The sequence below is a fragment of the Streptomyces sp. NPDC027672 genome, from assembly GCF_055566335.1.
On sequence record NZ_JBVHSO010000001.1, the window covers coordinates 225,864 to 336,762 of the forward strand.

102 protein-coding genes, 3 tRNA genes, 3 pseudogenes and 1 riboswitch (2 of these 109 only partly in view) are annotated in these 110,899 nt (G+C 72.2%); of the genes and pseudogenes, 54 read left to right on the forward strand and 54 right to left on the reverse strand.

Annotated elements, in window-relative coordinates; all coding sequences use genetic code 11:
- The 4 genes and pseudogenes from lysA to ACZ4SV_RS00985 form a co-directional block, all read right to left on the reverse strand.
- On the reverse strand, positions 1 to 1,130 hold the 5' portion of the coding sequence (gene lysA, locus ACZ4SV_RS00970) for a diaminopimelate decarboxylase (protein ID WP_468000462.1). Its footprint begins 262 nt before the window's first position; only the first 1,130 of its 1,392 coding nucleotides appear in the window; it begins with the start codon at positions 1,128 to 1,130; its stop codon lies off the left edge, out of view.
- A 53-nt stretch (positions 1,131 to 1,183) separates the two neighbouring features.
- Positions 1,184 to 1,684, reverse strand: a pseudogene (locus ACZ4SV_RS00975) (DALR anticodon-binding domain-containing protein); the annotation flags it as partial.
- A gap of 588 nt (positions 1,685 to 2,272) precedes the next feature.
- Positions 2,273 to 2,980, reverse strand: a pseudogene (locus tag ACZ4SV_RS00980) (hypothetical protein); the annotation flags it as partial.
- A gap of 288 nt (positions 2,981 to 3,268) precedes the next feature.
- Positions 3,269 to 3,793: pseudogene (locus ACZ4SV_RS00985) on the reverse strand (response regulator); the annotation flags it as partial.
- A 116-nt stretch (positions 3,794 to 3,909) separates the two neighbouring features.
- Between ACZ4SV_RS00985 and ACZ4SV_RS00990 the strand changes: the two are divergent.
- Positions 3,910 to 3,981: transfer RNA gene (locus ACZ4SV_RS00990), tRNA-Arg, on the forward strand.
- Positions 3,982 to 4,131: 150 nt separating this feature from the next.
- Here ACZ4SV_RS00990 and ACZ4SV_RS00995 read toward each other — a convergent pair.
- A complete protein-coding gene (locus tag ACZ4SV_RS00995) occupies positions 4,132 to 4,905 on the reverse strand; it encodes a transposase (RefSeq protein ID WP_468000464.1) in 774 nt (257 codons plus the stop codon).
- A gap of 364 nt (positions 4,906 to 5,269) precedes the next feature.
- On the opposite strand from ACZ4SV_RS00995, the gene ACZ4SV_RS01000 reads away from it, so the two are divergent.
- Positions 5,270 to 8,029, forward strand: a complete 2,760-nt coding sequence (locus ACZ4SV_RS01000; protein ID WP_468000466.1) for an NACHT domain-containing protein — start codon at positions 5,270 to 5,272, stop codon at positions 8,027 to 8,029.
- 415 nt (positions 8,030 to 8,444) lie between these two features.
- On the opposite strand, the gene ACZ4SV_RS01005 is transcribed toward ACZ4SV_RS01000, so the two are convergent.
- From ACZ4SV_RS01005 to ACZ4SV_RS01020, 4 genes are all read right to left on the reverse strand, one after another.
- On the reverse strand, positions 8,445 to 8,690 hold the full coding sequence (locus ACZ4SV_RS01005; protein ID WP_468000468.1) for a hypothetical protein: 246 nt from the start codon (positions 8,688 to 8,690) through the stop codon (positions 8,445 to 8,447).
- Between the two features lie 235 nt (positions 8,691 to 8,925).
- Positions 8,926 to 9,783, reverse strand: a complete 858-nt coding sequence (locus tag ACZ4SV_RS01010; protein ID WP_468000470.1) for an MBL fold metallo-hydrolase — start codon at positions 9,781 to 9,783, stop codon at positions 8,926 to 8,928.
- A gap of 256 nt (positions 9,784 to 10,039) precedes the next feature.
- Positions 10,040 to 11,362, reverse strand: coding sequence for a nitrate/nitrite transporter (locus ACZ4SV_RS01015; RefSeq protein ID WP_468000472.1), 1,323 nt, complete (start codon positions 11,360 to 11,362; stop codon positions 10,040 to 10,042).
- 229 nt (positions 11,363 to 11,591) lie between these two features.
- Positions 11,592 to 11,951, reverse strand: a complete 360-nt coding sequence (locus tag ACZ4SV_RS01020; protein ID WP_468001277.1) for an ArsR/SmtB family transcription factor — start codon at positions 11,949 to 11,951, stop codon at positions 11,592 to 11,594.
- Positions 11,952 to 12,138: 187 nt separating this feature from the next.
- Between ACZ4SV_RS01020 and ACZ4SV_RS01025 the strand changes: the two genes are divergently transcribed.
- Entirely contained in the window at positions 12,139 to 13,467 is a 1,329-nt protein-coding gene (locus ACZ4SV_RS01025) for an MFS transporter (protein WP_468000474.1), read from the forward strand.
- A 210-nt stretch (positions 13,468 to 13,677) separates the two neighbouring features.
- Here ACZ4SV_RS01025 and ku read toward each other — a convergent pair whose 3' ends face one another.
- Positions 13,678 to 14,724 (reverse strand): non-homologous end joining protein Ku, encoded by a 1,047-nt coding sequence (gene ku, locus ACZ4SV_RS01030; RefSeq protein ID WP_468000476.1) that lies wholly within the window; start codon positions 14,722 to 14,724, stop codon positions 13,678 to 13,680.
- 53 nt (positions 14,725 to 14,777) lie between these two features.
- Here ku and ligD point away from each other — a divergent pair, with 53 nt between their 5' ends.
- Positions 14,778 to 15,665, forward strand: a complete 888-nt coding sequence (ligD, locus tag ACZ4SV_RS01035; RefSeq protein ID WP_397981527.1) for a non-homologous end-joining DNA ligase — start codon at positions 14,778 to 14,780, stop codon at positions 15,663 to 15,665.
- Positions 15,666 to 15,770: 105 nt separating this feature from the next.
- On the opposite strand, the gene ACZ4SV_RS01040 is transcribed toward ligD, so the two are convergent.
- Positions 15,771 to 16,568 (reverse strand): nuclease-related domain-containing protein, encoded by a 798-nt coding sequence (locus ACZ4SV_RS01040; protein WP_468000479.1) that lies wholly within the window; start codon positions 16,566 to 16,568, stop codon positions 15,771 to 15,773.
- 97 nt (positions 16,569 to 16,665) lie between these two features.
- On the opposite strand from ACZ4SV_RS01040, the gene ACZ4SV_RS01045 reads away from it, so the two are divergent.
- From ACZ4SV_RS01045 to ACZ4SV_RS01065, 5 genes are all read left to right on the forward strand, one after another.
- Complete coding sequence (locus ACZ4SV_RS01045; protein ID WP_365879524.1) at positions 16,666 to 17,172, forward strand: protein-tyrosine phosphatase family protein; 507 nt, start codon at positions 16,666 to 16,668, stop codon at positions 17,170 to 17,172.
- Between the two features lie 126 nt (positions 17,173 to 17,298).
- Entirely contained in the window at positions 17,299 to 18,078 is a 780-nt protein-coding gene (locus ACZ4SV_RS01050; RefSeq protein ID WP_468000482.1) for a hypothetical protein, read from the forward strand.
- Entirely contained in the window at positions 18,075 to 19,334 is a 1,260-nt protein-coding gene (locus ACZ4SV_RS01055) for an ATP-binding protein (RefSeq protein ID WP_468000484.1), read from the forward strand. Before ACZ4SV_RS01050 ends, ACZ4SV_RS01055 begins: the two co-directional genes overlap by 4 nt.
- Positions 19,335 to 19,622: 288 nt before the next feature.
- Positions 19,623 to 20,984, forward strand: a complete 1,362-nt coding sequence (locus tag ACZ4SV_RS01060; RefSeq protein ID WP_468000486.1) for an FtsW/RodA/SpoVE family cell cycle protein — start codon at positions 19,623 to 19,625, stop codon at positions 20,982 to 20,984.
- A 20-nt stretch (positions 20,985 to 21,004) separates the two neighbouring features.
- A complete protein-coding gene (locus ACZ4SV_RS01065) occupies positions 21,005 to 22,462 on the forward strand; it encodes a penicillin-binding transpeptidase domain-containing protein (protein ID WP_468001279.1) in 1,458 nt (485 codons plus the stop codon).
- Between the two features lie 107 nt (positions 22,463 to 22,569).
- Here ACZ4SV_RS01065 and ACZ4SV_RS01070 read toward each other — a convergent pair whose 3' ends face one another.
- Entirely contained in the window at positions 22,570 to 23,445 is an 876-nt protein-coding gene (locus ACZ4SV_RS01070) for a hypothetical protein (RefSeq protein ID WP_468001281.1), read from the reverse strand.
- 171 nt (positions 23,446 to 23,616) lie between these two features.
- Here ACZ4SV_RS01070 and ACZ4SV_RS01075 point away from each other — a divergent pair, with 171 nt between their 5' ends.
- The 4 genes from ACZ4SV_RS01075 (at position 23,617) to ACZ4SV_RS01090 (ending at position 26,804) form a co-directional block, all read left to right on the forward strand.
- Complete coding sequence (locus ACZ4SV_RS01075; RefSeq protein ID WP_468000488.1) at positions 23,617 to 24,555, forward strand: AurF N-oxygenase family protein; 939 nt, start codon at positions 23,617 to 23,619, stop codon at positions 24,553 to 24,555.
- An 83-nt stretch (positions 24,556 to 24,638) separates the two neighbouring features.
- Positions 24,639 to 25,295: a TetR/AcrR family transcriptional regulator gene (locus tag ACZ4SV_RS01080; RefSeq protein ID WP_468000490.1), complete on the forward strand. Its 657-nt coding sequence runs from the start codon at positions 24,639 to 24,641 to the stop codon at positions 25,293 to 25,295.
- 4 nt (positions 25,296 to 25,299) lie between these two features.
- The gene (locus ACZ4SV_RS01085) at positions 25,300 to 25,602 is read left to right on the forward strand and encodes a hypothetical protein (protein WP_397940168.1); all 303 of its coding nucleotides are present in this window, start codon (positions 25,300 to 25,302) and stop codon (positions 25,600 to 25,602) included.
- A 131-nt stretch (positions 25,603 to 25,733) separates the two neighbouring features.
- Complete coding sequence (locus tag ACZ4SV_RS01090) at positions 25,734 to 26,804, forward strand: C40 family peptidase (protein ID WP_468000493.1); 1,071 nt, start codon at positions 25,734 to 25,736, stop codon at positions 26,802 to 26,804.
- Here ACZ4SV_RS01090 and ACZ4SV_RS01095 read toward each other — a convergent pair.
- The 5 genes from ACZ4SV_RS01095 to ACZ4SV_RS01115 are packed head-to-tail and all read right to left on the reverse strand — an operon-like array spanning position 26,777 to position 32,402.
- On the reverse strand, positions 26,777 to 28,030 hold the full coding sequence (locus ACZ4SV_RS01095; RefSeq protein ID WP_397940171.1) for a styrene monooxygenase/indole monooxygenase family protein: 1,254 nt from the start codon (positions 28,028 to 28,030) through the stop codon (positions 26,777 to 26,779). The genes ACZ4SV_RS01090 and ACZ4SV_RS01095 overlap by 28 nt on opposite strands.
- 23 nt (positions 28,031 to 28,053) lie before the next feature.
- The gene (locus tag ACZ4SV_RS01100) at positions 28,054 to 28,707 is read right to left on the reverse strand and encodes a GTP-binding protein (RefSeq protein ID WP_365878047.1); all 654 of its coding nucleotides are present in this window, start codon (positions 28,705 to 28,707) and stop codon (positions 28,054 to 28,056) included.
- Positions 28,688 to 29,113, reverse strand: coding sequence for a DUF742 domain-containing protein (locus ACZ4SV_RS01105; RefSeq protein WP_365878045.1), 426 nt, complete (start codon positions 29,111 to 29,113; stop codon positions 28,688 to 28,690). Before ACZ4SV_RS01105 ends, ACZ4SV_RS01100 begins: the two co-directional genes overlap by 20 nt.
- The gene (locus tag ACZ4SV_RS01110; protein WP_365878043.1) at positions 29,110 to 29,607 is read right to left on the reverse strand and encodes a roadblock/LC7 domain-containing protein; all 498 of its coding nucleotides are present in this window, start codon (positions 29,605 to 29,607) and stop codon (positions 29,110 to 29,112) included. The genes ACZ4SV_RS01105 and ACZ4SV_RS01110 overlap by 4 nt, the downstream gene beginning before the upstream one ends.
- Positions 29,604 to 32,402: a sensor histidine kinase gene (locus tag ACZ4SV_RS01115; RefSeq protein WP_468000496.1), complete on the reverse strand. Its 2,799-nt coding sequence runs from the start codon at positions 32,400 to 32,402 to the stop codon at positions 29,604 to 29,606. Before ACZ4SV_RS01115 ends, ACZ4SV_RS01110 begins: the two co-directional genes overlap by 4 nt.
- Before the next feature lie 384 nt (positions 32,403 to 32,786).
- On the opposite strand from ACZ4SV_RS01115, the gene ACZ4SV_RS01120 reads away from it, so the two are divergent.
- The gene (locus tag ACZ4SV_RS01120; protein WP_468000498.1) at positions 32,787 to 33,575 is read left to right on the forward strand and encodes a protein phosphatase 2C domain-containing protein; all 789 of its coding nucleotides are present in this window, start codon (positions 32,787 to 32,789) and stop codon (positions 33,573 to 33,575) included.
- A gap of 61 nt (positions 33,576 to 33,636) precedes the next feature.
- On the opposite strand, the gene ACZ4SV_RS01125 is transcribed toward ACZ4SV_RS01120, so the two are convergent.
- Positions 33,637 to 34,128: a MarR family winged helix-turn-helix transcriptional regulator gene (locus ACZ4SV_RS01125; RefSeq protein WP_365878037.1), complete on the reverse strand. Its 492-nt coding sequence runs from the start codon at positions 34,126 to 34,128 to the stop codon at positions 33,637 to 33,639.
- A 238-nt stretch (positions 34,129 to 34,366) separates the two neighbouring features.
- Between ACZ4SV_RS01125 and ACZ4SV_RS01130 the strand changes: the two genes are divergently transcribed.
- Positions 34,367 to 35,233: a lysozyme gene (locus ACZ4SV_RS01130; RefSeq protein WP_468000501.1), complete on the forward strand. Its 867-nt coding sequence runs from the start codon at positions 34,367 to 34,369 to the stop codon at positions 35,231 to 35,233.
- A 116-nt stretch (positions 35,234 to 35,349) separates the two neighbouring features.
- Here the strand turns inward: ACZ4SV_RS01130 and lon are convergent, their stop codons facing one another.
- Positions 35,350 to 37,779, reverse strand: a complete 2,430-nt coding sequence (gene lon / locus ACZ4SV_RS01135; protein ID WP_468000503.1) for an endopeptidase La — start codon at positions 37,777 to 37,779, stop codon at positions 35,350 to 35,352.
- Positions 37,780 to 37,950: 171 nt separating this feature from the next.
- Here lon and ACZ4SV_RS01140 point away from each other — a divergent pair, with 171 nt between their 5' ends.
- From ACZ4SV_RS01140 to ACZ4SV_RS01160, 5 genes are all read left to right on the forward strand, one after another.
- On the forward strand, positions 37,951 to 38,628 hold the full coding sequence (locus ACZ4SV_RS01140; RefSeq protein ID WP_468000505.1) for a spermine/spermidine synthase domain-containing protein: 678 nt from the start codon (positions 37,951 to 37,953) through the stop codon (positions 38,626 to 38,628).
- Positions 38,629 to 38,740: 112 nt separating this feature from the next.
- Positions 38,741 to 39,481, forward strand: coding sequence for a response regulator transcription factor (locus ACZ4SV_RS01145; protein WP_171152889.1), 741 nt, complete (start codon positions 38,741 to 38,743; stop codon positions 39,479 to 39,481).
- Entirely contained in the window at positions 39,478 to 40,602 is a 1,125-nt protein-coding gene (locus ACZ4SV_RS01150; protein WP_365878027.1) for a sensor histidine kinase, read from the forward strand. The genes ACZ4SV_RS01145 and ACZ4SV_RS01150 overlap by 4 nt, the downstream gene beginning before the upstream one ends.
- Positions 40,603 to 40,904: 302 nt before the next feature.
- Positions 40,905 to 44,744: a multifunctional oxoglutarate decarboxylase/oxoglutarate dehydrogenase thiamine pyrophosphate-binding subunit/dihydrolipoyllysine-residue succinyltransferase subunit gene (locus tag ACZ4SV_RS01155; RefSeq protein ID WP_365878025.1), complete on the forward strand. Its 3,840-nt coding sequence runs from the start codon at positions 40,905 to 40,907 to the stop codon at positions 44,742 to 44,744.
- A 462-nt stretch (positions 44,745 to 45,206) separates the two neighbouring features.
- Positions 45,207 to 45,422 (forward strand): hypothetical protein, encoded by a 216-nt coding sequence (locus ACZ4SV_RS01160; protein WP_468000508.1) that lies wholly within the window; start codon positions 45,207 to 45,209, stop codon positions 45,420 to 45,422.
- A 383-nt stretch (positions 45,423 to 45,805) separates the two neighbouring features.
- Here the strand turns inward: ACZ4SV_RS01160 and ACZ4SV_RS01165 are convergent, their stop codons facing one another.
- Positions 45,806 to 45,985, reverse strand: coding sequence for a DUF6104 family protein (locus tag ACZ4SV_RS01165; protein ID WP_010476542.1), 180 nt, complete (start codon positions 45,983 to 45,985; stop codon positions 45,806 to 45,808).
- Positions 45,986 to 46,259: 274 nt separating this feature from the next.
- Between ACZ4SV_RS01165 and ACZ4SV_RS01170 the strand changes: the two genes are divergently transcribed.
- Complete coding sequence (locus ACZ4SV_RS01170; RefSeq protein WP_397940186.1) at positions 46,260 to 47,162, forward strand: DUF4097 family beta strand repeat-containing protein; 903 nt, start codon at positions 46,260 to 46,262, stop codon at positions 47,160 to 47,162.
- A 1-nt stretch (position 47,163) separates the two neighbouring features.
- A complete protein-coding gene (locus ACZ4SV_RS01175; protein WP_468000511.1) occupies positions 47,164 to 48,237 on the forward strand; it encodes a PadR family transcriptional regulator in 1,074 nt (357 codons plus the stop codon).
- 123 nt (positions 48,238 to 48,360) lie between these two features.
- Here ACZ4SV_RS01175 and ACZ4SV_RS01180 read toward each other — a convergent pair whose 3' ends face one another.
- The 4 genes from ACZ4SV_RS01180 to ACZ4SV_RS01195 form a co-directional block, all read right to left on the reverse strand.
- The gene (locus ACZ4SV_RS01180) at positions 48,361 to 48,924 is read right to left on the reverse strand and encodes a Clp protease N-terminal domain-containing protein (RefSeq protein WP_468000513.1); all 564 of its coding nucleotides are present in this window, start codon (positions 48,922 to 48,924) and stop codon (positions 48,361 to 48,363) included.
- Positions 48,924 to 49,133: a sigma factor-like helix-turn-helix DNA-binding protein gene (locus ACZ4SV_RS01185; protein ID WP_365879302.1), complete on the reverse strand. Its 210-nt coding sequence runs from the start codon at positions 49,131 to 49,133 to the stop codon at positions 48,924 to 48,926. Before ACZ4SV_RS01185 ends, ACZ4SV_RS01180 begins: the two co-directional genes overlap by 1 nt.
- Positions 49,134 to 49,246: 113 nt before the next feature.
- The gene (locus tag ACZ4SV_RS01190; protein WP_468000515.1) at positions 49,247 to 50,212 is read right to left on the reverse strand and encodes a zinc-binding dehydrogenase; all 966 of its coding nucleotides are present in this window, start codon (positions 50,210 to 50,212) and stop codon (positions 49,247 to 49,249) included.
- A gap of 220 nt (positions 50,213 to 50,432) precedes the next feature.
- The gene (locus ACZ4SV_RS01195; RefSeq protein ID WP_468000517.1) at positions 50,433 to 51,656 is read right to left on the reverse strand and encodes an NAD(P)-dependent malic enzyme; all 1,224 of its coding nucleotides are present in this window, start codon (positions 51,654 to 51,656) and stop codon (positions 50,433 to 50,435) included.
- Between the two features lie 546 nt (positions 51,657 to 52,202).
- Between ACZ4SV_RS01195 and ACZ4SV_RS01200 the strand changes: the two genes are divergently transcribed.
- From ACZ4SV_RS01200 to ACZ4SV_RS01210, 3 genes are read left to right on the forward strand one after another with little or no spacing between them, the layout of a single operon-like run.
- Positions 52,203 to 53,162, forward strand: a complete 960-nt coding sequence (locus ACZ4SV_RS01200) for an ABC transporter substrate-binding protein (protein ID WP_397940194.1) — start codon at positions 52,203 to 52,205, stop codon at positions 53,160 to 53,162.
- Positions 53,163 to 53,201: 39 nt separating this feature from the next.
- Positions 53,202 to 54,140 carry an amino acid ABC transporter permease gene (locus tag ACZ4SV_RS01205; RefSeq protein WP_365879294.1) on the forward strand — a complete coding sequence of 313 codons (939 nt, stop codon included), beginning with the start codon at positions 53,202 to 53,204 and terminating at the stop codon, positions 54,138 to 54,140.
- Positions 54,137 to 54,943 carry an amino acid ABC transporter ATP-binding protein gene (locus ACZ4SV_RS01210; RefSeq protein ID WP_468000520.1) on the forward strand — a complete coding sequence of 269 codons (807 nt, stop codon included), beginning with the start codon at positions 54,137 to 54,139 and terminating at the stop codon, positions 54,941 to 54,943. The genes ACZ4SV_RS01205 and ACZ4SV_RS01210 overlap by 4 nt, the downstream gene beginning before the upstream one ends.
- A 190-nt stretch (positions 54,944 to 55,133) precedes the next feature.
- Here the strand turns inward: ACZ4SV_RS01210 and ACZ4SV_RS01215 are convergent, their stop codons facing one another.
- Positions 55,134 to 55,892, reverse strand: coding sequence for a class I SAM-dependent methyltransferase (locus ACZ4SV_RS01215; protein WP_468000522.1), 759 nt, complete (start codon positions 55,890 to 55,892; stop codon positions 55,134 to 55,136).
- Positions 55,893 to 55,993: 101 nt separating this feature from the next.
- On the opposite strand from ACZ4SV_RS01215, the gene ACZ4SV_RS01220 reads away from it, so the two are divergent.
- Positions 55,994 to 56,623, forward strand: a complete 630-nt coding sequence (locus ACZ4SV_RS01220; protein ID WP_397948537.1) for a CGNR zinc finger domain-containing protein — start codon at positions 55,994 to 55,996, stop codon at positions 56,621 to 56,623.
- Here ACZ4SV_RS01220 and sodX read toward each other — a convergent pair.
- Positions 56,527 to 56,961: a nickel-type superoxide dismutase maturation protease gene (gene sodX, locus ACZ4SV_RS01225; RefSeq protein ID WP_365879288.1), complete on the reverse strand. Its 435-nt coding sequence runs from the start codon at positions 56,959 to 56,961 to the stop codon at positions 56,527 to 56,529. The two genes, ACZ4SV_RS01220 and sodX, sit on opposite strands and share 97 nt — an antisense overlap.
- 145 nt (positions 56,962 to 57,106) lie before the next feature.
- On the opposite strand from sodX, the gene sodN reads away from it, so the two are divergent.
- The 3 genes from sodN (at position 57,107) to ACZ4SV_RS01240 (ending at position 58,515) form a co-directional block, all read left to right on the forward strand.
- Positions 57,107 to 57,502 carry a superoxide dismutase, Ni gene (gene sodN / locus ACZ4SV_RS01230; protein ID WP_365879286.1) on the forward strand — a complete coding sequence of 132 codons (396 nt, stop codon included), beginning with the start codon at positions 57,107 to 57,109 and terminating at the stop codon, positions 57,500 to 57,502.
- A 208-nt stretch (positions 57,503 to 57,710) separates the two neighbouring features.
- Positions 57,711 to 58,064: a helix-turn-helix transcriptional regulator gene (locus ACZ4SV_RS01235; protein WP_365879311.1), complete on the forward strand. Its 354-nt coding sequence runs from the start codon at positions 57,711 to 57,713 to the stop codon at positions 58,062 to 58,064.
- A gap of 34 nt (positions 58,065 to 58,098) precedes the next feature.
- Positions 58,099 to 58,515 carry a VOC family protein gene (locus ACZ4SV_RS01240; protein ID WP_468000525.1) on the forward strand — a complete coding sequence of 139 codons (417 nt, stop codon included), beginning with the start codon at positions 58,099 to 58,101 and terminating at the stop codon, positions 58,513 to 58,515.
- Between the two features lie 57 nt (positions 58,516 to 58,572).
- Here the strand turns inward: ACZ4SV_RS01240 and ACZ4SV_RS01245 are convergent, their stop codons facing one another.
- The 4 genes from ACZ4SV_RS01245 to ACZ4SV_RS01260 all read right to left on the reverse strand — a co-directional run bounded on the left by ACZ4SV_RS01245 (position 58,573) and on the right by ACZ4SV_RS01260 (position 62,071).
- Entirely contained in the window at positions 58,573 to 58,905 is a 333-nt protein-coding gene (locus ACZ4SV_RS01245; protein WP_397981538.1) for a DUF952 domain-containing protein, read from the reverse strand.
- 51 nt (positions 58,906 to 58,956) lie between these two features.
- Positions 58,957 to 59,223: a hypothetical protein gene (locus ACZ4SV_RS01250; RefSeq protein ID WP_468000527.1), complete on the reverse strand. Its 267-nt coding sequence runs from the start codon at positions 59,221 to 59,223 to the stop codon at positions 58,957 to 58,959.
- Positions 59,224 to 59,412: 189 nt separating this feature from the next.
- Positions 59,413 to 60,552 (reverse strand): family 2 encapsulin nanocompartment cargo protein polyprenyl transferase, encoded by a 1,140-nt coding sequence (locus ACZ4SV_RS01255; protein WP_468000529.1) that lies wholly within the window; start codon positions 60,550 to 60,552, stop codon positions 59,413 to 59,415.
- 112 nt (positions 60,553 to 60,664) lie between these two features.
- Complete coding sequence (locus ACZ4SV_RS01260) at positions 60,665 to 62,071, reverse strand: family 2B encapsulin nanocompartment shell protein (protein WP_468000531.1); 1,407 nt, start codon at positions 62,069 to 62,071, stop codon at positions 60,665 to 60,667.
- A gap of 297 nt (positions 62,072 to 62,368) precedes the next feature.
- Here ACZ4SV_RS01260 and ACZ4SV_RS01265 point away from each other — a divergent pair, with 297 nt between their 5' ends.
- Together ACZ4SV_RS01265 and ACZ4SV_RS01270 are read left to right on the forward strand one after the other, a co-directional pair.
- Positions 62,369 to 62,971 carry an N-acetylmuramoyl-L-alanine amidase gene (locus ACZ4SV_RS01265; protein WP_468000533.1) on the forward strand — a complete coding sequence of 201 codons (603 nt, stop codon included), beginning with the start codon at positions 62,369 to 62,371 and terminating at the stop codon, positions 62,969 to 62,971.
- 44 nt (positions 62,972 to 63,015) lie between these two features.
- Entirely contained in the window at positions 63,016 to 63,987 is a 972-nt protein-coding gene (locus ACZ4SV_RS01270) for a 1-aminocyclopropane-1-carboxylate deaminase/D-cysteine desulfhydrase (protein WP_468000535.1), read from the forward strand.
- Here ACZ4SV_RS01270 and ACZ4SV_RS01275 read toward each other — a convergent pair.
- The gene (locus tag ACZ4SV_RS01275) at positions 63,984 to 65,567 is read right to left on the reverse strand and encodes a Na+/H+ antiporter (protein WP_365881069.1); all 1,584 of its coding nucleotides are present in this window, start codon (positions 65,565 to 65,567) and stop codon (positions 63,984 to 63,986) included. The genes ACZ4SV_RS01270 and ACZ4SV_RS01275 overlap by 4 nt on opposite strands.
- A 62-nt stretch (positions 65,568 to 65,629) precedes the next feature.
- Between ACZ4SV_RS01275 and ACZ4SV_RS01280 the strand changes: the two genes are divergently transcribed.
- From ACZ4SV_RS01280 to ACZ4SV_RS01290, 3 genes are all read left to right on the forward strand, one after another.
- Complete coding sequence (locus ACZ4SV_RS01280) at positions 65,630 to 65,890, forward strand: UBP-type zinc finger domain-containing protein (RefSeq protein ID WP_365881071.1); 261 nt, start codon at positions 65,630 to 65,632, stop codon at positions 65,888 to 65,890.
- Positions 65,891 to 66,312: 422 nt separating this feature from the next.
- Positions 66,313 to 66,729: an ATP-binding protein gene (locus tag ACZ4SV_RS01285; protein WP_189820337.1), complete on the forward strand. Its 417-nt coding sequence runs from the start codon at positions 66,313 to 66,315 to the stop codon at positions 66,727 to 66,729.
- 17 nt (positions 66,730 to 66,746) lie between these two features.
- Positions 66,747 to 67,856, forward strand: coding sequence for an RNA polymerase sigma factor SigF (locus tag ACZ4SV_RS01290; protein ID WP_468000538.1), 1,110 nt, complete (start codon positions 66,747 to 66,749; stop codon positions 67,854 to 67,856).
- 44 nt (positions 67,857 to 67,900) lie between these two features.
- On the opposite strand, the gene ACZ4SV_RS01295 is transcribed toward ACZ4SV_RS01290, so the two are convergent.
- Positions 67,901 to 68,350, reverse strand: a complete 450-nt coding sequence (locus ACZ4SV_RS01295) for a hypothetical protein (protein ID WP_468000540.1) — start codon at positions 68,348 to 68,350, stop codon at positions 67,901 to 67,903.
- 134 nt (positions 68,351 to 68,484) lie between these two features.
- Here ACZ4SV_RS01295 and ACZ4SV_RS01300 point away from each other — a divergent pair, with 134 nt between their 5' ends.
- Both ACZ4SV_RS01300 and ACZ4SV_RS01305 read left to right on the forward strand, forming a co-directional pair.
- The gene (locus ACZ4SV_RS01300) at positions 68,485 to 69,453 is read left to right on the forward strand and encodes a diacylglycerol/lipid kinase family protein (protein ID WP_365881077.1); all 969 of its coding nucleotides are present in this window, start codon (positions 68,485 to 68,487) and stop codon (positions 69,451 to 69,453) included.
- 321 nt (positions 69,454 to 69,774) lie between these two features.
- Positions 69,775 to 70,032, forward strand: coding sequence for a WhiB family transcriptional regulator (locus ACZ4SV_RS01305; RefSeq protein WP_003992873.1), 258 nt, complete (start codon positions 69,775 to 69,777; stop codon positions 70,030 to 70,032).
- A 256-nt stretch (positions 70,033 to 70,288) separates the two neighbouring features.
- Here ACZ4SV_RS01305 and ACZ4SV_RS01310 read toward each other — a convergent pair whose 3' ends face one another.
- Together ACZ4SV_RS01310 and ACZ4SV_RS01315 are read right to left on the reverse strand one after the other, a co-directional pair.
- The gene (locus ACZ4SV_RS01310; RefSeq protein ID WP_468000542.1) at positions 70,289 to 71,764 is read right to left on the reverse strand and encodes a sensor histidine kinase; all 1,476 of its coding nucleotides are present in this window, start codon (positions 71,762 to 71,764) and stop codon (positions 70,289 to 70,291) included.
- A 337-nt stretch (positions 71,765 to 72,101) separates the two neighbouring features.
- On the reverse strand, positions 72,102 to 72,731 hold the full coding sequence (locus ACZ4SV_RS01315) for a TetR/AcrR family transcriptional regulator (RefSeq protein WP_468000544.1): 630 nt from the start codon (positions 72,729 to 72,731) through the stop codon (positions 72,102 to 72,104).
- Positions 72,732 to 72,824: 93 nt separating this feature from the next.
- Here ACZ4SV_RS01315 and ACZ4SV_RS01320 point away from each other — a divergent pair, with 93 nt between their 5' ends.
- The 8 genes from ACZ4SV_RS01320 (at position 72,825) to ACZ4SV_RS01355 (ending at position 82,708) form a co-directional block, all read left to right on the forward strand.
- Positions 72,825 to 73,577, forward strand: a complete 753-nt coding sequence (locus ACZ4SV_RS01320) for an SDR family oxidoreductase (RefSeq protein WP_468000546.1) — start codon at positions 72,825 to 72,827, stop codon at positions 73,575 to 73,577.
- Between the two features lie 109 nt (positions 73,578 to 73,686).
- Complete coding sequence (gene nagB / locus ACZ4SV_RS01325) at positions 73,687 to 74,472, forward strand: glucosamine-6-phosphate deaminase (RefSeq protein WP_397940223.1); 786 nt, start codon at positions 73,687 to 73,689, stop codon at positions 74,470 to 74,472.
- A 344-nt stretch (positions 74,473 to 74,816) separates the two neighbouring features.
- Complete coding sequence (locus ACZ4SV_RS01330) at positions 74,817 to 75,578, forward strand: GntR family transcriptional regulator (RefSeq protein ID WP_397940224.1); 762 nt, start codon at positions 74,817 to 74,819, stop codon at positions 75,576 to 75,578.
- A 133-nt stretch (positions 75,579 to 75,711) separates the two neighbouring features.
- The gene (locus ACZ4SV_RS01335) at positions 75,712 to 75,975 is read left to right on the forward strand and encodes a DUF3311 domain-containing protein (protein WP_365883512.1); all 264 of its coding nucleotides are present in this window, start codon (positions 75,712 to 75,714) and stop codon (positions 75,973 to 75,975) included.
- Complete coding sequence (gene mctP, locus ACZ4SV_RS01340; protein WP_365883511.1) at positions 75,972 to 77,600, forward strand: monocarboxylate uptake permease MctP; 1,629 nt, start codon at positions 75,972 to 75,974, stop codon at positions 77,598 to 77,600. Before ACZ4SV_RS01335 ends, mctP begins: the two co-directional genes overlap by 4 nt.
- Before the next feature lie 282 nt (positions 77,601 to 77,882).
- A riboswitch (adenosylcobalamin-variant (AdoCbl-variant) riboswitch) is annotated at positions 77,883 to 77,979 on the forward strand.
- 138 nt (positions 77,980 to 78,117) lie between these two features.
- A complete protein-coding gene (locus ACZ4SV_RS01345; RefSeq protein WP_365873076.1) occupies positions 78,118 to 80,487 on the forward strand; it encodes a ribonucleoside-diphosphate reductase subunit alpha in 2,370 nt (789 codons plus the stop codon).
- Entirely contained in the window at positions 80,487 to 81,497 is a 1,011-nt protein-coding gene (locus ACZ4SV_RS01350) for a ribonucleotide-diphosphate reductase subunit beta (protein WP_468000550.1), read from the forward strand. The genes ACZ4SV_RS01345 and ACZ4SV_RS01350 overlap by 1 nt, the downstream gene beginning before the upstream one ends.
- A 248-nt stretch (positions 81,498 to 81,745) precedes the next feature.
- Positions 81,746 to 82,708, forward strand: a complete 963-nt coding sequence (locus ACZ4SV_RS01355; RefSeq protein ID WP_468000552.1) for a helix-turn-helix domain-containing protein — start codon at positions 81,746 to 81,748, stop codon at positions 82,706 to 82,708.
- Positions 82,709 to 82,799: 91 nt separating this feature from the next.
- Here ACZ4SV_RS01355 and def read toward each other — a convergent pair whose 3' ends face one another.
- The 8 genes from def to ACZ4SV_RS01395 form a co-directional block, all read right to left on the reverse strand.
- Positions 82,800 to 83,450 carry a peptide deformylase gene (def, locus tag ACZ4SV_RS01360; protein WP_468000554.1) on the reverse strand — a complete coding sequence of 217 codons (651 nt, stop codon included), beginning with the start codon at positions 83,448 to 83,450 and terminating at the stop codon, positions 82,800 to 82,802.
- 62 nt (positions 83,451 to 83,512) lie between these two features.
- Positions 83,513 to 84,493: a hypothetical protein gene (locus ACZ4SV_RS01365; protein ID WP_184968526.1), complete on the reverse strand. Its 981-nt coding sequence runs from the start codon at positions 84,491 to 84,493 to the stop codon at positions 83,513 to 83,515.
- A gap of 99 nt (positions 84,494 to 84,592) precedes the next feature.
- Entirely contained in the window at positions 84,593 to 85,873 is a 1,281-nt protein-coding gene (locus tag ACZ4SV_RS01370) for an HD-GYP domain-containing protein (RefSeq protein ID WP_468000557.1), read from the reverse strand.
- Complete coding sequence (locus ACZ4SV_RS01375) at positions 85,870 to 87,183, reverse strand: HD-GYP domain-containing protein (protein ID WP_468000559.1); 1,314 nt, start codon at positions 87,181 to 87,183, stop codon at positions 85,870 to 85,872. The genes ACZ4SV_RS01370 and ACZ4SV_RS01375 overlap by 4 nt, the downstream gene beginning before the upstream one ends.
- A 111-nt stretch (positions 87,184 to 87,294) precedes the next feature.
- Positions 87,295 to 87,606: a mycothiol system anti-sigma-R factor gene (gene rsrA / locus ACZ4SV_RS01380; RefSeq protein ID WP_365942133.1), complete on the reverse strand. Its 312-nt coding sequence runs from the start codon at positions 87,604 to 87,606 to the stop codon at positions 87,295 to 87,297.
- A complete protein-coding gene (locus tag ACZ4SV_RS01385; RefSeq protein ID WP_365876401.1) occupies positions 87,603 to 88,298 on the reverse strand; it encodes a sigma-70 family RNA polymerase sigma factor in 696 nt (231 codons plus the stop codon). Before ACZ4SV_RS01385 ends, rsrA begins: the two co-directional genes overlap by 4 nt.
- 255 nt (positions 88,299 to 88,553) lie before the next feature.
- Positions 88,554 to 89,183 carry an alpha/beta hydrolase family protein gene (locus tag ACZ4SV_RS01390; RefSeq protein ID WP_468000562.1) on the reverse strand — a complete coding sequence of 210 codons (630 nt, stop codon included), beginning with the start codon at positions 89,181 to 89,183 and terminating at the stop codon, positions 88,554 to 88,556.
- Between the two features lies 1 nt (position 89,184).
- The gene (locus ACZ4SV_RS01395; protein WP_365876397.1) at positions 89,185 to 90,000 is read right to left on the reverse strand and encodes an SOS response-associated peptidase; all 816 of its coding nucleotides are present in this window, start codon (positions 89,998 to 90,000) and stop codon (positions 89,185 to 89,187) included.
- 49 nt (positions 90,001 to 90,049) lie between these two features.
- Here ACZ4SV_RS01395 and ACZ4SV_RS01400 point away from each other — a divergent pair, with 49 nt between their 5' ends.
- The 4 genes from ACZ4SV_RS01400 to ACZ4SV_RS01415 all read left to right on the forward strand — a co-directional run bounded on the left by ACZ4SV_RS01400 (position 90,050) and on the right by ACZ4SV_RS01415 (position 93,549).
- Entirely contained in the window at positions 90,050 to 90,772 is a 723-nt protein-coding gene (locus ACZ4SV_RS01400; protein WP_365876395.1) for a M50 family metallopeptidase, read from the forward strand.
- Positions 90,773 to 90,800: 28 nt separating this feature from the next.
- On the forward strand, positions 90,801 to 92,117 hold the full coding sequence (aroA, locus tag ACZ4SV_RS01405; RefSeq protein ID WP_365876393.1) for a 3-phosphoshikimate 1-carboxyvinyltransferase: 1,317 nt from the start codon (positions 90,801 to 90,803) through the stop codon (positions 92,115 to 92,117).
- A 12-nt stretch (positions 92,118 to 92,129) separates the two neighbouring features.
- On the forward strand, positions 92,130 to 93,140 hold the full coding sequence (rsgA, locus tag ACZ4SV_RS01410) for a ribosome small subunit-dependent GTPase A (protein WP_468000565.1): 1,011 nt from the start codon (positions 92,130 to 92,132) through the stop codon (positions 93,138 to 93,140).
- Positions 93,141 to 93,225: 85 nt separating this feature from the next.
- Entirely contained in the window at positions 93,226 to 93,549 is a 324-nt protein-coding gene (locus tag ACZ4SV_RS01415; RefSeq protein ID WP_365875337.1) for a DMT family transporter, read from the forward strand.
- Here the strand turns inward: ACZ4SV_RS01415 and ACZ4SV_RS01420 are convergent.
- Positions 93,546 to 94,175, reverse strand: a complete 630-nt coding sequence (locus tag ACZ4SV_RS01420) for a TetR/AcrR family transcriptional regulator (RefSeq protein ID WP_468000567.1) — start codon at positions 94,173 to 94,175, stop codon at positions 93,546 to 93,548. The genes ACZ4SV_RS01415 and ACZ4SV_RS01420 overlap by 4 nt on opposite strands.
- Positions 94,176 to 94,402: 227 nt before the next feature.
- Between ACZ4SV_RS01420 and hisN the strand changes: the two genes are divergently transcribed.
- Both hisN and ACZ4SV_RS01430 read left to right on the forward strand, forming a co-directional pair.
- Positions 94,403 to 95,203 (forward strand): histidinol-phosphatase, encoded by an 801-nt coding sequence (gene hisN / locus ACZ4SV_RS01425; RefSeq protein WP_468000569.1) that lies wholly within the window; start codon positions 94,403 to 94,405, stop codon positions 95,201 to 95,203.
- A gap of 143 nt (positions 95,204 to 95,346) precedes the next feature.
- Complete coding sequence (locus ACZ4SV_RS01430; RefSeq protein ID WP_397940247.1) at positions 95,347 to 95,742, forward strand: CBS domain-containing protein; 396 nt, start codon at positions 95,347 to 95,349, stop codon at positions 95,740 to 95,742.
- A gap of 65 nt (positions 95,743 to 95,807) precedes the next feature.
- Here ACZ4SV_RS01430 and ACZ4SV_RS01435 read toward each other — a convergent pair whose 3' ends face one another.
- Positions 95,808 to 97,262 (reverse strand): catalase, encoded by a 1,455-nt coding sequence (locus tag ACZ4SV_RS01435; protein WP_468000572.1) that lies wholly within the window; start codon positions 97,260 to 97,262, stop codon positions 95,808 to 95,810.
- A 143-nt stretch (positions 97,263 to 97,405) separates the two neighbouring features.
- Between ACZ4SV_RS01435 and ACZ4SV_RS01440 the strand changes: the two genes are divergently transcribed.
- Entirely contained in the window at positions 97,406 to 97,822 is a 417-nt protein-coding gene (locus tag ACZ4SV_RS01440; RefSeq protein ID WP_365875327.1) for a Fur family transcriptional regulator, read from the forward strand.
- A 124-nt stretch (positions 97,823 to 97,946) separates the two neighbouring features.
- On the opposite strand, the gene ACZ4SV_RS01445 is transcribed toward ACZ4SV_RS01440, so the two are convergent.
- The 4 genes from ACZ4SV_RS01445 to ACZ4SV_RS01460 all read right to left on the reverse strand — a co-directional run bounded on the left by ACZ4SV_RS01445 (position 97,947) and on the right by ACZ4SV_RS01460 (position 103,334).
- Positions 97,947 to 98,020: transfer RNA gene (locus ACZ4SV_RS01445), tRNA-Met, on the reverse strand.
- Positions 98,021 to 98,302: 282 nt separating this feature from the next.
- Complete coding sequence (locus ACZ4SV_RS01450) at positions 98,303 to 100,114, reverse strand: sel1 repeat family protein (protein ID WP_468000574.1); 1,812 nt, start codon at positions 100,112 to 100,114, stop codon at positions 98,303 to 98,305.
- A gap of 213 nt (positions 100,115 to 100,327) precedes the next feature.
- Positions 100,328 to 100,401, reverse strand: a tRNA-Met gene (locus ACZ4SV_RS01455).
- 41 nt (positions 100,402 to 100,442) lie between these two features.
- Positions 100,443 to 103,334, reverse strand: coding sequence for a UPF0182 family membrane protein (locus ACZ4SV_RS01460; protein WP_468001284.1), 2,892 nt, complete (start codon positions 103,332 to 103,334; stop codon positions 100,443 to 100,445).
- A gap of 164 nt (positions 103,335 to 103,498) precedes the next feature.
- Between ACZ4SV_RS01460 and ACZ4SV_RS01465 the strand changes: the two genes are divergently transcribed.
- Entirely contained in the window at positions 103,499 to 104,041 is a 543-nt protein-coding gene (locus ACZ4SV_RS01465; RefSeq protein WP_365875323.1) for a PPA1309 family protein, read from the forward strand.
- A 157-nt stretch (positions 104,042 to 104,198) separates the two neighbouring features.
- Here the strand turns inward: ACZ4SV_RS01465 and ACZ4SV_RS01470 are convergent, their stop codons facing one another.
- The 4 genes from ACZ4SV_RS01470 to ACZ4SV_RS01485 all read right to left on the reverse strand — a co-directional run bounded on the left by ACZ4SV_RS01470 (position 104,199) and on the right by ACZ4SV_RS01485 (position 107,359).
- A complete protein-coding gene (locus tag ACZ4SV_RS01470) occupies positions 104,199 to 105,296 on the reverse strand; it encodes a YlbL family protein (protein ID WP_468000576.1) in 1,098 nt (365 codons plus the stop codon).
- Between the two features lie 50 nt (positions 105,297 to 105,346).
- Positions 105,347 to 105,520 carry a hypothetical protein gene (locus ACZ4SV_RS01475; RefSeq protein WP_365875319.1) on the reverse strand — a complete coding sequence of 58 codons (174 nt, stop codon included), beginning with the start codon at positions 105,518 to 105,520 and terminating at the stop codon, positions 105,347 to 105,349.
- Between the two features lie 142 nt (positions 105,521 to 105,662).
- On the reverse strand, positions 105,663 to 106,124 hold the full coding sequence (locus ACZ4SV_RS01480) for a molybdenum cofactor biosynthesis protein MoaE (protein ID WP_468000578.1): 462 nt from the start codon (positions 106,122 to 106,124) through the stop codon (positions 105,663 to 105,665).
- 107 nt (positions 106,125 to 106,231) lie between these two features.
- On the reverse strand, positions 106,232 to 107,359 hold the full coding sequence (locus tag ACZ4SV_RS01485; RefSeq protein WP_468000580.1) for an SDR family oxidoreductase: 1,128 nt from the start codon (positions 107,357 to 107,359) through the stop codon (positions 106,232 to 106,234).
- A 192-nt stretch (positions 107,360 to 107,551) separates the two neighbouring features.
- Between ACZ4SV_RS01485 and ACZ4SV_RS01490 the strand changes: the two genes are divergently transcribed.
- The gene (locus ACZ4SV_RS01490) at positions 107,552 to 109,045 is read left to right on the forward strand and encodes a zinc-dependent metalloprotease (RefSeq protein ID WP_468000582.1); all 1,494 of its coding nucleotides are present in this window, start codon (positions 107,552 to 107,554) and stop codon (positions 109,043 to 109,045) included.
- The gene (locus ACZ4SV_RS01495) at positions 109,042 to 109,563 is read left to right on the forward strand and encodes an NUDIX hydrolase (protein WP_468000584.1); all 522 of its coding nucleotides are present in this window, start codon (positions 109,042 to 109,044) and stop codon (positions 109,561 to 109,563) included. The genes ACZ4SV_RS01490 and ACZ4SV_RS01495 overlap by 4 nt, the downstream gene beginning before the upstream one ends.
- Positions 109,564 to 109,638: 75 nt before the next feature.
- Here ACZ4SV_RS01495 and ACZ4SV_RS01500 read toward each other — a convergent pair whose 3' ends face one another.
- Positions 109,639 to 110,394 (reverse strand): AIM24 family protein, encoded by a 756-nt coding sequence (locus ACZ4SV_RS01500; protein WP_468000586.1) that lies wholly within the window; start codon positions 110,392 to 110,394, stop codon positions 109,639 to 109,641.
- A gap of 17 nt (positions 110,395 to 110,411) precedes the next feature.
- Positions 110,412 to 110,899, reverse strand: the 3' portion of a protein-coding gene (locus tag ACZ4SV_RS01505; protein WP_365875341.1) for an AIM24 family protein. 193 nt of this gene lie beyond the right edge of the window; the window shows 488 of its 681 coding nt (coding positions 194–681); the start codon falls outside the window, past its right edge; its stop codon occupies positions 110,412 to 110,414.

Genomic DNA, 110,899 nt, shown 5'->3' on the forward strand with positions numbered 1-110,899 from the left:
GAGACGCGGGAGACGAGCGCCACGGTGTACTCGGCGTCGTACAGCGCGGTGCGGATGTTGTCCGACATGCCGCCGTCGACGGAGACGTACGTCCGCAGCCCGTCCAGCGGCTTCACCGTGCCCACCTCGTACAGCGTGAACGCCGTCGGCCCCACGATGGCGCGGCCGGGCTCGACGGAGATCCGCGGCGTGCGCAGCCGGGCGGCCTCGCACTCGCGCGTGACGATCTCGGTGAGCGCCTTGGCGATCTCGTGCGGCTCACGCGGGTCGTCGGCGCTCGTGTAGGCGATGCCGAGCCCGCCGCCGAGGTCGATCTCCGGCAGCTCCACGCCGTGCTCGTCCCGGATGTCCCTCAGCAGCCCCACGACCCGGTGCGCGGCGACCTCGAACCCGGACATGTCGAAGATCTGCGAGCCGATGTGCGAGTGGATGCCGATCAGTTCCAGCCCGTCCAGCCGCAGGGCCCGCCGTACGGCCTCCGCGGCCTGCCCGCCGGCCAGCGGGATGCCGAACTTCTGGTCCTCGTGCGCGGTCGCGATGAACTCGTGCGTGTGCGCCTCGACGCCCACCGTGATCCGGATCTGCACCCGCTGCCGCTTGCCGAGTTCCTGGGCGGTGTGCGCGACCCGCGCGATCTCCTGGAAGGAGTCGAGCACGATCCGTCCGACGCCCGCCTCGACGGCCCGGCGGATCTCCGCGCCGGACTTGTTGTTGCCGTGGAAGGCGATGCGCTCGGGGGGCATCCCGGCGGACAGCGCGGTGGCCAGTTCCCCACCCGAGCAGACGTCGAGATTGAGCCCTTCTTCGTGCAGCCAGCGCACCACGGCCCGGGACAGGAACGCCTTCCCGGCGTAGAACACGTCGGCGTCCGGACCGAACGCGGCGCGCCAGGCGCGCGCCCGGGCCCGGAAGTCGGTCTCGTCCAGGACGTAGGCGGGCGTGCCGAACTCCTCGGCGAGCCGGGTGACGGGGATACCGCCGACGGCGGCCACCCCGTCGTCGCCGCGCGTGACGGTCTGGGCCCACACCTTCGGGTCGAGGACGTTCAGGTCGGCGGGCGGCGCGGAGTAGTGCCCCTCGGGCAGGACATCGGCGTGGCGGGGCCCGGCGGGATGGGCGGAACGGCTCATGACGTGACTCTCAGACTCTCTGTCTCTCTCCGGGCGCGCATCTGCCTGACGCCTCAGAGATGTTCGGGTGCGTCGATGCCGAGCAGGGACAGGCCGCCGGCCAGCACCTGCCCGGCTGCTTCGGCGAGGGCCAGCCGGGCACGGTGGGCGGCCGAGGGTTTCTCCTCACCGACAGGAAGCACGGAAGGCAGCAGGGGCAGCACGGCATCGGCGACGGTCACGAGATGCCGGGCAAGCCGGTCCGGGGCACGGTGGGTGGCGGCCGCGGCGAGGATACGGGGGTGGTCGGCGAGCGGGGTCAGCAGACCGGCACCGGCCTCGGTCCCCAGGGGACCGGGCTCGGCGGCGAAACCGAGACGGGAGGCGTTGCGGCTGAGCGACCGGACGCGGGCATGCGCGTACCGCACCCGGAACAGCGGATTGCCCTCCCGCTGCACGAGATGCTCCGCGGAGATCCGAGGCCGATCGTGCGGAGCGGGAAAGAGCAAGGCCCAGCGAGCGGCGTCCCTCCCCAGGGGGGTGGGGTCCTGGGGGGCGGGTCGGGGGCGGAGGGGGGTGGGGGTCTGCTTCTGGGGGGGCGTGCTGGGGCGGGGGGTCTGGCTGTCGGCACCGCTGTGCTTGGCGGTGGGGCGGGCGTCCCGGGTGGCGGCGGGGCCGCTCTTCGCGGCGGTGAGGCCGGCGTCCGGGGTTGGGGCGGGCTCGGGGGTGGGGTGGGGGGTCTGGCTGTCGGCGCCGCTGTGCTCGGGGGTGGGGCGGGCGTCCGGGGTGGCGGCGGGGCCATCGTGGCCGGCGGCGGGGCGGATGCGCGGGCCGGCGGCGGGGCCACTGTGCTCGGCGGTGAGGCCGGCGGTCGGGCTGACGGCGGGCTCGGCGGCGAGGCTGGCGGCGGGGCCGTCGTGGTCGGCAGCCGGGCGGGCGAGGGGTTCGTGGTCGGCGGTCGGGCGGATGCCCGGGCCGGCGGCGGGGCCACTGTGCTCGGCGGCGAGACCGGCGTCCGGGCTGACGGCGGGCCCGGGGGTGGGGTGGGCGCCGTGCGGAGTGGTAAGTCCATCGAGCTCGGCGGTCGGGCGGGCGACGGAGTCGTGGTCGGCCGCGCGGCGGGCACGCTGCGGACTGGCGGGTCCAGCGTGCCCGACGACGGCAGGGTCGTCGCCCTGGCTGCCGGCGGGCTCGCGCTCGACGACGGCACGCCCGCCCTGCGCACGGATGAGGCGTACGACGGAGTCGGCGACGACCTCGGCCCTCACCTCGTACGGCACGAGCAGCGTGACGACCTGACCGGCGAGGGCGTCGCCGTGTCCGTACCGGGCGCCCTTCTCGCGGATTTCCCGGACCAGCGCGGCGACGGGATCGACCCGCGCGTCCAGGCTGATGTTGAGGAACCCGGGCCCGGTGACGACGACGTCCCGGATGCCCTCGGTACCGACGAGCCGCGCCCGCAGCACCTCGGCGACTCTGCGCGCCGGCTGCCCGGCCGACGGGGCCAGCCGCAGGGCGACGGCGGTGGCGAAGTCCCCACACCCTCCGGGCCCCGGCTCCCCCACCACGACCCGCTCGGGCACGGTCACATTCAGCTCCCCGTCATCGACAGCACGACGCACCGCGCACAACACGGTACGGGAGAGCTGGGCGGGGGTCACGGGACAAGCGTAGGCGAGGAGGGGGGCGAGTCGGCGAGGTGGTAGGGGACGGGGGTGCGGGTGGAGGGGGCGGGTCGGGGACGGCCAGGGGCGGGAACGATCAGGGGCGAGGCAGGGGCAGGCCGGGGAGCGGGTCGGGGCCGGCAGCGACCAGGCCCCCGCCTCTGCCCCTGTCCCCGCACGGACCCCTGGCTCCGGCCGCTCAGGCACCGCCTACAGAACGACCGAATGTCACAGGGTCGAGGCACGCATTCCAGCCAGAGCGGACCAGGGAGAGGACACAGAAAGAGGGAAACCCGGAGCCAGGGATTCGGGAGCCGGGAGCGCACTCAGGCCACTGCCGGCGACTCAGGAGGAACCGGAGGAACCCTCGGCCCCGGGGGCGTTTCCGGGACTGGGTGAGACGCCATGACGGAAGGACCCTTCACCGCTTCCGGCGTCTCGGTCACCCGCGTCGCCACCGCCCCCGCCGTCACTGGGCCCCTCACTACCGCCCCCGGCGACGGCCTCCCCGGCACCACCGCCACCCGGACCTGCTCCCCCATCGTCTCCTTCAAGCCCCCCGGGCGCTTCTCCCCCACAGCCCTCGTCCCGCCCGGCCTTGCGCTCGAGGAGTTCCTTGACGAGCCGTACCAGCTCGGCGGGCTCGAAGGGCTTGGCGAGGAAGGCGTCGACGCCGACGTCGAGGCCGGTCTCGACCTCGTACTGCGTACACGCGCTGATGATGGCGAGGGGAAGGTCGTGCGTACGGGGATCGGCGCGGAGCCGGGCGGCGGTGCGCAGCCCGTCCAGCCGGGGCATGACGACGTCGAGCGTCACGACATCGGGCCGGACCTGGTGCACCACATCCAGACACTCGGCACCATCGGCCGCGGTCACGACCTCTAGCCCTTCCAGCTCTAGGTTGACCCTGATCAGCTGCCGGATGACCTTGTTGTCGTCCACAACAAGCACCCGGCCCGGAGCGCCTGGCACAACTCGAGAGTAGGTGCGGACCGGCCACCGCGTCCGGGTTTTCCCCACTTCCACCCCGTACAGGGGACCCACTCACCCTCCCCGGGGAACGGGGTTCCTGATCACCCCTCCGGACCTGCTAATGTTCTACCCGTCGCCGCAAGCGAGAGCGAAGCGCCCGACACGCCCCCGTAGCTCAGGGGATAGAGCAACGGCCTCCGGAGCCGTGTGCGCAGGTTCGAATCCTGCCGGGGGCACACTGTGTAAGTGTGTCCAAGACCCCGTCACCAGCGGAAACGCTGAGGCCGGGGTCTTCGCGTATGTGCAGCCGTATGCAGCCCGGAGCGGACCTAGACGGTGTCCCGTAATTGTTCTCGGGTATGCAGGTTGACCTGCCCGTTTGCTCGTCATCCGGTCAGGGTGAGGTTGTAGAGGCGGGCGATGCCGAGCATGGCGTCGTGGACGCCGTCGCCTCTGAGGCGGCAGTCGCGCAGGATCTTCCAGCTCTTCATGCGGGCGAAGGTGTGCTCGACGCGGGCGCGGACGCGGCGGTGGGAGGCGTTGTGCTCCTCCTTCCAGGCCGGCAGTTCCTCGTTCTTGTGACGGCGGTAGTGCGGGATGGCCAGGCCCGTGCCCCGGTAGCCGCCGTCGGCGATCACCGTGGGGGTTTTGCCGACTGCGGCCTTGGTGCCGGAGTCCTGCCAGGCCCGGCAGTCGTTGCGGTTGCCGGGCAGCGGCTTGCCGACGGTGACGACGAGGCGGGTGTCGGCGTCGATGACGACCTGGTGGTTGGTGGAGTAGCGGTAGTTCTTGGCTGAGGCGGCCACAGCTCGGTCGCGGGTGGGAACCAGCGTGCCGTCCACGATGAGCACGGTGTCCTTGCGGAACCGCCGCCGGGGCTGGAGCGCGAGAGCCGGCCCGAGATGGTCGACGACTCGGTCGGCCGCCGACTTCGAGACGCCGAACAGCGGGGCGATTTGGCGCAGGGTGAGGTTGGTACGCCAGTACGCGGCCACCAGCAGCACCCGGTCCTCCAACGGCAGCGACCACGGCCGGCCCTTGCGGACCGGATCGGCCCCCTCACGCCGCAGCGCGGCGATCAGCTTGTTGAACTGCCGCGGGCTCAGCCCGGTAAACGGACCTATCCACGAGGGCTCCGACGCCGTGATCACACCAGCCACGGCAAGATCATCTCAGCCCTCACCAGCAGTTACGGGACAACCTCTAGGGCTTCATCTACCTATCACACCAGAGCTAACCAATACAGGGCAAATACGGCTTCTTGTATCGATTTCTCCCTTCCGACGAAGTTCGGTCACGCTCGAAGTGGCGCGTGGCATCAGCGGCGAGTAGGACGTTCACTACCGGCCGCCCACCCCGATTCGACGGGTGCCGCAGGCGCAGCTCTGGCTTTAAGGCTGGCTGGGGGCACCGGAGTCGGCTGCCGTCTCGACCTTGGCGCGCGCACGCGGACATGATGATTTGATAGGGCGTCAGCCATCTGGTCGTTAGGTTCTTCGTCCCTCTGCACATGTTGGAGTGCGTGTGACCATCCCAGACCTCGTCGCAGCACCGGATCCGCAGCAGGAGTCGTTCAGTGCACTGGTCCACGTGGAGTATCAGCTCCGGGTGCTGGGACTGCTGTGCGCAGCTGCGGACGAGAGACCAGACAGGTTTAGTACGCCTGGCTCACTCGAGACATGGGCCGAGTATTGCCGAAAACAGAGCGAGAAACTGGGCTGCACCGAGTGTCGGACGGATGCGGCGGAGGTCGCTGACAGCATCGAGACAGTGATCGTCAAAGAGCCGCAAACGTCGATCAGGCGGGTACGCAACCAGGTGTGCCACGGCGGTCCGATTCCAGACAACATCGACCGTGCGGTCCTGCATGGAGCGGTAGCACTTAATGCTGAGCGCATCGAGCGGATCTACGAGCACGGCCACGTCACCGAGTTGAGGCCCTACTTTCGGATGGCCGACGGCGAGCTAGCGGCGCTGCACTCCTTCTCGGGGACAGCAGCGAGATATTGGCCACGTCGTGGCGAAGCCCGTGATGTGACAGATCCCGACGTAGTGGATGCGCTGAAGAAGCTGAACTTCCAGCGCGGCGATCGCCTGCTCGACGACTTCGCGCAGGACATCGCCCGGGATCTCAAGGGTTTTGCCGAACGTGACTCGGTCTACGTCCTGGCATCGCCGCCCGAACCTATCGCCGTGCGCTGGGATCGGCGCAGTTCAGACGGGCCAGTTCCGCGGGTCGATCGCTTCATCGTCGGCGCGGATCACGCCAGGATGTGGCTGACTGAGTCAGGGTCGAAGCCGTACAAGGCTTTCCTGGCGGACGTGTGTAACTGGCCGTTGCTCAAACGGCGACTGCTGGAGGAGCTCGAGGAACAGGTCACTGCGGAAAAGCGGATCAGCCGGGAGTTGTTCCCGAACCTGCAGCAGCGCATTCCTCATGTGCCGACGATGGTGCAGTTCGACGACGACTACCAGGGCCCTCGCACCGACCTCACCATCACCAAGGCTTGCGAGGAAGTTACCGACGGTATCCATGCGTACCGCGGCAGCACAAACCTCATCACGCTGACTGGCGAAGCCGGGGCCGGCAAAACCCACAGTCTGCTCCAGTTCGCCCGGGAGTCGCTGACCGCAGGCGGCGGCCTCGACCCGGTGGCGATTTATATCTCCTCCAGCAGGACTAGCGCGACCAGCCTGGACAAACTGATCACTGAGAGAGTCGCCGGCACGCGCATCCTAGACCGAGAGCCGGTATTGGCTCTGTGCCGGGCTGGGCTGGCGATACTGGTGATCGACGGGTTCGACGAGATGCTGGGCTTCCGGTCCTACGACGACCCGCTATCGGGCCTACAGCCGATCCTTGACCAACTCCGCAACCGGGGAGCTGTCATCCTCTCCGCGAGAGCGAGCTACTCTGAAGCGCGGCTCTGGAAGAGCTTGGCGGAGCACCCTGCTAAGGCGTCGAATCACCGGTTGACGACGATGAAGCTGCAGCCATGGCGGCGTGCGGAGCTACTCAAGCTCGCGGACCATCTATCGAGCGAAATGGTCACCGAGGAAGCACCAGAGATCCGGCAGCTGCTGACCACGCCGTTCTTCTGCCTCGCCTATATCGCGTGGAAGCAGACCGATCCGTCCGGTGACTTCCTACGGTTTGTGGTCGATACCTATCTTCAACGCGAGTTGAGCAAGCTAAGGGACGCGCAGGACGCCGAGCTCTTCAGCCAGGAAGACCTCTCCGAGATCTTCTGCGAGGTTGCAGAGATGACCGCGCGCAGCGTGGCCGCGGAGGTCGCCGAGTCTGACCTGGTGGTCGCGGCGGAAGTCGCGTTGGGCAGGGAACTCGACGAGAAGGAACAGCGCCGACTGGTCGCCCTGTGCGGCATGAGCGCCGAATGGTCGGAGCATGAGCTCTCGTTCAGCTTCACCCACCTCGCTATCGCCGAACACTTCCTCGCCCGACAAATCGTTCGGGTGCCGTTCCAGCAAGCTCTGGCGCTGCTGTCCGAAGTGGCGATCTCAGCGCTGTGCGCTCAGCTGATCGCTTCGATGTGGTCGGAGGTGGCCCGGGACGAGCGATTGGAGGCACTCGTCGCCGCGCTTCAAGTCAGAGTGAGTGCAGCCCAGTCGACTGAGGAGTGCCGTCCCGCCATGGCCAGTCTCGGTGAGCTGTGGGCGAGAGTACACGGGACCGCGGAGAACGCGAGGGCCGTTAGCCGGATCATGGTTGATAGGCTTGAGTTGAATGGCTCCGGAACGGTGACGCTCGACCAGGCACAGGTGAAGCACCTGGTGGTAGGGCCGGGAGTCACAGTGCGACTGACCGGCAGCCAGATCGATCAGCTGGACCTTTCTCGGACGTCCGGCAATCCGCTGCTGGACGACTCTCACAAGTATGTGGGCGAACTGTTCACTCAGGGCGGGCTGGCGACTACCCCGCGCCAGATAAGGGAACTGCTCGGCTTGCCTGAGGAGTCCGTCGATGAGAGTGACATCGAAGCGTTCTTCCGGGACAAGATCGCTAATTCCCGGGCAGCGATCATCGTGGACCGGCATTACAATCCGCCGGACGAGGACGTCCGGATGAAGTGGACACGCGAGCACGGTGACAGGTGGCAAGCCTTCGCTAAGCGGCTGCTAGCCGAGGGGAAGTTGATCGAGGAACGGGTGAACGCAGCCGGCCCCCAGAAGCGGCGTCTGCGGCCGACCGAATCGTTCTTTGAGGAGAGTGAAACCGTCTCTTCACAGGAGGCAGCTTATTCAATTGAGCACCGTCGCAGGTAGCGCACGAAACGAGAGAGGCCCCAGGCAGGGTTGGCGACAACCCGCGGATCTACCTGGTTCCAAACCTTGGGCTTCTGCCAGCGAACGGCTGTGATCGATTCTCACGAAGTTCCCCCAGGTAAACCGCACAGTTTGCAGCGTTGACGAGCGTCCGGCGCTTACGCCGCACCGTTTCCGCCGTTGCGGCCGTGCGTCCAGCTTGAGTTTCAGCGAGCCTAAGGCTGCACGGGCAGTGGCGGATTCAGCAAGATCGGCGAGCGGCCGAGACGCCTTGGCACCCAGTGGAGAAAGTACCGCACGTCGTCCGGAACCTCTCGGTCGGCAGGCCCCGGCAACACGAAAGCCCAATGGCGCAGCGCTTTGCGAATCGCCTCGTCGGCCGGCCGTCCCGCGCGCTCACCGAGGAGCTCCGCCGTCACGCTGGTAAGCGATTCGTTGATGCCATCCCGCGTATTGGGGGCAGCATGCGGCCATTCATCGCGAGGTACCTAAGGGCGAAGTCGTACCACGACACGACCGACTTCTGCTCTTCCATCGAAGTTGGTAGGCCGGATGCCGTGCCGAACTCCTTGCCGTCGCGCATCGCACGCATGAGCTTGGTGCGGTAGTGATCTGCAAGCGCCTTGGTGCGGAAGGACTCCGAGAAGACGCTGCCCGCCAAAGAGCGAACAGCGGACCCAACAGGGCGAGTGGTGCACTCACCCGGATGACACGGCCCTGATCTCCCCGGCACAGTGCGCGTACAGGCCCGGCTGGTGCCTTCACGTGGCCGAGGACGACGTATGGCCCCCCGCAGTGAGGTATGGATCCCGGAGCCTCAGCTTGGGCATGACAGGCCGTGCGGCGGTGCGCCCGGTGCGCGGCGAACCTCGCGATGGGCCGGCCGGTGCCGTTTGTCAGTGGACCATCGGTACCGCCCCCCGTTCCGGCGATAGTTGGGCTCGGCTGCCGTGGGGGCAGTGGACGATTTTTTCGGTCAGGTCCAGGCGGTGGGCCTCTGTGAGGAAGTCGGACAGGGGGGAGCGCATCACCGTGTAGTCCTCGTAGTGCACGGGGAGGATGGCGCGGGGGGCGAGGCGGCGGGCCAGTTCGGCGCCCTGGGTGCCGTCCATGGTGACCAGGAAGCCGCCCGGGAGGCGGGTGCCGCCCAGGTGGAGGACGGCCAGGTCGGCGGCCGGGAAACGGTGGGCGATCTCGTCCAGGCCGTCGTAGAGCAGGGTGTCGCCGGAGATGTAGAGCCGCAGCCGTACCGGGCCGCCCACGGGGCCGAACTCGATCATGCTGCCCATCACCGGCGGCAGCAGTCCGCGCAGCACCGGCTGTCCGGCGTGCCGGCCGGGCAGTGCGGTGACCGTCGCCTGGGCCGCGCCCCGCTGGAGCGTGAGCGCGCGCCAGGTCCGCAGTCCCGCCGTCCGCCGGAATCCGTGGAACACCCTCAGCCGGCGTGCCGCGTGCGGGGTGCTCAGGACCGGGATCGTGTGGTCCAGGGACCGGCGGGCCCTGCGGTCCCAGTGGTCGCCGTGCAGGTGGGACAGCACGATGCCGTCGATGCGGGGCAGGTCCCGGGGGTCTACGGCGGGTTCCGACAGGCGGCGGCTGACCAGGCCGTATCCGAGGTGGGCGTACTCGCCGCGGTGCAGGAAGTTCGGGTCGGTGAGGAGGGTCAGCGGGCCGTACCTCAGCAGCACGGTGGCGTTGCCGATGAAGTGCAGGTCGAGGGTGTCGTCCTCGGGGAGCGCGTCCGTGGAGGGCATGGCATCCGTCCTTCCGTCCGGTCCGGGGCCGGCGGCACCCATCCCTGCCGTGCGGTCCGCCGGCGCACCCCGTTCCACCCGGTGGGTCCGCTGGCACACCCCGCCCCAACCGGTGGGTCCGCCGACACACCCCGTTCCACCCGGTGCGTCGAAGTTCCCCGCCCCCGTTGTGCGGCGGGGTCGTCTGCCCCGCTGGGTACCCCTCGGTCGCCGGGCCACTCCGGGCGCTCGGGACGCTCCGGGCGCCCCGGGCCCGTCAGCGGCTGCCCTGGTCGGGGGCCGAGGTGGTCGAGGTGGGCGAGGTGGGCGAGCCGGCCGGGTTCCCCGGAGCCTGCGTGCCGCGGTGTGGGGCCGGACCCGGAGGACCCTGAGTGGTGTGCGGGGCCGGGCTCGGAGTCGTGTCCTTGCCCGCCGTGCGCATCCGGCCGTATGCGTAGACGCAGCCCGCCAGGGCCAGGTCGGACAGGAGCATGAAGCCGATGGAGTAGGAGGACTTGGCGCTGTAGACGGCGCCCATCACCAGGGGCGGGACGAAGCCGCCTAGGCCGCCCATCGCGCCGACGATGCCGGTGACGCTGCCGACCTGAGGCTGCGGGGTGACCCGGGAGACCAGGGCGAAGACCGAGCCGCTGGCCGTGCCGAGGCCCGCCGCCATCAGCAGGAGGCAGACCGTGGCCGTCGGGGCGAGGGCCGGGTCGAAGGACTGGACGACCGCCAGCAGGGCGACGAGGCCCAGCGCCCACGCCGTGACGACCGCCGGGTGGACGCGGTCGGCGAGCCAGCCGCCGAGCGGGCGGAAGACCACCGTGACCAGGGCGAAGCCGGCCGCCCGGGTGCCGGCGTCGGTGGGGCTCAGGCCGTACCAGGTCTTCAGGTACGTGGGGAGGTAGACGCCGAACGCGACGATGCCGCCGAAGCCGATCGCGTAGAGAGCCGAGAGTTCCCAGGTGACGCGGAGGCGGGCGGCCTGGGTCAGGCGGGTGGCCAGGCGGGTCGTCGGGACCGGGCGGCCGGGGCGGTCGTTGATCAGGAACGCGGCCAGGACGGCGTACACGGCGAGGGCGATCGCGATGACCAGGAAGGGCAGGTTCCCGCCCCGGTGGTACAGGCGCGGGGTGAAGAAGCCGGACAGGGCCACCCCGCCCATGCCCATCCCGAACACGCCGAGGGCGGCGCCCCGGTGGGCGGGCGGGAACCAGGAGTTGACCAGGGGCACGCCGATCGCGAACGTCGTCCCGCCGAGTCCGAGGAAGAAGCCCACCACGAGCAGGGCGGCGTACGACGACTTCGCCGGGATGAGGAGCAGTACCGGGATGATCGTCAGGGCGCTGGTCAGCGGGAACATCAGCCGGGCGCCATAGCGGTCGGTGAGCGCGCCGACCGGAACCCGGCCGAGCGAGCCGACCAGCACCGGGACCGCGACCAGGAGGGACTGGGCCGAGGCGCCCATGTGCAGGCGGTCGTCGAAGTCGGCGGCGAGCGGGGCGACGAGGTTCCAGGCCCAGAAGGTGAGGGTGAAGCCGGCGGTGGCCAGCGTCAGGTTGCGCCAGGTCGCCGCGGACGGTCTGTCACCGGTCATCGTCACACTCCCAGGAGTCGGCCCCGACTGCCCCTCCCCTCGCGACGACTTCCATGGTCGGGGACCGGTGCGCGCCTCGCATCCGGAGCGCGGGCCGGCCTCATGCGTCAGAGCGCGGGCCGACCTCATGCGTCAGTACGTGAGTACGTCAGCCGATACGCGGGTGCGTGCCTCAGCCGGTGTGCCGGTGCGTGCATCAGCCGGTACGCCGGTGTGTGCGTGTGCCGGTTCAGGTGCCGTCCGGCGGTGTCCACGCGGCCACCAGGTCCAGCAGGCCCGGGAAGCGGGCGTTCAGGTCGGCGACCCGGACGTGGCTGCGGCGCTCCAGGCCGTACTGGCGCTGGCGGGTGACGCCCGCCTCGCGCAGGGCCCGGAAGTGATGGGTCAGCGAGGACTTGGGGCGGTCCAGGCCGAACCAGCCGCAGGTGTGGTCGAAGTCCTCCGACTCCAGCAGCAGTTTGCGCACGATCCGCAGTCTGAGCGGGTCGCTGAGCGCGCCCAGCACGGTCTCCAGCCGCAGTTCGGAGACGGCCGGTTCGGGCAGCGGGTCGGGCAGGCCGGGCGGCTCCGGCGGCTCGGTGACGGCCACGGCGGGCCGGCCCTCCTCGGCCCCGCGCCCGGTCGGTTCTCCGGTCACTGCGACTCCTTCCCCCAAGCTGCCGCTTCTCCGGCTGCTCCCGCCTCTTGTACGACTCTGATCGTACTGCATGCTAAGTTCGACTCCGATCGTACAAGTACGACTCAAGTCGTACTGCTGCTCAGGGGAGGACTGTGTCATGACGGAGACCACGGCCGGCCTGCGGTCGCCGGCCTCGGCCCACGCCCGCGACGTGCCCGTGCGCTGGATCTGGCTCGCCGCCTGGCCCGTGACGGCGGTGTTCGTGCTGTCCAACGCGGCCACACCGCTGTATGTGCTGTGGCAGCGCGAGATGGGGTTCAGCAAGGGCACGCTGACCGTGGTATTCGCCTGCTACATCGCGGGGCTGCTCGGTTCGCTCCTGGTGTCCGGGGCCGCCTCCGACCGGCTCGGCCGTAAGCCCGTGCTGCTGCCCGCGCTGGGGCTCGCCCTCGTGGCCTGCCTGGTCTTCGCGACCGCCGGCGGTGTGGCCGCGCTGGTCGTCGCCCGGCTGTGCACCGGGGTCGCGGTCGGGGCGGTGGTCTCGGCGGGCATGGCCGCGGTGACGGACGTGGCCGGGCCCGCCCGGCGCCGGCTCGCGGCACTGGTCGCCTCCTGCGCGATGGTGTTCGGCGCGGGGCTGGGGCCGCTGCTCGCGGGCGTCCTGTCGGAGACGTTGCCCGGGCCCACGGTCACCGTGTTCGCGGTGGAGGCGTCCTTGCTGGGGACGGCGGTCGTGGCGGTGGTGCGGATGCCGGTACGGCGGGGGGACGGGGGCGGTGCGGGTGAGGGCGCCAGCAGCCGTGGCGGGGACAGTAAGGGCGGCGGTACGGATGCGGATCGCCATGCCGATGGCGGCGGTCCGGGTGCCAGCGGTCGTGCGCGCAGGTGGGTGCGGGTGCCCGGTGTGCCGCGTGGGGCCGGGTGGCCGCTCGCCCTGGGGATCGCCGTGTTCGCGCCGGGGATCACCGCGACGTCCTTCGTGCTGTCGCTGGGACCCTCGCTGCTGTCCGGGCTGCTCGGCACGGGCAGCCGGATCGTCGCCGGGGCGCTGGCGTTCGTGATGTTCCTCGGGGCGACGGCGGTGCAGTTCGCGGTACGGCGACTGCGCCGGCGTACGGTCCTGGCCGCCGGGGCCGGTGCCACCGCCCTCGGCATGCTCGCGCTCGTCGTCGCCGTGCGCACCGGGTCGGTGCCGGTGCTGGCCGGGGCCGCGCTGCTGGCCGGGGCGGGGCAGGGCATGGGGCAACTGGGCGGGCTGTCGCTGCTGAACTCCTCCGTGCCGGGCGGGCGGCTGGCCGAGGCCAACGCGGCGCTGAACGTGGGCGGCTATCTGCCCGCCGGGCTCCTTCCCGTCGGCGCCGGGTACGTGAGCGACGCGGTGGGGCTGACGGCGGGGGCGACGGTGTTCGGTACGGCGCTGGCCGTGCTGGCGGTGGGCGGGGGCGCGCTGGTGCTGGGGCGGCGCGGCCGGGCGGCCCTCGGGTGACGGCGGGCGGGATGAGGCGAAACCGACGGCCGGCGGGCGGGACCAGGCGGCACCCCACTGACGGCAGGCGGCACCAAGCGGCACCCCACTGACAGCAGGCGGCACCAGGCGGCACCCCCACTGACGGCAGGCGGGACCCGGCGGCACCCCCACTGGCGGCAGGCGGCACCAGGCGGCACCCGGTTCAGGGGAAGCCGGGGCCGGCCGGGATCAGGCCGACTTCTTGCGCGATGCCGTCTTCTTCGCGGCGGTCTTCTTCGTGGCCGTGCTCTTCGCCGTACTCTTCGCCGTGGTCTTCGCCGTGCTCTTCGCGGGGGGCTTCTCGCCCGCGGCCGCCGACCTCTCCGCCGTCTTGGACGTCGACTTCCGCGCCGGTGCCGTCTTCTTGGCCGCGGTCTTCGCCGACTTCTTGGCGCCCGTCTCCTTCGGTGCGCTCCGGCCCTGGCGCAGATGGGTGACCTCGGCCTCCTCGCCGGAGGTCCCGCGGGACTCCCGCGCCGCCCGCACGCTGTTCTCCAGCGCCGCCATCAGGTCCAGCACCTTGCCGCCGGCGGCGGGCTCCGGCGACTCCGGCGGAACCTCGCCGGAGGCCTTGGCGGCGACGACCTCCTCCAGCGCCTCCCGGTACTCGTCGTGCAGGTCCTCCAGGTCGACCTCGCCGAGCGTGTCCATCAGCGCGTCCGCGAGGTCCAGCTCCTTGTCGCGGATGGTGACGTCCGTGTCCGGTGCGACACCCTCCGGGGCGCGGACCTCGTCCGGCCACAGCAGGCCGTGCATGGCGATGGCGTCGCCGACCACGCGCAGCATGCCGAGGCGCTCCCGGCCACGCAGCGCGTACTTGGCGATGGCGACCCGGTTGCTGCGCTTGAGGGCCTCGCGCAGCAGGGTGTACGGCTTGGCGGCGGGGGCTCCGCCGGCCGCGAGGTAGTACGCCGCGCTCATCTGGAGGGGGTCGATGCGGTCGGCCGGCACGAAGGCCACGATGTCGATGGTGCGGGTGGTCGGGATGGGCAGGTGGGAGAGGTCCTCGTCGGTGATCGGGATGATCGTGCCGTCGGCGTCCTCGTACCCCTTGCCGATCTCGGCCTGGCTGACCTCGCGGTCCTCCAGTTCGCACACCTTGCGGTAGCGGATGCGGCCGTTGTCCTCGGTGTGGATCTGGCGGAAGGAGATCGCGTGGCTCTCCGTGGCGTTCACCAGCTTGATCGGGATGCTGACCAGGCCGAAGGAGATGGCGCCGTTCCAAATCGATCGCACGTGCCGCACCCTTCCGTCGCCGTTTTTTCCGGTTCGTCTGGAATTGTCATCTTATGACGCCTATCACAGAGGTGGAGGGGCGCCGGGTCGCGCTCAGCAACCTGGAGAAGGTGCTGTATCCGGAGACCGGCTTCACCAAAGCGGAGCTGCTGCACTACTACGCGACCGCCGCCACCGCCCTGCTGCCGCATCTGCGCGGCCGGGCGGTGTCCTTCCTGCGCTACCCGGACGGTCCGGACGGACAGCTCTTCTTCACCAAGAACGTGCCGCCGGGTACGCCCGAGTGGGTCACGACCGCCGAGGTGCCCCGGTCGTCGGCGGACAGCCCGGCCCGGATGGTGGTGGTGCAGGACCTGCCGAGCCTGGTGTGGGCGGCGAACCTGGTCACCGAGTTCCACACCCACCAGTGGCTGGTGCGGACGCCGCAGGAGGCGGACCGGCTGGTCTTCGACCTGGACCCGGGGCCGCCCGCGCACATCGTGCACTGCTGCGAGGTCGCGCTGTGGCTGCGTGAGCGGCTCGCGGCGGACGGGATCGAGGCGTACCCGAAGACCGCCGGGTCGAAGGGGCTGCACCTGCTGGCGGCGGTGCGGGGAGGTACGTCGGAACAGGCGTCCGAGTACGCGAAGGCGCTGGCGGTGGAGGCCGAGCGGGCGATGCCCCGGCTGGTGGTGCACCGGATGACGAAGAGCCTCAGGCCGGGGAAGGTCTTCGTCGACTGGAGCCAGAACGCGGCCCGCAAGACCACGGCCGCGCCGTACACCGTGCGCGCCCGCCGCACCCCGCTGGTCTCCGCGCCGGTGACCTGGGAGGAGGTCGCCGACTGCCGCAGCCCGGCGCAGCTCGAGTTCCAGGCCGGCGACATGGCGCCGCGCCTGACGGACCACGGCGATCTGCTGGCACCGCTGCTGGACCGGAGGTCGGCCACGCGGTTGCCGTGAGGGCGGGGCGGAGGCGGAGGCGGTCCGGGCGGGCCCCAGCCATCAGGCCCCGCCACCGGCCCCCGGGCCCAGGGCCCCGGGCCCCAGCCGCCGGACCCCGGCCCCCTACACCCTCCCCCAAGTCCTCCGGTCCCGGGCCATTCCGTGCAGGGCCTCCACGTCCGCCGGTTTGAGTACGCCGCCCAGTCGGGCCAGGTCCGCCAGTTCCGGGTCGCGCAGGATGCGCAGCGTGCGCGGCCGGGACGTCACGGTGATCTCGGCCGGGGCGACCAGGGCGAGCAGCGGGCGTACCTCGGCGGTCAGGGCGTAGGAGGCGCGGTCGGCGGCGGAGCGCAGCCGGCGCAGCAGCGGCTCGGCCGCGCGGCGGCCCAGGGTGACCATCGGGTCGGCCACCAGGACCCTGGTCCTGCGGGCGTACAGGGCGTGGACGGCGAACAGGCCGCCGGGGCCGATCACCAGGTGGTGGATGCGGTCGCCGCCGGGGAGCGGGACGGAGTGCAGGGTGTGCCAGCCGGCGCCGTCGAGGCCGTCCAGGGCCTGGCCGACGGTCTGCTCGGCGGTCAGGGCGTGCCGGCGCGGGTCGGGGCGCAGCCGGTGGGCGGGGGCGCGGTCGAGGGCGACGAGCAGGGCCTCGCCGGGGCGGTTGGGGGCGAGGTCGTCGTCCGGGTGCAGGGTCAGCCGGGCGAGTTCGGCCGGGGTCGGGACCGGGGGCGGCCCCACGGTCACGGGGCCGGTGAGGAAGGGCCGCAGGGCGTCCAGCACCTCGTCCCTGCGGTCCTCGCCGAGCAGGCTGACCCGGCCCGCCTCACGGTCGTACCAGGCGACGCTGCTTCCGTCCTCGCGGCAGACGTACAGCCGCTCACCGCCGTGCCGGAAGGCCGGCACCACGCGCAGTCCGCTCATGCCATCACCCCTCGACCATGGGAACAGGCGGGGTGCTCCCGGGGCAAGACCGGTTACCGTGGAGGCGGTCCCGAGCGGGGGAGTTGGGGAGGCGCCGTTGCGTACCCTCGGAATGCAGCCCGACGTACCGGTTCCGGAGAGCCCGTGGGACGAGGTCGTGCCCGGTCTGTGGATGGGCGGCCACGAGTTCCGGAGCCGTTCGGGACGGCTGGAGATCGCCGTCGTCGGTGACGAGTTCGACGTGGTGCAGAGCATGCTGCGGCTGCCCGGGTACGGGCCGGACCCGGGCGTGGAGCACCACGTGTGGCCGATCCCGGACGGACCGCTGGACGGGACCCAGCTGGCGGGTGTGATCCGGCTGGCGCGGGCGGTGAACGAGGCGCTGGACGCCGGGCGCCGGGTGCTCGTGCGCTGCTACCACGGGTACAACCGGTCGGGGCTGGTCATCGCGCACGCCCTGGTGCAGCGGGGTGACACGGCCGACCAGGCGATCCAGCTGATCCGGGCCCGCCGTTCGGCGTGGGCGCTGCACAACGAGCTGTTCGTGGACTATCTGCGGACGGGGCTGGCGACCGTGCGGCTGCTGGAGGAACTCGCCGAGTGAGCCCCGGCTCGCGACGCGACGAGCCGGCGACGCGACGAGCCGGCGACGCGAAGAACCATCGGAGCGAAGAACCACCGGAGCGGTACGCCGAAGCAGTACAAAGCAGACGTCCGTCAGAATGTAGGGATGCCAGACCGTCGTCCCGCGCGCACCGCTCCCGTCCTGGCCGTCGTCGCCCTGCTGTCGGCGACGGCGACGGCCTGCGGGGACACCGGCGCGCTGCACGGCGCCGGGCCCACCGCGACCGCCGTCGGCCCGGTCCGGCTGTGGCCGGACCTCAGGCCGGCGTCCAGCCCGGCCTATCCGTACGACGTGGCGACCCGGCGCACGGTCAAGGGCGTCACGGTGCCCGGTGACGACATCCGGAGGGCGGATCCGGTGGACGTGGTGGCGGCGGAGCTGACGGCGCGCCCCGACGAGTACGGGTCCAAGGGCGCGTACCACGCCACCGTGGACCGGATGAAGGAGTGCCGGCCGGGCGGCGACCGGGCCCGGTGTCCGCTGCTGAAGCCGTACTACCGGGACCTCACCGGGGACGGCCGGGCGGATCTGACGCTCGGCTTCCGGCTGTACCCGACCAACCAGACGGCGGTACGCGTCTACACCGTCGAGCGGCACCGGCTGGTGCAGGTGCTGGCCGACAACGACGCGATCACCGGGGTGGAGCTGGCCGGGCGGGCGCTGATCGAACGCTCCCCCGCCGACATCTCCGGTTACGAGTACCGCACCACCTGGGTGTGGGACCCGGGCCAGCGCGCGATGGTGTTCTCCCGCGACGAGTACCTGCACGTCGGCGACGGCCGGCACGGCAGGACACCGTCCCCGTCGGCCCGGCCCTCCGCCTCGCCCTCCGCCCCGCCCCCGTCCTCCGCCTCGCCGTCCGCCGGTCTCCCGGGTGCGCGATGAGGTTCGCGCTGCCTTCCTGGGCCGGGGCCCTCGCCGTCAAGGCCGCCGCGTTCATCACGGTGATGTGCTGTGCGCTGGCCGCGCTGCTCGGCGTCCTCGTCCATGTCTCGGTGACCAACCAGACCGTCGGCCAGGCCCGTGACCTGGCGCTGTCCCGGCTGGCGGACGCCACCGGGGCGTACGAGGCCGGGGACACGCTCCGGCAGGGCGCCGGGGTGGACCCCGCGGGGCTGCCCGCGCCGCTGCGCGCGCTGGCGGTGGCCGGGCAGCGCGGCACGATGGTCGCCACCTACCGGGGGCGGCCGACCATGTGGGCGGCGGGCCCGGTGACCGGGCGCCGGGCGCTGGCCGTGGAGGTCGACTACTCGCAGCAGGCCCGCACCATCGCCGGTCTCGACCAGTCGATCCTGTGGTCGTCGGTGCTGGCGATCGGGGCCACCGTGCTGGTCGGCGTGTTCGCGGTGACCCGGGTGACCCGGCGGCTGCACGGCACGGCGCGGGTGGCGCGCAGGATCAGCGCCGGCGATCTGGACGCCCGGGTGAACGACCCGCGGACGAGGGACCCGTCCCGCCCGCAGGACGAGGTCGCCGCGGTGGCCGGCGCGCTGGACACGATGGCCTCCTCCTTGCAGGGCAAGCTGCTGAGCGAGCAGCGGTTCACCGCGGACGTGGCGCACGAGCTGCGCACCCCGCTCACCGGGCTGCACGCGGCGGCCGAGCTGCTGCCGCCGGGGCGGCCGACGGAGCTGGTGCGGGACCGGGTGGCGGCGCTGCGCACGCTCACCGAGGATCTGCTGGAGATCTCCCGGCTGGACACCGGGCGGGAGCGGCTGGAGGTCGGCACCGAGGAGCTGGGAGCGCTGGCCGCGCGGGTGGTACGGGCCTCGGGCACCGACACCGAGGTGCGCCTCCTGCGGGACGCCCGGGTGGAGACGGACCGGCGGCGGCTGGAGCGGGTGCTGGGGAATCTGGTGGCCAACGCGCACCGGCACGGGGCGCCTCCGGTGGTGCTGGCCGTGGACGGGCCGGTGGTGACCGTACGGGACCACGGCGGCGGGTATCCGGAGTACCTGGTCGCGCACGGGCCGCAGCGGTTCCGCACGGAGGGCGGGGCGACGGGGCACGGGCTCGGGCTGACCATCGCGGCGGGACAGGCGGAGGTGCTGGGCGCCGTGCTGGAGTTCGCCAACGCGGCGGACGGGGGCGCGATCGCCACATTGCGGCTCCCGGCGACCCCGCCCGGCCCGGAACCCTAGACCCCACGCGCACCCACCGACCGACGGGACGGATCCGCGAACCCACGCGCACCCACCGACCGGCGGGACCGATCCACGAACCCACGCGCCACACGCACCCACCGACGGCCGGGGCCGATCCGGGAACCCAAGCGCCACACGCACCCACCGACCGGCGGGACCAATCCGCGAACCCACGCGCCACGTAGGCGCGTCGTCGTGGCTGGTCGTACCCCCGTGGCCGAAGCCGTAGGGCGATAAAGCCCCGCGCTCCCCGCACGAGGCGCCCCATTTCGGTAGGTTCCGGGCATGACGAAGGCCGGAACCACCGTGGCGGCGGCCCCCGCTCCGCCGCGTGCCGCACGCCTCCCCCGGCGCCGGGGCGTCGAACTCTCCTTGCTCGTGCTCGCCGTCCTGCTGTCCGTGTACGGCTACTGCGCGGTGGGGCTGGCCCGGGCCGGCACCGTCCCGCCCGGCGCCGTCGGCTACGGCGCCGGGCTCGGTGTGCTCGCCCTGTTCGCGCATGTCGCGGTGCGCATCCGGGCGCCGTACGCCGATCCGCTGCCGCTGCCGATCGGGGTGCTGCTCAACGGGCTCGGGCTGGTGCTGATCTACCGGCTGGACCTGGAGACGCCGGGCGACCAGGCGGCCCCGACCCAGCTGGTGTGGTCCACGCTCGGGGTGGGGCTGTTCATCGCCGTCGTGCTGGTGCTGCGCGACCACCGGGTGCTCCAGCGGTACGCGTACGTCTGCGTGGTGGCCGCCCTGGTCCTGCTGGTGGCGCCGATCCTGTTCCCGGCGGTCAACGGCGCCCGGATCTGGATCCGGCTCGCCGGGTTCTCCATCCAGCCCGGGGAGTTCGCGAAGGTGCTGCTCGCGGTGTTCTTCGCCGCCTATCTGGCCGCCAACCGCAGCGCGCTCGCCTACACCGGCCGCCGGCTGTGGCGGCTGCAGTTCCCGACCGGGCGGGTGCTGGGGCCGATCCTGACGATCTGGCTGGTGAGCGTGGGCGTCCTGGTGCTGGAGCGGGACCTCGGCACCTCGCTGCTGTTCTTCGGCCTGTTCGTGGTGCTGCTCTACGTCGCCACCGGGCGCACCGGCTGGATCGCGGTCGGGCTGCTGCTGGCCGTGCTCGGCGCCGTCGCCGTGGGACGTCTCGAACCGCATGTGGGCGGGCGGATCGAGGACTGGCTGCACCCGTTCGCCACCATCGAGGCCGGGCGGGGTCCCAACCAGCTCTCCCAGTCGCTGTTCGCCTTCGCCGCCGGCGGGATCCTCGGCACCGGGCTGGGGCTCGGCCACTCCATCCTGATCGGTTTCGCCGCGAAGTCGGACTTCATCCTGGCGACGGCCGGGGAGGAGCTGGGGCTCGCGGGCCTGGCGGCGATCGTGCTGCTGTACGCGCTGCTGGTGGAGCGCGGCTACCGGGCGGGCCTCGCCCTGCGCGAGCCGTTCGGCCGGCTCCTCGCGGTCGGGCTGGCCTCGATCGTGGCGTTGCAGGTGTTCGTGATCGCGGGCGGGGTCACCGGGCTGATCCCGCTGACCGGCATGGCGATGCCGTTCCTCGCCCAGGGCGGCTCCTCGGTGGTCACCAACTGGGCGATCGTGGCGCTGCTGGTCCGGGTGAGCGACTCCGCGCGCAGCCAGTACGACGGCCGGGAGGCCCCGTGACCGGGTACGGCGGGCGGCCGATGGGGCGGTACATCCGGCACGCCTGCGTGTTCTGCGCCCTGCTGCTGGCGGCCCTGCTCGCCAACGCGACCCGGGTGCAGGTCGTGCAGTCCGGCGAGTACACCGGCAACCCGGCCAACCGCCGTGCCGCCATCGCCCGTTACCAGCAGCCGCGCGGGAACATCCTGGTGGGCGGCCGGCCGGTCACCGGGTCGCTGGACACCGGCGAGCAGCTCCGCTACGAACGCTCCTACGCCGACGGCCCGCTGTACGCGCCGGTCACCGGTTTCTCCTCGCAGACCTACGGCACCACGCTGCTGGAGCACACCGAGGACGCGGTGCTGTCCGGGAGCGATCCGATGCTCGCGCCGCTGCCGCTGTGGAACGACGTGACACGCGCCCTGAACCCCGGCGGTGACGTCGTCACGACGCTGGACCGGCGGGCGCAGGAGGCGGCGTACCGGGGGCTGGCCGGGCGCAAGGGCGCGGTGGCCGCGGTGGAGCCGGCCACGGGCCGCGTCCTGGCGCTGGTGACCAGCCCGTCGTACGACCCGGCGGAGCTGTCCGGCAACAACGAGGCGGTGGCGTCGGCATGGGCCCGGCTCAACAGCGATCCGGAGAAGCCGATGCTCAACCGGGCGGTGCGGCAGACCTATCCGCCGGGCTCGACGTTCAAGGTGGTCACCGCGGCGGCGGCGCTGGACGCGGGCCTGGTCACGGACCTGGACGAGCGGACCGACTCCCCGGACCCCTACCGGCTGCCCGGCACCGCCACGCGGCTGACCAACGAGGGCGACGGCTGCGCGGACGCCTCGGTGCGGGACGCCTTCGAGTGGTCCTGCAACACGGTCTTCGCCAAGCTGGGCGTGGACGTGGGCGTGCGGGACATGGCGACCACGGCGCAGGCGTTCGGGTTCAACGACACGAGCCTGCGCATCCCCTTCTCCGTGGCGCCCAGCACCTTCGACACCCGGGTGGACCGGGCGCAGCTCGCGCTGTCCTCGATCGGGCAGTACAACACGCGGGCCACGCCGTTGCAGATGGCGATGGTCGCGGCGGCGGTCGCCAACGGCGGTCTGCTGCGGCCGCCGTACCTGGTGGAGCGGACCACGCGGCACGGCGGCGAGCCGTTCGCCGGGGGCGGGGCCCGGCCGGGCCGGCAGGTGATGCGGCCGGCCACCGCGGCCCGGCTGGCGGAGCTGATGGCCGGGGTGGTCCGGGAGGGCACCGGCACCAACGCGGCCATCCCGGGCGCGCTGGTCGGCGGCAAGACCGGCACGGCCCAGCACGGCGTCGGCAACACCGGGGTGCCGTACGCCTGGTTCGTGTCCTGGGCGCGGACCGAGGACGCGCCGGAACCGCGGGTGGCGGTCGCGGTGGTGGTGGAGGACGCGTCGGCGGACCGGGGCGAGATCAGCGGCGCCGGGAACGCGGCGCCGATCGCGCGGGAGGTGATGCGGGCCGTGCTCGGCCGGTGAGCGCCGGGGTCTGTCGTTCCGGGCCGTACCCGGCATGCTCCGGACGGGAGGCCCCGGGCCTGTCGTTCCGGGCCGAGCCCGGCATGCTCCGGACGGGAGGCCCCGGGTCAGCCGGCGGGCCGGAGCATCTCCGAGCGGATCCGCACGGTGGTGCGGGCGGCGTCCGCCAGGTCCACGTCGGCGGGGTCGCGCACGGAGCCGTCGACCTCGCCGACGACGGCCGCCGTGTTGCCGTCCGCCCAAGCGCAGACGCCGTAGGTCAGGGTGGCCGCGGCGGTCTTCTGGCTGAGCACCTGACAGCTCACGGGAGTGTCGGCGCCGGACGGGGTGACGTCGCGCGCGGGGCGCTCCACCGTCACGCCCTCGGCCTCGGCGGCGCCCTTGAGCATGTTGCGGCGGATCGAGCCGGTGTTCTTGAACCGGCCGTACATGCCGGACACGAGCAGCACGGCCCGGGAGCCGTCGCCGGGCGGGCTGTAGCGGCCGACGACGGCGTGGACGTCCTTGACGCCCCAGGCGCCGTCGGCCTCGTCCTCGACCTCCTTGCCCTTGGTACCGGAGAGGTCCTCGGCGAGGGTGTACTCGGTGCCGAGCAGGCTGTGCGGCAGGGCGAGTTCGTGCTCCGCCGCCGGGAAACCGCTGTCGAGCGCCGCGCCGAGCACCACGAAGCCGGCGACGAGGGCCGTGACGACCCCGCCCACGATGCCGAGCACCAGTCCGGTCCGGCGCTTCTTCGGCGGCGGCCCCATCGGCGGCCCGCCCCAGGCGGGATACGGCGTCTGCGGCGGATAGGGCTGCGGGGCCGGATACGGCTGCCCGCCCTGGTACGGCTGCTGCGCCGGGTAGGGCTGCGGGGCCGGGTACGGCTGCTGCTGCGGGTAGGCCGCCTGCCGGGGGTACGGCGGTCCGTACGGGCCGGGCGCGGCCTGCGCAGGCTGCTGGCCGTAGGGCCCCGGGTACGGCGGCTGCTGCGGAGGAGGCATGGACACGCCGAAACGCTACTGCACCCGGGCGGCCCGCCCGGCACTGCGCCCCCCGCGGAACCGGCGCACACGCCGGGCCAACAAGTCGTGCGCAAGGGATTGACGGTCTTGCTGACAGGCAGTCTCATAAGAGGCAGGACTACTACCCCCGGGTAACGAGGTGAGGGAGCCATGACGACCCTGACGGAAGCGGACGCGCTGGACGGCCTGCGCGACGCGCTCGGCCTGCTCAAGGACCGGGAAGAAGTGGCCGAACGGCTGCTCGTCTCTTCCGCCAAGCACTCCTTCGACCCGGACAAGGAGCTGGACTGGGACGCGCCCTTCGAGGAGGGCAAGTGGTTCTGGCCGCCGGAGCTGGTGTCGCTGTACGGCACCCCGATGTGGCAGCGGATGAGCGAGGAGCAGCGCATCCTGCTCTCCCGGCACGAGGCCGCGGCGCTGGCCTCGCTCGGCATCTGGTTCGAGCTCATCCTGATGCAGTTGCTCGTCCGGCACATCTACGACAAGGCGGCGACGAGCGCGCACGTGCGCTACGCCCTCACCGAGATCGAGGACGAGTGCCGGCACTCCAAGATGTTCGCGCGGCTGATCGCGCGCGGCGGCACGCCCTGGTACCCGGTGAGCCGCGCCCACCAGAACCTCGGCCGTCTGTTCAAGACCATCTCCACCACGCCCGGTTCCTTCACCGCCACGCTGCTCGGCGAGGAGGTGCTGGACTGGATGCAGCGGCTGACCTTCCCGGACGAGCGGATCCAGCCGCTGGTCCGGGGCGTCACCCGGATCCACGTGGTGGAGGAGGCGCGGCACGTCCGGTACGCCCGTGAGGAGCTGCGCCGCCAGATGGTGACCGCGCCGAAGTGGTCGCAGGAGTTCACCCGGGTCACGTCGGGCGAGTTCGCCCGGGTGTTCTCGGTCGCCTTCGTGAACCCCGAGGTCTACACGAACGTGGGCCTGGACAAGCGGGAGGCGATGGCGCAGGTCAAGGCGAGCGCGCACCGGCGGGAGATCATGCAGACCGGCGCCAAGCGGCTCACCGACTTCCTGGACGACATCGGCGTCCTGCGGGGCGCGGGCCGCCGCCTGTGGCGGTCTTCGGGCCTGCTGGCGTAGGTCCGGCGGGCCCGCCGCCAGGGCGCCTGGAACGGCGCGGGCGCCGGGGCCGCCGCGCGCCCGCGGCGATTAGGCTGGCCGTCATGACCCCGTCGGCCACTCCCGCGTACCGCCGGCTCAGCGTCGAGGAGCGGCGCAGCCAGCTCCTCGACGCCGCGCTCTCCCTCTTCGCCCACCGCGCGCCCGAGGACGTGTCGCTGGACGACGTGGCGGAGACGGCCGGGGTGTCGCGGCCGCTGGTGTACCGGTACTTCCCCGGCGGCAAGCAGCAGCTCTACGAGGCCGCGCTGGGGTCGGCCGCCGAGGAGCTGCGCCAGTGCTTCGACGAGCCGCACGAGGGCCCGCTGCTGCCCCGCCTGTCCCGCGCCCTGGACCGCTACCTGGCCTTCGTCGACGGGCACGGCACCGGCTTCAGCGCGCTGCTCCAGGGCGGCAGCGTGGTGGAGACCTCGCGCACCACCGCCCTCGTGGACGGGGTGCGCCGGTCCGCCGCCGAGCACATCTACCGGCACCTGGGCATCACCGGGCCCGGCCCCCGGCTGCGCATGACCGTCCGGATGTGGATCACCGCCGTGGAGGCGGCCTCCCTGATCTGGCTGGACGAGGAGAAGCAGCCGCCGGCCGGGGAGCTGCGCGACTGGCTGGTCGAGCAGTTCGTGGCCGTCCTCACGGTCACCGCGGGCCGCGATCCGCAGACCGCCGCGCTCGTCGGCGCGCTCGCCGGGGATGGCCGAGACTGAACCCGTGAAGAGCCAGGACACCCCCTTCGAGGGCGGCCCCATGGACGGGCGCGTGCTGCCCGTCCTGCTGGGCCCCACCGGCCACCCGCCGAAGACGTACCGCATCCCCGTCCCGGACCCGGACGGCGGCCCGCCCACGGTGCTCGTCTACCGGCGGGAGCCGCGCGGGCACAGCAGGAGGCTGGGGCTGGTCCAGGGCTGGAAGTACCGCTACGACCCGGACGACCGGTCCGGCGGCGGGCTCCGGTGGCCCTGGTCCCGGCCCCGCCCGGCGCCGTCCGGCAAGCCGGGTGACACGGACGGGTGACAGCGTTGGGCCGGACCGCCCAGGCTCGGCCCCTAGGGTGTGCCGGGACATCGGATGATCACCGTCACGTCTGATTATCACCGTGCGACGGAAGGCGGAGAGCCCGCCCCCGCCCGCCCGGAGGTGATGACGTGTCAGGAATGCTCCTGCGTCTGGCCGGCACGGCCGCGGTGGCGGCCCAGGCCGTCCTCGCGCCCGTGTCCGCCGCCGCCGCGCCGGACCCGCAGCCGTCCGTCGCCCGGCTGCTGACGGACCTCCAGCGGCTGTACCGGCAGACCGAGCAGGCCACCGAGACCTACAACGCCACGACGGAGGAGCTGGAGCGGCAGCGCGCCGAGGTGGCCCGGCTGGACGCCGAACTGGTCCGCGCCCGGCTCACCCTCGGCGCCCACCGGACCGACGCCGGCCGGCTGGCCCGCCAGCAGTACCAGAGCGGCGACGGCCTCGGCCCCTACGTCCGCCTGCTGTTCGCGCCCGACCCGCAGCACGCGCTGGACGAGGGCCACGTCATCGGCGAACTGGCCCGCGAACGGGCCCGTACGGTGGTCCTGCTGACCGAGGCGGAGAAGCGCAAGGACGCGCTGGCCCGCGCGGCCCGCAAGGCCCTCGACACCCAGCTCGGCCTGGCCGGCCGGCAGCGGCGGCAGCGCGACGAGGTGCGGGACCGGCTGGCCGGCGTGGAACGTCTGCTGGCCCACCTCACCCCGGAGCAGCTCGCGGCCGTGGCCCGGCTGGAGGAGCAGGGCGTCGCCGCGGCCCAGCGGCGCCTGGCCACCGCGGGCGCGCTGCCCGACGACCGGCCGGCCGGACCCCGGGCGCGGCGCGCGGTCGGCTACGCCATGGCGCAGCTCGGCAAGCCGTACCGGTGGGGCGCGCAGGGCCCCGACGCCTACGACTGCTCGGGCCTCACCTCACAGGCGTGGTCCCACGCGGGCACCCCCATCCCGCGCACCAGCCAGGAGCAGTGGCGCCGGCTGCCGAAGGTGCCGCTGAACCGGCTGCGCCCCGGCGACCTGGTCGTGTACTTCCCCGAGGCCACGCACGTGGCCCTGTACGTCGGGGACGGCAAGGTCGTCCAGGCGCCGAGGCCGGGCGAGAAGGTCACGGTCGCGCCGCTCGCCTCCTACCCGGTGCTCGGCGCCGTACGGCCCGGCCCCGGAGGCGGGGGCGGCGGTCAGGCCCCGGTGAGCGAGCCCAGGTAGGCGGCCGCCTTGTCCGGGTCGAAGAAGAAGTCCTCGAAGTCGGCCGGGTTGTTGAAGCCGTTGGCGAAGCGGTCCGCCACCGGCTGGAGCTGCCCCGCCGCGCCGATGAGGTTCAGCACGTGCTCCGGCGGCGGCGCCAGCATGGCGTTCGTCCACTTGGTGACGTGCTGCGCGGTGGCCCAGTAGCGGTCGAACGTCTGCCGCATCCACTCCTCGTCGAACGGCTGGTCGCCCCGCTCCAGGATCGACGCCAGATACGCCGCCGCGCACTTGGACGCCGAGTTGGAACCCTGGCCGGTGATCGGGTCGTTGGCGACGACCACGTCGGCCACGCCCAGCACCAGGCCGCCGCCGGGCAGCCGGCCCACGGGGTTGCGCACGGTCGGGGCGTAGCGGCCGGCCAGCGTGCCGCCGGCGTCGGTGAGTTCCACCTTCGTGGCCCGCGCGTACTCCCAGGGCGTGAACCGCTCCATGAGTTCCAGGGTCAGGGAGAGGTGCTCCGCCGGGTCCTTGACCCCGCGGAAGGCGTCCAGCGGGCCGCCGGGTATGCCCTCCCAGAACAGGATGTCGGCGCGGCCGGAGTTGGTCAGGGTCGGCATGACGAACAGCTCGCCGACACCGGGGACCAGATTGCAGCGGACCGCGTCGAAGTCCGGGTGCTCGGGGCGCGGGCCGAGACCGTGGACGTAGGCCACCGCCAGCGCCCGCTGCGGCTCGCTGTACGGGGAGCGCTCGGGGTCGCGGGCGAACATGGACACCAGCTCGCCCTTGCCGGCCGCGACCAGCACCAGGTCGTAGGCGCGGGAGAAGTAGTCCAGGTCGCCGACGGCCGCGCCGTGGATGACGAGCTGGCCGCCGCGCTGCGCGAAGGTCTCCATCCAGCCGGCCATCTTCACCCGCTGGTCGACCGACTGCGCGTACCCGTCCAGCCGGCCCACCCAGTCGATCGCCCGCTGGGTGGGACCCGGGTCGTGCGAGCCCGGTGCGGCGACCGAGACGCCGAGTCCCTCGATCTTCGGGGCCTGGGACTCCCAGAAGTTGAGCTGGAGATCACGCTCGTGCTGGAGCGCGGTGTGGAACATGCACTGCGTCGACATCACCCGGCCGGTACGGATCTCGTCCGCGGTCCGGTTCGACATCAGGGTGACCTCGTAGCCGTGCGACTGGAGGCCGAGGGCGAGCTGGAGGCCGGACTGGCCGGCTCCCACGACGAGTATCTTCCGCATGCGGGTGAGGGCTCCTAACAGGACTACTCGGGGGTTTCGGTCAGCGCGTGGCCGACCAGCGCCAGGAGGGTCTCGATGGCCGAGATCCGCCGCCGCGCGTCCATGATCATGACAGGGACGTGCACGGGTATCGTCAGCGCCTCCCGCACGTCCGCCGGATCGAACCGCTCACTGCCGTCGAAGTGGTTCACCGCCACGACGTACGGCAGCCCGCAGCTCTCGAAGTAGTCCAGCGCCGGGAAACAGTCCTTCAGACGGCGGGTGTCGGCCATGACGACGGCGCCGATCGCGCCGCGCACCAGGTCGTCCCACATGAACCAGAAACGCTGCTGGCCCGGTGTGCCGAACAGATAGAGCACCAGGTCGTCGTCGAGCGTGATGCGGCCGAAGTCCATGGCCACGGTGGTGGTGAGCTTGTCCGGGGTCGCGGACAGGTCGTCGGTGTCCTCGCTGGCCTCGGTCATCAGCGCCTCGGTCTGCAGGGGCGTGATCTCCGAGACGGAGGTGACCAGGGTGGTCTTGCCGACGCCGAAACCGCCCGCCACCACGATCTTGGTCGCGATGGGAGCGCGGGTCCGGTCCGTCTGCCAGGACTTCAGGTCCTCGTCCGGCTCGGCGAACCCGGCGACGAGGGGCGTGCCTCCGACGGAGGCGGCGTCAGAGACGGCGGAGTCCACTCAGCACCCTTTCCAGCAGCGCGCGGTCCGGGCGGCCGGTGCCGTGACCGGTCCCGGTGCCGTACACACGGATCTTTCCCTGGTCCGCGAGATCGCTCAGGAGTACGCGGACCACGCCGAGCGGCATCTTCAGCAGCGCGGCGATCTCGGCCACCGTGCGCATACGGCGGCACAGTTCGACGATGGCCCGCATCTCCGGCATCACCCGGGTGGCGAGGCCGCCGTTCGTCAGTTCCTTGCGCTCCTCGGGGGCCTCCAGCGCCGCCACGAACGTCTCCACCAGGAGGACGTGGCCGAAGCGGGTACGGCCGCCGGTGAGCGAGTAGGGGCGGACGCGGGCGGGTTTGCGGTCCCCGCCGCGCACCGGGAGGTGGCGCTTGCCGGCCATGTCCGGGGTGCCGCTCATCGGCTGCCCCCGGCCGGCTCGGTCTCCATGGACTTCCGCAGCTCGCTGCGGAGTTCCGGGGTCAGGACGTGCCCGGCACGGCCCACGAACAGGGCCATGTGGTACGCCACGACGCTCATGTCGCACTCGGCGGACCCGTGCACGCCGAGCAGCGAACCGTCGCTGATCGACATCACGAACAGGCTGCCCTCGTCCATCGCGACCATCGTGTGCCTCACCCCGCCGTAGTCCAGCACCTTGGCGGCGCCCACGGTGAGGCTGCCGATGCCGGAGACGATGGTGGCGAGGTCGGCGGAGGAGCCGCGCGGGCCCTTCGCCGGACCGGCCGCGCGGGACTGCTCCGCGTGGGCCGGATCGGACGACAGCAGCAGCAGTCCGTCCGAGGAGACCACGGCGACGGACTGGATGCCGGGTACTTCCTCGACCAGGTTGGTCAGCAGCCAGTGCAGGTTACGGGCTTCACTGCTCAGTCCGTAAGTAGTGGGCGCGGTCAACTGCTTGCCTCCTCGGCTGTGCCCCCCGTGGCTTCTTCGGCGTGTGCGTAGCTGGCCGGCCGCCGGTGGCCGGCCGTCTTCTCGGCGATCTCCACCTCCACGTCGCGGTAGCCGGCCTCGGCACCGCGGCGGAAGCCGCCGAGCCGGCGGCGCAGGGCCTCGGCGTCGACGCCGGTGCCGCGCTGGCGGGGCGGGGCGGTGGGGGCGGTGATCTTGGGTGTGCGCTTGGGAAGACCCTTGCTGGTGAGCCGCTCCTCCGGCTCGGCGGGTTCGGCGGCCGGCGGTGCATCGGCGGGTGTCCGCGCCCCGGCCGCGTCGTCGGCGGCCGGGTGTCCCGGCCCGCCCTCCGTGCGGTTGTCGTCGTCGGATGCGGCCGGCTCGCGGGGGGTGTCCTGGCCGGCGGCCGCCGGGTGCTCCGGCGGTGCCTCCGGGAGCAGCAGCTCCATCGTCGTCTCGGCGTAGGTCTCCGCCGGGGCCTTCGGACGGGTCTCGGTGTCCCGGGCGGGCCGGGCCGCCTGCTCGTGGGCGGGCTGCTCCGCCGGGGCCGCGTCCGCGGACTCCGCCTGGCGTACGGCCTGTTCGGCCAGGGTGACCAGGGGGTCCTTGGCGCGGGCGTGCAGGACGTTGGAGTTGGCCTCGGCGTCGACGCCGGGCAGGGTGAGGGTGCCCGTGGCGCCGGGGGCCGCGGCCTGCGGCGGGAGCGCGGCGGGCGGGGCCTCGGTGAGGAGCTGTGCCGGCAGGACCACCACCGCCGCGGTGCCGCCCTGCTTCTGCTCGCGCAACTGGACGCGGACGCCGTGGCGGTGGGCCAGGCGGGCCACGACGTACAGGCCGAGTCCGACGCCGTCGCCGTCCTCGTGGTCGTGGACGGAGCCGGGGTCGAACGCGGCGAGGCGGGCGTTGAGGCGGGTCAGGCGCTCCTTCGCCATACCGATGCCCTCGTCCTGGACCGACAGCATGACCTCGCCCGACTCCAGCAGCCAGCCGGAGACCTCCACCGGCAGCTCGGGCGGGGAGAACGCGGTGGCGTTCTCCATGAGTTCGGCCAGCAGGTGGGAGAGGTCGTCGGCGGCGAAACCGGCCACGTGGGCGTGCGGCGGCAGGGCGGCGATGCGGACGCGTTCGTAGCGCTCGATCTCGCTGACCGCGGCCCGGACCACGTCGACCAGCGGCACCGGGCCGGGGTGCTGCTGGACGTGCTCGGTGCCGGCGAGGACCAGCAGGTTCTCGCTGTGCCGGCGCATGACCGTGGCGAAGTGGTCCAGCTTGAAGAGGGTGGCGAGCCGCTCGGGGTCCTGCTCGCGCTCCTCCAGGCCCTCGATGACCGCGAGCTGGCGCTCGACCAGGGTCAGGGTGCGCAGGGCGAGGTTGACGAAGGTGGAGCCGATGCCGGTGCGCAGCCGCTCCAGCTGGGCGGCGGACTCGGCGAGTTCGGCGCGCAGCTCCTCGCGGGCGTCGGCCATCTTCTGCCGCTGGCCCACCAGGTGCTTGCGGTCGGTCTCCAGGGTGCCCACCCGCTCGTGCAGGGCGACGGCGTGCGCGTGCAGGGCGTTGACCGAGCGGACCACCTGGGCGAACTCGTCGTTGCGGCCCGTGAAGGCGATCGGCTCCTGGGCCGTGGGGTCCTCGGCCCCGGCCAGGCGGGCCGAGCCGCGGCGCAGGACGGACAGCGGGCGGGTCAGGGTGCGGGCCATGGCGGTGGCGACACCGACCGCGACCAGCAGCAGGACGCCGAGGACGGCGACCCGGACCTCCAGGGCGGTGACGTCGTCGTCCCGCAGCTTCTCGAGGTCCTTGGTGCGGTGGTCGTAGAGCGCGGACTCGGCGCCGCGCATCAGGTCGACGCGGGCGGACAGGGCCGCGTCCAGCTTCTTGGCACTGGTCGTCAGCTCGCTGTCGGCGAGGGTGGGCTCGTCGGTGAGCGCGGCCAGGTACTTCTCGGCCGAGTTGACCTCGGCGCCGGTGACGGTGGAGTCGTAGGAGTCGACGGCCGCCTTGGGCGCGGTGTCCCGGAAGCCGGCGAGGGCCGCGTCGGCGCGCAGCCGGGCCTGCTGGGCGGCGGCGGTGAGCGCGTCGCGCCGCTTGCGGTCCTCGTCGGTGCCGGTGGCGGTCGTGGTGGGCAGGCCGGTGACGGGGTCGGTCACCGTCTGGGTGCCGCCCGGGACGTTCAGCGCGGCCAGCAGCAGGCCGCGGGCGGCCGCGGACTGCTGGACGGCGGAGTCCAGCTCGGCCAGGGCGTGCGCGCCGGAACCGGCCCGCGGCGGCGTCCGCTCGGCCAGTTCCTCGGCCAGCCGGTGCAGCTCGGTGATGGCCGCCGTGTACGCCTGGTGGGTCTGGAGGGCGTCGTCCTTGCCGGTGAGCGCGGCGCGGCGGACGGCGCCGATGCGGTCCAGGGCGGTGCGCAGGTCCGCCGGGGTGTCGGTGTCGGCGCGCAGCTCCTGGACCTGCCGGTCCACGCGGGCGCTGCGGTCCTCGGAGGGCGCCTTGGACTTGGGGCGGCCGGCCGCGACGTAGGAGGTGACCTGATCGCGTTCGTCGGCGAGCGAGTGGGCGAGCGTCAGCGCGTCCTGGGTGCGGGCGGCGAGCGTCACCAGCTCCTGGGAGTCGCCGACGTCCCCGGAGGCGCCGAGCAGCGCGGGCGCGCCGGCCCCGGCCACGGCGGCGGCCACCACGGCGACGGCGACGATCAGCCGGGTGCGCACATGGCGGGGGCGACCGGTGCCCATGGGTGTCTCGGGGACGGTCCCCGCGGGGGCCGTCTGACTGCCTGTGCGCCGAGGCCGCTTTTTCTGCACCGGTGCTCGCATTCCTGAACTCGTCTACCCAGGGGTCCGGGTGGCACCCCGTCAGCTCGGTGCCAGGTGGTGCGTACACCCGGTTCGTATGGTTCCCGACCCTCCCAGCGCCGGTGGGCAGTGGTCGCGCATCACCTGACCCGCCACCCGAAGGAGTGAACATCGGAGGGGAGTTGGCGGGCAAGTTCCTCTGGCGTGTGCCCGGCTCCCCCGCGGCGGGCCGGTTGGACGCGCGCGGCAGGCTTTGGCAATATTCGCCACCACGCCTTCCCGGACTGCCCTATTCCCCCCCAAATCAGGCGCCTGACCTGCGAGGTCGCGGAATTCCACCGGTGCTTGCCGGCCGTTGGCGCGCCATGTGAAGGGCTCGTGCAGACTGGCCGGATGCGCACTGATCTTGTTTCGGAACCCGGCGACCCGGGCCGCCCCAACGAGGACTTCGCCGGTGTCGGACTACCCGCCTGCGGACAGGGAGGTTGCGCGATCGTCCTGGACGGAGTGACCCCGCCCCGGGGCGGGACGGGCTGTCTGCATTCCGTTCACTGGTTCACGGCGCGGCTGGGCGGTGCGCTGACCGAACTGACCGTTTCCTGCCGAGATCTGACGCTGGCGGAGATTCTCGCGCGGGCGATCCGGCGTACCGCCGACGCCCATGCGGACACCTGTGACCTTTCTCACCCGCGGACGCCTCAGGCAACCGTCGCCCTGGCCCGCTGGTCCGCCGCGGAGGTCGAGTACCTGGTGCTGTCCGACGCCGCGCTGCTGCTGTGCGGGCCCGACGGCGGGGTCACCCCGGTGCTGGACGACCGGCTCGCCCGGCTCCCGCCCGCCGCGCTGGCCACGGAGGCCCTGGTCGACACGCGGCTGCGCAACAAGGAGGGCGGCTTCTTCACGGCCGCCGCCGATCCGGCCGTCCACACGCGGGCGGTCACCGGGGTGCTGCCCCGGCACGCGGTCCGGGCGCTGGCCGCGCTGACGGACGGCGCGGCCCGCTGGACGGAGACGTTCGGCGCGGGCGACTGGACGGCCCTGTTCGAGGTGGTCGCCAAGGAGGGTGCCCGGTCGCTGGTCGAGCGGGTGCGGGAGCTGGAGACGGCGGACCGGGAGCGGCGGGCGTTCCTGGGGCGGGGCAAGACGCACGACGACGCGACGGTGGTCTACGCGGAGCTGTGAGGCGCCCCAAGGCGTGCGGCGGCCGGGCCCGCCCGGGCGCGGGGAGCCGGCGGCGGGGCGGTCATCTGGCCATGACGCCGTTCAGCTCGTGCAGCAGCCGGGCCAGTTCGGAGACCTCGCGGCGGTCCCAGTGGGCGAGCTGGCGGACGTAGCGGGCGCGGCGGGCCTCGCGGACGGTGCCGACGCGGCGGCTGCCCTCCTCGGTGAGGGTGACGAGCCAGGCGCGGCCGTCGGCCGGGTCGGGTTCGCGGGCGACGAGGCCCAGCTCCTCCAGGGCGCGCAACTGGCGGGACATGGTGGCCTTGCCGACCCCGATGTAGGCGGCGAGTTCCGTGGCCCGCTGGCCGCCCAGTTCGTCCAGCCGGATGAGCAGGCCGTACGCGGAGGACTCCAGGTCGGGGTGGACCTCCCGGGCCATCTCGGCCTGGCTGGCCCGGGCTCGCCGCAGCAGTACGGTCAACTCGCGCTCCAGCGACAGGAATTCCTGGTCTGCACCACTGGGCGTCGCCTGGCCGGCGGCGCGCAGCGCGCCGTCGTTTGCGTCCTCGTGCACGTCAGCACCCCTGATCGGTTTCGCAGTCCTGAAAGTTTCTGTCACACGTCGCCATCACCGCAGCTCCGCCAGTATTTCGCAGGCGTAGACCAACGGCGTCGTCCGGACCCCCTTCCACGCCGTCATCTACGTGCGTAGCTTCTTTATCACGCGACGAATGGCATGCCCACGCCAGTGGCACGCGGTCAGCCCCCCACGACCCCGCCCGCTTCCCCGCTCCCCTCCCCGGAGGCACGTCATGACCGTGCTCAGACCCGGTTCCGCCCGCCGCACCCGCCCCCGCCTCTCCCGCCGCCTCACCTTCGGCTCCCCGCGCCGCCTCGCCGTCGTGGTCACGGCACTGGCCGCGGGCCTGTCCCTCACGCTCCCGCTCGCCTCCGCGCAGGCCGCGAGCACGCCCGCCCGCGGCTCCGCCTACATGGGCATGGGCGTCCTCGCCCATGACGGCCGGGACGGCACGCCCAGCACGGGCGACGCCACCCAGACCGAGGGCGTGGACGTCTCCGGCTACCAGGGCAACGTCGCCTGGTCCACCCTGTGGGGCAGCGGGGTCCGCTGGGCGTACACGAAGGCGACGGAAGGCACGTACTACACGAACCCGTACTTCGCCCAGCAGTACAACGGCGCCTACAACGTGGGCATGATCCGCGGCTCCTACCACTTCGCCACCCCGGACACCACCAGCGGCGCCACCCAGGCCAACTACTTCGTGGACCACGGCGGCGGCTGGTCCCGCGACGGCAAGACCCTGCCCGGCGCCCTCGACATCGAGTGGAACCCCTACGGCGCCGCCTGTTACGGCAAGACCGCGAGCCAGATGGTCGCCTGGATCGCCGACTTCCTCGCCGCCTACAAGGCCCGCACCGGCCGGGACCCCGTGATCTACACGGCCACGAGCTGGTGGACCCAGTGCACCGGCAACTACGGCGGCTTCGCGGTGAACAACCCGCTGTGGATTGCCCGTTACGCCGCCGACCCGGGCACCCTGCCGGCCGGCTGGTCGTACTACACGATGTGGCAGTACACCTCCTCCGGGCCGACGGTCGGGGACCACGACAAGTTCAACGGCGCCCTGGACCGGGTGCAGGCCCTCGCCAACGGCTGAGGCACCGCCCGGGCGCGCCCGGTGCCCCCGGCCGGCCGCCCGGGGGCGTTCCGGGCACACGACGGGGGCCCGGGTCTTCCTCACGGAACCCGGGCCCCGCCGTCCCGTGACGTCCGTCACGCCGCCACGGGAACCTCCGGCTCCGCGGCGCTCGTGGCGGGCGCGAGAGCCAGCTCCAGGACCTGGCGGACATCGGCCACGGTATGCACCTCCAGCGTGTCCAGCACCTCGGCCGGGACGTCGTCCAGGTCGGGCTCGTTGCGCTTGGGGATGATCACGGTGGTCACCCCGGCGCGGTGGGCGGCGAGCAGCTTCTGCTTCACGCCGCCGATCGGCAGCACCCGCCCGGTCAGCGAGACCTCGCCGGTCATGGCCACATCGGTGCGGACCAGCCGCCCGGAGAGCAGCGAGGCGAGGGCCGTGGTCATCGTGACGCCCGCGCTCGGACCGTCCTTGGGCACCGCGCCCGCCGGGAAGTGGATGTGCACGCCCCGGTCCTTCAGGCCCGCCACCGGCAGCTCCAGCTCGGCGCCGTGGCTGCGCAGGAAGCTCAGCGCGATCTGCGCGGACTCCTTCATCACGTCCCCGAGCTGACCGGTGAGGGTCAGGCCCGCCGCGCCGGTCTCCGGGTCGGCCAGGGACGCCTCCACGAAGAGCACGTCACCGCCGGCGCCGGTGACCGCGAGCCCGGTGGCCACGCCGGGGACGGCCGTACGGCGCTCGGCCGGGTCCTGGGCGGACTCGGGCACGTGGTGCGGCCGGCCGATCAGCCCGCGCAGCTCGCCGTCGGTGACCGTGCACGGCAGCTCCCGCTCGCCCAGTTCGTGCTGGGCGGCGACCTTGCGCAGCAGCCGGGCGAGGGACCGCTCCAGGGTGCGCACGCCCGCCTCGCGGGTGTACTCGCCGGCCAGCTTGCGCAGCGCGCTGTCGTCGATCGTGACCTCGGCCCGGTCCAGGCCGGCCCGCTCCAACTGGCGCGGGAGCAGGTGGTCGCGGGCGATGACGATCTTCTCGTCCTCGGTGTAGCCGTCCAGGCGGACGATCTCCATCCGGTCGGCGAGGGCCTCCGGGATGGCCTCCAGGACGTTGGCGGTGGCGAGGAAGACCACGTCGGACAGGTCCAGCTCGACTTCCAGGTAGTGGTCCCGGAAGGTGTGGTTCTGCGCCGGGTCGAGGACTTCGAGCAGGGCGGCGGCCGGGTCGCCCCGGAAGTCGGAGCCCACCTTGTCGATCTCGTCCAGCAGGACCACCGGGTTCATCGAGCCGGCCTCCTTGACGGCCCGCACGATCCGGCCGGGCAGCGCGCCGACGTACGTACGGCGGTGGCCGCGGATCTCGGCCTCGTCGCGGACGCCGCCGAGGGCGACCCGGACGAACTTGCGGCCCATGGCGTGGGCGACGCTCTCGCCGAGGCTGGTCTTGCCGACGCCGGGCGGGCCGACCAGGGCGAGCACGGCACCGCCGCGCCGCCCGCCGATGACGCCCAGGCCGCGGTCCGCGCGCCGCTTGCGCACGGCCAGGTACTCGGTGATGCGCTCCTTGACGTCCTCCAGGCCCGCGTGCTCGGCGTCCAGCACCGCCTTGGCGCCCTGGATGTCGTACGCGTCCTCGGTCCGCTCGTTCCACGGCATCTCCAGGACGGTGTCCAGCCAGGTCCGGATCCAGGAGCCCTCGGGCGACTGGTCGGAGGCGCGCTCCAGCTTGTCGACCTCCTTCAGCGCGGCCTCGCGGACCTTCTCCGGCAGGTCGGCGGCCTCCACGCGGGCGCGGTAGTCGTCGCTCTCCTCGGCCGAATCCCTGGAGTTCTCGCCGTTCAGCTCGCGCAGCTCCTTGCGGACGGCCTCGAGCTGACGGCGCAGCAGGAACTCGCGCTGCTGCTTGTCGACGCCCTCCTGGACGTCCTTGGCGATGGTCTCGGCCACCTCCTGCTCGGCGAGGTGGTCGCGCAGTTGCTGGGTGGCCAGCCGGAGCCGGGCCACCGGGTCGGCGGTCTCCAGCAGTTCGACCTTCTGGTCGGTGGTCAGGAACGGCGAGTAGCCGGAGTTGTCGGCCAGCGCGGACACGTCGTCGATGGCCTGGACGCGGTCCACGACCTGCCAGGCGCCGCGCTTCTTCAGCCAGGTGGTGGCGAGCGCCTTGTACTCCTTGACCAGTTCGGCGACGTGGCCCGGCAGCGGCTCCGGCACGCTCTCCCCGACGCTTGCGCCCTCGACCCAGAGCGCGGCGCCCGGTCCGGTGGTGCCGGCGCCGATACGGACCCGGCTGCGGCCGCGGACCAGGGCCCCGGGGTCACCGTCGGCCAGCCGTCCGACCTGCTCCACCGTGCCGAGGACGCCGGTCTTCGCGTAGGTGCCGTCGATCCGCGGCACCAGCAGGACCCTGGGCTTGCCGGGTTCGGAACGGGCGGCGGCCTGCGCGGCCTCCACCGCGGCCCGCACCTCGGCGTCGCTCAGGTCCAGTGGCACCACCATGCCGGGCAGTACGACCTCGTCGTCGAGCGGCAGCACGGGCAGGGTCAGCGTGAACGCCGGTGACTCAGCAGCCATGATCTCCCCTTAGGCAGTCAACTTGAGCTATGCCGACTCAATGTTCTGGCGGCTCCCGATGTTCCCGAAGCGGTGTTCGCTCTGAGCGATCACCTGCCGGCCGCCACTCGTCCGTGGACGTCCCGCGCAATTCCCGTGAACGTCCGGCCCTGTTCGAGCAGGATGGGGGCCATGACTGCCGTGTACGACACTCCCGTGGTCCTGGACCGGCGCGACGGCCCGTACGGCGAGGTGGTGCTGCGCCGGCACGGCGCGCTGCTGCAGATCATCGCCAACGGCTGCTTCCTGATGGACACCTCCGACGGCCGCTCGGAACGCCTGCTGGTGGACGCCGCGCGCACCGCGCTGGACGGCCGCCCGGCGCCGGAGGTGCTGATCGGCGGGCTGGGCGTGGGCTTCTCGCTCGCACACGCCGCGGCCAATCCCCGCTGGGGCCGGATCACCGTGGTGGAGCGCGAGCCCGCCGTCATCGACTGGCACCGGGACGGCCCGCTGTCCGCGCTGTCCGCCGCCGCACTCGCCGACCCGCGCACCCGGATCGTACGAGCCGATCTCGTGGCGTACGTCAATGAGACATCCGACACGTTCGACGCGCTGTGCCTCGACATCGACAACGGCCCCGGCTGGACCGTCACGGAGGACAACGACGGCCTGTACTCACCGGACGGACTCGCCGCCTGCGCACGGGTGTTGAGACCCGGCGGGGTGCTCGCGGTGTGGTCGGCCGAGCCCTCTCCGGAATTTGAAGGAACCTTGCGGAATGCCGGGTTCCAGCAGGTGCGTACCGAAGAGGTGCCGGTTGCCCGGGGCGTTCCCGACGCCGTCCACCTCGCCGTCCGGCCTGGATAGCGACAGCGCGGTGAGTCCCCGTAATGTGCTGCCCTGACGCGGATCATTCAAGCGTCAAACGCAGACATGGGATCACCCCACGGATTCCGGAAAGCAACAACAGGGGCGGGCGATGGAGCAGACACACACCTCCCAGAGCGGCGCGGCGACGACCACCCCCGGCGCACAGCGCCGGGTGCTGGTCGTCGAGGACGATCCCACGATCGTCGACGCCATCGCGGCCCGGCTCCGTGCCGAGGGATTCCTGGTGCAAACGGCGGGGGACGGTCCGGCCGCCGTCGACACGGCCGAGGCCTGGCAGCCCGATCTGCTGATCCTCGACATCATGCTGCCCGGCTTCGACGGCCTCGAGGTGTGCCGGCGGGTGCAGGCCCAGCGGCCGGTGCCGGTGCTGATGCTCACCGCGCGGGACGACGAGACGGACATGCTGGTCGGGCTGGGCGTGGGCGCCGACGACTACATGACCAAGCCGTTCTCCATGCGGGAGCTGGCGGCCCGTGTGCACGTGCTGCTGCGCCGGGTGGAGCGGGCCGCGCTGGCCGCGACCACGCCCCGGTCCGGCATCCTGCGCCTGGGCGAACTGGAGATCGACCACGCCCAGCGCCGGGTGCGGGTGAAGTCCGAGGACGTCCACCTGACGCCCACCGAGTTCGACCTGCTGGTGTGCCTGGCGAACACCCCGCGCGCGGTGCTCTCCCGGGAGCAGCTGCTCGCCGAGGTGTGGGACTGGGCGGACGCCTCCGGCACCCGCACGGTCGACAGCCACATCAAGGCGCTGCGCCGGAAGATCGGCGCCGAGCGGATCCGCACCGTGCACGGTGTGGGCTACGCCCTGGAGACACCGACCCCGTGAGCGGCGGCGGGCGCCAGGCCGCACGGAGGAGCCCCGGGACCCTCGGCGAGGAATCCTGGGGCGGCGTTCGCCCGTTCTCGATCAAGACCAAGCTGGGCGTGCTGGTCGTCATCGCGGTGCTGATCACCACCGGGCTGTCCATCGTCGCGGTGCACACCAAGACGGAGCTGCGCTTCATCACGGTCTTCTCGATGATCGCCACGCTGCTCATCACGCAGTTCGTGGCGCACTCGCTCACCATGCCGCTGGACGAGATGAACGCGGTGGCCCGCTCCATCTCGCACGGCGACTACACGCGCCGGGTGAAGGAGCACCGCCGCGACGAACTCGGCGACCTGGCCCAGACGATCAACGTCATGGCCGACGAGCTGGAGGCCCAGGACAACCAGCGCAAGGAACTGGTGGCGAACGTCTCGCACGAGCTGCGTACCCCGATCGCCGGGCTGCGCGCGGTGCTGGAGAACATCGTCGACGGGGTCACCGAGGCCGATCCGGAGACCATGCGGACGGCCCTGAAGCAGACCGAGCGGCTCGGCCGGCTGGTGGAGACCCTGCTCGACCTGTCCCGGCTGGACAACGGCGTCGTCCCGCTGAAGACCCGGCGGTTCGAGGTGTGGCCGTATCTGTCGGGCGTGCTGAAGGAGGCCAACATGGTCGCCTCGGCGCGCGCGGGCATCGCCTCCGGCTCGGGCAGCCACACCCGCAAGGACGTCCATCTGCACCTCGACGTCTCGCCGCCGGAGCTGACCGCGCACGCGGACCCCGAGCGCATCCACCAGGTCGTCGCGAACCTGATAGACAACGCGGTCAAGCACAGTCCCGCGCACGGCCGGGTGACCGTGAAGGCGCGGCGCGGGCCGCAGCCGGAGTCACTGGTGCTGGAGGTCCTGGACGAGGGCCCGGGCATCCCCCGGTCCGAGTGGCACCGGGTGTTCGAGCGGTTCAACCGGGGTGCCGTCACCCGGCCGCACGGCCCGGGCAGCGACGGCGGCACGGGCCTGGGGCTGGCCATCGCCCGGTGGGCGGTCGATCTGCACGGCGGCCGGATCGGTGTGGCCGAATCCGAGCGGGGCTGCCGGATCATCGTCACTCTCCCAGGACTGACTTCCCTGCCGGGTTGACGTACAGTCCGCACCGGAAGCTCAAGATCCACGACGGGGCCGCCGCCGCTCGGCGCAGGCGGACACGTGTGATCAGGGCAGGCCCGGGCACACGTCGAACGACAGTGCGCCGGGCCCGTGCCGGCGCACCCTCTCACCTGCCGAACCACGCTTGTTTCCCGCCATATCAAGCCCCGAAACAAGATTTCCGATGTGACTTACACGACGATGACCTTGCTCGACCTGACCTTCCCCGCCAGGGAGGCGTAGCCTTTATTCCCGCTGTCCATCACCTTGTGAAGCGGAAGAGGGCGGTTGCCGCCGTGTCGCCACAGTCCCCCAGTAACTCATCGAGCGCCCCCGGCCTCCGGCCGGGCGGTACCCCCACCACCGACGACCGAGCCGGGAAGAACCCCGCCGCCGCGTTCGGTGCGAACGAATGGCTCGTCGACGAGATCTATCAGCAGTACCTCCAGGACCCGAACTCGGTGGACCGAGCCTGGTGGGACTTCTTCGCCGACTACAAGCCGGGGGCTCCTGCCACCCCGGCCCCGGCGGGCACCGCGGCCACGGGGGCCGCGGAGACCACCTCCCGCACGGCCGCGCAGGCCGCCCCGGCCCCGGCCGCCCAGGCCGCCGCCCCGGCCCCCGCGCAGGCACCGGCCCCCGCGGCCCCCGCTCCCGCGGCGCAGGCCGCCCCGGCCAAGCCGGCGCAACCCGCACAGGCGCCCGCTCAGCCGAAGGCCGCCGCACGGCCCGCTCCCGCTCCCGCCAAGGATGCGAAGGAAGCGCCCGAGGGCCCCGAGCTGGTCACGCTGCGCGGCCCGGCCGCCGCCGTGGCGAAGAACATGGACGCCTCGCTGGAGATGCCGACCGCCACCTCGGTCCGCGCCGTCCCGGTGAAGCTGCTGTTCGACAACCGCATCGTCATCAACAACCACCTCAAGCGCGCCCGCGGCGGGAAGATCTCCTTCACGCACCTCATCGGGTACGCGATGGTGCAGGCCGTCAAGGCCATGCCCGCGATGAACTGGGCGTTCGGCGTCAAGGACGGCAAGCCGACCCTGATCAAGCCGGCGCACGTCAACCTCGGCCTGGCCATCGACCTGGTCAAGCCCAACGGTGACCGCCAGCTCGTCGTGGCCGCCATCAAGAAGGCCGAGACGCTGAACTTCTTCGAGTTCTGGCAGGCCTACGAGGACATCGTCCGCCGCGCCCGCGAGGGCAAGCTGACGATGGACGACTTCTCCGGCGTCACGGTCTCCCTGACCAACCCCGGCGGCCTCGGCACCGTGCACTCCGTGCCGCGGCTGATGCCCGGCCAGTCCGTGATCATGGGCGTCGGCGCCATGGACTACCCGGCGGAGTTCCAGGGCACCAGCCAGGACACCCTGAACAAGCTCGGCATCTCCAAGGTCATGACGCTCACGTCGACCTACGACCACCGGGTGATCCAGGGCGCCGCCTCCGGCGAGTTCCTGCGCAACGTCGCGAACCTGCTGCTCGGCGAGAACGGCTTCTACGACGACATCTTCGAGGCGCTGCGCATCCCCTACGAGCCGGTCCGCTGGCTCAAGGACATCGACGCCAGCCACGACGACGACGTCACCAAGGCCGCCCGCGTCTTCGAGCTGATCCACTCCTACCGGGTCCGCGGCCACGTCATGGCCGACACCGACCCGCTGGAGTACAAGCAGCGCAAGCACCCCGACCTGGACATCGTCGAGCACGGCCTCACCCTGTGGGACCTGGAGCGCGAGTTCGCCGTCGGCGGCTTCGCCGGCAAGTCGATGATGAAGCTGCGCGACATCCTCGGCGTGCTCCGCGACTCGTACTGCCGCACCACCGGCATCGAGTTCATGCACATCCAGGACCCCAAGCAGCGCAAGTGGATCCAGGACCGCGTGGAGCGCCCGCACTCCAGGATGGAGCGCGAGGAGCAGCTGCGGATCCTGCGCCGGCTGAACGCGGCGGAGGCCTTCGAGACCTTCCTGCAGACCAAGTACGTCGGCCAGAAGCGCTTCTCCCTGGAGGGCGGCGAGTCCGTCATCCCGCTGCTCGACGCGGTGATCGACTCCGCCGCCGAGTCCCGGCTGGACGAGGTCGTCATCGGCATGGCCCACCGCGGCCGGCTGAACGTGCTGGCCAACATCGTCGGCAAGTCGTACGCGCAGATCTTCCGCGAGTTCGAGGGCAACCTCGACCCGAAGTCGATGCACGGCTCCGGCGACGTGAAGTACCACCTGGGCGCCGACGGCACCTTCACCGGCCTGGACGGCGAGCAGATCAAGGTCTCGCTGGTCGCCAACCCCTCCCACCTGGAGGCGGTCGACCCGGTCCTGGAGGGCGTCGCCCGCGCCAAGCAGGACATCATCAACAAGGGCGGCACGGACTTCACGGTCCTGCCGGTGGCGATCCACGGCGACGCGGCCTTCGCGGGCCAGGGCGTGGTGGCCGAGACCCTGAACATGTCGCAGCTTCGCGGCTACCGCACCGGCGGCACGGTCCACATCGTCATCAACAACCAGGTCGGCTTCACCGCGGCCCCCGAGTCCTCGCGTTCCTCCATGTACGCGACGGACGTGGCCCGCATGATCGAGGCCCCGATCTTCCACGTCAACGGCGACGACCCCGAGGCCGTCGTCCGCGTGGCGCGGCTCGCCTTCGAGTTCCGCCAGGCGTTCAACAAGGACGTGGTGATCGACCTCATCTGCTACCGCCGCCGCGGTCACAACGAGTCGGACAACCCGGCCTTCACCCAGCCGCTGATGTACGACCTGATCGACAAGAAGCGCTCGGTGCGCAAGCTGTACACCGAGTCCCTGATCGGTCGCGGCGACATCACCCTGGAAGAGGCCGAGCAGGCCCTCCAGGACTACCAGGGCCAGCTGGAGAAGGTCTTCACGGAGGTCCGCGAGGCCACCTCCCAGCCGGCCGCCGGGGACGTCCAGGCGCCGCAGGACGGCTTCCCGGTCACGGTCCCGACCGCGGTCTCCGCCGAGGTCGTCAAGCGGATCGCCGAGTCCCAGGTCAACGTCCCGGACAACATCACCGTCCACCCGCGCCTCCAGCCGCAGCTCCAGCGGCGCGCGGCGATGGTCGAGGACGGCACGATCGACTGGGGCATGGGCGAGACCCTCGCCATCGGCTCCCTGCTGCTGGAGGGCACCCCGGTCCGGCTGGCCGGCCAGGACTCCCAGCGCGGCACGTTCGGCCAGCGCCACGCGGTGCTGATCGACCGGGAGACCGGCGAGGAGTACACCCCGCTGCAGTACCTCGCCGAGGACCAGGCGCGGCTGAACGTCTACAACTCGCTGCTGTCGGAGTACGCGGCGATGGGCTTCGAGTACGGCTACTCGCTGGCCCGCCCGGACGCGCTGGTGATGTGGGAGGCGCAGTTCGGCGACTTCGTCAACGGCGCCCAGACGGTCGTCGACGAGTTCATCTCCTCGGCCGAGCAGAAGTGGGGCCAGACGAGCGGTGTCGTGCTGCTCCTGCCGCACGGCTACGAGGGCCAGGGCCCGGACCACTCCTCCGCGCGCCCCGAGCGGTTCCTCCAGCTCTGCGCGCAGAACAACATGACGGTGGCCATGCCGACCTCGCCGTCGAACTACTTCCACCTCCTGCGCTGGCAGGTGCACAACCCGCACCACAAGCCGCTGGTCGTCTTCACCCCGAAGTCGATGCTGCGTCTTAAGGCGGCGGCGTCGAAGGCGGAGGAGTTCACGACCGGCGGGTTCCGCCCGGTCATCGGCGACAGCACGGTGGACCCGGCCGCGGTCCGCAAGGTCGTCTTCTGCGCCGGCAAGGTCTACTACGACCTGGAGGCGGAGCGGGTCAAGCGCGGCGTCACGGACACGGCGATCATCCGCATCGAGCGGCTGTACCCGCTGCCGGGCGACGAGCTCCAGGCGGAGGTCAACAAGTACCCGAACGCCGAGAAGTACCTGTGGGCGCAGGAGGAGCCGGCGAACCAGGGTGCCTGGCCGTTCATCGCGCTCAACCTGATCGACCACCTGGACCTGGCGGTCGGCGCCGACATCCCGGCCGGCGAGCGGCTGCGGCGCATCTCGCGCCCGCACGGCTCGTCCCCGGCGGTCGGCTCCGCCAAGCGCCACCAGGCGGAGCAGGAGCAACTGGTGCGTGAGGTCTTCGACGCCTAGCCGTCCCGCCTGAGGGCCCGGTACCGAGTTCCCACTCGGCACCGGGCCCTTCTGTGTGTCCGGGCCCGGATCGGCGCCGCGGAGGGCCGGGGTCGGTGCCGCCGGCCCGGCCCGGCGCCGCGGACGGCCGTGCCGGGGTCGCCGGCCCGCACGGCGCCGCGGGGGGCGTGGCGCCGACCGGAGGTCCGGTCCGGCGCCGCGGGGAGGGTGGCCGGGGCCGGGCCCGTGCCGCCGGGCCGGGGCACGACCATGGCGGCCGTCCCGGTGCCGGTGCGCGGCTCCCAGGCGCCGGCGGCGGTGCGGGGGCCGCCGGCCCGGATCGGCGCCGCGGAGGGCCGGGGTCGGGGCCCGACGCCCGGCCTGGTGCCGGGGCCGGCGGTGCCGGGACCGCCAGCCCGGACCGGCGCCGCGGGGGACCGTGGCCGGGGCCGGAGGTCCGGCCCGGCGCCGCGGAAGGGGGGCGTGGCCGGGGCCGGGCCCGTGCCGCCGGGCCGGGGCACGACCACGGCGGCCGTCCCGGTGCCGGTGCGCGGCTCCCAGGCGCCGGCGGCGGTGCGCTCCTGCCAGGCCACGCTGAACGCGCTCTCCCCTCGGCACACCGCGGCTCCCCCCTTGCCCACGGCATGGGCGCAGGTCAACAGCCAGCCCGGGGCGATGAAGAACCCCGAACCCCAGTAAGCGTCACGTTCCGTTGCATGCCCGTCACCAGGTGCGCCGATGCGCGCGCGAGAGGGGCGCACCAGCTCCTCGAAGGCGCTCATACGGCGCCCGGGGCCGGGGACCGCGGCGGTACGACCGCCCCGCCCGGAGCCGCGGGATCCGAGCCGTCCGCCGTCGTGGCCGGTTCGGTCCAGGTCAGGGACACGGTGAAGGCAAGACGGGACCGGGGAACCATACGGCCGACGATCGCCCCTGAGACCGGAAGCGGCTGCTCGGCCGCACCGGGACGGTCCGCCGGCCCGGCTGGTTCGGCCGGCCCAGGGGGTCCGGTCCGGGGGCCCGGCCCGGTTGGTCCGGCCGGCCGGACGCGCTCCGCCCCGGGCTACGCGTCGCCCTCGCCGCTACTCGTCGTCCTCGTCGTCGAGCCGCGCGAGCCAGGTGGCCAGCCGCTCCACGGGCACCTCGAAGTCGGGGTTCAGGTCCACGAACGTGCGCAGCTGCTCGGCGAGCCACTCGAAGGTGACCTCTTCCTGGCCACGCCGCTTCTCCAACTCCTCGATACCGCGGTCGGTGAAGTACATAAGGGCACGTCTCCTGCGCAAACATCCAGCCGGCAACTCTCCCCACCACCCTAAGCGCCCCGGCCGCACGCACCTAGCCGCGGGCGGGCGCAGTCCTCCAGCGACCAGGCGCGGGCGGAGACGGAGGGGGCGCGGAGGGGCGCGGCCCGGTGCCGCCGGGGTCGCCCGCCTCCCTCGAACGGGTGTCTTGACTTCCGAATCCCGCGATATATCGTGTTGGATAGAGAACGCGATATGACGTGTCGCCGTACCCATGCCCGTCCAAGGGGGTCCCATGTCCGAGTGGTCCGTCAGCGAACCCCAGAAGCTGACCTTCGACGCCCCCGTGCGCGACGTGCGGGTCCGCATCGTGAACGGCACGGTGAACGTCGTCGGCACCGACGAGCCCGCCGCCCGCCTGGAGGTCTCGGAACTGGAAGGCCCGCCCCTGGTGGTCACCCGGAGCGGCGACACCCTCACCGTGGCCTATGAGGACCTTCCCTGGAGAGGCCTGCTCAAGTGGCTCGACCACAAGGGCTGGCGCCGCAGCGCCGTCGTCTCCCTGGCCGTCCCTGCGGACACCCGCGTGGAGGTCGGCGTGGTCGGCGCCGGGGCGGTCGTCTCGGGCATCCGCGGCCCCGCCGTGATCAAGGGCGTGACCGGGGACTCCACCCTGGTCGGCGTCTCGGGCCCGGTCCGCGCGGACACCGTCTCGGGGAGCGTGGAGGCGCAGGCGGTCACCGGGGACCTGAAGTTCCACTCGGTCTCGGGAGACCTCACCGTGGTGGAGGGCTCCGGCCCCTCCGTGCGGGCCGACACCGTCAGCGGTTCCATGATCGTCGACCTGGACCCGGACGGCCCCACGGACGTCGGCCTCACCAGCGTCTCCGGTGAGATCGCGATCCGTCTGCCGCACCCGGCGGACGCCGAGGTGGAGGCGAACACCGCGAGCGGCACGATCTCGAACGCCTTCGAGGGACTGCGGGTGCGCGGCCAGTGGGGCATGCACAAGGTCACCGGCCGCCTGGGCGCGGGCACGGGCAGACTGCGGGCCACCACGGTCTCCGGTTCGATCGCCCTGCTGCGCCGCCCGCACCGGGACGACGAGGACCCCGCCGCCCGGGACCCCGGCCCGGCGCAGACCCCCGACACCGCTTCCGCCCCGGCCGGTGACACGACCGACAAGAAGGTGCTCTGACATGCCTCCCGTCTTCGCCCACGGCCGTCTCCGCCTGTACCTGCTGAAACTGCTGGACGAGGCCCCTCGCCACGGCTATGAGGTGATCAGGCTCCTGGAAGAACGCTTCCAGGGTCTCTACGCCCCCTCGGCGGGCACGGTCTACCCGCGCCTGGCCAAGCTGGAGGCGGAGGGCCTGGTCCGGCACACCACGGAGGGCGGCCGCAAGGTGTACGCCATCACGGACGCGGGCCGCGCCGAGCTGGCCGGCCGCAGCGGTGAACTGGCCGACCTGGAGCTGGAGATCCGCGAGTCGGTCGCGGAGCTGGCCGCCGAGATACGGGCCGATGTGCGCGGCGCGGCCGGCGACCTGCGCCGCGAGATGCGCGCCGCGGCGTCCGAGGCCCGCCGGGACACCCGGGCCTCCGGCAGCGGTTCCCCATACGGGGAGTACGGCGAGCCGGCCGATACGGAGGCGTGGCAGGCCGCGAAGGAGGAGATGCGCCGGGTCAAGCAGGAGTGGAAGGAGCAGGCGCGGCGCGCGAAGGACGAGAGCCGCCGGGCCCGCGAGGAGGCCGAGCGGGCCCGCCGCCAGGCGCAGGAGGCCCAGGCACGGGCGCGGGCCCAGGCGCAGGAGGAGGTGCAGCGCATCGCCCGCCGCGTCCAGGACCGGGTCCAGGACCACTTCACGCGGGGCGACTGGCCGACCGGAGTCCGCGAGGGCCTGTCCGAACTGGCGAAGGAGTTCGGCGAGTTCGGCAGGGACTTCGGGAAGGGGCTCGGGAAGGACTTCGGCAAGGACCGGGGCGCCACCCGCACCGCCGGGGACGAGGCCGGACCGTCACCGTCCCCGGAGCCGCACATCACCGTCACCACGGAGGACTTCCCCGCCGCGTACGAACCGGCCTGGGCCCACGAGGACCCCACCGGTGATCCGGCCCGCGACCTGGACCGCCTCCTGGACCGCTTCCGTGACGACATCCGCGACACGGCCCGCGACCACGGCGTCACCCCGGCGCAGCTCCGCGAGGCCCGCCACCACCTCTCCGCGACGGCGGCCCGCATCGCGGCCCTCCTGCACACCCCGACCACCTGACCCGCCCCGGGACCCCGCGCCGCCCGCCCACCTGCCCGCCCGCCTGCCCGCTCACCTGCCCGCTCACCGAGGCCGGCGAGCGGGGTGGGCGGCACGGGGCCCGGAGCGAGCGCCCCGCTTCGGTCACCCGCCGGCCGGCCGGGACGGGCGGTCGGGCGGGCACACCCTCGACACCGCCTCGAACGTCACCCCGTGATCGGCCAGCACCTCACCCGCCACCCCCGGCAGCACCGTCAGCGCCAGCACCAGGTGCTGGTCCCCGATGAACCGCTCACGCCGGCCGTGGGCCACCCGCAGCGCCCGCTCCAGCACCTTCTTGGCCTCCCGGCCGAAGGCAGGCCGGCGGCCGGTCAGTACCGCCCGGTCCCCGGACAGCGCTCCGGCCCCGTGCACCTCCTCCACCCGCGCCACGATCTCCCCCACATCGATCCCGAGCCCGGCGAGCGCGTCCGCGTCGGCCCGGGTCAGTCCGGCCCGCCGCCGCGCCTCGGCCAGGGCCCGCCGCACCGGCTCCCGTGACTCCGCGAGCCCGAGGGCGGACAGCGCGGAAGAGGCCGGGCCGCCCGCACGGTCGAGCAGCGCCAGCAGCAGATGCCCGGCATCCACCGTCCGCGCCCCTCCCTCGCGCGCCTGCTCGACCGCCCCCGCGACCACCGCCCGCGCGTCCTTGGTGAACCGCTCGAACATCAACGCCTCCCGTACTTCTTGTGCACGGCCTGCCTGCTGACACCCAGCTCCGCGGCGATCTCCTGCCACGACCAGCCCTGAAGGCGGGCGCTGCGCACCTGGACCGCCTCCAACTGCTCCAGCAGCCTGCGCAGCGCGGCCACGGCCCGCAGCCCGATCCGTGGATCACGGTCGCCGGCACGCTCGGCGAGATCGGTTGCCTCACTCATAGCGTCAATCTAGGTTGACAATCTCCATCCGTCAACCACAGTTGACATCCGTCCCGCGCAAAAGGCGGGCCCGGCATCCGGACCCGCCTTCCGACCCAACGGCCTACAAAACGTCAGGAGTTGGTGAGCACGATCTTCCCGAACTGCTCCCCGGACGCCAGCCGTTCGAAGCCCTCGCGGGCCCGGTCCAACGACAGTTCCTCGTCGATGACGGGCCGTACACCGGTCGCGGCGCAGAAGGAGAGCAGATCCTCCAGCTCGTCCTTGGTGCCCATCGTGGAGCCGACCACCTTCAGTTCGAGGAAGAAGATCCGGGTCAGCTCGGCGTGCGAGGGCCGGTCCCCGCTGGTGGCCCCGGAGATGACGAGCGTGCCGCCGGGCCGCAGGGACTTCACCGAGTGGGACCAGGTGGCCGCGCCCACGGTCTCGATGACGGCGTCCACCCGCTGCGGCAGCCGGGCGCCCGGCTCCACCGCCTCCACGGCACCCAGCTCCAGGGCCCGCTTCCGCTTCGCCTCCTCCCGGCTGGTGGCGAAGACCCGCAGCCCGGCCGCCTTGCCGAGGACGATCGCGGCCGTGGCGACACCACCGCCCGCGCCCTGCACGAGGACGGAGTCACCGGGCCGTACCCCGGCGTTGGTGAACAGCATCCGGTAGGCCGTCAGCCAGGCGGTCGGCAGACAGGCGGCCTCCGCGAAGGAGAGCTGCTTCGGCTTGGGCAGGATGTTCCAGGCCGGCACGGCGACCTGTTCGGCGAAGGTGCCCTGGTAGCGCTCGGTGAGGATGGAGCGCGGTTCGTCGGGGCCGACCCCGTGGCCGGTCTGGCCGATGACGGAGTGCAGGACGACCTCGTTGCCGTCGGCGTCGATCCCGGCGGCGTCGCAGCCGAGGATCATCGGCAGCCGGTCTTCCGGGAGGCCGACACCCCGCAGGGACCAGAGGTCGTGGTGGTTGAGGGAGGCGGCCCGCACGGTGACGGTGCTCCAGCCGGGACGGGCCTCGGGAGCCGGACGCTCTCCCGACTCGAGGCCGGAGAGCGGCTGGTCGCGGTCGATTCTGGCGGCGTAGACAGCGAACATGGAGCCGACGATAGGGGCGCGGTGCCCCTGGCGGAACCACGGCGCTCTGTGACACATGCCCTCTTGCGCACCGCCGTCCATGCGGCGCAGCCCCGGCCGCGGCCGTGCGGCGCGGCCCGGCGGCGACCGCCCGAGGAAACCTCGCGCTCGCCCGGCCGACCGGGTGAGCGGGGCGAGAAAAACGGCCCCGCCCAGGCGGGCGGGGCCGTGGAGTGTCGCGTCAGCGGCGGGCGACGCCCTCCGCGCGCGCGGCGGCCGCGACCGCCGCGGTGACGGCCGGGGCGACCCGCTCGTCGAACGGCGACGGGATCACGTAGTCGGCGGCGAGGTCGTCACCGACCACCGAGGCCAGCGCCTCGGCGGCGGCGATCTTCATGCCCTCCGTGATCCGCGTGGCCCGCACCTGGAGCGCGCCGGCGAAGATCCCGGGGAAGGCCAGCACGTTGTTGATCTGGTTCGGGAAGTCCGAGCGCCCGGTGGCGACGACCGCCGCGTACTTGTGCGCGACGTCCGGGTGCACCTCGGGGTTCGGGTTGGCCATCGCGAACACGAAGGCGCCCTCGGCCATGGAGGCCACGGCGGCCTCCGGGACCGTACCGCCGGAGACGCCGATGAAGACGTCCGCGCCCGCGAGGGCGTCCTCCAGCGAGCCGGCGAGGCCGGCCTTGTTGGTGAAGCCGGCCAGCTCGCGCTTGACCGGGGTCAGGTCGTCCCGGTCGGCCGACACGACGCCCTTGCGGTCCGCCACCGCCACGTCCCCGATGCCGGCCTCGACCAGCATCCTGGCGATGGCGACACCGGCCGCGCCGGCGCCCGAGATGACGGCCCGCAACTGCCCGATCTCGCGCCCGCTCAGCCGCGCCGCGTTGCGCAGCGCCGCGAGCGTCACGACGGCCGTACCGTGCTGGTCGTCGTGGAAGACCGGGATGTCCAGGCGCTCCTGGAGCCGGCGCTCGATCTCGAAGCACCGGGGCGCCGAGATGTCCTCCAGGTTGACTCCGCCGAACGAGGGAGCCAGCCGGACGACGGTCTCGATGATGTCGTCCACGTCGGTGCAGTCGAGGGCGATCGGGACCGCGTCCACGCCGCCGAACTGCTTGAACAGGATCGCCTTGCCCTCCATCACGGGGAGGGAGGCCCGGGGACCGATGTCCCCGAGTCCGAGCACGGCCGTACCGTCGGTCACGACGGCGACCACGCCGGCCTTCCATGTGTAGTCGTTGACCAGCTCGGGCTGTTCCGCGATCGCGGTGCACACGCGCGCGACTCCGGGCGTGTACGCGAGGGAAAGGTCGTCCTTGTCGCGGACCGGCACGGTGGCCCGCACGGCCATCTTGCCGCCGCGGTGCAGCGCGAACGCCGGATCGAAGGAATCGAGGGGCTCGGCCCCGCCGTCCTGGTCCGTACCGGCGTCGCTGCGAGGATTGACGATCTCCGCTGCCACTTTGTCTTACCCCTTAGGTATGCATGGTTTGAGGGTCGACCACTCCTGGTGAGGGGTGGGCGGGCACCGCGTACGGCCCGATTGCTGATACGTGCGAGGCCGTACGCGACGGGCGCGCCGCACACGCGCCCTGAGCCCCGGATGAGGGGTGTAAAGAACCTTCTTACCGGACGGGCGGCACCCGCGACGAGTCCAATAGGTCCAAGGTCACATCCGGGAACCGGAAGGCGACTCGAAAGTGACACGCGGCCGACGGGCCGGAATGGCGGGAAATCACCCGGGCCCGGCTGCCCACATGATGAGACACGCCGAAGATTCTCCGGTCGGAGGGCCGGATTCCCGTAGAAGGTTCGGCGGCTATGGACCAAGGATGTACCGACCTGAGGCGATTCGGGGGTCACCCGTTATCCGATTTTGACATAGCGGGTCCTCTGAATGGCCTAGTCCGAATGGCAAGATGCCGTAAACCCACGAGGTCGCGACACCCGAAGGTGTGTGTTTCCGTCGACCCATCGGCAACTCTTCCCATCCGCCGGAGGAACCACGATGACCGCAAGCTCCACCCGTCGTACCACCGCCGCGCGCTCACGTCTGGCCGCGGTCGGTGCGATCGCGGTCGCAGGCACCCTGCTGCTCACCGGCTGCGGTGACCAGACGAAGGACAAGAACAAGGACTCCGGCAGCGCGTCCACCAGCAGCGCCCCGCTCGCCGACAAGCTCCCGCAGGAGATCCGGAGCAAGGGCAAGCTCAGGGTCGGGACGGACGCGGCGTACGCGCCGATGGAGTTCAAGGACTCGTCCGGCAAGATCGTCGGCATGGACCCCGACCTGGCGGTGGCCCTGGGCAAGCAGCTCGGGGTGACGTTCGAATTCCAGAACGGCACCTTCGACACCCTGGTCACCGGTCTGCGCTCGGACCGCTACGACATCGCGATGTCGGCGATGACGGACACCAGGAACCGTCAGGAGGGCGTCGACCCGGAGACGGGCAAGAAGGTCGGCGAGGGCGTCGACTTCGTCGACTACCTGACCGCCGGCGTCTCTATCTACACCCGCAAGGGCGACACCCAGGGGATCAACGACTGGGCGGACCTGTGCGGCAAGAAGCTGGCCGTGCAGCGCGGCACCACCTCCGAGGACCTGGCCAAGGCGAAGTCCAAGGAGTGTCGTGGCGGCAAGAAGATCACCATCGAGCCCTTCGACGACAACGAGCAGGCCCAGACCCGGCTGCGCTCGGGCGGCGCGGACGCCCTGTCGGCCGACTTCACGGTCGCCGCGTACGGCGTGAAGACCTCCGGCGGCGGCAAGGACTTCCAGATCGTCGGCGACCAGGTGGACGCCGCTCCGTACGGCATCGCCGTCGCCAAGAAGGACACCCAACTGCGCGATGCCCTCCAGGCCGCGATGAACGCGCTGATCAAGAACGGCGAGTACCAGAAGATCCTCGACAAGTGGGGCGCGCAGGACGGCGCCGTCAAGGAGTCCGTGATCAACGGCGGCAAGTGACCCGCGATCGACGACAGCGGCCACTGAGAGGCACTACCCGTGACTGACATACAAAAGACGGCGCGCCCGGGCGGCACGCCGGCGGCCGGCGCCGAGGCCGTCAAGGCCGTCCCGGTCCGGCACTACGGACGGTACGTTTCCGCCGTGATCGCGATCGCGCTGCTCGTCGCGATCGTCTACGCGTTCGGCCAGGGCAAGATCAACTGGCACGCGGTTCCCGAGTACTTCTTCGACGACCGGATCATGACCGGTGTCGGCAAGACCCTCCTGCTGACGGTCCTGTCGATGCTGATCGGCATCGTCGGCGGCATCGTCCTGGCGGTGATGCGGCTGTCGAAGAACCCGGTGACCTCCTCCATCGCCTGGTTCTACATCTGGTTCTTCCGCGGCACCCCGGTCCTGGTCCAGCTCTTCCTCTGGTTCAACCTGGGCCTGGTCTTCGAGTACATCAACCTGATGCCGATCTACAAGGACTACTGGTCGAACTTCATGACGCCGCTGCTGACGGCGTTGCTCGGCCTGGGTCTGAACGAGGCGGCGTACATGGCCGAGATCTGCCGGGCCGGCCTGCTCGCGGTGGACGAGGGGCAGACCGAGGCGGCCCACGCGCTCGGCATGAGCCACAGCAAGACCCTGCGCCGGGTGGTCATCCCGCAGGCGATGCGCGTGATCGTGCCGCCGACGGGCAACGAAGTGATCAACATGCTGAAGACGACCTCGCTCGTCGCGGCCGTCCAGTATCCCGAACTGTTCCGCTACGCCCAGGACATCGGCCAGAACTCCGGTGCCCCGGTGGAGATGTACTTCCTCGCCGCCGCCTGGTACCTGCTGATGACCTCGGTGCTGAGCGTGGGCCAGTACTACGTCGAGCGGTACTACGCCCGCGGCTCCAGCCGCCAACTGCCGCCCACTCCGTGGCAGAAAGTGAAGGCCAACATGCTGTCGCTGGGCCGCCCGAAGGGAGCGGTGGGCGCATGACCGAGAAGCTGAGCAAGACGCAGGACACCCCGGTCCAGGACACCGTCCCGATGGTCAGGGCACAGGGTGTGCACAAGTCCTTCGGCCATGTCGAGGTGCTGAAGGGCATCGACCTGGAGGTGAAGCCGGGCGAGGTGTTCTGCCTCATCGGGCCCTCCGGTTCCGGCAAGTCGACCTTCCTGCGCTGCATCAACCACCTGGAGAAGATCAACGCCGGGCGGCTGTACGTCGACGGCGAGCTGGTCGGCTACCGCCAGCAGGGCGACAAGCTGTACGAGCTGCGCGACCGCGAGGTCGCCATGAAGCGCCGTGACATCGGCATGGTCTTCCAGCGCTTCAACCTGTTCCCGCACATGACGGCCGTGGAGAACGTCATGGAGGCGCCGGTGCAGGTGAAGGGCGCCAACCGGAACGACGCCAGGGAACGCGCCATGCAACTGCTGGAGCGGGTCGGCCTGGCCGAGCGCGCCGGGCACTACCCGTCGCAGCTCTCCGGCGGCCAGCAGCAGCGCGTGGCGATCGCCCGGGCCCTGGCGATGGACCCGAAGCTGATGCTGTTCGACGAGCCGACCTCGGCCCTGGACCCGGAGCTGGTCGGTGACGTCCTGGACGTCATGCGGGACCTCGCCGAGTCCGGCATGACCATGGTCGTCGTCACCCACGAGATGGGTTTCGCCCGGGAGGTGGGCGACAGCCTGGTGTTCATGGACGACGGTGTGGTGGTCGAGTCCGGCCTGCCGCGGGACGTCCTGACGAACCCGCAGCACGAGCGGACGCAGTCGTTCCTGTCGAAGGTGCTGTGAGGCCCTGTCCGCAGTGCGGTAAGGGCCTGCCCGAGGCGCAGTAAGGCGCAGTTCGCGGCGCGGTGAGGCCCTGTCCTCGGCGCGGTAAGACCCTGTCCGCGGCGCGAGGCGCTACGGCGGGCCGGTCGCCCGGCGACACGGGGAGGGGCGGTGACGGGATTCCCGTACCGCCCCTCCCGCCCGTCCGGGCCTACTTGAGCGCGAGCAGCAGGGTGTCGGAGGGCGAGCACCACACCGGCCGGGCCTCGCCGAAGCCGTGCGCCCGCAGTGCCTGGGCGTGCCAGGCCGCGGACGGCGTCTCGCCGTCGGCGTGGGCGCCGTAGATCTCGAAGCGGCGTGCCGTGGGCGCGGCGAGGACCGGGTCCTGGGCCGCCAGCGCCCACCACTGCTCCCAGTCCAGCGCGCCGTCGCGCCTGGCCTGCTCCCTGCGGGCGCGCCGCTGGGCCTGCTCGGCCGCGTTGATCCGGGGCGTGGTGTCGTCGATCATGTGGTCGGCGTTCAGGAAGACGCCTCCGTCGCGCACGAGCCCGGCGAGCCGGCCGTACAGCGTGCCGAGCGCGTCCTTGCGCAGCCAGTGGAGGGCCGTGGCCGTGAGAATCGCGTCGTAGGTGTCGTACGGCAGCCGGTCCGGCCAGCCGGGGTCCGTCAGGTCGGCCTCGACGAAGGTGACGCGGTCGTCGTCCGCGAAGGTGCCGCGGGCGATGGCGAGCAGGGCGGGGTCGAGGTCGACGCCGGTGCTGGTGGCGTCCGGGAAGCGGGCGAGCAGCCGGGCGGTGATGGTGCCGGTGCCGCAGGCGAGGTCGAGGACGCGCGGCCGGGGTCCGGTGAACGCCTCGACCATGTCGAGCATGATCCGGAACCGCTCCTCGCGGTCGGGCATGTACCACTCCTGCTGCCGGTCCCAGCTCTCCTGCCAGGCGAGCCAGTCGGTTCCGGTACTGACGGTCATGAGAGCCCTCGTCTCCGCACACATACGTAATACCCTGGACGCACGACCGGCTGTTACCCGACCGCAGACACGACCCTAAGACGCCCGCGTAAGGACTACAAGTGGAACTGGCCTATTACTCGGATTACGCCGTACGTCTCGTCAACAGCGAGGAACCGGCCCGGGGCAAGGACACCCTGACCACGGTGGAGGCCGTCCGCGACCTCTTCGGCGTCAACGCGTCGGCCGCCCGTCGCGCCACCGACGCCGACGTCACCCGCTTCCGCTCGGTCCGGGCGCGGCTGCGCGCGGTCTTCGAGTCCGCCGACCAGGGCGACGAGACCCTGGCCGTGGACCTGCTCAACTCGCTGCTGCTGGAGTTCCCGGTCAGCCCGCAGATCTCCGGGCACGACTTCCGCGACGACGACGGCCGGCCGCTGTGGCACATGCACCTGGCCGACCACCCCTCCAACGCCACCGCCGGCTACGCGGCGATCGCGGCGATGGGCCTCGCCTTCCACCTCACCGAGTACGGCGTCGACCGGCTCGGCCTGTGCCAGGCGCCGCCGTGCCGCAACGCCTACCTGGACACCTCCACCAACCGCTCCCGGCGCTACTGCTCGGACCGCTGCGCCACCCGCGCCAACGTGGCCGCCTACCGGGCCCGCAAGCGTCTGGAGGCCGACCGGCCGGGCAGCAGCGGCCGGGCCGCCGAGAACGCCCAGCGCAGCAGCGCCAGCGGCGAGCGCTGATCCGCCCGGGCCGGCCGGAAGCGGAACCACGCCTTGCCCAGGATCAGTTCCTCGGGCACGACCCCGTAGTCCGTGCTGTCGCCGCCCGCGTAGGGGTTGTCCCCGAGCACCCACCAGCCGCCGTCGCGCCGCTCCACGGCCCGCTTGACCACCAGCAGGTCCTGCTGGAAGGGGTGGCGCAGGACCACCACGTCACCGGCCCTGACCTCGCCCCCGTACCGCACCAGCAGTTGGTCGCCGTGACGCAGCGTGGGCACCATGGACGGGCCGGTCACCTCGGCCAGTCCGAAGGGCGCCACGGCCCTGCCCCGTTCGCTGTCCTGCGACAGTTCCGGCATCCCCGGCACCTCCCCGGTCCGTTCCTCCACCAGTCTCAGTCTCACCCTGGACTTTTGTCCTAAGCCCTAGGGGGCAGCCGAGAAATCGCGTTCCTCAGGGAGTAATGTCGCACCTGAGAAGACGATCACGAGGAAGGAATGCTCCATGCTTTCCCGCCTGTTTGCCCCCAAGGTCAAGGTCAGCGCCCACTGCGACCTGCCCTGCGGCGTGTACGACCCGGCCCAGGCCCGCATCGAGGCGGAGTCGGTGAAGGCCGTCCAGGAGAAGATGGCCGGCAACGCCGACCCGCACTTCCAGGCTCGCGCCACCGTCATCAAGGAGCAGCGCGCGGAGCTGGCGAAGCACCACGTCTCCGTCCTGTGGAGCGACTACTTCAAGGCCCCGCACTTCGAGAAGTACCCGGAGCTGCACCAGCTGGTCAACGACGCCCTGAAGGCCCTCTCGGCCGCCAAGGCGTCGACCGACCCGGCGACGGGCCAGAAGGCCCTGGACTACATCGAGCAGATCTCCAAGATCTTCTGGGAGACCAAGCAGGCCTGACCCCCGGGTCCTCCCTGGCCCCCCGGCCGCGCCCGGCCCGCGTCCCGCCGTCTTCGGCGGGTGTGCGGGCCGGGCGCGGTTCTTTTTCGCCCGCGCCGCGAACTTCCCGAACTCGGCGGTGGGCCGCGGGCCTTGGCCGGGGTTGTGCCAAGCTGGGTGGGTGACCGCTCTGGAGGATCTGAGACGGCTGCGGCGTGTGCGGGACCGGATGGACCGGGAGTACGCCGAGCCGCTCGACATGACCGAGCTGGCCCGGGACGCCCTGATGTCCCCGGGCCACTTCCAGCGCAGCTTCCGCAAGGCGTTCGGCGAGACGCCGTACAGCTATCTCATGACCCGCCGGATCGAGCGGGCCAAGACGCTGCTGCGCCGGGGCGACCTCACCGTGACCGAGGTGTGCCTCGCCGTCGGCTGTACCTCCCTCGGCTCCTTCAGCTCCCGCTTCACCGAGCTGGTCGGCGAGACGCCGAGCGCCTATCGCGCCCGCGACCACCAGGAGAGCGCGGTGATCCCGTCCTGTGTGGCCCGCAGGCTGACCCGGCCGCGCCGCCGTCCGTACTGAGGCACGGTGTGCCGGCCCGCTCTAGGGTGTGGCCATGGATGTGAAACTCGCTCAGTGCTTCCTCGCGGTGGACGACCATGCCAAGGCCATCGCCTTCTACCGCGATGTGCTCGGCATGGAGATCCGCAACGACGTGGGGTTCGAGGGGATGCGCTGGGTGACCGTGGGCTCCCCGCTCCAGCCGGACGTGGAGATCGTCCTGGAGCCGCCGGACGCGAGCCCGGACGCCTCCCCCGCCGACAAGCAGGCGCTCAACGAACTCCTCGCCAAGGGCCTGCTGCGCGGGGTCATCTTCACCACCCCCGACTGCGACGCGCTGTACGAGCGGGTACGGGAGTCCGGCGCCGACGTCCTCCAGGAGCCGACGGACCAGCCGTACGGCGTGCGGGACTGCGCCTTCCGGGACCCGGCGGGCAACCAGCTCCGCTTCCTCGAACGCCCCACGGGCTGACAGCCGCCGGGCGGACAGCCGTCTGGCCGGGAACCGCCCGCTCCCGGCCCCGCCGGCTCAGCCCCAGGGTTCCACGTCCACCACGGCCTCGGCCGGCACGGGACCGTACACGTGCGGGAACTCCTCCCCGCCCGGCTCCGCCGCCTCGTACCGCACCGGCGCCCCGACCCGGGCCGGGTCCACCACCAGGACGACCAGCTCGTCCGGGCCGTCGTAGCCGCCGTAGAGGAACTCGGCGATCCGCGGGAGCTGTTCCCGGGTGGAGAAGTGGATGAAGCCCTCCTCCTGGAGGGTGCGGCCCCGGGTGGACCGCTCATAGGCGCCCCGCTCCCGTGCCGCCTCCCACAGGGCACGCTCGGTGATGTGCAGGATGTACGGCAGTTTCGGCATGCGCCCACGCTACGGCGTGCCGGGCGGCTCCGGCGCCCGGACCGTGCCGTTCTACGCGTCGGCGGACGGGCCGGGACCCGAAGGGCCGGGGCCGGAGGGACTTGGACCGGAGGAGCCTGCACCCGAGGGCCCGGGTCCGGTGTGCCGCTCGCCCGCGGCGGGCCGGGCCGGGTCCGTGTCGGCGCGGGCCGCGCAGCCGGGGTTGTGGCAGGGGCCGGGGCCCCAGACCGGTACCCAGGCGCCCAGCGTCTTGTGCCGCTTGACGACCGTCCCGACGGGCTGTCCGCAGACGGGACAGACGGATTCCTCGCTGCCCATGCCCTCAGGGTAGAGCGGCCGGGGCCGCGGCGCTTCCCGTCCGCCGCCGGCACCGGTCCCGGCGACGGACGGCGGCCCCGCACACCGTGGCGAAGTGCGGGGCCCGCCTGGCCGGAACCCCGGTGGAGCGTGCGAGGCCGGCACGCGCCCGAGGGCTCCGGGTTCTCCCCGGCCGCCGGTCCGGCGGCCTCAGCTGGTGCGCCGGGTGACGAACTCGGCGAGCGCCAGCAGACCGCCCGCCGCCTCCGGGTCGGGGATCGCGCGGGTCAGTTCCTGCACGGCCCGGGCCATCCGGTCGGCGGCCTCGGCCTGCGCCCAGTCCCGGCCGCCGGCCCGCTCCACCGCCAGTGCCGTACGCGCGATCTCCCCGTCCTCGCCCCCCTCCCTGGGATACGGCCTCGCGTACATCTCGGCGAGGTCGGCCGCGCCCGGCGCACCGGAGGTGAGCGCCGCCACCACCGGCAGGGACTTCTTGCGGGCGGCGAGATCCGCGCCGACCGGTTTGCCGGTGCGCCGTGGGTCTCCCCATATGCCGATGACGTCGTCGATCAGTTGGAAGGCGAGCCCCGCCTGGCGGCCGAAACCGTCCAGCGCGGCGACATCCGCCTCGTCGGCTCCCGCGTACAGCGCGCCGAGTGCGCAGGCACAGCCCAGCAGCGCGCCCGTCTTGGCCTCGGCCATGGCCAGCACCTCGTCCAGCGTCACCGCGTCCGGTGCGCGCTGCTCCAGTTCGCTGTCGGCGTGCTGGCCCTCGCATAGCTCCATGACGCAGGTGGTGAGCCGGGCCGCGGCGCGAGCGGAGGCCGGGTGCGGGTCCTCGGCGAGCAGTCGCAGGGCCAGCGCCTGGAGGGCGTCCCCGGCCAGGATCGCGTCGGTGTCCCCGAACACCGTCCAGGCCGTCGGCCGGTGCCGGCGGGTGGTGTCCCGGTCCATCACGTCGTCGTGCAACAGCGTGAAGTTGTGGACCAGTTCGACCGCCGCCGCCGCGCGGACGGCCGCCGCCCGGGCCGCCGGGCCGCCCAGGGCCGCGGCGGCCGCCAGCACGAGTGCCGGTCTGATCGCCTTGCCCGCGTTGCCCGCCGCCGGTGTGCCGTCGGCGTGCTGCCAGCCGAAGTGGTAGAGCCCGATCCGGCGCATGGAGGCGGGCAGCGACTCCACGGCGGCGCGCAGCTCCGGGTCGACCAGGGCCCGGGTGCGTTCCAGTTGCGCCGCCGCCTCCTGCCCGTCGGGCGGGCCGGCGGTGCTCCCGGTCATCCCCCGGTGCTCCCCCGCCGGGTCGGGCGGCACGCCGGGGGAACGCTCGTCGGTTGTCGTCATGGACTCGGTCATGTCTCCCCCTCGGCTGGTCCGCACGGGCCGGCGTCGCCGCCCCGGCGGGACCCGCGCCCCGGGGACCTGCGCCTTTCGGCGGCCGGGGGCACGGGCGCGGTGTGCGGGGACGTCACCTCCACCGGCCGATCTCGACGTTCTCCAGTACGCCGAGCGCGTCGGGCACGAGAACGGCCGCCGAGTAGTACGCCGTCACCAGGTACTTGATGATCGCCTGTTCGTTGATGCCCATGAACCGGACCGACAGGCTCGGTTCGATCTCGTCCGGGAGGCCGGACTGCCGCAGGCCGATGACGCCCTGCTCGGACTCGCCGGTACGCATGGCGATGATCGAGGTCGTCCGGGCCTCGGTGATCGGGATCTTGTTGCACGGGTAGATCGGCACCCCGCGCCAGGTGGGGATGCGGTTCCCGGCGATGTCGATGGTCTCCGGGACCAGCCCCCGCTTGTTCAGCTCGCGGCCGATCGCGGAGATGGCGCGCGGGTGGGCGAGGAGCAGCTTGGTGCCCCGGCGGCGGCTGAGGAGTTCGTCCAGGTCGTCCGGGGTCGGCGCGCCCTCGTGCGGCTGGATCCGCTGGTCGTACTCGCAGTTGCTGAGCAGGCCGAACTCCGGGTTGTTGACCAGCTCGTGCTCCTGGCGCTCCTTCAGCGCCTCGACGGTGAGCCGCAGCTGCTGCTCGGTCTGGTTCATCGGCTGGTTGTAGAGGTCGGCCACGCGCGAGTGGATGCGCAGCACGGTCTGGGCGATGCTCAGTTCGTACTCGCGGGGCCGTGATTCGTAGTCCACGAAGGTGTGCGGGATGTCCGGCTCGCCGGAGTGGCCGGCCGCCAGCTCGACCTCCTTCTCGCCGTACCTGTTGGTCCGCTGCTGGGGGATCGCGCGGAGCCCTTCGAGATGCGCCCGCAGCGTCTCGGAGCGCTCCGCCACCTGCTCGAAGTCCTGCCGGCTGAGCACCAGCACCGTGCTCGCCGTGTCCGCGCGGACGGTGTGCTCCCAGATCGCCTCCGGGTCGAGCAGCGCCTGGTCGCCGAAGTAGGCGCCGTCCGCGAGGACACCGAGGACGGCGTCGTCGCCGTAGGGACCCGTGCCGATCTTCTCGACCCGGCCGTGGGCGAGGAGATAGACCTCCTGCGTCGGGTTGCCGAAGTCGGCGATCACCTCGCCGGGGGCGAACTGGCGCTGACGGCAGCGCCGGGCCAGCTCCGTCAGCACCTCCTCGTCCCCGTACGACCGCAGGGCCGGCAGTTCACCCAGTTCGTTCGGGATGACCTCCACCTGGTTGCCGGTCTTCACGAAGGTGATGCGTCCGTCCCCGACGGCGTACGTCAGCCGCCTGTTCACCCGGTAGGTGCCGCCTTGGACGTCCACCCAGGGAAGCGTGCGCAGCAGCCAGCGGGAGCTGATCTCCTGCATCTGCGGCACGGACTTCGTGGTGGTGGCCAGATTCCGCGCGGCGGCCGTCCCGAGGGACTGCTGCGGCCTGTCCTGATCCGTGCGGACCTCATCGCCTACCGACATAGAGAAACGCCCTCCCATGTAATGCCCGGTGCCCACGCGCACGGCGCACCGGTCTCACGTCCGAGCGTCCCAGCGCGGAACGTGGTGGCGCCATTACCCGAAAGAGCGGGAATGGATCATCGGATTACTGGGCACAACGAGGGATCTCGTCCAGTGCCGCACAGCGCTCGCCCGCTGTCCGGATCGGCTCGCACACCATACGAACGAGGTGTTCCGCGACGTCCGGTTTCGGTAGAAGCAGGCAGGACGCCCGACCGCGACCGAAGGCCGGGCGGGCACGGCACGAAGGAGTCGGACATGGCCCCACCCATGTCGGCGGACGACTTCCTGGACGCGCTCCGGGCGGAGGGCGTCACGGTCGTCGAGGTCGGTGACTGGCAGGACCACAACCGCGATCACCAGGGTCCCTGGGGGCCCGTGCACGGCGTGATGATCCACCACACGGTGACCCGGGGCAGCGCCCGCACGGTGGAGCTGTGCCGCGCCGGCCACCCCGATCTGCCGGGCCCGCTGTGCCATGGCGTGATCACCAAGGACGGCTCGGTCCACCTGGTCGGCTACGGCCGCGCGAACCACGCCGGACTCGGCGACGACGAGGTGCTGCGCGCGGTGATCGCCGAGAAGGGGCTGCCGCCGGACAACGAGGCGAACACCGACGGCAACCGGCACTTCTACGGCTTCGAGTGCGAGAACCTCGGCGACGGCGCGGATCCGTGGCCGGACGAGCAGGTGGAGGCGGTCGTACGGGCCGCGGCGGCGCTGTGCCGCCGCCACGGCTGGACGGAACGGTCGGTCATCGGCCACCTGGAGTGGCAGCCGGGGAAGGTGGACCCGCGGGGGGTGACGATGCGGTCGCTGCGGGAGCGGGTGCGGGACCGGCTGAAGGACCGGCCGCGGTGAGCCGCGGGTGACAGCGGTGGCGAAGCACAGGCGACAATGAAGCCGTGACCAGCCCGGACCCGCTCGGCCCCGCCCTTCCCTCGCCCCTTCAGGAGACGCGGGACGCCCGGTTCGAGCGCCGCGGGCTCCGGCTGCTGCTCAAGCGGGACGACCTCGTCCACCCGGAGCTGATCGGCAACAAGTGGCGCAAGCTGGTGCCGAACCTCGCGGCGGCCGGCGGCCGGCCCCTGGTCACCTTCGGCGGCGCCTACTCCAACCACCTGCGGGCCACCGCCGCCGCGGGCCGGCTGCTGGGCCTGCCGACCACGGGCGTGGTCCGCGGCCAGGAGCTGGCCGGCCGCCCGCTCAACCCGTCCCTGGCCCGGTGCGCGGCCGACGGCATGCGGCTGCACTTCGTCGACAGATCGACGTACCGCCGCAAGGCCGAGCCGGAGGTCCTGGCCGCGATCCTGCGCGCGGCCGGCGCCGAGGACGCGTACGCCGTCCCCGAGGGCGGCAGCAACGCGGAGGCGGTGCGCGGCTGCCGTGCCCTGGGCGCGGAACTGCGCGGGCACGCCGAGGTCGCCGCGGTCGCCTGCGGCACCGGCGGCACGCTCGCCGGACTCGCCGCGGGGCTGGCGCCCGGCGGGCGCGCGCTGGGCATACCGGTCCTGAAGGGCGGCTTCCTGGAAGCCGAGGTACAGGCGTTGCAGGAACGTGCCTTCGGCGCCCGCACCGGCATCTGGTCCCTGGACGACCGCTTCCACTTCGGCGGTTACGCCCGGACGACACCCGCCCTCGACACGTTCGCACAGGACTTCGAGCAGCGGCACGGCCTGCCCGTGGAGCGTCTCTATGTCGCCAAGTTGCTGTACGGACTGCTCGCCCTCGCCGAAGAGGGCGCCTTCGCGCGCGGGACCACGATCGCCGCCGTCGTCACCGGGCGGCCGTTCCCGGAGCCCGGCGCGCCGGTCCCGGGGTCCTCGGCGGCCGGCCCGGGGTCGCCGGCATCGGCCCCGGCACCCCCGGAACGCTAGGCGGTCTCCCTGAAGGCCGCCGCCTCCTCCAGGTCCAGGCGCCTGAGCAGGGCGCGCAGCATCTCGTCGTCGATGTGGCGGTGGTCGCGGAGCCTGACGAAGACCTCGCGTTCGGCGCTGATCATCTCGCGGGACAGCCTGCGGTAGGTGTCGTCGACGGACTCGCCGGTGACCGGGTTGACCTGGCCGAGCCGCTCCCAGACGGCGTTGCGGCGGCGCTCCAGGACCGTGCGCAGCCGGTCGACGAGCGGCGGCGGCAGGTCGTTGCGCTCGTCCGACAGCAGCGCGTCGAGCCGGGCGTCGGCGGCCCGCGACGCCTGGGCCTGGGCGTTCGCCTCGGCCAGCGTCTCGGCCTGCCGGTCGCGGCCGGGGAACTTCAGCAGCCGGATCAGCGGCGGCAGCGTCACGCCCTGGAGGACGAGGGTGCCGATGACGGTGGTGAAGGTCAGGAAGAGGATCAGGTTGCGCGGACCGTCCGCCATGGTCGACGGGATGGCGAACGCGATGGCCAGGGACACGACACCGCGCATGCCGGCCCACGAGGTGACCATCGCGCCGCGCCAGGTCGGGTTCTCCTCGCGCCGGCGGATGCGCGCCGACAGCAGCCGGGGCAGGAAGGTGGCCGGATAGACCCAGACGAACCGGGCCACCACGACGACCAGGAAGACGGCGACCGCGTACCAGGCGGCGGAGACGCCCTCGTACTCGCCGAGCCGCCGCAGGACGATCGGCAACTGGAGGCCGATCAGCGCGAACACCGCGGACTCCAGCACGAACGCGACCATCTTCCACACCGCCTCCTCCTGGAGCCGGGTGGCGAAATCGACCTCCCACGCGCGATGGCCCAGATAGAGGGCGACGACCACGACGGCGAGGACCCCGGAGGCGTGGGCCTGTTCGGCGACTCCGTAGGCGACGAACGGGATCAGCAGCGAGAGCGTGTTCTGCAGCAGGGGCTCGCTCAGGTGGGTGCGCAGCCAGTGCAGGGGCGCCATGAGCACGAGACCGATCCCGACACCGCCGACCGCGGCGAGCGCGAACTCCCCGATGCCGCCGCCCCAGGTGGCGCCCGCGCCGACGGCGGCGCCGAGCGCCACCTTGTAGGCGGTGATCGCCGTGGCGTCGTTCAGCAGGGACTCGCCCTGGAGGATGGTCGTGATCCGGGAGGGCAGGCCGACCCGGCGCGCGACCGCCGTGGCGGCCACCGCGTCCGGCGGTGCCACCACCGCGCCCAGCACCAGCGCGGCGGGCAGCGGCAGCCCGGGGACGATCAGATAGGCGGCCAAGCCGACCACGAGGGTCGCGAAGAGCACGTACCCCACCGACAGCAGCGCCACCGGCCGGAACTGCGCCCGCAGGTCGAGGTAGGAACTGTCGCTCGCCGAGGTGTACAGCAGCGGAGGCAGCAGCAGCGGCAGGACGACGTGCGGATCGAGGGTGTACGACGGCACCCCGGGGATGTACGAGACCGCGAGTCCCACGGCGACCAGCAGCAGGGGCGCCGGCGCCGGTGTGCGCCGGGCCGCCCCGGCCACCGCCGCACTGCCCGCCACCAGCAACAGCAGGGGCATCACGTCCATGCTCCTCGCCCACCCTCGTTTGTCCGCGCGGTCACCCGCACACCCGTCGTAATCTGGCAATCATGAAACAGTGCACGCACGCCGACGCGCTGCCGCACCCGGACCCGGAGCCGCTCGACGACACCTGTCCGGAGTGCCTGCGGGACGGCACCCACCCGGTGCAGTTGCGGCTCTGCCTCACCTGCGGCCATGTCGGCTGCTGCGACTCCTCGCCGGGGCGGCACGCGACCGAGCACCACACACGGACCGGTCACCCGGTGATGCGGACCTTCGAGCCCGGCGAGGACTGGCGGTGGTGCTTCGTCGACCACGTACTCGTCTGACGTGCGCCCCCGCCCGGCGCGCGCCGGCCCGTCCGCCGCGGGCCCGCCCGTCCGGCACGCACCGCGCCCGTCGGGTGCGCACGCGCCGTCCGCCATCCTCCCGCTCGTCTGACGTGCCCGTTCACGCGGGGGCGTCCCCTTTGACCGCGTTCTCGTGTGACACTGCATGCGGCGGCTGCCGCACGGCGGTTCGAGCGTCTGACGTCTGGGTACGTCAATCCGGCGCGCGCTCTTCCCATTTGGGCCCGCAGACCCTCTAGACACGGAGCGTATCCACAGCTTTACTGTGAGTGACGCCAAGGGGTTGGGGCCCGGGGACGAGAACGTTCGGAGCGCGATAGCGTCACCGCTTGAACCACGTACGCGTTACCCCGGGGGGCGACCCTCGGCCCTGTATAGCTTGTACCACCATGGAGGTGAGGGTGTCCCAGATCGCAGGCGAGCCCGTGGCGAACCAGGACTTCGTGGAAGTCCGGCTGCCGGCTGCGGGTGCCTACCTGTCGGTGCTGCGGACGGCCACGGCCGGTCTGGCGGCCCGCTTGGACTTCACCCTGGACGAGATCGAGGACCTGCGCATCGCGGTCGACGAGGCCTGCGCGATCCTCCTCCAGCAGGCCGTGCCCGGATCGGTCCTCAGCTGTGTCTTCCGGCTCGTCGACGACTCGCTGGAAGTCACGGTGTCGGCGCCGACCACGGACGGCCACGCCCCCTCGCGGGACACCTTCGCCTGGACCGTGCTGTCGGCCCTCGCGGGCAAGGTCTCGTCCGCCGTGGACGAGGACAAGACGGTGTCGATCAGTCTCTACAAACAGCGTGGCGCCGGCCCCGGGCCGGCGTGAGGAACGGGGACGGGCCGGTGCGGGACGAAGAGCGCGGCACGCGGGAGCTGCCGGCCGGGGACGGGGGTGCCTCCTGGCCGGCCGATGCCGAGACCTCCGGGGCGGGGCCCCGGGACGGTTCCCGGCGCATGGCGGACGGCATCGACGGCATCCCCGAGCAGGCCAGGCCGCACCCGGAGGACGGCTCCGCGCGGACCGGTGGTGAGGGCGCCGGAGAGGGCGCCCCGCCCGGGACACGCGACGGCGCCGGCTCCGCCCGCGCGGGGGCCAGGGCTCGGGGAAGGGCTACGGGCGGGACGATGAGCGAGCACGAGCGAGACGCCGGGGACGACACGCCGGACAAGGAGATTGTCCGGGCCGTACACCACGACGCCCACGACCGCAGCGGCGCGCGGGCGATGTTCGTCCGGCTGCGCGCGCTGCCGGACGGCAGCCCGGAGTACGCGGAACTGCGCAACCAGCTCGTCCGCATGCACCTGCCGCTCGTCGAGCACCTGGCGCGCCGGTTCCGCAACCGCGGCGAGCCGCTGGACGACCTCACCCAGGTCGCCACGATCGGTCTGATCAAGTCCGTCGACCGGTTCGACCCCGAGCGCGGGGTGGAGTTCTCCACGTACGCCACCCCGACCGTCGTCGGCGAGATCAAGCGGCACTTCCGCGACAAGGGCTGGGCGGTCCGCGTGCCGCGCCGGCTCCAGGAGCTGCGGCTGGCGCTGACCACCGCGACGGCCGAGCTGTCCCAGCTGCACGGCCGCTCCCCGACGGTGCACGAGCTGGCCGAGAAGCTGGCCATCTCCGAGGAGGAGGTCCTGGAGGGCCTGGAGTCCGCGAACGCGTACTCCACCCTGTCCCTGGACGTCCCCGACACGGACGACGAGTCGCCGGCGGTCGCCGACACCCTGGGCGCCGAGGACGAGGCGCTGGAGGGCGTGGAGTACCGGGAGTCCCTCAAGCCCCTGCTGGAGGATCTGCCGCCGCGCGAGAAGCGGATCCTGCTGCTGCGCTTCTTCGGGAACATGACCCAGTCGCAGATCGCGCAGGAGGTCGGCATCTCGCAGATGCACGTCTCCCGGCTGCTGGCCCGCACCCTGGCCCAGCTGCGGGAGAAGCTCCTCGTGGAGGAGTGAGGCGCGAGCCGCCCACCGGCCCGGTGCACCCGGGCCCGTCGCCTCTAGTCGGTCCGGCCCGGGCTCTTGATGCCGAGGGCCCTGGTCGTCTCGCCGTTGACGAGGAACACCAGCGCCGCCACGGCGACCACCGCGAGGACGATGCCGACCGGGATGGCCACGCCGTCGGCGTGCAGCAGGCTGTAGGCCACCGGAAGGGCCATCAGCTGGGTGATCACCGCGGGCCCCCGGCTCCAGCCGCGCCGCAGCAGCAGTCCGCGCGCGGCGAGCAGCGGCAGCAGCGCGAGGACGACCAGCGTGATCCCGAGAGTCACGGCCTGCTGCCGGTCGTCCGGGTCGCCGGTGAATCCGAGGACGAGCACCCACAGGCCGCCGGCCGCCAGGGCGACGCCCTCCAGCCCGGCCAGGATCGCCGCGTACGTCAGCCGGCGGGGCCGCGGTCCGGCGGTGTCGGCGGCGGTGGTGTCCGGGGCGGGGTTCTGCTCGCTGCTCACCCCAGCAGGGTAGCCCCGCCCCCGGAGCGCGCCGCCGCGTCCCGCGCCCGAGTGTCCAGACTCACGCCCCCGCCTCTTACCGGATCCCTACCTCGGTCTGGGCCCGATACCCCCCAGTAGGTACGCTGCCATGCATGCGTGCACTTCTCGTGGTCAATCCGGCGGCTACCACCACAAGCGCACGCAGACGTGACGTGCTGATCCACGCCCTGGCGAGCGAGATGAAGCTGGACGCGGTCACCACCGAGTACCGCGGCCACGCGCGCGACCTCGGCCGGCAGGCGGCGGAGAGCGACGACATCGACCTGGTGGTGGCGCTCGGCGGCGACGGCACGGTCAACGAGGTCGTCAACGGCCTGCTGCACGCCGGCCCGGCCCCCGAGCACCTTCCCGGCCTGGCCGTCGTACCCGGCGGGTCCACCAACGTCTTCGCCCGCGCCCTGGGCCTGCCCAACGATCCCGTGGAGGCCACCGGCGCCCTGCTGGACGCGCTGCGCGACGGCACCGAGCGGGTCGTCGGCCTCGGGCTGACCTCGGGGCCGCCGGGCACCGAGGACGAGGCGGTGCCGGCCCGCTGGTTCACCTTCAACGCGGGGCTCGGCTTCGACGCGGGGGTGGTGGGCCGGGTCGAGCAGCAACGCGAGCGCGGGAAGAAGTCGACGCACGCGCTCTACGTCCGTCAGGTCGTCCGGCAGTTCCTGGGCGAGCCGAACCGCCGGCACGGCACGATCACACTCGAACGGCCCGGCGCGGACCCGGTCGAGGATCTCGTCGTCGCCATAGTCTCGAACACGTCCCCGTGGACGTATCTCGGCAATCGCCCTATGTACACGTCACCTAAGGCCTCGTTCGACACGGGCATCGACGTGCTGGGGCTCAGCCGCCTGTCGACGGCCGCGGTTGCCCGGTATGGCACCCAGTTGCTCACTTCGTCCCCCGAGCGCGGACCGCACGGCAAGCACGCCGTATCACTGCACGACATGGATGAGTTCACCTTGCATTCGAAGGCGCCTCTGCCCCTTCAGATGGACGGTGACCACCTGGGGCTGCGTACCAGCGTGACGTTCACAGGCGTACGCCGTGCACTGCGTGTGATTGTGTGAGCGGAACGGGCGAAAGTCCTTTCACTCGAACGTTTAGGCCAGGGTCCACCCCATGGAAGTACGGCTGTGACCTAGTCGACACCGAGGAATCAAAAAAAACTTTCCTGAAGGGGTTGTATCCGCCGCTGAGGTTTGCGAGTCTCTACGTGGCGATCGGGACGGCCCGCAACATCGGCCTCCACTGATCACCGGAACCCCTCTTCAAACACAGGACCACGCCGGGTGAAGACTCGGCGGTCGGCCCTTCACTTGTTGGGGGATTCGTGAAAGCGTTCACATTCACAAGCAACTTGCACGTAATACCAAGGAGAGGTAGCAGCCATGGACTGGCGTCACAACGCCGTTTGCCGCGAGGAAGACCCCGAGCTCTTCTTCCCCATCGGCAACACCGGTCCTGCGCTGCTGCAGATCGAGGAAGCCAAGGCCGTCTGCCGTCGCTGCCCGGTGATCGAGCAGTGTCTGCAGTGGGCGCTTGAGTCCGGCCAGGACTCCGGCGTCTGGGGTGGTCTCAGCGAGGACGAGCGCCGCGCCATGAAGCGCCGCGCCGCCCGCAACCGGGCTCGTCAGGCCTCTGCCTGACCTACCCACCCCTGCTGACAGCCTGAGCTTGGCGGCGCGCACAGCACGTACGCATCTCCCGCCCCCGAGCCGCAGCGCGCAGTTCCCCCGATGCTCCCCCAACTCTCGGCTTCGCTCGAGCCGGGGGGACCCCCATCGCGATACAAGCAAAGCAGCAACGAGCGACAGCCCCGGACCTCACGGTCCGGGGCTTTTTGCTGGAAGGCGGGGACGCCGGAAAGCGGGACTGCCGAAAGGCACCCGCCGGAAAAGGCGTCTACTTCTGCGCCCGCACCGGGATGTCGAGGATCACCCGGGTGCCCCGTCCGGACGCCGGCACCATGTCGAACGAACCGCCCAACTCGCCTTCCACCAGCGTGCGTACGATCTGCAGACCGAGGTTGCCCGAGCGGTGCGGGTCGAAGCCCTCGGGCAGTCCGACGCCGTCGTCCTGGACGGTGACCAGCAGCCGGGCCTCCTTGGTGGTGCCCCCGCGCACCGCGGAGACCTCGACCGTGCCGGTGTCGCCCTGCCGGTAGCCGTGCTCCAGCGCGTTCTGCAAGACCTCGGTGAGGACCATGGAGAGCGGGGTGGCGACCTCGGCGTCGAGTATGCCGAACCGTCCGGTGCGCCGGCCGGTCACCCTGCCCGGCGAGATCTCGGCCACCATGGCGAGCACCCGGTCGGCGATGTCGTCGAACTCCACCCGCTCGTCCAGGTTCTGAGACAGCGTCTCGTGCACGATGGCGATCGAGCCGACCCGGCGGACCGCCTCCTCCAGGGCCTCCCGGCCGCGTTCGGAGTCGATGCGCCGGGCCTGGAGCCGCAGCAGGGCGGCCACCGTCTGGAGGTTGTTCTTCACCCGGTGGTGGATCTCCCGGATGGTGGCGTCCTTCGTGATCAACTCGCGCTCACGCCGCCGCAGTTCGGTGACGTCCCGGAGCAGCACCAGCGAACCGATGCGGGTCCCCTTGGGCTTGAGCGGGATGGCCCGGAACTGGATGGCGCCGTCATGGGCCTCGATCTCGAACTCGCGCGGCGCCCAGCCGCTCGCGACCTTGGCCAGCGCCTCGTCCACCGGGCCGCGCGTCGGGGCGAGTTCGGCGGTGGTCTGTCCGAGGTGGTGGCCGACCAGGTCGGCGGCGAGGCCGAGCCGGTGGTAGGCGGACAGGGCGTTCGGGGAGGCGTACTGGACGAGGCCGTCCGCGTCCAGCCGGATCAGGCCGTCGCCCACGCGCGGCGAGGCGTCCATGTCGACCTGCTGGCCGGGGAACGGGAAGGAGCCGGCCGCGATCATCTGCGCGAGGTCGGAGGCGCTCTGGAGGTAGGTCAGTTCCAGGCGGCTCGGGGTGCGCACGGTGAGCAGGTTGGTGTTCCGGGCGATCACGCCGAGGACGCGGCCCTCACGCCGTACGGGGATGGACTCGACCCGTACGGGGACCTCCTCGCGCCACTCCGGGTCGCCCTCGCGCACGATCCGGCCCTCGTCCAGCGCCGCGTCCAGCATGGGCCGCCGGCCGCGCGGGACCAGATGGCCGACCATGTCGTCCTGGTACGAGGTCGGGCCCGTGTTGGGGCGCATCTGGGCGACCGAGACGTACCGGGTGCCGTCCCGGGTGGGGACCCACAGCACCAGGTCGGCGAAGGAGAGGTCGGAGAGCAGCTGCCACTCCGAGACCAGCAGGTGAAGCCACTCGAGATCGGAGTCGTCGAGGGCGGTGTGCTGGCGTACGAGTTCGTTCATGGAGGGCACGTCTGCGAGCGTACCCGGGGCCTCGCGGTGGCCGGAAAACACCCGCGGGCCGCGGCGCCTGGAAGGGACCCTCAACCCTCCCGGCACCGCAGCCCGGAGCATCAACGGCCGTGGGGTGTGCGGTCCCGGTCGGCCGAAGGTCGAGGAGCCGGGGCAGTCAGGGCAGAGAGCACCGGATCCTCGGTCCGCCTTCCTGTGCGGGGAAGACGGAGGCTTGTCGCTGGTCGATTGTGGACTAGACCAGATCGCGTGTCCATGGCGCGTCCAGGGCGTGGAAGGCGCCCCCCTGCCCAGGGGGCGACGGCACGCGATGCCACAGAAGCCTAGCCCGCCCGGGTCAGTCGTGGGGCCAGACGGCCAGGGCAATTTCCGCGAGCGCTTCCAGTTCCTCCCGGCGTGCGCCGTCCCGGGCCTGCTGGGACATGCCCTGGATCATGGCGCCGGTGTGCCGGGCGAGGGCGCTCGCGTCGGTGTCCGCCGGCAGCAGCCCGGCCGCGAGGTCCGCCCGGATCCGGGACTCGATGCGGGCGATGTTGGCGTTGCGCAGCTCCCGCAGCAGCGCCTCGACCTCGGGGTTGGTGCAGTTGGTGGCCGCGTGGACGATCATGCAGCCGTGCGGGTGGGCCGGGTCGGTGTACACGGCGGCGGCCTCGCGGAGCATGCGCGAGACGCCCGCGCGGGCGGTGGGCTCCTCGTCGAGGGCGCGCTCGGTGAGCGCGCCGTGCGTGCTGCCGTAGAGCCGGACGACCTCGTCGAAGAGGGACCGCTTGTCGCCGAAGGCCGCGTACAGGCTGGGTGCGCCGATGCCCATGACGCGGGTGAGGTCGGAGACCGAGGTGGCCTCGTATCCGTTCTGCCAGAACGCCAGCAGTGCCTTCTCCAGCGCCGTGGCGCGGTCGAAGGAGCGCGGCCGGCCCCGCGTGCGGCCGGTGCCGGCCTTGGTCTGAGTGTCCTGCCCCGTCGCCATGGGGACCATTTTATAGCGGGCCCTAGAAAAATGACGGCGGGGTGGTGTACGGTTTTTCTGTAACGACCGCTAGATAATTCTGGAGGGGCGGCCATGGGTGCGCTTACGGGGAAGACCGCGCTGGTCACAGGGGCGAGCCGGGGCATCGGACGAGGTATCGCCGAGCGCCTGGGACGCGACGGGGCACGGGTGGCGGTGCACTACGGCACCCGGGAGCAGGCGGCCAAGGAGACGGTGGCGGCGATCGAGGAGGCGGGGGGTTCCGCGTTCGCGATCGGGGTGGAGCTGGGGACGCCCGGGGACGCCGAGCGGCTGTGGGCGGAGTTCGACCGGCACGCGGACGGGCTGGACATCCTGGTGAACAACGCGGGCATCGGCACCGCGGCGCCCGTCGAGGAGATCGGCGAGGAGGAGTACGACCGGGTCTTCGCGGTGAACGTGAAGGCGCCGTTCTTCCTCGTCCGGCACGGGCTGGGGCGCCTGCGCGACGGCGGCCGGATCATCAACATCTCCTCGGGGCTCGCCCGCACCGCGGTGATGCCGGACAAGGTGGCCTACGCGATGACGAAAGCCGCCCTGGACGTCTTCTCCCGGGACCTGTCCAAGGTGCTGGGCCCCCGCGGGATCACGGTGAACTCGGTGGCGCCCGGGATCATCGACACCGACAACACCGCCGAGTTCCTGCACGGCACGCAGGACGGCCAGGCCCAGGCCGCCGCGATATCGGCGCTCGGGCGGGTGGGGACGCCGGCCGACGTGGCCGACGCGGTGGCCTTCCTGGCCTCGACGGACGGCCGCTGGGTGACCGGCCACTGGCTGGACGCGACGGGAGGTTCCCTCACCTGAGAGTTTCCCCCGCCTTCCCCTGTTCTTCCCGGGCTCTCGATCGCCGATTCTGTTAGATTGGTCTAAACCACATAGACGCACGAGCCCACTGAAGAACGGCAGGCCCAGCGTGGAAGTTGTCATCGTTCCGGACGCCGCGGCGGGTGGCGAGCTGATCGCCGAGGCCATGGCCCAGCTGCTGCGACGCAAGCCCGGCGCCCTGCTCGGCGTGGCCACCGGCTCCACCCCGCTGCCCGTCTACGAGGCGCTGGCCGCGAAGGTGCGCGCCGGCGCCGCGGACCCCTCGCACGCGCGGATCGCCCAGCTCGACGAGTACGTGGGGCTCCCCGCGGACCACCCCGAGTCCTACCGTTCGGTGCTGCGCCGTGAGGTGCTGGAACCGCTCGGCATCGGGATGGACGCGTTCATGGGTCCGGACGGCACGGCCGAGGACGTCCAGGCGGCGTGCGAGGCGTACGACCGCGCGCTCGCCGAGGCCGGCGGGGTCGACCTGCAACTGCTCGGCATCGGGACGGACGGGCACATCGGGTTCAACGAGCCCTGCTCCTCGCTCGCCTCGCGCACCCGGATCAAGACGCTGACCGAGCAGACCCGCGTCGACAACGCCCGCTTCTTCGAGGGCGACATCGAGCAGGTCCCGCACCACGTCATCACCCAGGGCATCGGCACGATCCTGGAGGCCCGGCATCTGGTGCTGCTGGCGACCGGCGAGGGCAAGGCGGACGCGGTCGCCGCGACCGTCGAGGGCCCGGTCGCCGCGGTCTGCCCGGCCTCCGCGCTCCAGCTCCACCCCCACGCCACGGTGGTCGTCGACGAGGCCGCGGCGTCCAAGCTGAAGCTGGCCGACTACTTCCGGCACACCTACGCCAACAAGCCGGAGTGGCAGGGGATCTAGGACCCCTCGTTTGGATCATGCCGGATCAGTCCGGAGCCGCCGCGGGGCCGAGGCCGGCGGGGGCGGAACCGGGGAGCGCGGCCCACGCTCCCCTCCCGGCCCTCGCTGCCCTCCCGGGCCCCCAGCCCTCCTTCCCCCTCCACTCCTCCTCCCCTCCCCCGCACCCACCGTCCGCGTCTGCCCCGTCCGCCCCGATGGACTAGACCAAGAGCTGGTGCGACGGTATATAGAGGGGATCACCGAGCGTGCGGGTGGAGTGCTGACGCGGCAACCCGTGCCACGATGTGAGCCGTGGCCGATGGGATGTCGGCCGCTGTCGGCATTGGGAGCCGGGAAGGCGGAGCATGAGCACCGACGTCAGCAGTGCGGAGAACGAGACCGGCACCACCCGTACCGCGCGCGTGCCCAAGTACTACCGCTTGAAGAAGCATCTGCTCGACATGACCGAGACGCAGGTGCCGGGCACGCCGGTCCCGCCGGAGCGCACGCTGGCGGCCGAGTTCGACACGTCCCGCACCACGGTCCGCCAGGCCCTGCAGGAGCTGGTCGTGGAGGGCCGGCTCGAACGCATCCAGGGCAAGGGCACCTTCGTGGCCAAGCCCAAGGTCTCCCAGGCGCTGCAGCTCACCTCCTACACCGAGGACATGCGGGCGCAGGGTCTGGAGCCGACCTCGCAGCTGCTGGACATCGGGTACGTCACCGCCGACGACCGGCTCGCCGAGTTGCTCGACATCACCGCGGGCGGCCGGGTGCTGCGCATCGAGCGGCTGCGCATGGCCAACGCCGAGCCGATGGCGATCGAGACCACCCATCTGTCGGCCAAGCGTTTCCCGGCCCTCAGGCGCTCGCTGGTGAAGTACACCTCGCTGTACACCGCGCTCGCCGAGGTCTACGGCGTCCACCTCGCCGAGGCCGAGGAGACCATCGAGACCTCCCTGGCCACACCGCGCGAGGCCGGGCTGCTCGGCACCGACGTGGGCCTGCCGATGCTGATGCTGTCCCGTCACTCGCTGGACCTCGAGGGCAAGCCGGTGGAGTGGGTGCGGTCGGTGTACCGCGGGGACCGGTACAAGTTCGTGGCCCGGCTGAAGCGGCCGGTGGAGTAACGGCACGATAACGTCCGGATGCGTTCGCTGAATCGGTATACCGATATGCGGACGAGGGCTTCCGCCGTCCCGATTCCGTCACCTAGATTGCCTGCTCATTGCACAGGTGATCAGCGAGGGGACGGAGCCGTGGATGTCCGAAACACCTGAAGTGAGACCACCGGTGGTGACACCGGTCAGGGTGATCATCGCCGTGTGTCTCGTGGCGCCCTTCGTGGCGATGCTGTGGGTCGGCTCCTACGCCAAGGTGGACCCCACGTTCATCGGGGTGCCGTTCTTCTACTGGTACCAGATGCTCTGGGTGCTGATCTCCACCGCGCTGACCATGCTGGCGTACAAGCTCTGGCAGCGTGACCAGCAGGCCCGCGCGACCACGAGGGGCGGTGCCGGACGGTGAAGGACGGCGTCAACGGCGTCGCGCTCGGCGTCTTCATCTTCTTCTTCCTGGCCGTCACGGTCCTGGGCTTCCTGGCCGCGCGCTGGCGCCGGGCCGAGAACGAGCACTCCCTGGACGAATGGGGCCTGGGCGGACGGTCCTTCGGCACCTGGATCACCTGGTTCCTGCTCGGCGGCGACCTGTACACGGCGTACACCTTCGTCGCCGTACCGGCGGCGATCTACGCGGCGGGCGCGTCCGGCTTCTTCGCGGTGCCGTACACGATCCTGGTGTACCCGCTGATCTTCACCTTCCTGCCCCGCCTGTGGTCGGTCTCGCACCGCCACGGATACGTCACCACCTCCGACTTCGTGCGCGGCCGGTTCGGCTCGAAGGGGCTGTCGCTGGCGGTGGCGGTGACCGGCATCCTGGCGACGATGCCGTACATCGCGCTCCAGCTCGTCGGCATCCAGGCGGTGCTGGACGTGATGGGCGTCGGCGGCGGCGAGGACACCAACTGGTTCGTGAAGGACCTGCCGCTGCTCATCGCCTTCGGCGTGCTGGCGGCCTACACGTACTCCTCCGGTCTGCGCGCGCCCGCGCTGATCGCGTTCGTCAAGGACGGGCTGATCTACCTCGTCATCGCGGTGGCGATCATCTACATCCCCATCAAGCTGGGCGGGTTCGACGACATCTTCGCCAAGGCCGGGCACGCGTTCAGCCAGGTCAACCCGGTCACCCACAAACCGCGCGGGGCGCTCGCGCCGGCCGAGGCGGGCCAGTGGACGTATGCCACGCTGGCCCTCGGCTCCGCGCTCGCGCTGTTCATGTACCCGCACTCGATCACCGCGACCCTGTCGTCCAAGAGCCGTGAGGTGATCCGCCGCAACACCACGATCCTGCCGCTGTACTCCCTGATGCTCGGCCTGCTGGCCCTGCTGGGCTTCATGGCGATCGCGGCCGGAGTGAAGGTCGACAACGGGCAGTTGGCCATCCCGCAGCTGTTCGAGGACATGTTCCCGGACTGGTTCACGGGCGTGGCGTTCGCGGCGATCGGTATCGGCGCGCTGGTCCCGGCGGCGATCATGTCCATCGCGGCGGCCAACCTCTTCACCCGCAACATCTACAAGGACTTCATCAAGCCGGACGCCACACCGGCGCAGGAGACCAAGGTCTCCAAGCTGGTCTCGCTGCTGGTGAAGGTCGGCGCCCTGATCTTCGTCCTCACCATGGACAAGACCGTCGCCATCAACTTCCAGCTCCTGGGCGGCATCTGGATCCTGCAGACGTTCCCGGCCCTGGTCGGCGGCCTGTTCACCCGCTGGTTCCACCGCTGGGCGCTGCTGGCCGGCTGGGCGGTCGGCATGGTGTACGGCACGGTCGCCGCGTACGGCATCGCCTCGCCGACGCAGAAGCACTTCGGCGGCAACGCCAAGGAGATCCCCGGCATCGGTGAGATCGGCTACATCGGCATGACGGCGTTCGCGCTGAACGTCCTGGTCACCGTGGTCCTGACGGTCGTCCTGAAGGCCGTGAAGGCCCCCGAGGGCATCGACGAGACCAGGCCGGAGGACTACACGGCGGACTCCGGCGACCCCGGTGTCCAGGTGGAGCTGCCGCCTGCGACGGCAGGCGCCAGTCACTGAGACAGGCCCTGAAGGGCGCGGACGGCACCGGGTAGCACCCGCGACGGGCCGCCGGAAGCGAGGCTTCCGGCGGCCCGTCGCCGTACCCTGCGGCGGACTCGGCGGAGCGGCCGGGACCGGGGCGCCCGCGGTCGGCCGCGCGGCCCAGGGCCGGGCGCCGGAACACACCCGGGCCGGGCGGGCGCGGGGCGCCGACGCCCGTGTCCGGGTGGCCCCCGGGCGCGGCGACACAACATCTGGGGGTGCAAGGACAGCCCGGCACTAGATGTATGCTCGTCCTCGCTGTCGCCGCAGGGGAATCCGGTGCGAATCCGGAACTGTCCCGCAACGGTGTGCCGGCGCGTCCGCGCGCCAGTCGAGTCCGAGCGCCTGCCGTCAGCCCACCCGGCCGTCCGGCCCGGGTGTGTTCCGACGTCCGGGCCTCGTGGAGTGGGCCGGGGGACGCGGCGCGCCGTGCGTGCTCGTGGTCGTCTCCTGCCCTCCGCCTGGCCCCGTGCCGAGCGAGGGAGATCCCCACGTGACCATCGCGCCAGCCGACCCGGCTCCGGTCAGCGCACCGGAGACCGACGGTCCCGGTGCCGCTCTGCTGCGGACCCTGACCGAGCTGACCGCCGATCTGCCCGACGCCGACCCCGGCCGGGTCGCCGCCGCCGCGCTGCGCGGACGGTCCGCGCGGGCCGACGAGGCGGAGCTGCGCGAGCTGGCGACGGAGGCCGCCGCAGGCCTGATCGCCGAGGACCCCGCCTACTCCCGGCTGGCCGCCCGGCTGCTGACGCTCGCGATCCGGGACGAGGCCGCCTCGCAGGGGGTGACGTCCTTCACCGAGTCCGTCGCGGTCGGGCACCGCGAGGGCCTGATCGCCGACCGCACGGCGGACTTCGTCCGGCTGCACGCCGGGCGGCTGGACGCGCTGGCCGGTGACGCCGTGGCGGACGGCGCCGACGACCGCTTCGGCTACTTCGGCCTGCGCACCCTGCACAGCCGCTACCTGCTGCGCCACCCGATCACCCGCAAGGTGATCGAGACGCCCCAGCACTTCATGCTGCGGGTGGCGAGCGGTCTGGCCGAGGACGACACGGTCCGCTCCGTGGACGAGGTCGCCTCGCTCTACCGGCTGATGAGCCGCCTGGACTACCTGCCCTCCTCCCCCACCCTGTTCAACTCCGGCACCCGCCACCCTCAGATGTCGTCCTGCTATCTGCTGGACTCCCCGCTGGACGAGCTGGACTCCATCTACGACCGCTACCACCAGGTGGCCCGGCTGTCGAAGCACGCCGGCGGCATCGGGCTGTCCTACTCCCGCGTCCGCTCGCGCGGTTCGCTGATCCGGGGCACGAACGGGCACTCCAACGGCATCGTGCCGTTCCTGAAGACCCTGGACGCCTCGGTCGCCGCGGTGAACCAGGGCGGCCGGCGCAAGGGCGCTGCGGCGGTCTACCTGGAGACCTGGCACTCCGACCTCGAGGAGTTCCTGGAGCTGCGGGACAACACCGGTGAGGACGCCCGCCGTACGCACAACCTCAATCTGGCCCACTGGGTGCCGGACGAGTTCATGCGCCGGGTCGCCGCCGACGCGTCCTGGTCGCTGTTCTCCCCGGCCGACGTGCCCGAGCTGGTGGATCTGTGGGGCGAGGAGTTCGACGCCGCCTACCGCCGGGCCGAGGCCGCCGGCCTGGCCAGGAAGACGCTGCCGGCGCGGGAGCTGTACGGCCGGATGATGCGGACCCTGGCGCAGACCGGCAACGGCTGGATGACCTTCAAGGACGCCGCCAACCGCACCGCCAACCAGACCGCCGAGCCCGGCCACGTCGTCCACTCCTCCAACCTCTGCACGGAGATCCTGGAGGTCACCGACGACGGCGAGACCGCCGTCTGCAACCTGGGGTCGGTGAACCTGGGCGCCTTCGTGCGCGACGGGGACATCGACTGGGAGCGGCTGGACGACACCGTCCGCACGGCCGTGACCTTCCTGGACCGCGTGGTCGACATCAACTTCTACCCGACCGAGCAGGCGGGCCGCTCCAACGCCAGGTGGCGGCCGGTGGGCCTCGGCGCGATGGGGCTCCAGGACGTCTTCTTCCAGCTACGGCTGCCCTTCGACTCCGCGGAGGCCAGGCAGCTCTCCACCCGGATCGCCGAGCGGATCATGCTCGCGGCCTACGAGGCGTCCGCCGGCCTCGCCGAGCGCAACGGCCCGCTGCCCGCCTGGGAGAAGACCCGTACGGCCCGGGGCGTCCTGCACCCCGACCACTACGGGGTCGAGTTCGCCTGGCCCGAGCGCTGGGAGGCGCTGCGCGCCCGGATCGCGCGGACCGGCCTGCGCAACGCGCTGCTCCTGGCGATCGCGCCGACCGCCACCATCGCGTCCATCGCGGGGGTGTACGAGTGCATCGAGCCGCAGGTCTCCAACCTGTTCAAGCGCGAGACCCTGTCCGGTGAGTTCCTCCAGGTCAACTCCTACCTGGTGCGGGACCTGAAGGAACTGGGCGTGTGGGACGCCCGCACCCGCGAGGCCCTGCGCGAGGCCAACGGCTCCGTGCAGGACTTCCGCTGGATCCCCGAGGACGTCCGGGCGCTGTACCGCACGGCCTGGGAGATCCCGCAGCGCGGCCTGATCGACATGGCCGCCGCCCGCACCCCGTTCCTGGACCAGGCGCAGTCGCTGAACCTGTTCCTGGAGACGCCGACCATCGGCAAGCTCTCCTCGATGTACGCGTACGCCTGGAAGTCCGGGCTCAAGACGACGTACTACCTGCGCTCGCGTCCCGCGACGCGCATCGCCCGCGCCGCCCAGGCGCAGCCCGCCGTCCCCGCGCAGGCCGCCCCGGATACCGATGCGGTCGCCTGCTCCCTGGAAAACCCCGAGTCCTGCGAGGCCTGCCAGTAATGTCCCGTAACACCCACCTGCTCGACCCCGGCTTCGAGCTGACGCTGCGCCCGATGCGCTACCCGGACTTCTACGAGCGCTACCGGGACGCCATCAAGAACACCTGGACCGTCGAGGAAGTCGACCTCCACTCCGACGTCACCGACCTGGCCAGGCTCACCGCCGAGGAGCAGCACCTCATCGGCCGGCTCGTCGCCTTCTTCGCGACCGGCGACTCCATCGTCGCCAACAACCTCGTGCTCACGCTCTACAAGCACATCAACTCCCCCGAAGCCCGCCTCTACCTGTCCCGGCAGCTCTTCGAGGAAGCCGTCCACGTCCAGTTCTACCTGACCCTCCTGGACACCTACCTGCCCGATCCGGAGGACCGCGCCGCCGCCTTCGCCGCGGTCGAGAACATCCCCTCCATCCGCGAGAAGGCCGAGTTCTGCTTCCGGTGGATCGACGAGGTGGAGAAGATCGACCGGCTGGAGACCAAGGCCGAGCGCCGCCGTTTCCTGCTCAACCTGATCTGCTTCGCCGCCTGCATCGAGGGGCTCTTCTTCTACGGCGCCTTCGCCTACGTCTACTGGTTCCGCAGCCGCGGTCTCCTGCACGGCCTGGCCACCGGCACCAACTGGGTCTTCCGCGACGAGACGATGCACATGAGCTTCGCCTTCGACGTGGTCGACACCGTCCGCAAGGAGGAGCCGGACCTCTTCGACGACCGGCTCCAGCAGCAGGTCACCGACATGCTGCGGGAGGCCGTCACCGCCGAGCTGCAGTTCGCCCGCGACCTGTGCGGCGACGGCCTGCCCGGTATGAACACCGAGTCCATGCGCCAGTACCTGGAGTGCGTCGCCGACCAGCGCCTCACCCGCCTCGGCTTCGCGCCGATCTACGGCTCCGAGAACCCGTTCTCCTTCATGGAGCTGCAAGGCGTTCAGGAACTGACGAACTTCTTCGAGCGCCGTCCGTCGGCGTACCAGGTCGCGGTGGAGGGCACCGTCGACCTGGACGAGGACTTCTGATCCCGACTCCCCTCCCGGGCCTCCTGTGCCTCCCGGATCTGCCGGTCGATGCGCCGGTCGCGCACCGCGCCGAACAGGGACGGGAGGATCAGCAGGACCAGGATGCCAAGGGTGAGGCTCATTCCGATGAGGCCTTCGATCTGGTTTCCGTTCATGGACACCACTGTCGCGCCGGTCACTCCTTACCGGGAGTGGCAGTACGGCCGTAGACCCTCGAATTCCTGCCAGCGCTGCGGCACACTGGGGGCATGCTGACGAACGTGGCCGCCGTCCTGCTCGACGGTGTGCACCCCTTCGAGCTGGGTGTCGTGTGCGAGGTGTTCGGCATCGACCGCAGCGACGACGGGCTGCCGGTGTACGACTTCGCCGTGGTCTCGGCGGAGGGACCCGCCCTGGGCGCCCAGGGCGGGTTCACCATGTCCGTGCCGCACGGTCTGGAGCGGCTGGAGGAGGCCGACCTGATCGCCGTACCGGCCGGTGAGGCCTACGCGGTGCGCGCCTTTCCGGAGGAGCTGCTGGCGGCGCTGCGGCGGGCGGTGGACCGGGGCACCCGGGTGCTCAGCGTCTGCTCCGGGGTGTTCGTGCTGGCCGCGGCGGGACTGCTGGACGAGCGGCGGTGCGCGGTGCACTGGCACCACGCCGAGCAGCTCACCCGGCGCTACCCCCGGCTCACGGTCGAGCCGGACGTGCTCTACGTGGACGAGGACCCCGTCATCACCTCGGCCGGCACCGCCGCCGGGATCGACGCCTGTCTGCACCTCGTGCGCAAGGAGCAGGGCCCGGAGGTGGCCAACAAGATCGCCCGCCGGATGGTGGTGCCGCCGCACCGCGACGGCGGGCAGGCGCAGTTCATCGAGCGGCCCCTGCCGCAGGCGCCCTGCGACACCGTCGGCGAGGTGCTGGCCTGGATGGAGGCCCATCTCGACCAGGAGGTCACCGTCGAACAGCTCGCCGCCCGCGCCCACATGGCGCCGCGCACCTTCGCCCGGCGCTTCCGGCAGGAGACGGGCACCACTCCCTACCGCTGGCTCCTGCGCCAGCGGGTGCTGCTCGCCCAGCGGCTGCTGGAGGGCACGGACGAGACCATGGACGCGATCGCCTGGCGCACCGGCTTCGGCACGGCCGCGGCGCTGCGCCACCAGTTCCTGCGGGCGCTGGGCACCACCCCGAACGCCTACCGGCGCGCGTTCCGGGGCCCGCAGGCCGCCTGAGCGCGCGCCGGACCGGCCGGGGCCGGGGCCACGATGCGAAGGCGCCCGGCCGGGGAGGTTCCCGGCCGGGCGCCCAAGTGCGCGGTGCTCGTCAGCCGTTGGCGACCACGGGGTAGCGCGGCTCGTTCTCGGCCATCTGACGCAGCGCGTCCTTGCGGTCCCGCTTCGAGAGCCGGTCGATGTACAGGTAGCCGTAGAGGTGGTCGGTCTCGTGCTGGAGGCAGCGCGCGAAGTAGCCGGTGCCCCGGACCTTGACCGGGTTGCCCCGCTCGTCCTGGCCGGTCACCTCGGCGTAGTCGGGGCGGGCGAGCGACGCGTAGGCCGTGGGCACGGACAGGCAGCCCTCGTTGCTGTCGTCGAGCCGGCGCCGGTCGGCGGGCAGGTCGACCAGCTTGGGGTTGCACACCACGCCGACGTGCCGGACGCCCTCGTCGTCCTGGCAGTCGTAGACGAAGACCTTCAGGTCGACACCGATCTGGTTGGCGGCCAGGCCCACGCCCTCGGCGGTGCGCTGGCTGGCGAACATGTCGGCGACGAGCTGCTGCAGCTCCTCGCCGAACTCGGTGACGTCCCGGCACTCCTTGTGCAGCACCGGGTTGCCGACGACCGTGATCGGCCGCGAGGTGCCGCGCTCGCGCCAGGCCCCCTCGCGCTCCTCGCAGTCCTCCGTGTCGACGACGTAGCCCTCGTCGTCGACGGGGAGCACGCCCGCGTGCTGCTGATCGGTGTCCTGCTGCGCCATGACCGACGTACGCCTTCCTCAAAGAACAGGGGGAGATGTTGCTGATACAGGGTACGTGGGGCTCAGCACACCTCTTCGAGATCCCGCCAGTCCCGCGAGTCCGGGCTGTCGGCGACCCAGCCGTCCAGCAGACCGCGCACCAGCGACGCCGGCGCGGCGACCCCGCACTCCCGCTCGGGCACCCACAGCTGCCCGTCCGTGCGGTGCCCCAGCGGCCCGGGGTGTCCCGGCTCACTGTGGTCGTGCGGGTCCAGGTGCACACCCTCGCCCTCGTCGGAGGGCATCCGGGACTCGCTGCACATGCGGCACAGCAGCCGCACCGAGGACGACCAGTCCTCCGCGGCGAACCCGGCGTCGGCGGCCAGCTGTTCCAGCGCGTCCCGGTCCGCCTCGGTGGCCGCCTCCAGCAGGACCACCCAGGTGGGCACGGGGGACGGCGCCCACAGCTCGATCTCGTCGAAGACCGGGTAGGAGTGCCCGGCGGAGGTGGTGCGCTCGCCGTGCGGGACGCCGTCGTGCAGCACGACCTCGCCCCAGCGCCGCCCGGACGAGGGCAGCGGGATGGACAGGACCTCCAGCCGGGCCGGGTCCAGCCGGCGGCCCCAGACGACCTCGGCCTCGCCTTCCGGGGAGAGCCGCACGGCCGCGCTGCCCAGCTCCATGCCGAGCGGCTCGGCGGCGGCCGCCGCGCCGCCGGGCACCTTCAGTCCGTACGCCTGCCAGGCGCGGCGGGCCAGCGGCCAGTCCTGGAGGGCGGTCGCGGCGATGCCGACGTTCCACCAGTCCGGTGCGCCGGTCTCCCGGTCGAGCAGGGCGACCGCGCGCAGCCCGGCGGCGCGGGCCTGCTCCCAGTCGTGCCGGAACTTGTGCAGCAGGGCGAGGTTGAACCAGGACTCCGACAGCCAGGGTTCCAGATCGGCGGCGCGGGTCAGCAGTTCGCCCGCGTCCTCGTACCGGCCGTCGCCGATGAGTGTGAACGCGCGGTCGGTGGCCTGCCGCCAGGAGGCGGAGGGCCGGTGCCGTCCCTTGCCGAAGATCCTCACGATTCCCGCCTGCCAGTTCCATTTCCCGCTGTGGGCTGGCTTGTGCCCCCGGACACCCTCTCCCTCGCATCCAACCACGTACGGCGGGAAAGGCGCTCATTACCCATGGGTTACCCAGCCGGGCCCGGGGTCAGACAGCCCGGTTCCTCGCACCGGTGGGCGCTCCCGGGCCGACTGGGGCCGGGACAGCACCCGGGCGAGCGCTTCCACGACCTCCGGAGCGTAGTCCCCGGCGGTGCCGAGCCGCAGCTCCTCCAGCGCGCGCAGGGCTCCCTCGCAGCCGGCGCCCCGGCTCTTCTCCTCGTAGGCGTTCACGGCCCGGACGACGCGGGCGGCGAGCGGCTGTTCCGGACAGGGGTCGGCCTGCCGCTCGACGACGACGGCGACGGCCGGGTCGACGCCGGTCTGCCGGACGACGGCGCCGCCGAGCAAGGCGATGCGCCGCTGCTCGGCGGCGGGCAGGGCGGCGGTGGCACCGGCCGGGACCGGGTCGACCAGGCTGAGCTGCCCGATGTCGTGCATCAGCGCCGCGTACTCCAGGACGGTCAGCTGTGGTCCGGTGAGCCCGAGGTCCCGGCCGACGGCGAGGCTGAGCGCGGCCACCCGCCGGGCGTGCCCGGCGGGGGTGCAGCCGGCGATCTCGGTGGCGCGGGCCAGGGAGGCGATGGTCTGCCGGCAGGTGGCGCGCACGGCCGCGTGCCGGCCCGCGGAGAGCTGGACCAGCAGCAGCGGCAGGCAGAACACGGGCAGCGCCCACAGTCCGGCGACGGCGACCGCGAGCGCCGTCACCGCGCCGGTCGCGACGACGGCGGAGCCGATGCCGAGCAGCCCGCGCACCTCCTCGCGCAGCAGCGGACCGAACGGCCAGCCGGTGCGGCAGTGGGCCAGCGCGGCGGCCAGGACGGTGCCGCACAGGGAGGTGAGGGCGAGCAGGACGAACAGCAGCAGGGTGTAGGCGGGACCGCTCCAGCCGGTGAAGACGCCCTGGTTGTAGAGGGGTTGGAAGCAGACGGCGGCGAAGCCGACGGTCAGGACGCGGCGGGCCAGGTGGTCGGCGGTGGGGCCGCGGCCGGACCAGATGTGCGGGACGGCGCCGAGCAGCGCGGCGACGAGGGCGACGGTGACGACCTGGGCGGCGCCGTGCTGGCTGGGCCGCCCGGCGACGGCGCCCAGCAGGGCGTACGACAGGGAGCCGGCGGCGCCGAGGGGCGCGGCCTGGCGTCCCTCGGCGTCGCTCCACCGGGCCAGCTCGCCCACGGCGGTGAACACCCCGAAGGCGAGCGCGTCGCCCCGGTCGGCCAGGCCGGTCCCCAGGGTGGCGGCGAGGGAAACGGCCGCGACCAGGGCGGCGGCGGTGTGGATCAGCCGCAGGACGGTCACCGGCGCGCTCCCGTGTGCGGGCCGTGCCCGGCGGGCGCGGTGCCGTGGGCCGGTTCGTCGGCGGTGACCGCCGGGTGCCAGCCGGACCGGTCCAGGGCGCGGACGAGCGCGCCGACCACGCGCGGGTCGAAGTGGGCCCCGGCACAGCGCTCCAGCTCGGCGACGGCGGCCTCGACCGGGCGGGCCCGGCGGTAGCAGCGGGTGGAGGTCATGGCGTCGAAGGCGTCCGCGACGGCGACGATCCGGGCGCACTCGGGGATGCGGTCGCCGGCCAGGCCGTACGGGTAGCCGGTGCCGTCGAGCCGTTCGTGGTGGTGGAGGATGGCCGCGCGGACCTCGCCGAGGAAGGAGATCCCGCGGACCATCTCGTGGCCGTACTCCGGGTGCAGCTCGATGATCCGGCGTTCCTCCGGGGTGAGCGGCCCGTCCTTGCGCAGCAGGCGGGTGGGCACGCCCAGCTTGCCGACGTCGTGCAGGATGCCCGCGAAGCGCAGCACCTCCACGCGTGCGTCGTCCAGGCCGAGTTCGCGGGCGATCAGCACGGAGGCGTGTCCGACGCGTTCGCTGTGGCCGCGGGTGTAGCCGTCCTTGATGTCGACGGCCTGGACCAGGGCGCGGATGGTGGCCTGGTGGGCCGCGCGTTCGCGGTGGTACTGCGCGAACACCCACCAGGACACGCACATCGGCAGCAGCACGAGCAGCGCGGAGACCGGGCCGTAGGGGCTGCGCCAGAGCACGGCCATCATCAGGCCGGCCAGTCCGTGCACGGCGACGGGGGCGAGGGAGCGGGCCGGCAGGCGGTGCCAGGAGCGGCGCGGCGGCACCGGTCCGGCCGCCGCGCGCAGACCGCGGTCGAGCGCGGTGAGCACCAGGCAGAAGGCGAGGACGGCGGCGCCGGCGGGCAGCAGGGCGTAGGGGAAGTCGGCGCGGGCGACGGCGTCCGGGCCGCCGAGCGCCCCGTGCACCCGGGCGGCGGCCCACACGGCGAGTGCCGGCCGCGCGGCCCGCCAGACCCGGCGCGGCAGGGTGGGCCGGTGCGGGACCGGGGCGAGCAGGGCGGCGGGCAGCGGGACGAGCGCGGCGGCCGCCGGGGGCAGCAGGAACGCTCCGGCGAGCAGGACGGGGTAGAAGGTGCCGCCGAGGCGGCGGTGGACGGCGTGCTCGCAGGCCGCGTACAGCGCGGCGAGCAGACCGAGCGCGGCCCAGGGGAGGTGCCCGCCCGGCGGACGCGGCGGGCCCAGCACGGCCGGCACGCTCAGCAGGGCGACAGCGGCGACAAAGCCGCGCGCCCTTGCCGGCAGCCCGTCCATCCCGCCCCTTCCCGACCGTGCCCGTCCAGGCTCGGAGCCTAGGCCGGGATGCGGCGGGTGGGGGACCTATGACCTGAGCATTAGCACGTTCGGGTGATATGCCCCGGCGTGTCAGGACTCCTGGGGAGCGGCCGGGGCCGCGGTCACGTCGTGTTCCGGCACGGCGTGACCGGAGCGGATCAGATCGATCCGTCCCATGACCTTGGCCCGCAGGTCGGCGGGGACGTCATCGTGTCCGCAGCACCGCTTCACCAGCTTCTTCACGGCCTGCTCCAGGCCGTACTTCTCCAGGCACGGCGAGCATTCCTCGAAGTGGTGCTGGAACTTGTCGCGGTCGACGGCCGGCACCTCGCTGTCGAGGAACTCGTACAGGTGGTCGAGGACCTCACTGCAGTCCGTCTCGTGCGGCTCTCCGCAGCTCATGAGCCCGAGCCTTTCGCTTCGTTCGACTCTCCCGCGCCCGCCGGGACCAGCCCGCGCTCGCGTGCGTAGTCCTCCAGCATGCCGCGCAGCTGACGGCGGCCCCGGTGCAGCCGGGACATCACCGTGCCGATGGGTGTCCCCATGATGTCCGCGATCTCCTTGTACGCAAAGCCCTCGACGTCCGCGAGATAGACGGCGATGCGGAATTCCTCGGGGATCGCCTGGAGCGCTGCCTTCACGTCCGAGTCGGGCAGGTGGTCCAGCGCCTGCGACTCGGCGGAGCGCAGACCCGTCGACATGTGCGACTCGGCGCGCGCGAGCTGCCAGTCCTCGATCTCCTCGGCCGCGCTGCGCTGGGGTTCGCGCTGCTTCTTGCGGTACGAGTTGATGAACGTGTTGGTGAGAATCCGGTACAGCCACGCCTTGAGGTTGGTGCCCTCGCGGAACTGGTGGAAGGACGCGTACGCCTTGGCGTACGTCTCCTGCACCAGGTCCTCGGCGTCGGCCGGGTTGCGCGTCATGCGCAGCGCGGCCGAGTACATCTGGTCGAGGAATTCCAGCGCGTCCCGTTCGAAGCGCGCGCTGCGCTCCGTGGTCGTCTCGTCGGACGCGCCCACGCCGATGCCCTGGCCCTCGGGCGGCTCCGCCTGGCCGTTGTCGGTCCCTGCGTCGGTCCCAGTGACCGGACCCACCTCCTCAAGATTTCGGGCAGGACCGGAACCGATCCCACTCGTTTCGGAGGATAGAACACGACCCGTGCCTGCCGCCGCTCGAATAGGAGCGGTCTTGGCCGCGTGCAGCACCGACCACTCCAGGTCACTGATGCTGCGGCGGCTCGGGCAGATGGTCGAACCCATGCGGCGGACTTCCTCTCCCACGACGTCGATGCCGAGGCCGTCGGCACTTCTAAGGGCGTCAACAGCGCCCCGCCGCACTGCATTCCCGGGTCACCCCAGTGACTCGACCCACTCCCGTACGCCCCCGGTGATGATCTCCAGGGCCGCCTCCTGGGACAGCTCGGCGCGCCGGGGCACGGCGAAGCCGTGATCGCCGTACGGCACCTCGAGCAGCCGGAAGCCGTCCGGCGGGAACTCCGCCGGTCTCCCGAACGGGTCGTTCCCGCCCTGCACGACCAGCGTGGGCACGCCCGCGCCCAGCAGCTCCCCGGCGCGGGACTTCTCCGGCCGGCCCGGCGGGTGCAGCGGGAAGCTCAGCGCGAGCACGGCGTGCGCGTCCAGCTCGGCGGCGGTACGGCAGGCGACCCGGGCGCCCGCGCTGCGGCCGCCGGAGATCACCGGCAGGCCGGGCCCGGCGAGCGCGGGCCACACACCGCGCCACCCGGTGTCCAGTGTCTTCGGAGCGGGCGCCACCTTCTTGCCGGCGACCCGCCAGGGCTGCTCGACGAGGGCGACGGTCACGCCGTGCGCGGGCAGCGCGGCGGCGAGCGCCCGGAGGTCGCGCGCCTCGACGCCGCCGCCGGCGCCGTGGCCCAGGGCCAGCACCAGCCGCGCCCGCCCCGCCTCGTGCCAGGTGATCCGGGCGTCCCCGGCGGCCGTGTCGACGATCTGTGTCCTCACGTCAGAAGAGTGTGCCCTCTTCCGGTGCCTCCAGCTCCTTCAGCAGTTCCGGTCCGTTGTTGCGGACGTTGCTGACGGCGGTGGAGACCGGGTAGGCGCGCATCAGGCCGGCCGGCGGCGGCGCGAGCAGGTCGCGCAGCTCGCCGGGGTCGGTGCGGGCGGGGTCGAGCCAGGCGTCCCAGCGGTCGGGGGTGAGCATGAGCGGCATCCGGGGGTGGATGTCGGCGAGGGAGCCCGGGCCCTCGGCGGGGGCGACGGCCAGCGGGGTCTGCTCGGCCTCGGTGGTGATCACCGAGCAGGTGACCCACCAGGCCCGGGGGTGGTCGTCGGGCAGGGTGCGGTCGCGCCAGAACTCGTACAGCCCGGCCATCGCGAACACCGAACCGTCGGCGGGCAGCACGAAGTACGGCTGCTTGCGCGGCCGCTTCTTCCTGCCCTCGACCTCCAGCTCGCGCTCCTGCGAACCGGTGACCCACTCGTAGTAGCCGTCGGCGGGCAGGATGCAGCGGCGGGTGGCGAAGGCGCGCCGGTAGGCGGGCTTCTCGTGCACGGTCTCCGCGCGGGCGTTGATCATCCGGGCGCCGCCCTCGGGCGTCTTGGCCCAGGACGGCACCAGGCCCCACTTCAGGGTGCGCAGCTGGCGAACCGGACGCGGGGATTCCGCGTCTTTCAGGGGACGGTCCAGGACGGCGTAGACCTCTTTGGTCGGCGCCACGTTGTAGTCCGGTCCGAGGCTCTCCTCGGGTTCCCACTTCTCGGCCTCGAAGATGCTCGCGAGATCCTCGGGCGCACGACTCGATGCATACCGTCCGCACATACGTGCCACACTGCCAGATTCCGCACCAGGACAGGGAGCCCTTCGCACCATGGACAGCCTCGCCGCCCCCGCGCTGCCCGGTCTCTGGGACCGGCTCACCGGAACCCAGCCCGACCCCGGCCTGTGGGTGGTGCTGGGCACCCTGGCCGTCGCGCTGGCGGTGGTCGTCCCGCACCCGGTGTGGCGGATAGCGCGCAACGCGGTCACCATCGCGCACGAGGGCGGGCACGGTCTGGTCGCGCTGCTCACCGGCCGGCGGCTCACCGGCATCCGGCTGCACTCGGACACCAGCGGGCTCACGGTCAGCCGGGGCAAGCCGTACGGGCTCGGCATGATCCTCACGGCGGCGGCCGGCTACACCGCGCCCTCGCTGCTCGGCCTCGGCGGCGCCGCGCTGCTCGCCACCGGCCGGATCACCCTGCTGCTGTGGGCGGCGACGGCGCTGCTGGCGGCGATGCTGGTGATGATCCGCAACGCCTACGGCGTGCTGACCGTGGTCCTCGCGGGCGGGGCGTTCCTGCTGGTCTCCTGGCTGGCGGAGCCGCGGGTGCAGGCGGCCTTCGCGTACGCGGTGGTGTGGTTCCTGCTGGCCGGCGGGGTCCGGCCGGGCTTCGAACTCCAGGCCAAGCGGGCGCGGGGCGGGGCCGGGGACTCGGACGCGGACCAGTTGTCGCGGCTGACGCACGTACCGGCGGGCCTGTGGCTGTTCCTGTTCCACGCGGTGTCCCTGTGCTCGCTGATCGGCGGCGGACGCTGGCTGCTGGAAGGTTGACCCCGGGCCCTCCTTATAAAGTGGCCCCATGGCCCCGAACACCGCCTCCACCGCCCTCTGGCCCGCCCCCCACGCGAGCGGAGCCGTCGACGCGACGGTCCACGTGCCGGGGTCCAAGTCGGTCACCAACCGCGCCCTGGTCCTCGCCGCCCTGGCCTCCGAGCCAGGCTGGCTGCGCCGCCCGCTGCGCTCCCGGGACACCCTGCTGATGGCGGCCGCCCTGCGGGCCATGGGCGTGGAGATCGAAGAGGGCGTCGGACCCGACGGCACCGGCGAGGCCTGGCGGGTGCTGCCCACCGGGCTGCGCGGCCCGGCCACGGTCGACGTCGGCAACGCGGGCACGGTGATGCGGTTCCTGCCGCCGGTGGCCGCGCTGGCCGACGGCCCGATCCGGTTCGACGGGGACCCGCGGTCGTACGAGCGTCCCCTCGGCGCGGTGATCGACGCGCTGCGCACGCTGGGCGCCCGGATCGACGACGACGGCCGGGGCGCGCTGCCGCTGACCGTGCACGGCGGCGGCGCCCTGGACGGCGGCCCGGTCTCGGTCGACGCCTCCTCGTCCTCGCAGTTCGTGTCGGCGCTGCTGCTGTCCGGCCCGCGCTTCAACCAGGGCGTCGAGGTGCGGCATACCGGCGCCACCCTGCCCTCGCTGCCGCACATCCGGATGACGGTGGACATGCTGCGCGCGGTCGGCGCCCAGGTGGACACCCCGGAGGCGGGCGGCGAGCCGAACGTGTGGCGGGTGACGCCGGGCGCGCTGCTCGGCCGGGACCTGACGATCGAGCCGGACCTGTCCAACGCGCAGCCGTTCCTGGCGGCGGCCCTGGTCACCGGCGGCAAGGTGCTGGTCCCGGACTGGCCGGACCGCACCACCCAGCCGGGCGACCGGCTGCGGGAGATCTTCACCGAGATGGGCGGCTCCTGCGAACTCACCGACGCCGGACTGGTGTTCACCGGCTCCGGATCGGTCCACGGCATCGACGTGGACCTCGCCGACGTGGGCGAGCTGACCCCGGGCATCGCCGCGGTGGCCGCGCTCGCCGACTCGCCGTCCACCCTGCGGGGCGTGGCCCATCTGCGGCTGCACGAGACGGACCGGCTGGCCGCGCTCACCAAGGAGATCAACGAGCTGGGCGGTGACGTCACGGAGACGGCCGACGGCCTGCACATCCGCCCGCGCCCGCTGCACGGCGGGGTGTTCCACACCTACGAGGACCACCGCATGGCGACCGCCGGCGCGATCATCGGCCTGGCCGTGGAGGGCGTGCGGATCGAGAACGTGGCGACGACGGCGAAGACCCTGCCGGACTTCCCCGAGCTGTGGACCGGGATGCTCGGGCAGTAGGGAACGTACGCCATGCGCCGCTACGGCAAGCACACCGACGAGGACGACATCCGCAGCCGCCCCAACCGCAAGGGCAACCGGCCGCGCACACACATCCGGCCCAAGCACGAGGACGCGGCCGAGGGCATGGTCCTCACCGTCGACCGGGGCCGGCTGACCTGCCTGGTGGACGACCGGGTGGTCATGGCGATGAAGGCCCGGGAGCTGGGCCGCAAGGCGGCCGTGGTGGGCGACCGGGTGGCCCTGGTCGGCGATCTGTCCGGGCAGAAGGACACGCTGGCGCGGATCGTCCGCATCGCGGAGCGCACCTCGGTGCTGCGCCGCACGGCGGACGACGACGATCCGTACGAGCGGGTGGTCGTCGCCAACGCCGACCAGCTGGCCGTGGTGACCGCCCTGGCCGACCCGGAGCCCCGCCCCCGGCTGATCGACCGCTGCCTGGTCGCGGCCTACGACGGCGGTCTGACCCCGCTGCTGGTGCTCACCAAGTCGGACCTGGCCCCGCCGGACAAGCTGCTGGAGCTGTACGGCGACCTGGACATCCCGTACGTCGTCACCAGCCGGGAGGAGCTGGAGAACGGCAGCGCGGTGGCCCGGGTGCGCGAGCAGCTGGACGGCAGGGTCACCGCGTTCGTCGGGCACTCCGGCGTGGGCAAGACGACCCTGGTCAACGCGCTGGTGCCGACGGACCGGCGGCGTTCGACGGGCCATGTCAACGCGGTGACGGGCCGCGGCCGGCACACCACGACCTCGGCGCTCGCGCTGCCGCTGCCGGACGGTGCCGGCTGGGTCGTCGACACCCCGGGCGTGCGCTCCTTCGGCCTGCACCACGTGGACCCGTCCCGGGTGATCCTCGCCTTCCCCGACCTCGAACCGGGCACGGCCGACTGCCCGCGCGCGTGCAGTCACGACGAGCCGGACTGCGCGCTGGACGCGTGGGTGGCGGACGGGCACGCGGACCCGGCGCGGCTGTACTCCCTGCGCCGGCTGCTGGCCACGCGGGAGCGCACGGAAGGCGACTGAGTCTGGCGGTGTTTGCCGGGCCGCCGGCTCGGTAAGTGCATAATCGCACCGAGCCGGGGATCCGGATCCAACGGGAGGACCGCACATGGCGTGGCTGCTGGTCATCGTGGCCGGAGTGCTGGAGACCGGCTTCGCCGTGTGCCTGAAGCTGTCGCACGGTTTCACGCGGCTGTGGCCGACGATCGCGTTCGCGTCGTTCGCGCTGGGCAGCTTCGGTCTGCTGACCCTGTCCCTGCGGAAGCTGGACGTCGGTCCCGCCTACGCCGTGTGGACCGGGATCGGCGCGGCGGGCACCGCGATCTACGGCATGGTCTTCCTCGGCGACCTGGTCTCCACCCTGAAGATCGTCTCCATCAGCCTGGTCATCGTGGGCGTGATCGGGCTCCAGTTGTCGGGGTCGACGCACTAGGGTCTTGCGTTCGGATCAGGCCGGACCAGGTCGCGCGGGAGCACCGCCCGCACCAGGTCCGCGATGCCGCCCTCCGCGGGCGGGGCCGCGACGCAGGACAGGGCGAGACGGACCACCAGCTCGCAGGCGCGCAGCAGCCGGGCGGTGTCGGCCGGGGCGGCTCCGGGTCCGGTGAGCGCGGTCGCCGCGCGGTCCCGGACGATGCGTACGAAGTCGGGGGGCGCCGGCAGCGCGGAGTCCGCGCGGCGCTGCGCCGGCACCGGGGAGCCGGCGGGCGCGGCGGTGAACGGCGGGTCCGGCAGCCACTCGTGCCAGCAGCCGGTGAGCAGGGCCCGGACCAGCGCGTCGTCCCGGGCGGCGGCGGCCGTCCACTCGGCGGTGGCGGTCAGCCGGTCGGAGGGCTCCGCGGGACCGGTCAGCGCCCGCTCGACACCCGCGAGGTAGCCGTCGGCCGCCCGCCGGACCAGCGCCCTGGCCAGGCCGTCCTTGCCGCCGAACTCGTTGTACAGGGTCTGCCGGGACACTCCCGCCGACGCGGCCACGTCGACCATCCGCACCGCGGACCACGGCCGGCGCGCCAGCGCCGCCCAGGCGGCGTCCAACAGCAGTTCCCGGGCAGCGGGCATCCTCGCCTCCCTGGACCACAGTGACTCTGCGCCCAGATTTGACGGGCTTGTGTGCACTGTCAAGGGTTCGCGGGGAGCGTGGGGAAGTGCGGCGGAGTACGGGGAACGCCGGCCCGTCCGCCGCCGTGCCGCGGCTGATCACGCGGTTTGCGGTACGTCCGCGCGGGGCGCACACGCGGACGCGCCCCCTGTGGATCTGCACCGGCCCGGCCGGTAGCGTGCCCCGTATGGCCGACTACCTCGACGACCTCCGCCTCGCCCACGTCCTCGCGGACGCGGCCGACGCCGCCACCACGGCCCGCTTCCAGGCCCTCGACCTCAAAGTGGAGACCAAGCCGGACATGACCCCGGTGAGCGAAGCGGACAAGGCGGCGGAAGAACTCATCCGCGGCCGGCTCCAGCGCGACCGGCCCGGGGACTCCATCCTCGGCGAGGAGTTCGGCGTCGAGGGCACCGGGCCCCGCCGCTGGGTGATCGACCCGATCGACGGCACCAAGAACTACGTCCGCGGCGTCCCGGTCTGGGCCACCCTCATCGCCCTGACGGAGGAGTCGGAGGGCGGCTACGAGCCGGTCGTCGGCGTCGTCTCCGCGCCCGCCCTCGGCCGCCGCTGGTGGGCCGCGAAGGGCCACGGCGCCTTCACCGGCCGCGACCTCGCCTCCGGCACCCCCCTGCACGTCTCCCGCGTCGGCAGGCTCGCGGACGCCTCCTTCGCCTACTCCTCGGTCACCGGCTGGGAGGAGCGGGGCCGGCTGGACGGCTTCCTGGACCTGGGCCGCAAGGTGTGGCGCACGCGCGCGTACGGCGACTTCTGGCCGTACATGATGGTCGCGGAGGGCTCCGTGGACCTCTGCGCCGAGCCGGAGCTGTCCCTGTGGGACATGGCCGCCAACGCGATCATCGTCACGGAGGCGGGCGGCACCTTCACCGGTCTGGACGGGCGTCCGGGCCCGTACGGCGGCAACGCGGCGGCCTCCAACGGCCTGCTCCACGACGAGCTGCTGGAACACCTCGGGTCGCGCGACTGAGCCACCGGGGCGGCCGGCGCGCTCCCCGGCCGCTTCGCGCGCCCTCTTGTTGGCCCGTGCTCCGCCTGGCACTCTGGGCGCACCCCCACTTGTGAATTTGTGAATCCCGGACTTCTCCGGGATTCCTAGGAGGTGGCCCCTTCATGCTCGTCCGTGACGCCATGACCACGGTGATCCTCACCCTCGGCCCCGCGCACACCCTCCGCCAGGCTGCCACCCTGATGTCCGCCCGCCGGGTCGGCGCCGCCGTGGTGTTCGACCCGGACGCCGGCGGCATCGGCATCCTCACCGAACGCGACATCCTCGACTCCGTCGGCCTGGGCCAGAACCCGGACGCGGAGCGCATCCACGCCCACACCACGACCGACGTGGTGTTCGCCGCCCCGACCTGGACGCTGGAGGAGGCGGCCGGTGCCATGGCGCGCGGCGGCTTCCGGCACCTGATCGTGCTCGACCACGGCGAGGTGGCCGGGATCGTCTCGGTCCGCGACATCGTCCGCCGCTGGACCGCGGCCCGCGCGCCCGTCCCGGTGCCCTGAACACGCGAGCGGGCCGGACCCAGAGCACCGTGGGTCCGGCCCGCCCAGCCGCGAGGACGGCCGGCTCAGCCGCGCAGCGTCCGCACCGCGATCTCCAGCCGCTTGCCGAAGTCCGCGTCGGCGTTCGCGAAGTTGCCGATCGCGCGCTCGACGATGTCCGCGCGCGACACCTTCGAGAGGGCGCCCGCCAGGTTGGCGATCAGGCGCTCCTGCTCCTCCGGGGTCATCAGCCGGTAGAGGTTGCCCGCCTGCACGAAGTCGTTGTCCTCGGCGTGCACCGGCGTCGGGTGGCTGCCCGTGCCCCCGAGGAAGCCGTCGAAGGGCTGCCACAGCGGACGGCCGGTCTGCTGCGGGCCGCCGAAGCTGTTCGGCTCGTAGTTCTTCGCACCGCCGTGCCGGCCGTCGTAGAGGTAGCCGTCCCGGGAGTGGGTGCGCGCCTCGGTGGCGTGCGGCCGGTTCACCGGCAGGTGGTCGGCGTTGATGCCGACGCGGTAGCGGTGCGCGTCGCCGTAGGCGAAGAGCCGGCCCTGCAGCATCTTGTCGGGCGAGGGGCCGATGCCGGGCACGAAGTGCGCCGGGGAGAAGATCGACTGCTCGACCTCGGCGAAGACGTTCTGCGGGTTGCGGTTCAGCTCCAGCTTGCCGATCTCGATGACCGGGTAGTCGGCGTGCGGCCACACCTTGGTCAGGTCGAACGGGTTGAAGCGGTAGGTCGCCGCGTCCGCCGCCGGCATGATCTGCACGCCCACGGTCCAGCTCGGGAACTCGCCGCGCTCGATCGCCTCGCGCAGGTCGCGCTGGTGCGAGTCGGGGTCCTTGCCCGCCAGGACCTCGGCGTCCTCGGCGGTGAGGGTCTTGATCCCCTGGTCGGTCTTGAAGTGGTACTTGACCCAGAAGACCTCGCCGGCCTCGTTGCTCCACTGGTAGGTGTGCGAGCCGAAACCGTCCATGTGCCGGTACGACGCCGGGATGCCCCGGTCGCCGAAGAGCCAGGTCACCTGGTGGGTCGACTCCGGCGACAGCGACCAGAAGTCCCACACGTTGTCGGCTTCCTGGCTGCCGGTGTACGGGTCGCGCTTCTGGGTGTGGATGAAGTCCGGGAACTTGATCGCGTCCCGGATGAAGAAGACCGGGGTGTTGTTGCCGACGAGGTCGTAGTTGCCCTCCTCGGTGTAGAACTTCAGCGCGAACCCGCGTGGGTCGCGGACGGCGTCCGCCGCGCCGAGGTTGCCGGCCACGGTGGAGAACCGCAGGAAGACCTCGGTCTCCTTGCCCGCCTCGGAGAGGAACGCGGCACGGGTGTACGGCGTGACGTCCGCGGTCACCGTGAACGTGCCGTACGCGCCGGCGCCCCGGGCGTGCACCACCCGCTCCGGGATGCGCTCCCGGTTGAAGTGGGCCAGCTTCTCCAGCAGCAGCTGGTCCTGGAGGAGGACCGGTCCGCCGACGCCCGCCGTTTCGCTGTTCTGGTTGTCGGCGACCGGCGCCCCGGCCTCCGTGGTGAGCGGTCCCTGCGTCACGTGCGCCTCCTGCGTCAACTGACTAGTCCTGTCCTGCGGCCAAAGCCAGGTTCGATCCTACAATGGACTTTGTCTAAGTCAAGTAATGATCCAAAGTCACACCTATTCCCGACCTGGTCCGGTTTCCTGTTAGGCTGGTAGCTATGAGCGACCTTCTGGAACGGCTGCGTGGACGCGGATGGCGGATGACCGCGCAGCGGCGCGTGGTGGCCGAGGTCCTGAACGGCGAACACGTTCATCTGACCGCCGACGAGGTGCACGCGCGGGCCGTCGCGAGGCTGCCCGAGATCTCCCGGGCGACCGTCTACAACACGCTGGGTGAGCTGGTCACGCTCGGCGAGGTGCTGGAAGTCACGACGGACAAGCGCGCCAAGCGGTACGACCCGAACGCGCACCGGCCGCACCACCATCTGGTGTGCGCCCGCTGCGGCGCGATCCGCGACGTCCACCCGTCCGGCAATCCCCTGGCCGACCTCCCCGACACCGAACGCTTCGGCTTCACGGTGTCCGAGGTGGAGATGACGTACCGGGGCCTGTGCCCGGACTGCGCGAGCGCGTAGCCTCCCCGTCTCGCTGGAGCCCCGGTGTCCACCGGGGCTCTTTGCGTATGCCCGGGGATGCCGTGCGCACATGAAAACACCGAGGGCCGGAACCCATTTCTGGACTCCGGCCCTCGGCCTTCAGTAGCGGGGACAGGATTTGAACCTGCGACCTCTGGGTTATGAGCCCAGCGAGCTACCGAGCTGCTCCACCCCGCGTCGATGAATATGACTCTACGCGAGTGGAGCCCGGCGAAGCAAATCCCTGAAAGCCGAAGTGACGGGGGTCACTATGGGGGCGTCGGGGGGCGGTGAACGCACGAGCGGGTCGCCGGGACGGGGGCGGCCCGGACAAGGCGAGCGGGTCCCCAAGGCGCGGAGGTCATACCCGCCCGGCCGGGACGGCGAGTCGGCGACCCCCTGCCGGAGCCGGGCGCCGGCCGGGCCGAGACGGCGGGGCTGCCCGGGACGCCGCCGCGTCGGCGTGGCCGGGCCGTCGGGTTACGCCGACAGTTCCTGGCGTAGTGCGTCCCGGAGGCGGCCTGCTCGTTCGGCTACCTCCGCCGGGCCCAGGGCCACCGCCCGGTCGGCCCACCGCTGCCCCTCCGCCAGCTCGCCGCGACGCGCGTAGACCAGGGCCAGCCGCAGTGCCGCCCGGCCGTGCCCGGCGTCCGCGGCGCGGGTCCACCACACCGCCGCCTCCGGTTCGCTGCCCTCGCGGGCGAGGAGCAGCCCGAGGTTGAAGGCGCCGTTGCGCGACCCGGCCTCGGCCGCCTTGCGGTACCAGCGCGCCGCCTCCACCACGTCACCGCGGGCGGCGGCGAGCATCCCCACCCGGACCTGCGCCCGCCGGTGCCCCTGGCTCGCGGCCCGCTCGTACCACTCCTCGCACTCGGTCTTCTCGTGCACGATCTCGCCCAGCTCGTGCGCCGGCTCCGGGGGGCGGCGCGCGTCGAGCAGGGTGGCCAGCCGGTATGCGCCTTCCGCGCTGCCGCCGCCCGCGGCGCAGCGCAGATGCCGTTCGGCCTCCCGCTCGTCGCCCTCGCGCAGCCGGGCGATCCCGACCTGGAGCGCGGCCTCGGCGTGCCCGGCGGCGGCCGCCCGCTCGTACCAGCGCAGCGCCATCACCTCCTCGCCGCGTCCGGCGTAGAGGATGCCGAGGTTGAACGCGGCGTCCACGCTGCCGGCCTCGGCGGCCTTGGAGAACCACGGCTCGGCCCCGGTCGCGTCGCCGCCCTGGAGCAGCAGGATGGCCAGCGCGTTGGCGGCCTCCCGGTGCCCGGCGTAGGCAGCCTGGCGGTACCACTGCTCGGCCTGCGCGGTGCGGCCCTGTTCGGCGCAGAGCAGCGCGAGGTTGTAGGCGCCGTTGTCGTCGCCCGCGGTCAGCGCGGCCCGGTACCAGCGCTCGGCGGTCTGGGTCTCGCCGCGCTCGGCGTGCAGCGCGCCCAGCGCGTTGGCCGCGTTGCCGTCGCCCTCCTGGGCGGCGCGCAGCCACCACACGGCCGCGCTCTCGGTGTCGCCGGCGTCGCGCAGCAGGAAGCCGAGCGCGCAGGCGGCCCGCGGTTCGCCGTCCTTGGCGGAGGTCAGGTACCAGCGCCCGGCCTCCTTCAGCTCCCCGCGCCGCTCCAGGATCGCCCCGAGTTGCAGCGCGGCCCGCCGGTGACCGCGCGCGGCGGCCTGGCGGTACCACTGCTCGGCCTCCGTGACACCGGCGTCGGCGCCGGCCTCGTCCCCGTGGTCCGCGGCGCGGTCGAGTGCGCGCGCGAGCCGGTAGGCGGCCTCGCGGTGCCCGCGTTCGGCGGCGGCCCGCAGCCAGTGCCGGGCGCCGGCGTCCCCGCGGTGCTCCAGCAGGTCGGCGAGCGCGTAGGCGCCGAGGACATGGCCCTGCTCGGCGGACTGGCGCAGCCAGTACTCGGCGGCCGGCTCGTCCCCGCGCTCGCGGTGGTAGCGGCCGAGCGCGTGCGCGGCGGCGGCGGAGCCGGCCACGGCGGCGATCCGCCACCAGCCGGCCGCCTCCTCGGCGTACCCGCGCTGGTGCAGCAGGACTCCCAGGTTGTTGGCGGCGGCGCGGTCACCGGCCGCGGTGGCGGTCCGCAGCCGGGGTTCGGCTCCGTCGAGGTCGCCGCGGCGCAGCAGCATGGCTCCGAGGACGCTCGCCGCTTCCGCGTCGCCGCTCTGCGCGGCGAGCGCGAGGCGCGTCTCCTCGGCGGCCTCCCCCAGGTCCGCCAGCTCGTCGCGGGCCGGCTCCGTACCGGCAGGCTGCACAAATCGCCCTGACTCGAACAGAGTTGCCTTGTCCCCCATAACGTCCATCGTCGCACCACCTGCAACCTGGGTACACCCGGTATACCGCAGCCCGTGAGGTCACTTCAGCGTTTTGTCGACATGCCCACAGAGAGACAAGTCAAGCACACACCACCCGTCTACCCACGACGGCGCGGCCGACCCCCCTTCCGGCACGCGAGTTCCACACCACGCACACCACGAAGGCCCGGATCCGTATTGGATCCGGGCCTTCGACTTCAGTAGCGGGGACAGGATTTGAACCTGCGACCTCTGGGTTATGAGCCCAGCGAGCTACCGAGCTGCTCCACCCCGCGCCGTTGCAGGTCAACCGTACCACGGCGCGGGGGCGGTTCGGTCAGCTCCCCTTCCCACCGCTCCCACCAGCGCTTTTACCGGCCTTGGCCTGCGCCCTCTCGGCCTGCCGCAGCGCCTCCTGGAGATCCTTCTGCGCCTTGGCGTACGCGTCCCAGTCCGGGCCGTCCTTCAGGGCCTGCCGTCCCGCGTCGAAGGCCTTCTGGGCGTCCTGGAGGGCCCGTTGGACCGCCGGGTCGGTCTTGCCGGGCGGGTTGCCGCTGCCGGTGTCCGGCGGCGAGGTGTCCGAACTCCTGGCCCGGAAGACCTTGTCGAGCGCCTCGCCGAGGGTGTTCTCGAATGCGGTATCACCCTCATAGGTGACCAGCACTTTGCGCAACAGCGGGTATTTGAGGCTGCCGCCGCGTACGTAGACGGGTTCCACGTAGAGCAGTCCGCCGTCCAGCGGCACGGTCAGCAGGTTGCCGTACTCGATGTCGGAGTCACCGCCCTTGAGGAGTTTGATCGCGGCGGCGATGTCCTGTTCGGAGTTGAACTTGCTCTGGACCTGTTTGGGTCCGTCGACGGTCGTGCCGGTCGGCAGTTTCAGGATCCTGATCTTGCCGTAGTCGTCGGTGCCGGCCTCCGCGTCGACGGTCATGAAGGCGCTGAGGTTGTCCCGGCCGCTCGGCGTGAACGTCGTCGACAGCGAGAACGCCTGCTTGGCCTGGTCCGGCATCCGCATGCTCAGGTAGTACGGCGGCACCGCGTCCCCGGACTTGTTGGTCGGGTCGTTCGGCACCTGCCAGACCTCGCTGCCGGTGAGGAAGGTGTCGGCGTCCGTCACGTGGTAGCGGGTGAGCAGTTCGCGCTGCACCTTGAACAGGTCCTGCGGGTAACGCAGATGCTTCATCAGGTCCGGGGAGATCGCGCTCCTCGGCCGCACCGTGTCCGGGAACGCCTTCATCCAGGTCTTCAGCACCGGGTCCCGGGTGTCCCACTGGTAGAGCCTGACCTCGCCGGTGTACGCGTCGACCGTCGCCTTCACCGAGTTGCGGATGTAGTTGACCTGGTTCTGCTGGGCCACCACCGCACGGGAGTTGTTCGTCGCGGTCAGCGAGTCGGCGGTCGTGTCGCCGAGGGTCGTACGGGAGGAGTACGGATAGCTGTTGGTGGTCGTGTAGGCGTCGACGATCCACTGGATGCGGTGGTTCACGACCGCCGGGTAGGTGTCGCCGTCGATGGTCAGCCAGGGGGCGACCGCCTCGACCCGCTCCTTGGGCGTGCGGTTGTACAGGATCCGCGAACCCTTGCCGATCGCGCCCGAGTAGAGGATCTGCGGCTCGTTGAACGTCAGCGCGTACGCGGCCCGGTTGACCGGGTTGTCGAGGTTGACCCCGCTGCCGCCCCGGTAACTGGTCGGCTTCTCACCGCCGTTGTCGGAGTAGTCGATCTCCTTCTGGGGACCGCCGACGATGGAGTAGGTGGTGGTCTTCTCGCCGTAGTAGACGCGCTGTTCGTACGTGCCGAGGTCGCCCTTGGACGGCAGGTCGTACTCGGTGAAGACCGGCTCGCCGTCCTCCGCCTCGGTGCCCTTGGCGGCGACCACGCCGAAGCCGTGCGTGTAGCGGAAGTGGTCGTTGATCCAGTTGTTCTTGGGGATGCCGGCCAGGTTCAGCTCGCGCAGCCCGATGACCGTGTCCTGTTCCTTGCCGTCCTGGCCGGGGTACCGGTCGACGTCCAGGTTGGTCGGGAAGGCGTAGTAGTCCTTCATCTCCTGGCGCTGCTGGAAGGTCGGCGAGACGATGTTCGGGTCCAGGATCCGGATGCTCGCCGCGTCGTCCGCGTCACCGCGCAGCGTGCTCTTCTCGGACGTCGTGGACGTGCCCTCGTACCCGGTGACCTTGGTGTCGTCGATGCCGTACGCCTCGCGCGTGGCCTTCAGGTTCTTCTGGACGTACGGCGCCTCCTTGGCCTGCTCGTTCGGCTGGACCTGGAACTTCTGCACGATGGCCGGGTACAGGCCGCCGATGAGGATCGCCGAGAGCACCATCAGGCCGAACCCGATGACGGGGAGCTGCCAGGTGCGCCGCCACAGCGTGGCGAAGAACAGCAGCGCGCAGATGACGGCGATGCAGAACAGGATGGTCTTGGCCGGCAGATAGGCGGTGGCGTCGACATAGCGCATGCCGGTCCAGTTGTCGGTCGCCTTGAAGTCGCTGGACTTGACCGCGAGGCCGTAGCGGTCGAGCCAGTAGGCGACCGCCTTCAGCGCCACGAAGATGCCGAGCAGCACCGACAGGTGCCCGGTCGCGGCGGCGGTGGCGCGCGCGCCGGGGCTGGTGACGCGCAGGCCGCCGTACAGGTAGTGGGTGAGCGCGGCGGCGATCAGGCACAGGACGGCGGTGGCGAAGCCGAAGCCGAGCAGGAAGCGGTACCAGGGCAGGTCGAAGGCGAAGAAGGAGACGTCGAGGTGGAACTGCGGGTCCTTCTGGTGGAAGGGCACGCCGTTCACCCACATCAGCCAGGTCCGCCACTGGCCCGCGGCCGAGGCGCCCGCGATCAGCCCGACCAGCGAGGTGACGGCGAGCAGCAGCCACTTCTTGTACGGCGCGATGCCCAGGCGGTAGCGGTCCAGGCTCTGCTGCTCCATGGACATGGCGCTGAGCGGGGGCCGCAGCCGGTGCGCGAGCCAGATGTTGAGGCCGACCGCGGCCGCCATCAGCAGACCGAAGACGAAGAAGAGGCCGATCTTGGTCGACAGGGTGGTGGTGAACACGGACGAGTAGTGCACCGACCGGTACCAGAGCCAGTCCGTCCAGAAGCCCGCGAACATGGTGAAGAGCATGCCGAGGACGGCGAGGACGCCCAGGGTGACGAGCAGGGCCCGGACCCTCCGGGACGGTCGGCCCGCCCTGATCCGTGGCCCCGTCGGGCCTCCGCCGCGGTCCGGCATCTGGAAAGCCAAGGTGCGCCCCTCGAAGTTCGCTGTCGATCCGTCAGGCCCCCGGGTTCGCGGGCCCTCCGTGGCCCCCCGTGTTCGTGGGCCCACACTTATGCAACTTACTCACGGTTTACTCGGTTCCCGATTCCGGCCGGGAACGAGGCAGGATTGTGACCATGTCCAACACTCCCATGGCAGCGAGCCCGCTCACCCGGGCCGTACTCGAGATCGACGAGTACGTCTCCGGCCTCGGCTGGGACCAGCCCGCTCGCCTTTTCGCCCTCGTAGACACCGCACGGCTGCGGGCTCAGGAACCTTCGCTCGCGGCTCAGCTGGGCCTCGGGGACGAGTCCGAGACCGTCGGTCTCACCCCGATCGAGCAGGACGAGGTCCCCTCCGGCAAGCCGCTGGACGAGTTCCTCGCCACCATCGCCTGGCCCGACGCCGTCACCGGCTGCGCGCTCACCGTCGAGCGGCTGATGCTGCCGCCGTCCGCCGAGGCCCAGGTGCCCTCCGGCCTGGACGAGACCAGGCTGGCCGAGTGGGTGGCCCGGCACCCCGAGCGCCAGGAGGTCCGGATGACGGTGGCCGTGCTGCGCGACGGCGGCCGCGAGTCGGCGCTGCGGCTGCGCGAGAAGGACTCCCCGACGGAGGTCCTGACCGGTCCCGATCTGGTGCCGGGCCTGTCGGACGCGCTGGCGGCGACGTTCGCGGACTGATCCGGTCCGCCGCGCCGGGCCCGGCGGACCGCCGCGGCGACCGCCCGTCCGCCGCGGTACGCCGCCGGGGCGTGCCGGTACGACCGTGGGGGGCGCCCCTGCCGTTCAGGGAGCGCCCCCGGCCGTACGCCGGTCCGCTCAGCCCTCGGGGGTCCGCTCAGCCCTTGGCGGTGCACTTCGGCAGGCCGGCGGTGTCGCCGGCGCGGATGTCCTCGAGCGCGTGCAGCGCGTCGTCCATGGTCTTGACCCGGACCAGGGTGAGCCCGTCCGGGGTGTCCTTGGCGGCTGCCCGGCAGTTGTCGGCGGGGGTCAGGAAGTACCGGGCGCCCCGGCTGCGGGCGCCGACGGTCTTCATCTCGACGCCGCCGATGGGGCCGACCGTGCCGTTGTCGTCGATGGTGCCGGTGCCGGCGACGAATCTGCCGCCGGTGAGGCTGCCCGGGGTGAGCTTGTCGTAGATGCCGAGGGCGAACATCAGGCCGGCGCTGGGGCCGCCGACGTCGGCCAGCTTGATGTCGATGGTGAACGGGTACGTGTGGTCGGTCCCGGCGGAGATGCCGACGATGGCCCGCTTGGGCCCGCCGTCGTCCGAGGCCGCGGTCGTGATCGTGACGTCCCGGGTGCGGGTCGCCGTCTTGTGGGCCTTCTGGGCGGCGGCCTGCTCCTTGGCGGGGACGACCGTGAAGACGACGTCCTGGCCGGGCTTGTGCTTGGTCACCAGCCGGGCGACGTCGGACGGCTGCCTGACCGCCGTGCCGTCCACGGCCTTGATCACGTCACCGGCGTGCAGCCGGCCCTCGGCCGGGGAGTCCTTGACGACCGTGGAGACGATCACCCAGGACTTCACCGGGATGTCCAGCTCCTTCAGGGCGGCGACCTTGGCGCTCTCCTGGGACTGGCTGAACTCCTCGGCGTTCTCCTGGGTGGACTGCTGCTCCGTCTTGCCGTCCGGGTAGAGCGTGTCGTGCGGCACGATCCTGCTGTCGTGCGCCAGCCAGCCGTAGACGGCCTCGACCAGGTTCATCCGGTAGTCCGCGCTGGTGACCCGGACGGTGGTCATGTTCAGATGGCCGTCGGCCGGATAGGTCTTGTGCCCGGACACCTGGAGCACCGGCTCGCCGTCGTGCTCGCCGAGCGTGTTCACGGTCGGGCCGGGGGACATCTCCGCGTACGGCACGGGGATGAGCACTCCCGCGCACAGGAGCGCGATCAGCATCAGGGTCGAGGCGAGCATCGTCGCGGTGCGGCGTGGCATGCCCCGACAGTACGTGACGCCACTGTCAGCGCACGGTCAGGGCACCCCTGTCACGCGCCGCGCGCACCCGGCCCGGACTTCTCCATGGCCGCGCGGAACCGGGCGTATCCGTCCAGCTCGGGACCGTCACCGCGGACCTTGCGCGTCCGGTTGGCCCAGCTGCCCCACAGACCGCCGCCGACCGCGGCCACCAGCGGGATCAACAGCCAGACGAGCACCCCCATGCCGACCTCCCATAGCCATGAGCGTCCGCAACGGACTGATCAGCAGATTAACCATCCGCTCGGACAACGCTCACGCGAGGGTGCCGGTTACGCAACCGGAGAGGCCGGTGAGCCTGACGCGCACCCGGCCGGACGGCCGGGCTCAGCAGGCTCCGACCCACTCCTCGGTGCCGTCCGAGAACGTCTGGTGCTTCCAGATGGGCACCTCGTGCTTGAGGTCGTCGATCAGCCGGCGGCAGGCGTCGAAGGCCTCCGCGCGGTGCGGGCAGGCCACGGCGACGACCACCGCGAGGTCCCCGACCCGCAGATCGCCCACCCGGTGGACGGCGGCCAGCGCCCGCACCGGGTGGCCGGCGACGACCTTCTCGGCGATCCGCCGCATCTCGGCCTCGGCGCTGGGGTGGCAGGAGTAGCCGAGGGCGGCCACGTCGGCGCCCCCGTCGTGGTCGCGCACCGTCCCGACGAACAGCGCGACACCGCCGGCCGCGTCGTCCCCGACCGCCTGGAACACCTCGTCCACCGAGAGCGGGGTCTCCCGGATGCCGATCAGCTTGATGGGATCGTCAGCCGCCCGCTCGCCCGGGTGGTCGTTCGTGAGTGCCATGGGACCATCGTGCCGCACGGGCCGTGGGCGCGGAATACGACGTTCGCCAGGCACGCGCGCGTGCCGCTTTGGAGGCTCCTACAGCCGCGTCGCGGCCCGCCGGCGCCTCACACCCGCCGCCGGGCCTTGCGGGCCCGCCGCACGACGGCCGCCGCGCCCAGCAGGGCCACCGTCGCGCCGGCCGCGCCGGCCGCCGTGGCGTCCTTGCGGCCCAGCCGCCGCCCGGCCACCGTGCGCCGCCCGGAGACCTCCTCCAGCAACTGCGCCAGGACCTCCTCGTTGGTCCACTTCGGCCGCCACCCGGCCTCGTGCAGCCGGCTGCCACTGACCACCCAGGGGTACATCGTGTACGCCAGGTCGCCGGCCGGGGACGGGGTGAGCCCGATCCGGTGCAGCCGGGCCGCCGCGCCGAGGGCGACCGCCGACGGCAGCTCCATCCGGCGGATCCCGCTCAGCTCCTCGACCTCCTCCTGCTCCAGCCACCCGTCACAGCCGACGGCCAGCTCCCCGTCCGCCTTCTCCAGCACGGCGTACTCCAGGGCGCTGCACAGGTCCTCGACGTGGCAGAACTGCCAGGCGGGCCGCGACCCGGCGACGACCAGCAGCCGGGGGGACTCGAAATACCGGGTCAGGGCGGTGTCGGTGCCGCCGACCAGGACGGCGGGCCGTACCACGGTGACGTTCAGCCCGGGATGCGCGCGCGGGGCGCGCCGGGCCAGCCGTTCGATCTCCAGCAGGTCGCCGACGCCGGTCGCCTCGGCGGTGGCGCGCAGCTCGGCGTCCTCCGACAGGGGCAGCTCGTTGTCCGGCAGCGCGCCGTAGACCATGGCGGAGGTGCACAGCACCACCCGGTGCACGCCGGCCGCCGCGGCGGCGGTCAGCACGGTCTGGGTCCCCCGGACGTTGTACGCCGTGCGCGCCGCCGGATCGGTCTCCAGATCGAGGTCGAGCGCGAGGTGGACGACGACGTCGGCGCCGCGCAGCTTGTCCGCGATCGCCGGGTCGCGGACGTCCAGGATGTGCCACAGTGCCTCGGCGCACTCGCCGCGCCGCTCGTCGATGGCGACGACCTGTCTGATCTCCTCGCAGGCAGCGAGCCGCTCGGTGAGCAGGGCGCCGACCCCGCCGGCGGCGCCGGTCACCGCGACGACGGGCCCGCGCACGGCGGCTTTGCGCGCGGCGGGAGAGGTTGCGGGGTTTCGCGCTGCGCGAACCTGTGGATCTGGGGAACTCACCGGGCGTCTCCAGCGGTTGTCTTCAGTACGCGCGCATATGACGCGTACGTACCAGGTGCGTCCATCCTGCCGCAGGCCTTCCGCAGGCGAAGCACCGAGGCCCTATCGGGTCCGGGTGTCTACGCTGGGTGGTGTTGTCGGGCAGCCGCGCCGCCGGAGTGAGACCGGTGGCCTTACCAGCCGAGGATTCCCGTGAGTGACACCCCATTCGGTTTCGGCCTTCCGCCGGAGGAGCCGGAGGACGGCGACGAGGGCAAGAAGAAGGACCAGCAGAGCGGTGGTGGGCAGGGACCGGCCAATCCGTTCGGTTTCGGCGACCTGCCCGGAGCCGGCGGCTTTGGCGGCCCCGGCGCCGACAACCCGCTCGCCGCCATGTTCGGCTCCCTGAACCCCACGGACCTGGGCGCCGCCTTCCAGCAGCTCGGCCAGATGCTCTCGTACGAGGGCGGCCCGGTGAACTGGGACATGGCCAAGCAGATCGCCCGCCAGACGGTCGCCCAGGGCACCGCGGACGGCACCAAGGACGCCAGCGTCGGTCCGGCCGAGCGCCGGGCGGTGGAGGAGGCCGTCCGCCTCGCCGACCTGTGGCTGGACGACGCGACATCGCTGCCGTCGGGTTCCGCCTCGGCGGTGGCCTGGTCGCGCGCGGAGTGGGTGGAGGCGACCCTGCCCGCCTGGCAGGAGCTGGTCGACCCGGTCGCCGAGCGGGTCGGCGCGGCCATGGGCGACGTCCTGCCGGAGGAGATGCAGGCCATGGCGGGCCCGCTGATCGGCATGATGCGCTCGATGGGCGGCGCCATGTTCGGCACGCAGATCGGGCAGGCCGTGGGCGTGCTCGCGGGCGAGGTCGTCGGCTCGACCGACGTCGGCCTGCCGCTGGGCCCGGCCGGCAAGGCCGCCCTGCTCCCGGCGAACGTGGCGGCGTTCGGCAAGGACCTGAGCGTGCCGCAGGAGGAGGTGCGGCTCTACCTGGCCCTGCGCGAGGCCGCCCACCAGCGGCTGTTCGCGCACGTGCCGTGGCTGCGCTCGCACCTGTTCGGCGCGGTCGACGGCTACGCGCGCGGCATCAAGGTCGACACGGCCAAGCTGGAGGACGTGGTCGGCCAGTTCGACCCGCAGAACCCCGAGCAGTTGCAGGACGCGCTCCAGCAGGGCATGTTCCAGCCCGAGGACACGCCCCAGCAGAAGGCGGCCCTGGCCCGGCTGGAGACCGCCCTGGCGCTCGTGGAGGGCTGGGTGGACGCGGTGGTGCACGCCGCCGCGAAGCCGCGCCTGGGCTCCGCCGACGCGCTGCGCGAGACGCTGCGCCGCCGCCGCGCGACCGGTGGCCCGGCGGAGCAGACGTTCGCCACGCTGATCGGTCTGGAGCTGCGCCCGCGCCGGCTGCGCGACGCCTCCCGGCTGTGGGCCTCGCTCACGGACGCGCGCGGGGTGGACGGCCGGGACGGTCTGTGGGCCCACCCGGACATGCTGCCCACCGCGACCGACCTGGACGACCCGGACGGCTTCGTGCACCGCGAGCAGCTCGACTTCTCGGAGCTGGACAAGATGCTCGGCGAGGCCGCCGGCAAGCCGGACCTGCACAAGAAGGACACCGGGGCCGCCGACGCGAAGGACACCGGGGCCGGCGAGTCCGAGGACCGCGAGGGCAAGGGCGACGAGGGCAAGGGCGACGACGCCGAGTGAGCCTGTACGACGACGCGGTCCTCGTGCTGAAGGGGTACGAGGACCAGAGCGGGCTGCGCCAGGAGTACCTGGACCACCTCGCGGCGCATCCGGACGGCCTGTGGAAGGCGTGCGGCGCGGGCCATCTCACGGCCAGTGCCCTCGTCGTCGACCCCGCGGGCGGCCGGGTGCTGCTCACCCTGCACCGGAAGCTGCGGATGTGGCTCCAGATGGGCGGCCACTGCGAGCCGGGTGATCCCACGCTCCAGGCGGCGGCCCTGCGCGAGGCGACGGAGGAGTCCGGTGTCGCCGGGCTGGCACCGCTGCCCGGCGGCCCGGTGCGGCTGGACCGGCATCCGATCCCGGCGCCCTGCACCTGGCACTTCGACGTGCAGTACGCGGTCCTGGCCCCGCCCGGCGCGGTGCACGAGATCAGCGACGAATCCCTCGACCTGCGCTGGTTCGCCTACGAGGAGGTGGCCGGCGTGGCCGACGAGTCCGTCGTACGGCTGGTGGAGGCCACGCGCGCGCGGCTGTGAACGGCACGACGCTGGCCCGGACGGGTAAGGGGCGGCCACCTGGGCGGCCGCCCCTTACGTGCGTCCTGCGCGGGCTCAGCTCCAGACGTTGCCCTGGTTCTGGCCGCGCGCTCCCTGCTGGCCCATGCCGAACTGGGCGGCGATGCCCTGCCCGATCACCGCGTTCTGCGGCGGCAGCAGCTCGCTGGGCTGGACGAGCGCGAACCCGGACCCCATGAAGCTCAGCTCCCAGCCCTCACCGGTGCTGCCGCGCCGGCGCCACACTCCGGAGGAGTGGGTCTGGGCCTGCATCTGCACGCGCAGCCCGGTGGACCAGGCCACGATCGCGTCGGCGTCGCAGTTGACGTACCGGTCGGGCGTGACCCGCATCAGCAGCGGGGCGCCCGAGGTCATCAGGGCGACCCTGCCGCGCCCGGTGATGTTGAGCTGGTACTTCCCGGAACCGGAGATGCCGTAGAGGCTGTCGACGGCGATGACCTCGTGGTGCAGCGAGGAGTCCATGGCGAGGACGTAGGAGCTGTCGACGGTCAGTCCGTCCTGCTCGACGTCCATGATGTGCACGTGCTGGGCGAGATTGGCGAGGTAGACGGTGCCCTGGCCGTGGCAGCGCATCAGGTCCAGGCCCTCGCCGGTGAAGGCACGCGCGCGTGCCTGGCCGGTGCCGCGGTACTCGGCGTCGAACTCGACCAGGCCCTGGTAGGCGACCATGGTCCCCTTGCGGGCGAGGACGTCGTCGTGGCCCTCCAGGGTGATCCGGAGCATCTGCGCGTTCTGCAGGCTCCAGCGCTCCTGGCTCTGGAGGTCGTTGTGCGCGAAAAGCGGGCTCTGCATGGTGTTCTGGCTCCCCCTCAGCCCCGGGCCCGGAGGCGGTCGGTGCTGTCCTCACTGGGCTGGACGACGACGATGCCCTGTCCGGAGAAGGCCATCTGGTAGGCCTCGCCGCTGCCCCGGCCGATCAGCGACTGGGCCTTGAAGCTGCGCTTGCCCTTCACCTTCAGGTTCGGCGACCAGGCGACGAGCGCGTCCGGGTCGACGTACGTCTCGTCCTCGCCACCCCCGCAGTCCACGACGATCGGCTTGCCCCGGGACGTCAGCGCGACCCAGCCCTGCCCGGAGATCTTCGTGTTCCACAGGCCCTGGCCGGCGAACTTGGCGAGTCCCTTGACCCGCTCCACGCCCCAGCTGAGGTGGGCGTCGAAGGCGAGGAGGTTGGTGGCGTTGACGGAGATGCCCTCGCCGTCGAGGTTGATCACGACGACGTCGGCGCCGTAGTCGGCGAGGTAGAGCAGGCCGTCACCGGAGCACTTCATCAGCGGGGCGCCCTCGCCGGTGACCC

Bases quoted from the DNA above. Each gene is read 5' to 3' on its own strand.
- ACZ4SV_RS01010 (WP_468000470.1), bottom strand. From the start codon at position 9,783: ATGCCCTCCACGGACGCGCTCCCCGAGGACGACACCCTCGACCTGCAC.
- ACZ4SV_RS01015 (WP_468000472.1), bottom strand. From the start codon at position 11,362: ATGACCGGTGACAGACCGTCCGCGGCGACCTGGCGCAACCTGACGCTG.
- ACZ4SV_RS01025 (WP_468000474.1), top strand. From the start codon at position 12,139: ATGACGGAGACCACGGCCGGCCTGCGGTCGCCGGCCTCGGCCCACGCC.
- ligD (WP_397981527.1), top strand. From the start codon at position 14,778: ATGACGCCTATCACAGAGGTGGAGGGGCGCCGGGTCGCGCTCAGCAAC.
- ACZ4SV_RS01040 (WP_468000479.1), bottom strand. From the start codon at position 16,568: ATGAGCGGACTGCGCGTGGTGCCGGCCTTCCGGCACGGCGGTGAGCGG.
- ACZ4SV_RS01050 (WP_468000482.1), top strand. From the start codon at position 17,299: ATGCCAGACCGTCGTCCCGCGCGCACCGCTCCCGTCCTGGCCGTCGTC.
- ACZ4SV_RS01055 (WP_468000484.1), top strand. From the start codon at position 18,075: ATGAGGTTCGCGCTGCCTTCCTGGGCCGGGGCCCTCGCCGTCAAGGCC.
- ACZ4SV_RS01060 (WP_468000486.1), top strand. From the start codon at position 19,623: ATGACGAAGGCCGGAACCACCGTGGCGGCGGCCCCCGCTCCGCCGCGT.
- ACZ4SV_RS01065 (WP_468001279.1), top strand. From the start codon at position 21,005: ATGGGGCGGTACATCCGGCACGCCTGCGTGTTCTGCGCCCTGCTGCTG.
- ACZ4SV_RS01070 (WP_468001281.1), bottom strand. From the start codon at position 23,445: ATGCCTCCTCCGCAGCAGCCGCCGTACCCGGGGCCCTACGGCCAGCAG.
- ACZ4SV_RS01075 (WP_468000488.1), top strand. From the start codon at position 23,617: ATGACGACCCTGACGGAAGCGGACGCGCTGGACGGCCTGCGCGACGCG.
- ACZ4SV_RS01080 (WP_468000490.1), top strand. From the start codon at position 24,639: ATGACCCCGTCGGCCACTCCCGCGTACCGCCGGCTCAGCGTCGAGGAG.
- ACZ4SV_RS01095 (WP_397940171.1), bottom strand. From the start codon at position 28,030: ATGCGGAAGATACTCGTCGTGGGAGCCGGCCAGTCCGGCCTCCAGCTC.
- ACZ4SV_RS01105 (WP_365878045.1), bottom strand. From the start codon at position 29,113: ATGAGCGGCACCCCGGACATGGCCGGCAAGCGCCACCTCCCGGTGCGC.
- ACZ4SV_RS01120 (WP_468000498.1), top strand. From the start codon at position 32,787: ATGCGCACTGATCTTGTTTCGGAACCCGGCGACCCGGGCCGCCCCAAC.
- ACZ4SV_RS01130 (WP_468000501.1), top strand. From the start codon at position 34,367: ATGACCGTGCTCAGACCCGGTTCCGCCCGCCGCACCCGCCCCCGCCTC.
- lon (WP_468000503.1), bottom strand. From the start codon at position 37,779: ATGGCTGCTGAGTCACCGGCGTTCACGCTGACCCTGCCCGTGCTGCCG.
- ACZ4SV_RS01140 (WP_468000505.1), top strand. From the start codon at position 37,951: ATGACTGCCGTGTACGACACTCCCGTGGTCCTGGACCGGCGCGACGGC.
- ACZ4SV_RS01145 (WP_171152889.1), top strand. From the start codon at position 38,741: ATGGAGCAGACACACACCTCCCAGAGCGGCGCGGCGACGACCACCCCC.
- ACZ4SV_RS01165 (WP_010476542.1), bottom strand. From the start codon at position 45,985: ATGTACTTCACCGACCGCGGTATCGAGGAGTTGGAGAAGCGGCGTGGC.
- ACZ4SV_RS01170 (WP_397940186.1), top strand. From the start codon at position 46,260: ATGTCCGAGTGGTCCGTCAGCGAACCCCAGAAGCTGACCTTCGACGCC.
- ACZ4SV_RS01175 (WP_468000511.1), top strand. From the start codon at position 47,164: ATGCCTCCCGTCTTCGCCCACGGCCGTCTCCGCCTGTACCTGCTGAAA.
- ACZ4SV_RS01180 (WP_468000513.1), bottom strand. From the start codon at position 48,924: ATGTTCGAGCGGTTCACCAAGGACGCGCGGGCGGTGGTCGCGGGGGCG.
- ACZ4SV_RS01185 (WP_365879302.1), bottom strand. From the start codon at position 49,133: ATGAGTGAGGCAACCGATCTCGCCGAGCGTGCCGGCGACCGTGATCCA.
- ACZ4SV_RS01190 (WP_468000515.1), bottom strand. From the start codon at position 50,212: ATGTTCGCTGTCTACGCCGCCAGAATCGACCGCGACCAGCCGCTCTCC.
- ACZ4SV_RS01200 (WP_397940194.1), top strand. From the start codon at position 52,203: ATGACCGCAAGCTCCACCCGTCGTACCACCGCCGCGCGCTCACGTCTG.
- ACZ4SV_RS01210 (WP_468000520.1), top strand. From the start codon at position 54,137: ATGACCGAGAAGCTGAGCAAGACGCAGGACACCCCGGTCCAGGACACC.
- ACZ4SV_RS01215 (WP_468000522.1), bottom strand. From the start codon at position 55,892: ATGACCGTCAGTACCGGAACCGACTGGCTCGCCTGGCAGGAGAGCTGG.
- sodX (WP_365879288.1), bottom strand. From the start codon at position 56,961: ATGCCGGAACTGTCGCAGGACAGCGAACGGGGCAGGGCCGTGGCGCCC.
- sodN (WP_365879286.1), top strand. From the start codon at position 57,107: ATGCTTTCCCGCCTGTTTGCCCCCAAGGTCAAGGTCAGCGCCCACTGC.
- ACZ4SV_RS01235 (WP_365879311.1), top strand. From the start codon at position 57,711: ATGGACCGGGAGTACGCCGAGCCGCTCGACATGACCGAGCTGGCCCGG.
- ACZ4SV_RS01240 (WP_468000525.1), top strand. From the start codon at position 58,099: ATGGATGTGAAACTCGCTCAGTGCTTCCTCGCGGTGGACGACCATGCC.
- ACZ4SV_RS01245 (WP_397981538.1), bottom strand. From the start codon at position 58,905: ATGCCGAAACTGCCGTACATCCTGCACATCACCGAGCGTGCCCTGTGG.
- ACZ4SV_RS01250 (WP_468000527.1), bottom strand. From the start codon at position 59,223: ATGGGCAGCGAGGAATCCGTCTGTCCCGTCTGCGGACAGCCCGTCGGG.
- ACZ4SV_RS01255 (WP_468000529.1), bottom strand. From the start codon at position 60,552: ATGACCGAGTCCATGACGACAACCGACGAGCGTTCCCCCGGCGTGCCG.
- ACZ4SV_RS01260 (WP_468000531.1), bottom strand. From the start codon at position 62,071: ATGTCGGTAGGCGATGAGGTCCGCACGGATCAGGACAGGCCGCAGCAG.
- ACZ4SV_RS01265 (WP_468000533.1), top strand. From the start codon at position 62,369: ATGGCCCCACCCATGTCGGCGGACGACTTCCTGGACGCGCTCCGGGCG.
- ACZ4SV_RS01275 (WP_365881069.1), bottom strand. From the start codon at position 65,567: ATGGACGTGATGCCCCTGCTGTTGCTGGTGGCGGGCAGTGCGGCGGTG.
- ACZ4SV_RS01280 (WP_365881071.1), top strand. From the start codon at position 65,630: ATGAAACAGTGCACGCACGCCGACGCGCTGCCGCACCCGGACCCGGAG.
- ACZ4SV_RS01300 (WP_365881077.1), top strand. From the start codon at position 68,485: ATGCGTGCACTTCTCGTGGTCAATCCGGCGGCTACCACCACAAGCGCA.
- ACZ4SV_RS01305 (WP_003992873.1), top strand. From the start codon at position 69,775: ATGGACTGGCGTCACAACGCCGTTTGCCGCGAGGAAGACCCCGAGCTC.
- ACZ4SV_RS01315 (WP_468000544.1), bottom strand. From the start codon at position 72,731: ATGGCGACGGGGCAGGACACTCAGACCAAGGCCGGCACCGGCCGCACG.
- ACZ4SV_RS01320 (WP_468000546.1), top strand. From the start codon at position 72,825: ATGGGTGCGCTTACGGGGAAGACCGCGCTGGTCACAGGGGCGAGCCGG.
- ACZ4SV_RS01330 (WP_397940224.1), top strand. From the start codon at position 74,817: ATGAGCACCGACGTCAGCAGTGCGGAGAACGAGACCGGCACCACCCGT.
- ACZ4SV_RS01335 (WP_365883512.1), top strand. From the start codon at position 75,712: ATGTCCGAAACACCTGAAGTGAGACCACCGGTGGTGACACCGGTCAGG.
- ACZ4SV_RS01350 (WP_468000550.1), top strand. From the start codon at position 80,487: ATGTCCCGTAACACCCACCTGCTCGACCCCGGCTTCGAGCTGACGCTG.
- ACZ4SV_RS01355 (WP_468000552.1), top strand. From the start codon at position 81,746: ATGCTGACGAACGTGGCCGCCGTCCTGCTCGACGGTGTGCACCCCTTC.
- def (WP_468000554.1), bottom strand. From the start codon at position 83,450: ATGGCGCAGCAGGACACCGATCAGCAGCACGCGGGCGTGCTCCCCGTC.
- ACZ4SV_RS01375 (WP_468000559.1), bottom strand. From the start codon at position 87,183: ATGGACGGGCTGCCGGCAAGGGCGCGCGGCTTTGTCGCCGCTGTCGCC.
- rsrA (WP_365942133.1), bottom strand. From the start codon at position 87,606: ATGAGCTGCGGAGAGCCGCACGAGACGGACTGCAGTGAGGTCCTCGAC.
- ACZ4SV_RS01395 (WP_365876397.1), bottom strand. From the start codon at position 90,000: ATGTGCGGACGGTATGCATCGAGTCGTGCGCCCGAGGATCTCGCGAGC.
- ACZ4SV_RS01400 (WP_365876395.1), top strand. From the start codon at position 90,050: ATGGACAGCCTCGCCGCCCCCGCGCTGCCCGGTCTCTGGGACCGGCTC.
- aroA (WP_365876393.1), top strand. From the start codon at position 90,801: ATGGCCCCGAACACCGCCTCCACCGCCCTCTGGCCCGCCCCCCACGCG.
- rsgA (WP_468000565.1), top strand. From the start codon at position 92,130: ATGCGCCGCTACGGCAAGCACACCGACGAGGACGACATCCGCAGCCGC.
- ACZ4SV_RS01415 (WP_365875337.1), top strand. From the start codon at position 93,226: ATGGCGTGGCTGCTGGTCATCGTGGCCGGAGTGCTGGAGACCGGCTTC.
- ACZ4SV_RS01420 (WP_468000567.1), bottom strand. From the start codon at position 94,175: ATGCCCGCTGCCCGGGAACTGCTGTTGGACGCCGCCTGGGCGGCGCTG.
- hisN (WP_468000569.1), top strand. From the start codon at position 94,403: ATGGCCGACTACCTCGACGACCTCCGCCTCGCCCACGTCCTCGCGGAC.
- ACZ4SV_RS01430 (WP_397940247.1), top strand. From the start codon at position 95,347: ATGCTCGTCCGTGACGCCATGACCACGGTGATCCTCACCCTCGGCCCC.
- ACZ4SV_RS01440 (WP_365875327.1), top strand. From the start codon at position 97,406: ATGAGCGACCTTCTGGAACGGCTGCGTGGACGCGGATGGCGGATGACC.
- ACZ4SV_RS01450 (WP_468000574.1), bottom strand. From the start codon at position 100,114: ATGGACGTTATGGGGGACAAGGCAACTCTGTTCGAGTCAGGGCGATTT.
- ACZ4SV_RS01460 (WP_468001284.1), bottom strand. From the start codon at position 103,334: ATGCCGGACCGCGGCGGAGGCCCGACGGGGCCACGGATCAGGGCGGGC.
- ACZ4SV_RS01465 (WP_365875323.1), top strand. From the start codon at position 103,499: ATGTCCAACACTCCCATGGCAGCGAGCCCGCTCACCCGGGCCGTACTC.
- ACZ4SV_RS01470 (WP_468000576.1), bottom strand. From the start codon at position 105,296: ATGCCACGCCGCACCGCGACGATGCTCGCCTCGACCCTGATGCTGATC.
- ACZ4SV_RS01475 (WP_365875319.1), bottom strand. From the start codon at position 105,520: ATGGGGGTGCTCGTCTGGCTGTTGATCCCGCTGGTGGCCGCGGTCGGC.
- ACZ4SV_RS01480 (WP_468000578.1), bottom strand. From the start codon at position 106,124: ATGGCACTCACGAACGACCACCCGGGCGAGCGGGCGGCTGACGATCCC.
- ACZ4SV_RS01500 (WP_468000586.1), bottom strand. From the start codon at position 110,394: ATGCAGAGCCCGCTTTTCGCGCACAACGACCTCCAGAGCCAGGAGCGC.